Origin of the sequence: Campylobacter sp. CFSAN093241 (assembly GCF_012889595.1) — a bacterium.
GTDB classification, from domain to species: Bacteria; Campylobacterota; Campylobacteria; order Campylobacterales; family Campylobacteraceae; genus Campylobacter_D; species Campylobacter_D jejuni.
In genome coordinates this window covers 402949-518291 of the sequence record NZ_CP040612.1, presented here as the reverse complement: position 1 = coordinate 518291, position 115343 = coordinate 402949, and the positions used below count along the sequence as shown (strand labels likewise).

Below are 115343 nucleotides of genomic sequence, written 5' to 3'. Positions count from 1 at the left end.
ACAACCGTTGCTTGATAGATCGCATCTTTTTTAGCATAAATTTTTTCTACTTTCATCACAGGAAAAAGTTCAGCAGGAGTGTAAAAACCCGTATGATCTCCAAAAGGACCTTCGATTTTAAACTCTTCTAAATCCACATAACCTTCAATAACTACATCACTATCATAAGGCACAAAAATACCATTTTCACAAGGAGTAAGTTTTACAGGAGTTTTTTTAATAAAACCATAAAGTAAAAGTTCAAAAATTCCCTTAGGTAAAGGTGCTTGAGAACACCAAATATAAAGCGGATCTCCACCTATGGCTATACTTACAGGCATTTTTTTTAAACCAGCATTTTTGTATTCGTGATAAAAATTTGCCCCATCTTTATGAATTTGCCAATGCATTAAAAGTTCATTTTTATCACTCATTTGCAAACGATACATTCCAAGATTATTTTGAGTTTTATCTAAATTTTGTGTATAAACTTGCCCCATGGTAATAAATTTACCCGCATCATCTTCCCAAGTTTTTAGTATGGGAAGTTCTTCAAGTGAGTTTAAAATTTCATAATCATACAAGGCTTTATTTTTTTTCAGTCTTTTAGGAGGAATATTTTTAAAACTTAACAAATTCATAAAAAAATCCATTTTTGCTTTAAAACTCGTAGGAATATGAAGCTTGATGAGTTTTGAAATTTCTTCAGCCACCTCTTCATAATCACGTCCAAAAGCTAAATTTAAAGCCTTTTCATTGCAAAAAGTATTCATCAAAACAGGAAATTTATATTGTTTATTTAATTTTTTATCTATAGGATTTTTAAATAATAAAGCCTTCCCTTTTTCTCCTTTTTTAGCTTCTATATAGGCTAAATGAGCGATTTCAAGATCTACATCTACAGGTTCTTCAATTACCCTTAAAAGATCATTTTCTTTTAAAATTTGAATAAATTCTTTCATATCATACTCTCAGCTTTTTTTAAAAGTTCTTTAGCACCTTTAGCAATAAACTCCTTAGCCAAACTCTCTCCAAAACCTTTAAAATCATTCTTTTTAATCATTCTCTTATCTTTTAAAATTTCACTTCCATCGGGTAGTCCAAGTACCGCACGCACACAAATTTCATCTCCTAAGAGTTCTGCGTTAATACCTATAGGAACTTGACAACCTCCTTCTAAAGTAGCAATAAATTCTCTTTCAATGCTTGTTTCAATCAAAGCATTTTCATCATTTAAACATTTTAAAAGTTCTAAAATTTTTTCATCATTTATGCTTTCTATACCTAAAGCTCCTTGAGAAGCCGCAGGAATAAGCTCATCTTTGCTAAATTCATAAACAAAATTCACTTGCTTATCTAAGTTTAAGCGTTTAATTCCCGCCATTGCCAAAATAATCGCATCAAAATCATTATTTTTTAATTTCTCTATACGAGAATTGACATTACCACGCAAAGAAATAATCTCTAAATCAGGTCTTAATAATAAAAGCTGCATCTTGCGTCTAAGACTAGTAGTGCCTATTTTTGCACCTTTTGGTAAAGAAAGAAAATCTTTATAATTTTGACTTAGCATAGCATCATTGCTTTGCTCTCTTTTGCTTACCGCTGCCAAAACTAAACCTTGAGGAAAAAAACTAGGCACATCTTTTAAACTATGCACTGCTAAATGTGCTTCTTTTCTTAACATACTTTCTTCAAGTTCTTTTGTAAAAAGTCCTTTACCACCAATTTTTGCCAAAGGAGAATCAAGCAAAACATCGCCTTTTGTTTTAAAACCTTCTAAAAGCACTTCAATTTGATGTGTATTTTTTAAAATTTGGGCTACATGTTCACTTTGCCAAAGAGCTAATTGACTTTTTCTTGTTGCAATAATAAGCTTCATTTTCTATCCTCTATAATTTCAACATCAATAATTTCTTCATTAGAATTTTGATACTCTTGCTTGGTGTATTGATATTTTGATTTAGTTATTAATTTCAAAGCAATACCAAAGAAAAATACAAAAATTCCAAAAACACTTGTAATAATCCCTGGAAAAATAAGCAAAAACCCTGCGATAACAAAAGAAAATTGTGTTAACATATCCTTTAAGCCACCCATTTGAAATTCAAGCATATTTTTCCAAAAAATTCCCAATAAAACCGCACCAAAAATCATACTCAAAAGTATGAAAAATAAAAAATTACCAAAACCAAAAAAAACTATAAAAAGTACACTTGCAATAATTTCAAGTACAAATAAAGGGCTTAAACTTAATTTATAATTCATAACACTTTCTTTTTAAGAATTTCCATAAGTTCATCAGTTTTTATAAGTTCTTTTACCAAACCTTCTCTTTGGATAAGCTCTATTTCATTATTTTCTAATCCTTTACCAATAACTAACGCATAAGGAAAGCCCATAAGTTCAAAATCATTCATTTTAACCCCAAAACGCTCATTTCTATCATCAAGCAATACTTCTAATCCAAGATTAGTTAAATCCCTATAAAGCTTATTAGCAAATTCTAAAGCCTTTTCATCTTTGAGATTTGAAACAATAATTTCAAGCACAAAAGGAGCTAAAGTTTTATTCCAAATACATCCTTTTTCATCATGATTTGCTTCAATAGCTACAGCCAACAAGCGTGAAACACCTATGCCGTAACATCCCATATAAAAAGGCTGGCTTTTGCCATTTTCATCTAAGAAATTTGCATTCATCGCTTTGGAATATTTTTGTCCTAGCTTAAAAATATGCCCTACTTCTATACCTTTACTTTGTTTTAATTTTGCTCCACATTTAACACAGCAATCCCCTTCTTTAACTTCAATCAAATCTTTAAAACGATCTTTATTTAAATTTACAACATCAATACCGATTAAATGATAATCTTTTTCATTCGCACCCATAATCATTTGCTTTTCGTTTTCAAGCTCAAAATCTATATAAAAATCTATATCTTTTAATCCCACAAAACCTATAAAACCAGCTACTAAGCCAGCTTTTTCCAATTCTTCTTCGCTCGCATCGACTAGTTCAAGGGCACTGCAAGTATTTTGAGCCTTAACCTCTTGCAAATCATCACTTCCTCTTATAAAAAACACAACTAATTTGCTTTCATTTTCATAAATAGCTTTTTTTACCACTGCTTTAATCGTATAAAAAGCATTGATTTTAAAAAATTGTGCTAAAGAATCTATAGTTTTAATATTTGGAGTGTGAAATTTACTTGCATAATTTGCTTCAGGACGCTCATCTTGACAAGTTTTTTTAGCTCTTTTTGCAGCTTCAACATTAGCCGCATAATCACAATTTTCACAAATTAAAATATCATCTTCCCCATTTTTTGCTAAAACCATAAATTCCTTAGAGCCACTTCCACCAATAGCCCCACTATCAGCTTCAACTGCTCTAAAATCAAGCCCCATTCTTTGTAAAATTTGAGAATAAGTTTTATACATAAGCTCAAACTCACGCCCTAAATCTTCTTCATTAGCATGAAAACTATATCCATCTTTCATTAGAAATTCACGACATCTTAAAAGCCCAAATCTAGGCCTTGCTTCATCACGAAATTTAAGTCCAATTTGATATAAATGCAAAGGAAGTTGTTTATAGCTTGTGATTTTGTTTTTTACCAAAGAAAGCATAGCTTCTTCATGTGTTGGACCTAAAACAAATTCATTTTCTTTTCTGTCTTTAAAACGCAAAAGTTCTTTTCCAAAAACATTGTAACGCCCACTTTCTTGCCACAAACTTGCAGGAGTGATAAAACTAAGATTTACTTCTTGTGCTCCAGCCTTATCCATTTCTTCTTTAACTATATTTTTAATCTTGTCTAAAACTCTTTTTCCCAAAGGCAAGAAATTATAAAGTCCGCTACCAATTTGTTCTACAAAACCCGCACGCGTTAAAAAAATATGACTAGGTAAACTCGCATCTTTTGGCGCTTCTTTTAAACTTGGTGCATAAAATTTAGTAAATCTCATCATTATTCTCCATATCAAATTCACATTTATATTGATTTAAACCTTCAAGATTATTTTGCAAATCAAAAACATAACGCATAGCATTAATCACTGTATCGCTTTGCATTTTACCTTGTAAATGTTTCAAATTTACAGTAGGCGTGTGTAAAAAAGCCTTAAAAACTTGATGAATCAACTTTCTAGCCTCTTCTTTATCAGATTTTTTCAAATATCCTTTTTTTAACGCAATTTCAAGTTGTTTATCTGCATATTCTTTAGCTTGCAAGCGTATAGCTTTGATAATAGGCATCAAAGCCAAATCGTTTAAATACCTAAAAAATTCACTTGTTTCACGACCTATTATCCCATAAGCCATACGAGCTTCTTGTTCTCTTAGTGCTAAATTTTTTTGAACCACAATTTCAAGATCATCTACAGCAAAAACAGATATATTATCATTTTCATTGATATCAATATCCCTTGGAACTGCAATATCAAAAAAATACCTTTTATAAGAAAGTTCTTCTATTAAAGAATTTGTAACAATAGCATTTGGTGCATTGGTAGCTGAGAAAAAAAACTCGTATTGATTTAAATATTTTTTTAAATTTTCTAAACTATCATATTCGCTTAAAACACCAAGTCTCTCACACAAATCTTTAGCTTTTTGTAAATCACGATTTAAAATAATCACCTTAGCACCCGCAGCAATTAAATGTTTTGCTGCAAGTTCTCCCATCTCTCCAGCTCCAATAACAACAGCTTTTTTTTGCGTTAAATCTGCAAGTTCTTTTGCTTTTGCCACGGCAACGCTAGCTACAGAAATAGAATTTTTAGAAATTTGAGTTTCATTGCGTACCTTAGCAGCACATTTAAAAGCACTATGTACTGCTCTTGAAAGGTGTACTCCACAAAAATTATTTTTTACAGCAAAAGCAAAGGCATCTTTTAATTGTCCTGCTATCTGAGTTTCTCCAACCACCAAACTATCCAAAGAACTTGCTACAGAAAAAAGATGGTGGATTGCTCCACTATCTTCAAAAATATCAGCTTTTTCAAGTAAAATATCTTTATCAACATCACAAAGTAAAGCCAAAGATTTAACAATAAACTCCGCACAGGCCATTTTTACAAAAGCAACAATTTCAACACGATTGCAAGTGCTTATAACCAAACATTCTTCAATATTTTCATGAGTGCTAATGATTTTTAAAAACTCACCTTTTTTAGCTTCATTGGAAAAGCTTAACTTTTCCCTTAAGGCAATATCTGTATTTTTATGAGTAAAAGATATACAATAATACATTAAAATTCCCTATCTATCATAGCTTTAATAATATCATTAAGCTTGTTATTATCATATTTTTCAATTGCTTTTCTAGCCTTTTTTGCATAAGTTTTAGCTTCTAAAATAGCTTTTTCTAAAGCTTTTTGTTCTTCAAATTTAGTTTTTAGCCATTCTTTTTCATTTTCATTTAAATCTTTTTTAAATAAAGTCTGCAAATATATCCTATCTTGTTCTTGTAAATTTTCATAAAGATAAATATAAGGCAAGGTAGTTTTACCCTCTTTAAAATCATTCATAGCAGGTTTTCCAAGAATTTTTTCATCACTCTTAATATCTAAAATATCATCAATCATCTGAAAAGCAAGTCCTAAATTTTTACCATATTCTGCAAAATCTTTTTCATATAATCCAGCCAAAATAGCTCCGCATCTAGCACTTGCTTCAATCAAAACAGCTGTTTTATTATAGATCATTTTCAAATAAGCTTCTTTATTGATATTAAATTTCTCTCCCAAATCAACATCCATAAGTTCGCCTATAGCAAGCTTTACAACAGCATCTGAAATAATACTTGCAAATCTAGCATCCATTTTGCTTAATTCATAAAAGGCTTTTGAATACAAAATATCGCCCAACATAAGAGCATTTTTTGTACCAAATTCAGCATTAACAGATCTTGCTCCACGCCTTAATTCACTCTCATCGATAATATCATCATGTAATAAACTAGCAAGATGTATCAATTCTATAGCCGCACAAATTTTAAAAGCAATCTCACTCTCATCTGCGATAGCTAATAATAATTTAGAGCGTAATTTCTTTCCTGATTTTACATTTGAAAGCATATTTAAAATAGGTTCATAGCCAAGCTCTTGTAAAAACTGTTTTATTAATTCATCTATTTTTTGCACTATCTTTTCCTTGTTAATTGCTATTATTATTTTCTTTGCTTGTTAATGGTTTTACCTGAGGTTCGTTAAAATTAATCATAGGAACAACCTGATTATTTTGCGGTGGATTTTGTAAAGCTTTTTTTCTCGGATCTAAAAATTCTACCATTAAGCGAGATTCCTTATCTTCTATATAAACCGTAAAAGTTGCCAAACCTTTATTATAACCACTAAATTCTAAAATAAGTCTTGCTCTATCAATATGTGGATTAGTATAGTCAGGTATTAAAGTTTGAGTTACCCAATCTAAATTTCTTCTTAAACTCATCACAAATTGACGCGGATATTTGCGAAATTTCGAATGTACGATGATATTAGTATTATCAAACAAAGTCCAATAAAAATCAAAATTTTGCACCTTATCTTCATAGCCTATTTCTTTAATCTGCACACTAGCTCTCTCATCTTTTTTAAGTATAAATTTATAAGTATAATCAAAAGTTGGTTCAGATGCTAAAACATTACTAAAAATAAAAAAAATACAAATTAAACAAGGGCTTATTTTAAACAATTTTAGCCTTCGTGTCCTAAAATTTTTGCGCCCAATTCTATATAAATATCATTTTGCCTTTCTTCTATAAAATCACCATTTTCTAATATGAAATTTTTTACATCCATTTCTGTTAAACCTTGTTTTTCCAAAAGTTCCACCATGGCAATATGATCAGCAAAAAATTCCTCAAAAACTTTTTCTAAGGCTCCTAAATTTCCATTTTGTATAATTTCTATAAATTTTTCTTTTGGAGTTTTATTAAACATTTCATCAAAAAAATCCATTAATTTTCCTTGAAAATATAAGTTTTTGATTATAAAATTTTAATCGTTAAAAGTAGCTAAATTAAAATAATTAAAATTTAAATTTTATTTGCAATGTGTAAAATTTTAGAAGTTAAATTCCGCATGATGCGGAATTTATTATGAATATGGTTTTGCTTGAGTGGCGTATTTTACACCCAGATCAAAAGCTTTAGCATTTGCATCACGAGTTTTTGCAGGAACCATATGAAGCATAGTTTCTTTTAAAACATCTAAATCTATACATTTGCTCATATAAGCAGCAATTGCAAGTGCAACAACTGATTGAGTAGCTACATTTCCTACCTCATCTTTAGCTATGGTGATAATAGGGATTTCAAAAATTTGCCATTTTTTATAATCTTCACTTTCAGGATGTACTAAATTTGGCTCTACAACTATAATACCTCCTTCTTTTACACCCCCACGAAAACCTTTATAACCCTTATCTGCAGTCGAAAGCATAAAATCTACTTCCCCTTCTACAGCATAAGGAAATAAAATTTCTTTATCATCAATGATAATATCCACCTTAGTAGGGCCACCACGCACTTGTGAAGTGTAAGTAGAAGCCTTAAAAGCTTGACGACCTTCTTTAATGGCTGCTTCTGCTAAAATTTCTCCTGCGGTGATAACACCTTGTCCGCCTTCACCGCCAAATCTTAATTGATATTTCATTTTAAAGCTCCTAAATCCACCATTCTTTTTTCTTTGGCTGCACGACGTACTTCTTCATAAGCGTGGCAGTATTCTGGCTGAGAATTATCTTCATGTAAAATTCCTGTTGGAAATTGATCTTTTCTTTCTTCAAAATCCATGCTTTCAAATTTAGCTTTATCCACAACGCGATTTTTAATCCAATCAAGCATAGCTACAGCTTCGCCCATTTTGTTTTTTCTGCCTAGATTGATATGACAATTTGAAAAAACATCTACAAAACTATAACCCTTATGCGCTAAAGCCTTATAAATTAAATTTTCAAGCTTATTAGCTTCGATCACATTACCCCTTGCCACAAAAGAAGCTCCTGCAGCTTTAGTTAATTCACACGCATCAAAATTAGGGTCAATATTTCCAAATTGAGCTGTTACTGTATAAAAACCTTTTGGAGTGGTTGGGCTTGTTTGGGAATTCGTAAGTCCATAGATGAAATTATTGATTACAATATGTGTTAAATCAATATTTCTGCGACAACCATGTATAGTATGATTTCCACCAATTGCCAAAGTATCCCCATCTCCACTTACTACAATAACATGTTTACTAGGATTGGCTAGTTTAATGCCTGTTGCATAAGCTATTGCTCTACCATGAGTAGTATGAACTGTATTGCAATTTACATAAGAACTCATTCTGCCACTACAACCTATACCCGAAACAAGACAAACATCATCCATATTCCAACCAAGTTTTTCTATCGCGCGGATAATACATTTTAAAACAACACCATCGCCACATCCCCAACACCATTGAGTAGGCATTTTATCTACTCTTAGATATTCATCATAATTAAAAGCCATTTATATATTCTCCTTTACCTTAGCAATAATTTCACTTGGAGTGATAGGACGACCATTTGCACGGTGCAAACTAATAAAATCGCGACGCGAAGTTACTCTTTCAATCTCTTCAAGATATTGTCCCATATTAAGCTCGCTTACCATGACTTTTTTAAATTTGCTTACAACCTCAGCAATTTTTTTCTCAGCCACTGGATAAAGAGTAATTGGACGGAAAAGTCCCACTTTAATCCCTTGCTCTCTTAATCTTTGTATAGCTTCTTTTGCTGAACGACTCACGCTTCCATAAGCAATGATTAAAAATTCAGCATCATCAAGCATATACTCTTCATAAGTACAAATATCTTCTTGATTGTTTTTTATTTTACCTATGAGTCTTTCCATATTTTTTTTCACTATAACTCCATCTTCAGTTGGAAAACCTATATCTCCATGATGAAGTCCTGTAACATGATAACGATAACCTGTAAAGAAAGGATTTAAAGTTGCAGGCTCATTTTCTCCTGCTGCATAAGGTTTATAATCCTTTTTATCGCCTTCAAATTTTTTACGGTTATATACTTTAATATCTTTTAAATCAGGTAAAACCGCTTTACCATTCATGTGCCCTACAGTTTCATCCATAAGTAAAAATACTGGAGTCATATATTTTTCAGCTAAATTAAACGCTCTAATGGTTTCTGTATAAGCTTCTTCAAGACTTGCAGGAGCAATAGCAATACTTGCAAAATCCCCATGAGTTGGTGCTTTAGCTTGAAACAAATCTCCTTGTGCTACACGAGTTGGAAGACCTGTTGAAGGACCACCTCTCATAACATTTACAATCACAAGTGGAATTTCAGCAATAAATGCAAGTCCTATTTGCTCTGCTTTTAAAGAAATTCCAGGACCGCTACTTGCAGTCATGGATTTTACCCCACTCATTGCCGCACCAATAGCCACGCTAATACCTGAAATTTCATCTTCCATTTGTATAAAAGTTCCATCATTTGCAGGAAGCATATGGCTTAATTCATGAGCTATCTCACTACTAGGAGTAATAGGATAACCTCCAAAAAATTTACATCCACAATCAATCGCAGCTTTGGCGATTAAAACATTACCTGTTGCTATAACTTCTCTCATTATTTTTCCTATGCTAATTTTTTGTATTTGTTATTTTTTACGGCTACAGCTCTATCTTTAGCCTCAGCAGTAAGTTTGGCAAATTTAAATTCATCTCTTTTTGCCACCATAATAGCAAAATCAGGGCAATGTATCTCACACTCGGTACAGCCTATACAGGATTCAGGGTGTACCACCTCTATCATTTGTCCTAAAACCGCATGCACATCATCGCGCATAGCTAAAACCCCAGCGGGGCAATAGCTAACACAAATATTACATGCTTTACATCTATGCTCATCTACCCAAACAGGGGTATCTTTTGGAGCTGTCATACTCATGTTTTTTTCCTTTATTAACCTAATATTTTTTGAATTTCTTCACCAATTAAAGCCGGAGAATCCACCACATGAATTCCATAGCTTTTTAAAGCTTCTTTTTTAGCTGCAGCACTTTCATCAGCACTTCCTACTATGGCACCTGCATGCCCCATTCTTTTGCCTTTAGGAGCAGTTGCACCTGCAATGAATGCTACCACAGGTTTGCTAATATTTTCTTTAATAAATTTAGCCGCTTCCACTTCCAAACTACCACCAATTTCACCTATCATTACAATAGCTTTAGTTTCATCATCTTTTTGGAATTCACTTAAAAGTTCTTTATAAGCAAGACCTATGATAGGATCACCACCAATTCCTACTGCAGTAGAAATTCCATAACCACCTTGAACTACCTGATTAGCAGCTTCATAAGTTAAAGTTCCACTTTTTGAAATAAGCCCCACGCAACCTTTTTTAAAAATAAAACCTGGCATAATACCTAACTTACATTCTTCAGAAGTGATAATACCTGGACAATTTGGTCCAATGATTTTCATACCCTTTTTATTAGCATATTGCTTAGCAAACATCATATCCTTTACAGGCGTATGCTCGGTGATTACAACTGCAAGCTTAATACCCGCATCAGCTGCTTCAATCACGCTATCACCTACAGCAAAAGCAGGTACAAAGATCAAGCTCACGTCAGCCTTTGTTGCTTTAACCGCATCTGCAACGGTATCAAAAACTGGTTTACCTAAATGAGTTTGTCCACCTTTATGAGGAGTGATGCCTCCGACTATATTTGTACCATAAGCCATGCATTGCTCGGCATGAAAAGTTGCTTCTTTACCTGTAAAACCTTGAACTATTACTTTTGTATTTTTATTAACCAATATACTCATTTTCTATCCTTATCCTACTAAACTTTTTACAAGCTCTGCACCGTTTTTAAGATTGGTTGCTGCTTTGATATTTTTAAGATTTGAATTATCCAAAATTGCCTTTGCTTCCGCTGCGTTAGTGCCATCTAGACGCACTACAATTGGAATATTTACCTCAACATTCTTAGTAGCTTCTAAAATTCCGTTTGCTATCCTATCACAACGAACAATACCACCAAAGATATTGATAAATATAACTTTTACATTTTTATCTCTTAAAATGATTTCAAAAGCCTTTGCAACAGTTTCAGGTGAAGCTCCTCCACCTACATCTAAGAAGTTTGCAGGTTTTGCACCGCTATAATTAATAATATCCATAGTTGCCATTGCTAGACCCGCGCCATTTACCATACAAGCTACATCTCCATCTAATTTCACATAGCTTAAGCCAAATTCAGCCGCTTCTCTTTCAGCAGGATTTTCTTCGGTAATATCTCTAAGTTCAGCAATTTCAGGATGACGATAAAGCGCACTATCATCAAAACTGCATTTTGCATCAAGGGCATAAAAATCCCCTTCTGCAGTTTTAATCAAAGGATTGATTTCAAGCATATTCATATCTTTATCCATATAAAGCTTATAAAGTTTAGCTATCATGGAAATGAGTTTTTTACCTTCATCTTTATCAAGTCCTAAAACTCTCGCTACTTCAAGTCCATGAAACATTTTAAAACCGATTTGTGGATCAATGCCTACTTTTGCAATTTTCTCAGGACTTTCTTTGGCTACTTTTTCTATATCCATCCCTCCTTCACTTGAAGCGATAAGGGTAATTTGCTCTGCCATTCTATTAAATAAAATAGCCAAATAATACTCTTTTACTATATTAGCACCACTTTCTATATAAAGTTTTTGCACGAGCTTGCCTTCAGGTCCTGTTTGATGAGTTACTAAATTCATTCCTAAAATTTTACTCGCGTAATCTTTTACCTCATCTAAATTCTTAGCGATTTTAACACCACCACCAAGACCACGACCTCCTGCGTGAATTTGAGCTTTAACCGCCCAAACACTACCACCTAATTCTTTAGCATTAGACACAGCTTCATCTACGCTAAATGCGACTTTTCCCTTTAAAGTAAGGATGCCATTGTCCGCAAAAATTGCTTTTGCTTGATACTCATGTATGTTCATTTATTCTCCTTTATATTGATACTTGATTAAAGATTTTTCCAATTTGTCTTTTTCTTGTGAACTAAGATCCATTTTCATGATTTCAATCACACCTTCAAGTCCTAATCTTGCCATCACTCCTAAGGCTTTGTTTTGCACCCCAAATTCTCCATGTAAAATCACACTCATAGGTAAAAACTCGCCACTTCTTATAGACTCAATCATTCTTATGCAAGCACTAGCAGGAGCTAAATAAGCTGAAGTTTTAAGATGTTTGATTACTTTAGCTCCACCTGTTTTAACTTCATTTTCCAAATCATCAAATTCTTCTTCATTTAAAAATTCGCTTATATTTTTATTTTTAACACTCGCATAAGATTTTACCAAAACCATATCATCATTATGAAAACCAATAAGTCTTGTATCTACACTTGACATTTTGACATTAAGTTTTTTGGCAAGCTCGTATTTAAATCTTGCATTATCTAAAACTCCTGCCATGGCTATAATTTTCTTTGATGAAAAAATCCCGCTTTCATAAAGAGTATTAAGTAGAAAATCCACAGGATTAGTTAAAATAATAAAAAGCGGATCTTCTGTAAAATCTTTGATTTTCTTAGCACAATCAAGCATAATGCTTGTATTTAACTGAAGCAATTCTTCTCTACTTTGCCCATCTTTTCTAGCAAAACCTGCACTAAAAAGCACTATATCTGAATTTTTGGTATGAGTATAATCTTTAGTGCAAAGTAAATCTATATTTAAATTTAAAGCAGCTATGCTTTGAGTAAGCTCTAGTTCTTTTGCGTAAAGCAAATCCTCGTTAATATCTACTAAAACAATTTCATTTGCTATTTCTCTTAAAATCAAAGCATAAGCTACGCTTGAACCTACATTGCCAGCCCCTATAACAGTGATTTTCATCTTTGTCCTATTTTTTCTAAAATAGCGTTAAAAGTTGCACTTGGACGCATGATTTTATTTGCTTTTTCATCATCAAATTTATAATACCCACCCAAATCCACTTTCACACCTTGTGCATCGTTAAATTCGGCTCTGATTTTTTCTTCATTAGAAGAAAGCTCTAGGGCAATATCTTTAAAAAAGCTTTGAAGCTCCATATCACTTGCCTGTCTTGCTAAATGATTTGCAAAATACATTGCTAAATAAAAATGACTTGTTCTATTATCATCTTCTTTGACTTTTCTTGATGGAGCTTTATTATTTTCAAGCCATTCGCCTATAGCCTCATCAAGACATTCTGCTAAAACCTTAGCTTTATGATTGCCACACTTATTTGCATAAAATTCCAAACTTGCTTGCAAAGCCAAAAATTCACCCAAACTATCCCAACGCAGATGATTTTCTTCGACTAATTGTTCTACTTGTTTAGGTGCTGAACCCCCTGCTCCTGTTTCAAACATAGCTCCACCATTTAACATAGGCACAACAGAAAGCATTTTTGCACTTGTTCCAAGCTCTAAAATAGGAAAAAGATCGGTTAAATAATCCCTTAAAACATTACCCGTGATAGAAATAACATCTTTACCTTCTCGGATTAACTCTAAACTTCTTAAACAAGCTTCTTTTGGAGTTAAAATGGCTACATTTTTACCCTTTTCTTTTAAACGATTTTGTACCAAAGTTATCATGATTTTATTACTAGCTCTTTTGCTATCTAACCAAAAAATAGCTTCGGCTCCACTAAGTTCTGATCTTTCTATACCTAAATCAATCCAATTTAACACTGCATCAAATTTAGCCTGATTAGCTCTATAAATATCACCTTTTCTAACCTTATGTTCTAATAAAACTTTACCGTTAGAAACTATTTTAAAAGTTCCTTCTTCTTTAGCCACAAAGGTTTTATCGTGCGATCCATATTCTTGAGCTTTTTTAGCCATTAAACCTACATTAGATACACTGCCAAGTTTTGAAGGATTTAAAGTACCATTTTTATGCAAATCTTCAATAACCGCCTCATAAATAGTTGCATAAGTTTGATCAGGAATTACGGCATTTGTGTCCTTTTCCTTACCTTCCTTATCCCACAATCTTGCGCCATTTTTAAGCATTGCAGGCATAGAAGCATCAACGATAACATCGCTTGGAACATGAAGATTTGTAATGCCTTTATCTGAATTTACCATAGAAATATCTGCAGATTTAGCTAAAATTTCACTGTATTTTTTTAAAATTTCATCTTTTTTGCTTGAATTTTCGATCTTACTTAAAAGCTCACTTAAACCATTATTTGGATTAATGCCTAATTTTTCAAATTCATCTTGAAATTCGATAAATAATTCTTTAAAAAATACTTTTACCGCATAACCAAAAAGTATAGGATCACTTACTTTCATCATTGTAGCTTTTAAATGCAAAGAAAAAAGCACATCATCATCTTTGCTTGCTTTAATTTCTTTTGCATAAAATTCCTGAAGTTTTTGCACATCCATAAAAGTAGCGTCTAAAATTTCATTTTTTTCAAGTTTTAAGCCCTCTTTTAAAATTTCTTTTTTACCATCAACGCTTGTAAATTCTATATTAGCCACACAATCTTGATCGATTAAAACCGCTTTTTCATTAGAGAAAAAATCCCCTTCTTTCATGTAAGAAACACGAGTTTTTGAGTTTGGATTAAACTCAACCACACGATAAGGATTGTTTTTTGCATAGTCTTTTACCGCTTTTGTTGAACGACGATCTGAATTTCCTTGTCTTAATACAGGATTAACCGCTGAACCTAAAACTTTTTGATATTTTGTTTTAATTTGCAATTCTTCATCATTTTTTGGCTCATCTGGGTAATTTGGTAACATATAACCCTTATCTTGCAATTCTTTAATCGCCGCCTTAAGCTGAGGAATAGAAGCTGAAATATTTGGGGTTTTAATAAGATTTGCATCCGATCTTTTGACAAGCTCGCCTAAAAGCTCTAAAGCATCTTCACATCTTTGTTCCTCTTTTAAATACTCACTAAAAGTAGCTAAAATCCTTCCAGACAAAGAAATATCCGAGGTTTTTACTCCTATATGTGCCCTACTTAAAAAAGCTTTCACTATAGGCAAAAACGAATAAGTCGCAAGAGCTGGCGACTCATCTGTTAAGGTATAAGTAATTTGCATTTTTAGTCCTTTAAAATACTTATTTTTATTTTCATTTTTAAGTATATTACAAATAAAAAAAAATGCAAGAGTAAGTTTAAAGTTTGTTTTAGTTTTCAAACAAACTTTAAATATTTTTAATTAAGTAAATTAGCAGGAAGTTGTATGATATTTTTAATAAGATTAAAAGGGGTTTTTAGGGTATCTGTTAAAATTTCGGTATGAAATTTAGGGTCATCTATGCTTCCATCTATTTTTAAGTTTGTGCTAATTTCTTGATTTTTACCTAAAATTACATAATTTAAAATTGGAACCTTGGATATAGCTTCTGAAGCTGATTTTAAAGTTTTAAGCTCTAAACTAAAATCCACTGTATTTAATCTTAAATTTGCTGATCCTAAACCATATATATCTACACTATCACCATTTAAATTAATAGCCGAAACACTTAAAAGATCTTTTTTTCTATTAAAAATAATCTTTCCATCATGTAAGCTTAAACCTTTTTGATTAAAAGTTGGAGATTTAAACATCAATAAACTTGGTACAGTATCGATAAAGGAAATAAGCTGATTTATACCTTTTAAATCCTTCACATAAGTATTTTTAAAATCGATCTGTCCATCAAAATACTCCAATCCACTTCCTTTTATACTTAAGTTAAACACTCCATCTTGAACAGCTTGTTTTTGTAAAAACTCATTTAAATAATTATCATCAATATTGCTAACGTTTAAATTTAAATCATTAGAAGAATAATAAAGATCAAATTTTGCATTTCCTCTAGAACCTTTAAGATCTAAAGCATTGCCTTTTAAATCAGCTTCTACTCTATCAAAAGCCAAAGTTTTATTAGAATCTGCCAAAATTAAAGCTACATTTGCTCCACCAAAACTAATATTTTGGGTATTAGTAGCAATATCAAATGTTGAATTTGAAGAGTTGGAATGTTTTCTATAAATATAACTTAAATTTTTTAAATGAATTTCTTTATTATCAGAACTTATTTTAGCACTTGCTGTATCACTTTGAGTATGAATTTCCATAATGCCCTTATTTTTTACAATATCAAAGCTATCATTTTCATAAGGAGTTTGACCGTTGATAAGTAAATTATTTTTAAAATAAGCATCATTAACACTTGCATTAAAATCTTCAAAATTTAAAGTTTTATAATAAACATTTTTAGCATTGATAAACCCAAGCTTTTTAAGTAATGGAGAAAATGAAAATAAAATCTTAGGATTATTAAGATTAGCCTCAAGTCCATCTTTAAAATTTAAAATCAAATTCCACTGAGGAATGCTAATGTTAACATTTTGCGAATAATCTAATTTTACTTCTACATTTTGATTTTTTAAATCTAAAAGCTCTGCATTGTCAAAATAAAGCCTTGAAATCTGAGTATTGAAATTTCCTTGCTGTTTTTGTAAGTCAAATTTAGCATTAAAATCAGCTTCTAAAAAGCCATTTTTAACACTGGCATTTTCTATATTTAAATCATTTTGATTTAATTTTACAAATGCTTTTGTAATATTAAAATCAGCCAAAGAAATACTAGCATTCTCTAAAGCTAAAATACCACTATAAGAAATTTCACCCTTATCATGAAAATCAATTTTAAGCTCCAAATCACTTTTAATTTTTCCGCTTTTTTGATAAAAAGGTAGTGAAAAATGATAATCCTCTAAAGCTTTAGCAAGTTTTTCGTCAAATTTTAGATTATCAGACTTAATGCGCAAATAAATCCCAACTTTTTTTTCATCAAACAAATCATATAGATAAACCTTACTAGAACTTAAATCAGCACCATTATAGAAAGCTTTATTAAAGACAAAATCGAGCTTTTGTTTGTTTAAATTTAAATCGAGTTTTGGAATTTCAATAGCATTCATTTTATCATCCAAGCGAACTTTGACATTATTAACATAACCTGATGCACTAATATTGTCTAAATAATAATTATCTTTAGTAAAATCTATAAAGCCCTGCAAATAATCTAAATGATAAAATTCTCCCTTAGCCCTATATGCTACCCAAAGATTTAAACTCTGCGGAAGTTCTATTCTTTTATTAACTCTTTTAAAAATTTCCGTAATATTTCTAATGTTTAAATCTTCTATTTTATAAGCTAAATTTTTATCTTTGTAAGAGATGCTTGCGTTAAAGTCAAGCAATTCTCCACTTGCTCTACCTTGAAAATAATAAAACTCGCTCTTAGTATTGATACTTAAATTTCCATCAATACTTAAATCATAATCTTTTAATAAAAGTTTTTTAATATCAGCTATAAGTTCTTTATTTTGACGCTGTAATGTTAATTTTAAAAACAATAAATCATTATCTATAAAAAATTCATTATCTTTAAATAAAATACGCACATGATTATCTTTTATATTTAAATTTTGTATATCAATCTCTTTAACAAAAGTATATAGATATTTTAAATTTTTTGTTATTTTTAAAATCTCTGTTGAAGCATTATCAGAAGAGTGGGTTTGTGATGAAATTTCGGAATTTTGAGTCTCATTTATAGTGATATTTTTTGCTCGTACAATTAATTTTTTATCTAATTTAATATATAATTGTTCCAATTTTAAAAAATCAAATTGGATACTAGAGATGACAATTCCATTTTTAAGCACTATAAACAAAGCTAATATAAGCACAACAAAAAATACAACAATATATAAAATTTTCTTTTTCATACGCAACTTCTTTTTGATATTTATTTTGGGGATTTTTTATTATCTAACTCAGCCTTTAAAAAGCAATTCTGTGGTATTTATTCCCCAAGGTTCAATTTCTCAAATTATAACATATTTAAAGCAAAATAAATATCAGATGAGTAATATTGATAAATATATTTTATTTTTTTTAGGACACCCTCAATCAGGCTGGATCAACATAGGTACAAAAGATTTAAATAGAGCTGAATTTCTACATAAACTCACTATTGCTAAAGCAGCACTTCAAACCATTACTCTTATCCCAGGAGAAACAAGCGTAATCTTTCTAGAACAAGCAGCCAAACAACTTGGACTTGATAAAGATATACTTTTAAAAGAATTTCAAGCTCAAGCTCCTTATGATGAAGGAGTTTTTTTACCAGAAACTTATAAAATCCCGAAAGGCATTACAGAAAATCTACTCATTCAAATGCTTTTAAACCATGCTGAAATTTCCAATAAAAAAACTTCTGAGAAAATTTTTGGTGATTATAATCCAAAAAAATGGCACCAATATATCATCATCGCTTCTGTAATACAAAAAGAAGCTGCTAATGACAATGAAATGCCTATAGTTGCAAGCGTAATTTACAATCGACTTAAAAAAGGTATGAAACTTCAAATGGATGGAACTTTAAATTATGGAATTTATTCCCATGTAAAAGTTACCCCACAAAGAATAAGACAAGATAATAGCTCTTATAATACCTATAAATTTACAGGATTGCCTAAAGAAGCGGTTTGTAATGTTTCTTTAGCTGCTATTCGTGCAGCTATTTTTCCTTTAAAGACAGATTATTTATATTTTGTGCGTGATAAAAATACTGGAGTTCATATTTTTAGCACAAATATAGATGATCACAATAAAGCCATAAATTTACAAAAAGGAAAATAATTTTTGATATTTTTATACAAAATAGTTAAATTGGAACAGTATTTGCTTGTTAATATTAAAAATTATAAAAAGGATAAAAAATGATTAACCCATTTAAATCAAAAGAACTGGTCACTGGTGCTTTAGCGGGTAGAAATCTAAGAAATCAACTCATCAATGCCAATCTTGCAAATGTTGATACTCCTTTTTATAAAGCAAGAGATATTGAATTTGAAACAGCTTTGGTAAATCGTGCAAATGAAATTTTCAAAAAAAATGATAATAAAGAATTGCAATTAGCCGTAACTGAAGAAGAGCATCAAAAACCTTGGAAATTCCCTGATCCTAGTAAATCTACTATTTACTTAAGAGATGGTCATTTAGCAAGAAATGATGCAAATACTGTTGATCTAGATGTAGAAACCACAGAAATGAGTAAAAATACAGTTATGATAACAGCTCTTGATGGAGTTTTAAGAAGACAAAGCAATATCTTTAGTTCTATACTTGATGCAAGCTCTAAATTAAGTTAAAGGTAAATTATGGCATACTTAAGTGATTTTGATATTAGTGGTTATGGTTTAAGTGCTCAGCGTTTTAGAATGAATGTTATTAGCTCTAATATAGCTAATGCAAACACTACAAGAACAGCTGAAGGTGGGCCTTATAGAAGACGCGAAGTGATCTTTAAAGCAACAGATTTTGATAAGCTTTTAAATGAGCAAATTAACAAAGATAATAATTTTTTAAAATATGAAAATCCTTTAAATGATCCAAGTTCGCCAGAAGAAGCTAAACCTGCTATTCAAAGTGTTGTAGTGGATAAAGTGGTCAGAGATGACAAAGATTTTCGTATGAAGTATGATCCAAGCCATCCTGATGCAAATGCTGAAGGTTATGTAGCGTATCCAAATGTAAACCCTGTCATTGAAATGGCAGATTTGATTGAAGCTACAAGAGCTTATCAAGCCAATGTAAGCGCTTTTACAAGTGCAAAAACTATAGCTCAAAGTGCGATTGATTTATTAAGAGGATAATAAAAAATGAACAATATTAATGATTTAAGATTAAATAATAATATTTCAAATACCAACAAAAGTCAAAATTCCACAGGAATTGGTGATGAATTTGCCAAGATGCTTAAAAATGAAATCGATGATTTAAATAAAGCACAAGAAAGTGGAGAAGCTGCAATGACAGACATTGCCACAGGACAAGTAAAAGATTTACATCAAGCAGCTATAGCTATCACTAAAGCTGAAAGCAGCATGAAATTTATGCTAGAAGTAAGAAATAAAGCGATCAGTGCTTATAAAGAAATCACAAGAACTCAAATTTAAACCCTAATGCAAGAATATAAAAAAAATAGGGTTTCAAAAGTTGCCTTTGCCTACTGCATGGCACTTTTGTTTATGATTATTTTTATCAGCTCTACTTTTTTTCTTACATCGAAACGTCATATACCTAACACTGAAAAAGATCAATACGCTCTTGCTCTAAGAGGATCGATTATAACCAAAGATAATTTTACTATCACAAGTTCTAAACAAATTTATCGCGCTGAAATTGATCTTAGAAGTATTAACAAAGATAAATTTGATCTATTTTTAAAGCTTTTTCAAATTTATAGTGGAATAAGTAACGATCAAGTAGCAGATATTAAAAAAAGAATGCAAAATCAAAAAAAACGCTCTTATAATTTTGTTCTTTTGCAAAACTTAGATTCCAAGCAAGCAAGCTATCTTAAAGACCTTGCTAAAAAACTTTATATACAAGGTTTTTTCAAAGCTTTTACAAACAACTCTGGAAGAGTTGAAACAAGAGGATTAAATATCATCGAACATGAAGAAGATAGAATTTACATGTCAAAAGATTCTTTTACTCCTATTATCGGTTATACCAAAATGATATTAGATCCAGAAAGTGGAATTTTAAAAAATATAGGAGTTAAAGGTTTAGAAAAATACTACGATGAATGTCTAAACCCTGTTCAAAATGAAAAAATTCAAGGACTTAAAGATATAGGTGGAAATATTATTTTAAATCTAAATTCACTACAGCAAAAAAAGATCAATGGTTGTGATTTATATTTAAATCTTTCTTTAAAACTGCAAAAAAGTATAGAGAAAGCTATAGATCAAAGAAATGAGGATTTAAAAGCCAATGAAATCATCGTTGGGGTAATGGAAAGCAAAACAGGAAGAATTTTAGCTCTAGCAAGCTCAAGGCGTTATGACCCACAAAATCGCGGAAAGGATCTATCAGTTCTTAATGCAAGCGCTATAGAATACGGCTATGAAGCAGGTTCTGTTATCAAACCTTTTATCTTTACAACAGCCTTAAGACTTGGTAAAATAAAAATGGATGAAGTGATTAATACTTATGGCGGTTCTTACAAGCTAGGACGTTTCACCATCAAAGATGATCACAAAATGGACAAAATGACTATGGAGGAAGTTATAAGATATTCTTCAAATATAGGCATGATACAAATTGCTAAAAGGCTTAACAATATAGAAATCGTATCAGGACTTAAAATATTTAAATTTGGTGAAAAAAGTGGTATTGATCTACCCTATGAACAAAAAGGAGAAATTCCAAATCCTAAGCGCTTAAGAGATATAGAAAAATCTGTTTTAAGTTATGGTTATGGACTTAAAACAACCTTTATACAACTCCTTGCAGCTTATAATGTTTTCAACAATGATGGATTTTATATCACACCACGTTTAGCTGAAAAATTCTATCAAAATGGACGCTTTACAAATCTTGATGATGATGTAAAAAAAGAAAAAATTCTTTCTAGCGAAGCCGCTAAAACGATGCAAAATGTTCTTATAAATGTTATAGAAAAAGGAACAGGAAAAAAGGCAATTACACAAGGTATTATTGCAGGAGGTAAAACAGGAACGGCAAGAATAGCCGAAAGACAAGGTTACACCTCAAATCGCTACAATGCATCCTTTTTTGGTTTTGCAAATGATTTAAATCACGCCTATACCATAGGAGTTCTCGTAAGACATCCTACTAAACCTTATAGTTATTATGCTGCACAAAGTGCTTTGCCTATGTTTAAAGATGTTGTTGATATTTTAATCAATGAAGAATTTCTAACGCCTATACAAGACAATAACCAAACTAGCACAAACAACTAGTTTGATATATCTTTAGAAAATATCACCTCAACAGCACCTATAAGTTCTTCAGCAATCTTAGCAGCAAAAGTTGTATCATTAAGTATTGAAATTCCTTCAGCTGTTGTGATTTTTCTTACTGAAATAAGATGTTCAACATTGCTCAAGGTTAAAGTATCGATTTCTTTTAAAATTTCTTTTCCTTTTTGAAGATTTTTAATAATCAAATAAAGCTTTTCACGATCTTCAACAACTCTAAGCTCTTCGATACTTCTTAAAAGCTCTCCTAAATTCGATCTAATTTTATTGTACTCTAAAGCCAAAAATTCATTAGAAGAACTAGAATATTTCTTAATATTTGCTTGGATAATTTTTAAATTTTTAGTTGTTTCGGCTAAATTTTTAGCTGCCATCTTAAAGGTAAAAATTTTATGATTCTTTGTTTCATCGTTAATATAAACTTGTGCTTTAGTTGAAAAATCGATAATAGCTTCAAAAAGAACCTTTATCCTAGTTTGATACAAATAGTCCAAATCCACATTTTTACTAAACCACTTTTTATTTTCTAAAATTTCTTTAAAACTTTTATCACTTTGTATATCTTTACGACTAAAACCTATAGCATGAGCAACAATTACATAGGTATTGTTATAAAGATGCTCGCTTTCTTTCCTTAAAGCTTCGATGGCTGTGTCACTAAACTTAACCAAACTACCATCAAGATATAAAGGCTTGTCTTTATTCTTATCTTTAGGAGCTTTTACTATCTTATTTAAAAAAAGAACAATTTGAGGAGTAAAGAATGAAAAAAGCGCAACGCCAATTAAATTAAACAAAGTGTGAAATAATGCTACTTTCAAAGCTATATCTTCTATGTTTAATACAATGGATAAAAAATTAAGAAAATGTATAAAATAAGGAAAAATAAGCACTATTAAAAAAGCTATACCAAAATTAAAAATACAATTTGCAAACGCTAATTTCTTTCCTTCAATATTGGTACTTAAAGAAGCTAAAACAGCCGTTACAACTCCTCCAACACTAGTGCCTAAAGTTGCTGCTAAGGAATTTTCCAAACTGATTTGTCCTGCAAGTAAAGCAGCAACAATCATAGCCATTGTAGCTGTGCTTGATTGTATAACTCCTGTAAGCAAAGCACCTAATCCTAAAAAAACAAAAACTCCTTTAAACCCAGTAAAATCAAAACGAGAAAGATCAATTATATATTTAAAATTTTCAAAACCACTTTTAATATAATCCACACCCAAAAAGAAAAATCCTATACCAATAAAAATATTACCTAAACCTTTTAAAACACTATCTTTTTGAAAGAAAAATAATACTCCGATAATCAAAAGTGGGATAGCCAACATTGAAATTTTAATATTTGTCAAACCAACAATCAGCCAAGAACTTGCCGTATTTCCTAAATTTGCTCCAAAAATAATCCCTATGCCCGCACCCAAAGAAATAAGCCCTGCACTCAAAAAAGAAATCGTAATAATAGAAACTAAAGTTGAAGATTGCATAATTAAAGTACTTAAAGTACCAAAAAGTATACTTTTTATCTTTGTATCGGTTGACTTCGCTAAAATTTTTTCAAGCAAACCACCACTAAAAGCTTTAAAACCTATACCTAAATTAGTCATTCCAATAAGAAGTATTGCCACTCCTGCTAAAAGATTGGCAAGCTCGTCATAACGAATTAAAATAAAAATCAGAACTAAAGTAAAAATACTCCATGAAATAAATTTAAAATATTTTAAAGAATTTCTTTCCTCTTGCAATACCTAACCTTTTAGTTTTTCAAATTCATTCATCAGAAATTCTCTTAAATTTTCAGCTTCTTCTTCGCCTTTTTCTAGATACTCAAGCAATAAATTTTCTAATTCCTTTAAAAAAGAAAAAAGTTCATTTTGCCAGATACTATCGTTTTTATTGCTTAAATTCATGGTTTGTATGAAAGTCAACTCTCTGCTTAAATCCCCAAGTTTTTCTAAAAATTCATCTTTTTGATCAGAATTTTTTAATGCTAAATTAGCATTTTGGATATTTTCTTTAAATTCTCTGATTTTTTCATCGATTAAATCACAAAATTTTGGATAAATATCCATTTTAATAGGCTCTAAAAGGGTTCGCTCATCTATATTTAAAGTAAGCTTTTTAACAGCAAAATAAAGAGCTAAAAAAGACAAAGCTGCTATGAGTAAATAAATTCCTAGCATTAACAACCCTTAAGGGCTAGCATTCCGCCATCTAAATTGATGCTTTCAAGTCCCAATTTTTCAGCTATAAATTCAGCTGCAACCATGCTTCTATGGCCACTACGACAAATAAAAGCAAGTTTTTTACTTTCATCTCTTTTGCTTTGAAATTCATCTAAAAATTTAGCATTTAAAAGCCCTTGATTATCATATAAAGCCACACATTGCGCATTAGGTAAAATACCTTCTTCCCATTCTAAAGGAGTACGCACATCAAAAATTTGATATGCGTTTAAATCTTGCTTTGTCCAAAGACTTGCAGAGATATTTTCTATCATGAAAAAGCCTTGTTGATGATTTTTGTAAGGCTTGCATTAAATTCAGCAGGATTATCCACTCCCATACCTTCGCTTAATTTTGCCATATTTAAAACTAAGGTTGCTATATCTGCACTAAAGCTTTCGTTGTTTTTAAGACCTGTAAAAATAGCGTGTTTTGGATTGATTTCTAAAATAGGTTTGAAATTTTGTTCTTGACCCATTTGTTTTAAGAGTTGTTGCATAGCAAAATCAGGTTTATTTTTATCATAAACTATACAACTTGGACTATCTTTCAAACGACTGGTTAGTCTTACATCTTCAACTTGATCTTTTAGAAGTTCTTTAAATTTAGCTACAAGTGGAGCAAAAGTATTTTTTTCTTCGTCGCTTAGTTCATTTTTATCTTCTACTTGATTAATGGATACAAATTTTAAACCTTCAAATTCTAGCATAGGAGTTACTAAAGAATCAATCTCATCGTCCATGAGTAAAACTTCTATATTTTTTTGTTTATACTCTTCAAGTAAAGGGGAGGTTCTTAATAAACTTTCATTATTTCCTGCTATATAAAAAATTTCCTTTTGTTCGCCTTGAAGGTCATTTTTATACTCCTCTAAAGAGCGTAAATTTTCACCTTTAGTGCTTTTATAAAGCATGAGTTTTAAAAGACTATCTTTTTCTCCGCCAAAACCATAAAGTCCTTCTTTTAATACCTTACCAAAGGTTTTAAAGAAAGATAAGTATTTTTCTTTATCATTGTTTTTGAGTTTTTCAAGTTCACCTAAAATCTTTTTAACGCTAGCTTCTTTGATACCTTTTAAAATTTGATTTTCTTGTAAAATTTCACGACTTACATTAAGTGGTAAATCTTCTACATCGATAATCCCCCGCACAAAACGCAAATAAGTTGGTAAAAGTTCTTTATCGTCATCGCTGATAAATACGCGTTTTACATAAAGTTTTAAGCCACTTTGATAATCCACACGGAATAAATCAAAAGGTGCATTTTGTGGTATGAAAAATAAAGAATTGTATTCTAATTTTCCTTCACTTTTAGTGTGAAGATAAAGTAAAGGTTTGTTTGAATCATGAAAATTTTGCTCATAAAATCTTTCATAATCTTCTGCTTTAAGGCTTGATTTTTGCATTCTCCATAAAGCATTGGCTTTATTGATTTGAGAAATTTTAAGTTCAGTTTTCCCTTCTTCTTCGCCTTCTTTAGCAGGAGTAAATTCTTCTTTTTCCATGAAAATTGGAAATTGAATGTGATTAGAGTATTTTTCTATAATGCTTTCGATTTTATAAGCATTAGCAAACTCATCATCTTTTAAATATAAAGTAATGCTTGTTCCTTGTTCTTCTTTGTTTGCGTCATCAATCTCATAACCATTTGCATCAGAACTCCAAAGATAAGCTTTATCATCTAAAGCTTTTTTACTTAAAACTTCGATTTTACTAGCCACCATAAAAGCAGAATAAAAACCTACTCCAAATTGTCCTATGAGTTGAGAATCTTTTTTAGCATCACCGCTTAAATTTTCTAAAAAGCTTTTAGTACCGCTTTTTGCTATGGTTCCAAGGTTGTTGATAAGATCATCTTTATCCATACCTATGCCATTATCACTAATACTTAAAGTTTTTTTATCTTTATCAATTTTGATTTCAATTTTAGGTTCGAATTTTAAGCTTTTATATTTATCATCACTTACGCTTAAAAAATTAAGCTTATCTAAAGCATCGCTTGCGTTTGAAATAAGTTCTCTTAAAAAAATTTCTTTATTAGAATATAAAGAGTGTATCATAAGCTGTAAAAGCTGATTAACTTCGGTTTGAAATTGCATTTTGATTCCTTTGTAATTTTTTAAAGTGGTATTTTAGCAAAAAATACAAATTCTAAAGTAAATTTAAAGATTTATTTGAAAATTAAAAAGCCAAGCCATGCGGCAAATAAGCAAAGAAAGACATTTAAGATAATATTTAACGCAAAATGAAGATAATTTCCACTTTGCAAAAGAAGTAAATTTTGATAAGAAAAAGTAGAAAAAGTTGTAAAAGCTCCTAAAAAACCTGTACTTATAAAGCTTTTAAGTAAAGGAGATAAACCTTTATTTTGTGCATAAGAAAACAAAAGTCCTATGATAAAAGAACCCAAAACATTTACAAAAAGAGCTCCAAAGCTGATAGAATAAGGAAAAAATTTATTCACTAAATTTATAGAAAGCATTCTTAATATTGCTCCTATAAATCCCCCAAAACCAACTACTAAAAGAGTGTTTAACAAAGCTTAGCTCTTTCTTGATCGAGTAATTCTTGCATTTTTTTTCTGGTGTTTTCAAGCCATTTTTCATCATTTGTATCGACTAAATCCATACAAATGATTTTAAGTACTCCGCTGCTTGCACTAAAACTTTTTGTGTCTAAAATTTTTGCAGAATCCACAATTAAAATAGGTTGAACTTTAAGATTTAATTTTTCACTTAAAATTTTTGCTCCACTTTGAAATTTAAGCATTTTTTCATTTTTAGATCTAGTTCCTTCTGGAAAAATAGCCAAAACCCTATCTTCACTAATTCTTTCTTTTGCTTCTTTTAAAACTCGCACCAAATCACGCGGATTTTTTCTATCTATACAAAGAAGTTTTGGTTTTTTCATAGCAACTTTGAAAATAGGAATTTCTCCTAATTCTTTTTTGGCAATCCAGCATAAATTTTTAGGATATAATTCTTCTAAAGCGATGATATCTAAAGCACTTTGATGATTCATTAAAATCATCTGAGCTTGTGGATTAAAAGTACCAATGATTTCTTGTTTATAAGAGATAGTATATCTTTGAAATTTAGCCCAAATTTTGCGAATTTTCCAAAGTGTGTTTTGAGATTTTGTAAAGCAAAAACAAAAAATCACCAAAGCAACACTTAAAACAAAAAAAATCCAAAAATAAAGAGCTTTAATTTTTTTGTAAATCATCTTTATTAACCCAACCTATTTTTCCATCAGAAAACAATACTTTAATATAATTTTGTCTTTTGCCCAAAACTTCTACTTTTTCATCTGCATTTGCCGTATAAAAATAAGTTGAAGGCTCTGTAGGTAAAATTTTAGCCCTAGAACCAGCCTTGATAATTGCATTTTGAGTATTGGTATCTACAAGAAAACTAAGTGCAAAACAAACAACTGCCAAAGCCAGAATAATGTAATTTTTTCTCCATACAAATAAAACTCCAAATAAAACCGCTAAAAACCACAAAGCATATTGTTTATAAATATTTAAGTCTTTATTTACAGGATTTAAATCACTCTGAGTACTAATCTCATCGTCACTAATTTTTAATTTTAAATTTATATTTTCAAGCTTTTTACTGTCCTTATTGAAATACGAAAATTCAAAATTTGTTTTACTTAATGGCAAAATAGCATAATAAAAAGCGCTAGAAGCATTAAAATCCCCTTTTAAATTTTCAATACCTTGCTTTTGAATTCCTTCTATAAAAAAGCTTTTAAGATTTGTATTGGTTGCGTTTAGTTCTACCATCATAATGATATTAGCATCATCAAAATAACTCGCTTTAACTTTTTTAATTTCCAAAGAACTTGCCACAAGGTGTGAAAAATCTTTATTGAATAAAGTATTTTCAAATTTGATAGGATTAAGATTGATATCAGCCTCTTGAAAAGCTTCATTATTTCTAAGAAGTTTGATAGAAATTTTACTCAAACTAGCATTTGAATTTTTGGCTTCAAACCATAAAGTTGTTTTATATTCATTGTTGATAAATTCCCATTTTGCATCTGGATTCAAAAAAGATAAGTTAGTTTTTTCTACGCTTATGTTAAAATCAAATTTTATATTTTCCGTAGTGCGAGCATAGATCGTAATAGGAAAAACTTCTCCAACATATACTCTACTTGGATATTCATCATTTGTAAGAACCAAACTCCCTTTGGCTACAAAAGGATCATCTACATTGCTTTCAAAGTCATTGTTTTCATCACTTGGCGGAATATTTTGATAAATTTTTTGTTCTTCTTGGGGTAATTTTTGTAATTCTTTTTGCATATTTTCATCTTGGCCGCTAAATACAGAAATTTCACCCCTGCCAAACAATACAACAATGCTAAAAATTAAAGTTAATAAAATTTTCAAGATAAAAAGCCTTTAAGCATTTTTAAACCTACATCATTACCTAGAACTTTTTCACAAGCACGCTCAGGATGGGGCATGAGTCCAAAGATTTTTTTGTTTTCATCACAAATTCCTGCGATATCAAATACAGAACCATTTGGATTTGGCTCGTATTTTAGAATAATAAGATCTTTATCTTGCAATTCTTTTAAAGTAGTCTCATCAGCGTAATAATTTCCCTCTCCATGGGCAATTGGTAAACTAATAATTTCATCTTTTTTGAAATTTTTCAAAAAGGCATTATCATTAGAAACCACTCTTAAACTTTGGTTTTTTGAGATAAAGCTAAGATTGTTGTTATGCTTCATTGCACCTTTTAAAAGACCGCTTTCAAGTAAAATTTGAAAACCATTACAAATACCTAAGATATATCCTCCTTTTTTTGCATGATTAAAAACACCTTGCATAGCAGGAGCAAGTTTTGCAATAGCTGCGCATCTTAGATAATCTCCATAAGAAAATCCTCCTGGTAAAACAACTAAATCTGCATCAAATTCTTTTTCTTCATGCCAAACAATCTGCGTCTTTACTCCAAGTTTTTCAAAGGCATAAGTTGTATCAAATTCACAATTTGTCCCTGGAAATCTAATAATAGCAACTTTCATTTTATTCTTTCTCAATTATAAGCTCATAATCTTCAATGACGCTATTTACCAACAACTCTTCACACATTTTTTTTACTTGTTCTTTGGCTAATTTTTCATCTTTCTCATCAAGAGAAATTTTGATTTGTTTTGCTATTTTTACTTCTTTAACACTATTAAAATTTAAAGAATGCAAAGCTTTTTCCACCGCTTTGCCTTGTGGATCTAAAACCCCATTTTTTAAAGAAATATTTACAATAACTTCCATATTTTTCCTTAATTTAATATTCTTTTTAAAACTTCTTCATAAGCCATTTTTACATTACCTAGATCTTGACGAAATCTATCTTTATCTAATTTTTCATTACTAAATTTATCCCAGAATCTACAACTATCAGGGCTTATTTCATCAGCTAAAACAAGCTCATTATCTTTAGTTAAACCCAGTTCGATTTTAAAGTCAATCAACCTTAAATTCTTATTGTCAAAAAATGGAGTTAAAATAGAGTTGATTTTCCTAGCCATATTTTTAATTTCACTAATTTGAGCTTCATTTTGCACTAAATTTAAAATCAAACAATGCTCATCATTGATAAAAGGATCGCCTAAGGCATCATCTTTAAGACAAAATTCCACCAAAGCAAAAGGTAGCACAGTGCCATCTTTAATGCCCAGTCTTTTTGTAAGAGAACCTGTTGCAACATTGCGTACTATAACTTCAATAGGAACAATTTTACATTTTTTAACCACTTGTTCTGTATCGCTTATAATTTCTACCAAATGGGTTTTAATCCCATTTTTTTCAAGCAAATGAAAAATTTCAGTACTGATTTTACAGTTTAATGCACCTTTTCCACTTTCATTGCCTCTTTTTTCTGCATTAAAAGCAGTTAAATCATCTTTAAACTCACTAATTAGTAAATTTTCATCATCAGTTTTGAAAAGTTTTTTACCTTTTCCTTCATAAAGCATTTCTTTTTTTGTCATTTTATTGTCCTTGTTTGATATTTAAAATTTTAATAGTATCAATAGCTGATTTTAACTGTGCGTCATCATTGATTTGTTTTTGACTGATTAGATTTTTATTGTCTTTATTTTCTTGTTTATCTTCTTTTTTATTTTTATCTATTTTTTCAAGCTCACTTTCTAAATGTTGTTTTAAGTCGCTTTCTTTTATAGAAAAACCATCTTCTTGAGTATTTACTTTACCTGGAAAAACTTCAATATCAGGTTTTACACCCACTGCTTGAATAGTACGCCCGCTTGGAAGATAATATCTTGCAATAGTAAGCCTTAAAGCTTCAGTTTTATTAATAGGTATGATTTGCTGAACACTACCTTTTCCAAAAGTATTTTCACCCACAATAACACCGCGTTTAAGATCTTGTAAAGCTCCGCTTACGATTTCACTTGCACTAGCACTTCCACCATTTACAAGCACAACCAAAGAAGCATTAGAAATTTTGTTTTTAGGATCGGCTTTATATTCTTGATTTTCACTTGCGATGCGTCCTTTTTGAGAAACAATAACACCTTTATCTACAAATAAATTTACAAGTCCTATGGCTTGATTTAAAAGTCCACCAGGATTATTTCTAAGATCTAAAATAACTCCTTTAACATTAGGATATTTTTTAAGTTCTTTACTTGCCATATCTACAACATTTTTATCAAAATTTGTAACCCTAAGATAAAGAATGTTTTCATTTTCTATCATTTTTGCATAAACACTTTCTATCTTAATAATTTCTCTTGTAAGTGTAACATCAAAAGGTTTTGTTGCACCTTTTCTAAAAATAGTTAAAGTGATTTGAGTTTTTGGCTTACCACGCATTTTATCTACAGCATCATTGAGATTAATTCCTAAAGTGGCCTCATCATTAATTTTTAAAATAATATCTCCTGATTTTATCCCTGCTTTATCTGCTGGTGTTCCTTCTATAGGAGAAACAACTGTTAAAGCACCATCTTTCATACCTACGGTTATACCAAGGCCACCAAATTCGCCATTGGTTTGAATTTTCATATCATTAAAATCTTTTTCATTTAAAAAAGAAGAATGCGCATCAAGATTGCTTAAAAGTCCTGATAAAGATTTATCCACCAAATCGCTGATATTTTGATCATCCACATAGTATTGCTCTACTATGGCAAGAGTTTTTGTAAGCTTATCTAAAGCTTCTAGGCGTTTTTGAACCTGCTCTTCTTTTTGATCAACTTTAGCTTGTAAATGACTTGTTAAAAATAGACATAAAATGAAAGTAGTGGCAAAGCCTGCAAGACCCGCAAAAAATCGTTTTGTTTTCAAAATAAGCTCCATCATTGAGTTTTAGTTTAAAGAGTAAATTTTAATAAAAATTGCTTAAAAATTCGTAAATAAATTTAAATTCTTAAAAATATGTTAAAATAGACTAAAAATTTCAAAAAGAAAGTTAATACAATGTGCCAAGAAAAACATACTCATACACATTCTCAAAAACATCTTAAAGCAGTTTGCAATCGTCTAAGTAGAACCATAGGACATTTAAGCGCTATTAAAAGAATGGTTGAAAATGACAAAGACTGTAGTGAAATTTTAATCCAGCTTGCTGCCGTAAAAGCCGAAGTTAACAATACTGCAAAAGTAGTTTTAAAAGAACATTTAGCTCATTGTATGGTACACGCCGTAGAAGAAAATGATATTCAAAGTATAGAAGAATTAAACAAGGCTATAGATATGTTTATGAAATAATCTAAAATTAGTCATTTGTCCTATTATTTAAAAAATTTTACTCAATTAACTTGACATTATATGACTAAAGTTATATAATAGCAAGTCTATAAACTAAATAAAGGATAAAACATGGCAAATATACAAGATTTTTTAACTGATAATATGCTTTCAAACCTTGAAAGTGCAGCATCTTTAGCTATACATTCTAAAAATAATGAAGTTGTACCTTTACATCTTTTATGGGCTTTAAGCGTAGATAGTACAAGTATTTTAAATCAAATTTTAAATAAATTAAATATTTCTAAAGAAGCCTTAGAGCTTGAAATTAAAAGCAGAATTTCAAAACTTGCAACGAGTTCAAATGTAAACCGTGAAAATATACGCTTTTCCAATGAACTTATAAATTCATTAGAAAATGCTAAAGGATTAATGAGTGCTAATGGAGATAGTTATTTAAGTGTGGATACTTGGCTTATAAGTGAAAGTCAAAAAAGTCCTATTAAAGAAATTTTGGCGCAATTTTTAGATTTAAGAGAATTTCAAAAAGAGCTTGAAAGTCTAAGAGCGGGACGAAAAATGGATAGCAAAACAAGCGATGAAACTTTAGATAGCTTAAATAAATTTGGTATAGATTTAACCTTAAAAGCAAGCGAGGGTAAACTTGATCCTGTTATAGGCAGAGAAGAAGAAATCGAACGTTTGATGCAAATTTTAATACGTAAAACCAAAAATAACCCTATACTTTTAGGTGAACCAGGCGTAGGAAAAACAGCTATAGTAGAAGCTTTAGCACAAAGAATTATTAAAAAAGATGTTCCAAAATCTTTGCAAAATAAAAAAGTCATCGCTCTTGATATGAGTGCTTTAATTGCAGGTGCAAAATACAGAGGAGAATTTGAAGATAGATTAAAAGCTGTGGTTAATGAAGTGATAAAAAGTGAAAATATCATTCTTTTTATCGATGAAATTCACACTATAGTAGGAGCTGGAGCGAGTGAAGGCAGCATGGATGCGGCAAATATTTTAAAACCTGCTCTTGCAAGAGGTGAACTCCATACCATAGGCGCAACTACTTTAAAAGAATATCGTAAATATTTTGAAAAAGATGCAGCCTTGCAACGCCGTTTTCAACCTGTAAATGTAGGTGAGCCAAGTGTTAATGAGGCTTTGGCTATGTTAAGGGGTATAAAAGAAAAGCTTGAAATTCATCATAATGTAACCATAAATGATAGTGCTTTAGTAGCCGCAGCTAAACTTTCAAAGCGTTATATAGCAGATCGTTTTTTACCTGATAAGGCCATTGATTTAATCGATGAAGCTGCAGCTGAACTGAAAATGCAAATTGAAAGCGAACCAAGTTCTTTAAGAAAAGTACGCAAAGATATAGAAACTTTAGAAGTTGAAAATGAAGCTTTAAAAATGGAAAATGATGAAAAAAATCAAAAAAGACTCGATGAAATCGCAAAAGAACTAGCTAATTTAAAAGAAAAACAAAATGCCCTAAATTCACAGTTTGAAAATGAAAAAAGTGTTTTTGATGGCATAAGTGCTAAGAAAAAAGAAATTGATCTGCTTAAAAATGAAGCTTCTTTGGCTAAAGCTAGAGGTGAATTTCAAAAAGCAGCCGAGCTAGAGTATGGAAAAATTCCAAGTCTTGAAAAAGAAGTAGAAATTTTAGAAGATAAATGGAAAAAAATGAGTGAAAATGGAGTTTTACTTAAAAATCAAGTAGATGAGGATTTGGTTGCTGGAATTTTAAGCAAATGGACGGGTATTAGCGTGCAAAAAATGTTAACTTCTGAAAAACAAAAATTCTTAGAAGTGGAAAAACATTTAAAAGAAAGTGTCATAGGACAAGATAAGGCCTTAAGTGCTTTAGCTAGAGCCATTAAACGTAACAAAGCAGGGCTTAATGCGGACAATAAACCTATAGGAAGCTTTTTATTTTTAGGGCCAACAGGGGTAGGAAAAACACAATCGGCTAAAGCTTTGGCAAAATTTTTATTTGATGATGAAAAAGCAATGATTCGCTTTGATATGAGTGAATTTATGGAAAAACATAGTGTTTCAAGACTCTTAGGTGCGCCTCCAGGATATATAGGACATGAAGAAGGTGGAGAGCTTACTGAAGCCGTACGAAGAAAACCTTATAGCGTGCTTTTGTTTGATGAAGTTGAAAAAGCACATAAAGATGTATTTAATGTGCTTTTAGGGATTTTAGATGATGGTAGAGCAACCGATAGCAAAGGTGTAACAGTGGATTTTAAAAATACCATTATCATTCTAACTTCTAATATCGCCTCAAACGCTATTATGAATTTAAGCGGAAAAGAACAAGAAGATGCGGTAAAAAATGAGTTAAAAAATTTCTTTAAACCTGAGTTTTTAAACCGTTTAGATGATATTATCACCTTTAATCCACTTGGAAAAGATGAAGCTTATGAAATAGTCAAGCTTTTATTTAAAGATTTACAAATGAGCTTAGAAAACAAGGGAATAAAAGCAAGTTTAAGCGAAAATGCAGCCCTTTTAATCGCTAAAGATGGTTTTGACCCTGATTTTGGTGCTAGACCTTTAAGAAGAGCTATTTATGATCTTATAGAAGATAAATTAAGCGATATGATACTTGCTGATGAACTTCATGAAAATGATAGTATTATCATTGATGCAAAAGATGATGAAATAATCATCAAAAAAGCTTAATCATTTTGAAAGTAGATCTTTCTACTTTCAAAATATAATCTCGCTTTCATTAAATTTCATATTTGCTTTTGGTAATGGTGATTTGGTGGTATAATAAGCACTTTCTCCTTTATAATTTCCACGATAAACTCCATTAGGAATGCTAAATTTTCTAGTTGTATCAGGGAATTTTTCTATATATTGAGTTAAAAATTCTCTAAACACAGGAGCAGCTGTTCTAGCCCCACCTTCTGTATAACGCATAGGCTTGTTGTTATCATTTCCATACCAAATGATTGCTTCTATTTCAGGCGTAAGTCCACAAAACCAAGCATCAACACTTTTATTCGTTGTTCCTGTTTTTCCCGCTATTTCTATATCTTTTACTCTTGCATTACGCCCTGTGCCTTTTTCAACAACATTTCTCATCATATCTAAAACCAGAAAACTTTGCGCTTCATCGCTGACTTTACGCTCATTTGAGTTAAATTCCATGATGGTTTTACCAGTTTTATCCTGAACTTGTCTGATAATTTGAGGATCTTTAATCGTACCATAGTTCCCAAACATGGTATAAAATTTCGAATACTCCAAAGGAGAAATACCAAAACTTCCCAATACGATTGATAAATTAGGCGGTATATCTTTAAATCCAAATTCCATTAGTTTAGAGTAAAGAACATCAAGCCCCATATCAAGTGCGAGATTAATGGTAGCTAAATTTCTTGATCTTGTTAAAGCTTCTTTTAAGGTAATTAAACCTAAAAATTTACCCCCTTCATTTTTAGGTTTCCAATCCTCATTATTACCCGCTCCACCTTCAAAAATTCTAGAAATATCAGCAATTTCACTCATAGGCGAATATCCTAAATTAATCGCCACTTGATACACAAAAGGTTTAAAAGAGCTTCCAGGTTGACGCATACTTTGAGTAGCGCGGTTATAATTACTTTTTTCATAATCAACTCCACCTACCAAAGCTAAAACATCACCACTTTGATGATTTACCACGACCATAGCTCCGTTTAAAGTGCTTAAATTTGCATCTTTATCGCGTTTTACTATCTCATCATAACCAAATTTTAAAGCATTCTGTGCCATATTTTGAACATCTAAGTCTATATTTAAAATGATTTTATATCCACCTGTTTTTAAGTCTTTGATATTAGGGCTTAATTGTTTAATCACTTCATCTACGACATAAGGAGCAGCATTTTGAGTAAGCGTATCATCATAAACTTGCGGAATTTCTTTAATGGCTGTATCATAATCTGCTTTTGAAATCCAACCTAGATTATACATTCTTGAAATAACATTATTTGCTCTTGAGATGGAAAGATCTAAATGCTTTGTAGGATCATAACTGCTAGGTGCTTTTGGCATACCTACTAGCATAGCAATCTCTTTAAGGCTTAGTTCATTTAAATTTTTATGAAAATACCCCAAAGCTGCGGTTTTTACTCCATAATACCCATGTCCAAAAAAGATAAAATTTAAATACCTTTCTAAAATTTGTTCCTTAGTTAAAATGGTTTCCATTTTATAAGCAAGCAAAGCTTCTCGAATTTTACGCGCAATAGTTCTTTCTGGGGTTAATTCCGTGTTTTTAATAAATTGCTGAGTAAGAGTGGAAGCTCCTTCCATGGTTTTTCCACCACTTTTTATAATTTTTACGGCAGCTCTAAAAATGGCGTCGATATTAACTCCATTATGTTCAAAAAAGCTTGTATCTTCTATAGCAACCAAAGCTTCTATAAGGCGTGGAGGAAGCTCTTCATAAGGAGCGTAAAAACGATGTTGTTCAAAAATATTAGCCACAAGCTTGCCATTTCTATCGTAAATTTGTGTTGTAAGAGGAGGTTTGTATTCTTTAAAAGTATAACCCTCAGTATCAGCACTTGTGAAAAGATAAGCCACATAAATAAATCCAGCTATAAACAAAAGAGTAAAAAATGAAAAAATATATTTTAATATTTTCATAAATAAGCCTTTAAAGTTTGGATATCAAGCCCTAAAGCAGTGCTTAGATTTCCTACTTGTTGGGTGATGAAATTTTGATGAAAACCCTCACACATAATACAACCCGCCTTGCCTTTATAAAGATCATTTTCTACATAATCTCTTAAAGCATTTTCATCAAAATTTTTAAAATAAAGTGTAGTTTTTGAAAGAGAAAAAACTCTTTTTTCAGGTTTTACAAGCAAAAAAGCCGATAAAATACTTGCATACTTTCCATTTTGCAAGGCAAGCATTTCATAAGCTTCTTTTTTATCCTTTACTTTGGTAAGAATTTTTTCATCTATACAAACTATACTATCTGCAAAAAGCAAATTTTGGTTTTGAAAATCTTTGCCTAAAGTACTTAAAAATTGTCTTTCTTTTTCAAGAACTATTTTTTGAACATATAAAAAAGGTGAAATATTTTTATTTAAATTTTCATCATAATCAAAACTAACTTGCCTAAAATCAATCTTTGCGGTTTTAAGCAAGTTAGCTCTTGAAATGGAACTTGAAGCAAGAATTAACATTAAAGTGCTTTTTCTATCGTTTCTAAGCTTTGTTTTAAAGCTTCATTGATTTTGCTTAAATCTTTTCCACCTGCAGTAGCAAAATCATCTCTTCCGCCACCATTTCCACCTAAAATTTGCGCCGCTTCTTTAACCAAAGCTCCTGCTTTTAAAGGCACATCTTTAACGCCAGCTGCTAAAGTGATTTTTTCATCTTTTACTTGGATAAGTAAAATCACCGCTTTAGCAAATTTGTTTTTAAAATCATCAATCATAGCTTTAATATCGCCATTATCTATACGTTTTACGCAAATTTCAACACCTTGGATATTTTTAGAATCAAGCTCGGTTTTACTTGAATTTTTAAGCTCATTTTTTAAACTTAAAATTTCATTTTTAAGCTTTTTAATCCCGCTTAAAATATCATTATTTTTAAGTTCATCTTTTACTTTAGAAAGTTCTTCGAGTTGATTTTTTACAAATTCTAAAGCCGCTTTAGAAACCACAGCTTCAATACGTCTAACTCCAGCACTCACACCACTTTCTTTAACTATGTAAAAACTTCCTATTTGAGCAGTATTTTTAACATGAGTTCCCCCGCAAAGTTCTTTGCTTTCACCTAGAGTTAAAACACGCACATTGCCTTGGTATTTTTCATTAAACAATGCTATAGCACCGCTTTTTTTAGCTTCTTCTAAAGGCATATTTTCTAAGATAGCTTCGCTTGAGTTTATAATCATTTTATTGACTCTTTTTTCAATGCTTTCTAGCTCTTCTTTGTTTAAAGCTTTATGATGAGTAAAATCAAATCTTAGTTTATTGCTTTCAACCAAAGATCCTGCTTGGCTTACATGAGAACCTAAAATTTCTCTTAAAGCATGATGTAAAAGATGAGTGGCTGAGTGGTGGCGTGCGATTTGCTCTCTTTTTTCTGTATCGATTCTTGCATGAACTATATCGTTAACTTTTAGTTCTTCGCCTGCTTTTATAAAGCTAAGATTGAGATTAAAAAACTTTTGCGTATCTAAAACTTCACGCTTAGCTATAAATCCACTATCAGCACTTTGCCCCCCACTTGTTGCATAAAAAGGTGTGTTTTCAAGCATCACCCAACCCGCATCTTTAAGGGTGGAAACTTCTTTAAAATCTTCATCTAAAAGGGCTAAAATTTTACTTTCGCATTCTGCTTTTTCATAACCTACGAAATGATTTTCTCCAAATTTTTCAAGTAAGTTTTTAAAATCTCCGCTTGCAGTTTTATCTCCACTTCCTTTCCAAGAAGCCTTAGCGCGTGCTTTTTGCTCATTCATGAAAAGTTCAAATTTTTCTTCATCAACTTTAAGATTTTTTTCTCTTAGCATATCAGCCGTTAAATCAAGCGGAAAACCATAAGTATCATAAAGCTTAAAGGCTACTTCTCCGCTAAAAATTTCTTTAGTGTTTTTAAGCTCTTCATTAAAAATTTCAATCCCATTTTCTATAGTGCTTAAAAATCTTTCTTCTTCAAGGCGAATTTGTTCTTTTATAAAGTCTTTTTTCTCATTAAGATAGGTATAATGTCCGCCCATTAAATCGCACACAACATCAACTAGTTTATACATAAAAGCTTGTTTAAAACCTAGCAAATATCCATGCCTTAAAGCACGACGCAAAATACGACGCAAAACATAACCCCTACCTTCTTTATCAAAACTTACCCCTTGTGCAAGCAAAAATACACTTGATCTTATATGATCAGCTATGACTCTAAAACTTGCTCCGCTTTCATAAACATAAGTTTTATTACAAAGTTTTGAAATTTCATTGATGATTGGCATAAAAAGCGAGCTATCAAAATTGCTAAATTTACCTTCTTTAATCGCTGTTACCCTTTCAAGCCCCATTCCTGTATCAATGCTTGGCTTTGGCAGTGGGCTAAGCACTCCATCAGCACTTCTTTCGTATTGCATAAAAACAAGATTCCAGATTTCTAAAAATCTATCTCCATCTCCGCCCATATAATCTTCGCTTGAGTTAAAATGCTCTTGTCCTTGGTCATAAAAAATCTCACTACAAGGACCACAAGGACCAGTATCGCCCATTTGCCAGAAGTTATCTTTATCGCCAAATTTGTAAATTCTTTCTTTTTGAATGTGTTTTTGCCATAGATTAAAAGCTTCATCATCGTTTTCATGCACGGTTACATAAAGTTTATCTTTAGGTAGTTTTAAAACTTCAGTTACAAATTCCCAAGCATAAGCTATGGCTTGTTCTTTAAAATAATCTCCAAAACTAAAATTCCCAAGCATTTCAAAAAAAGTATGATGGCGTGCGGTATAGCCAACATTATCTAAGTCATTGTGCTTTCCACCTGCTCTTATACAAGTTTGACAGCTTGTTTTGCGTGGAGGGTTTGGGCGTGGAATTTCTCCTGTAAATATACTTTTAAAAGGCACCATGCCCGCATTGGTAAAAAGTAAAGTTGCATCATCAGGAACTAAAGGACTTGACGGGGTTATCTCATGTCCTTTTGATGCAAAAAAATCCAAATAAGCTTTTCTAATATCCATGAATTTTCCTAAAGAAATTTTTATAAAAACATATCATACCAAAATTACTTTAAATTAAGTAAAACTAAAATACAATAAACATTTTTATTTAATTTTATTTCTCTAAGGTTTTTTATGAATTTTATCAATCTTCAAGCCCAATATCTCGCATACAAAGATGAAATCAATGCTGAAATTGAAAGCGTTTTATCAAGCTCTTCTTTCATAGGCGGTGCAAAGCTTAACGAATTTGAGCAAAATTTAGCTCATTTCTTAGGTGTTAAACACGCTATAGGTTGCTCAAGTGGAACTAGTGCTTTATACCTTGCCTTAAGAGTCTTAGATATTGGTAAAGATGATGAAGTTATAGTGCCTAGTTTTACTTTCATAGCAACAGCTGAAGTTGTGGCCTTGGTAGGTGCAAAACCTGTTTTTGTAGATATAAATTTATCAAATTACAATCTTGATTTTAAAGCAGTGCAAAAAGCAATAACTCCAAAAACTAAAGCTGTTATAGCAGTGAGTATGTTTGGACAAATGAGTGATTTAAGGGCTTTAGAAGAAATTTTAAAAGATAAAAATATCACTTTGATCGAAGATGGTGCACAAAGTTTTGGCGCAAGTTTCAAAGGAGAAAAATCCTGCTCTATAGCTAAAATTTCATGCACAAGCTTTTTTCCTTCGAAGCCTTTGGGAGCTTATGGCGATGGCGGGGCTATTTTTTGCCATGATGATGAAATTGCTAAAAAAATAAGAATTTTACTCAATCACGGACAAACTCAGCGTTATAAACATGAATTTATAGGTATAAATGGACGCCTTGACACCTTACAAGCAGCGATTTTAAATGTTAAGTTAAAATACCTAGAAAAAGAATTAGACAAAAGACAAAAATTAGCACAAATTTATAATGCAAATTTAAAAAACTGCCAAATTCCACAAATTAATCCAAATGCTTTTAGTGCTTATGCACAATACAGCGTTTTAGTTGAAGATAGAGCTAGTGTATTGCAAAAATTTGAAAAAGCTAATATACCTTATGCTATACACTATCCAACCCCTTTGCATAAACAACCTTGCTTTAGTGAGTTTTCAAATTTAGAACTTAAAAATTCAGAATACGCAAGCGAACACATCTTATCTTTGCCTTTTTCACCTTTTTTAAGTGAAGAAGAGCAAGAGCAAGTTATTTGTATTTTTAAAGATTGATTCCATGAAAATAGGTATCATAGGCCTTGGAAAAATGGGGCAAAACCACTTAAATGAACTTAGTAAAAATTCTCATTTTAAACTTAATGCACTTTTTGATCTTTGCAAAAATCCAAACCTAAATATTTTTGATGATATTTTTTATGATATTTTTTATGATGATTTGGATAAATTTTTAAATCAAAATAATGATATTATCATCATAGCAACACCTACAAATTCACATTTAACAATAGCAAAAAAAGTTTTTAAACAATGCAAATGCGTTTTAATCGAAAAGCCTTTAGCTCTAAATTTAAAAGAAATAGACGAAATTTCAAATTTAGCTAAAGAATACAGCATAAAAGTAGGTGTAGGTTTTTGCGAAAGATTTAATCCTGCGGTTTTAGCCCTAAAAAAAGAGCTTGAAAATGAAGAAATTATCAGCATTAACATACAAAGATTTTCACCCTACCCACAAAGAATCAGCGATGTAGGGATTTTGCAAGATTTGGCTGTGCATGATCTTGATTTGCTTTGTTTTTTAAGCAAACAAGAAATAACAAAAACCAATTTGCTTAAAAAATACACCCAAGATCAAACAAGAGAAAGTGAAAGCATTATTCTATGTGAGCTTGAAAAATGTATTGCTAGCATACATCAAAGTTGGAATAGCACACAAAAACTAAGAAAAATTCATCTTATTACTAAAAATCATTTTTATGAAGCCAATTTAAATGACTTTTCTTTATTAAAAGATGGAAATTTTATAGAACTTACTCAACAAAGTCCACTTTTTTCAGAACACGAAGCTTTGTTAAAACTTATCGATAATCAACCCAATCATTTAGCCAGCACGAGCGATGCTTACAAAGTTCAAGAAATTTTAGAAAGGTTTGCGTGAAATTAGTTTTATTTTTAAATATGGGCGGAGCTACGAATTTACAAGATTGTGAAGTTTTTTTAAAAAATATGTTTAATGATCCTTATATTTTAGGAATCAAAAATCGATTTTTAAGAAAATTTGTAGCATGGATCATAACAAAGGCTCGCGTTAAAGCCATGCAAGAAAACTATAAAAAAATGGGCGGAAAATCCCCTTTAAACGAACTTACTCAAAGCCTGTGTGACAAGCTTAATTTAAAACAAGATGAATTTAAATTTGATTTTGTAAATCTTTATGTTCCTCCTTTTGCCACAGAAATTTTGCAAAAATACACTTTAAATGCAAGTGATGAAATCATTCTTTTTCCACTTTATCCGCACCATTCTTGCACCACAGTAACTTCATCTTTAGAAGTTCTGCAAAATGAAATTTCAAAGCAAAAAATTCAAGCAAAAGTAAAAACTATAGATATTTTTTACAAAAATGAGCTTTATAACGAGATGATAGTTTCGCACATTTTGGCTAAAAAAAGTAAATTTGATGCCAAAATTTTGATTTTTTCAGCGCATTCTTTACCACAAAGCATTATTGATAAAGGTGATTTATATGAAAAGCATGTAAATGATCATGTAGAAATTTTAAAAGAAAAGCTAAAAGATCATTTTGATGAATTTATTTTAGCTTATCAGTCTAAACTAGGCCCTGTAAAATGGCTTGAACCAAATACAAGCGATGTTTTGGCAAATTTAAACGATAAAGCTCTGATTTACCCTATTTCTTTTTGCATTGATTGTTCTGAAACGATTTTTGAGCTAGGTATGGAGTATAAACATTTAGCAAAGTGCGATTATGATTTAATCACTTGCCCAAATGATAGTGATGAATTTATCCACTTTATTTTAAAGTATTTGTCTGATTTTAATTAAGAATGATTTTGAAGTCCTTGTTTATGATTACAAGGACTTTTTAGTAAAAATTTAGCCAACTAAGCTAAAGTATAAGCTTTTTCTCCGTGCAAACTCACATCTAAGCCTTTTTGCTCTACTTCTTCTTTTACTCTTAAGTCTGTAAAACAAGAGATAATCTTAAAAATAACAAAGCTTATAAGAGCTGACAAAACCACACAAATCACAATAGCAAAAATTTGCTCTTTTAAAAGTTCCAAACTTCCGCTGATAAAAAATCCCTCGCCAAGTGCATTTTGGGCAATCACATTAGGATTTACTTTAGCACTTGCAAAAAGCCCTGTGGCAATTCCTCCCCAAATACCTCCGATTCCATGTAAAGAAAAGGCATCTAAAGAATCATCCCATTTGAGTTTGTATTTAATAAAACTTAAACCAAAATAACAAAACACAGAAGACAAAGTCCCTATAACAAGAGAAGCATAAATATCTACATAACCGCAAGCTGGAGTAATTCCCACAAGCCCTGCTACAAGCCCACTAAGTCCACCTAAAATAGTCGGTTTTTTATGGATGAGCCACTCAAGTACCACCCAAGATAAAAAGCCGCAAGCTGCTGATATAATACTTACTATAAAAGCATTGATAGCAATATCATTCATTTCGCCAGCACTTCCAGCATTAAAACCTAACCATCCTATAAAAAGCAAAATCGCACCTAAGAAAGCATAAGGAATAGAATGCGCGTTTTTATCCTCATCATCACTTTTTCTAGCGCCTACCATCAAAGCTCCTACAAGTCCAGCAACCCCAGAGCTAATATGCACAACACCGCCCCCAGCAAAATCAAGACTTCCTCTTTTAAGCAAAAATCCCTCACTGCTCCAAATCATATGTGCTAACACATCATAAACTAAAGTACTCCAAAAAAGTAGAAATATCACCAAAACACCCAGTTTAATTCTTCCCACCAAAGAGCCTGTTATGATGGCAGATGCAATAAGTGCAAACATCATTTGAAAAATCACAAAAAGAATATTTGGAACGCCTGAAGCGTTGTATCCGCTAATACCCTCTAAGAGGAAATTCTCGAAATTTCCTACAAGCCCAAGTCCTTCATCTTTACCAAAAGAAAGACTAAATCCAAGCACTACCCATTGTAAAGTAATAACACCAAAAACAATAAAGCAATTCATTATAGTATTAAGAGTATTTTTACTTCTTACCATACCTGAATAAAACATTGCCAAAGCTGGAGTCATAAGCAAAACTAGCAAAGTACACAACACAATAAAACTTGAATTTATCGCATTCATTTACCTGTCCTTTCTTACAAAAATTTAATTGCGAGATAATTATATTTAAAATGATTTAAAAAAATATAAATTTAAGAAATATTTTATATATTTTTTTTATCAAAATTTATTTTTTTATCTTAAATTACTATAAATAGGTATTTTAAAAAATATTTTACTTCTCTATAATTCAAAATTACTAGCATTAAAATAAAAATTTGAGCCAAGTTAAAAAACAACAAAGATAAAAAGGATTATTACAAGATAATGAAGAAAAAATTTGATTATTTAATAAAATTATCTGATATTAAAAAAGTAATTGTGCTTTAAAATGATCTAAAAGCTCTTCTTTAGCTTTTAAAATATCATCAGTATTTAACTCAAGATCAATCTTATCTGGTTTTTTATAAGTTTTATCATAATACTCCAAAAGCATAACAATAAGCTTTTGCCATTCTTTTCTCTCATAACTTTGAAGCAAATCTTGGCGTAAATTTAAGCTGATATAAGGACTGATTTTTTGCACACATTGTTGAAATTTCAAAGGAGTCATTTTTTCTTGATAAATTTTTTGTATTCTTCTAACGCGATTTTCCAAAGAACAAAAACAATAAATTTTAAAAGCCTTTTGCATTTTTTCATAAAATTTCAAAGGTAAGATAATATCCCCTATTTTGCGACTTTCGCTTTCTATGAAAGCAAAATTTTCTAAATTTTGAATATTGTGAAAAAGTTCTGCTTCAAAAGCTTTTTGCGTAGGTTGTTTTCCTAAAATATCACCAAAAGACGAGCCTAAATGATTTGCCATTTTTTCTAAATTTATAGCTTGTGGGAGTTGTTCTAAAAGCTCTGTTTTTCCACAACCTGTATTACCACAAAGAGCAAAAAAATCAAAATTTATTTCATTTTCGAAATAATGCGTTACAAAAGTTCTATAAGCTTTAAACCCACCTTTTAAACGCACCACCCTAAAGCCAAGCTCACTTAAAATCACTGCGATAGACTTTGAACGCAAACCCCCACGAGAACAATAAATCCCCACCTTTTCTCCTATGCGAAAATTTTGAGTGATTTCTAATATATGCTTAGCGGTATTTTGACAAATATAACTCGCACCCATAGCCTTAGCTAAAGCTTGATTTTTCTTATAAATTGTTCCTATTTCTTGATATTCTTCATCATTGAGTGCATAAAAATTTAAAGCTCCTATCAAGTGAGAATGCAAAAATTCTCTAGGGCTTCTTGCATCGATTAAAAAAGAGAAATTTTCTTTTTGAAACTCTACAAATTCAACTTCACTGAGCATTTTTAAAAGCCAAAACAAGTTTTTGATAAACTTGCTCTATATTAGTGCCACAAACCCTAGTTTCTCCTATGGTTGTGATAAAATTTGTATCTCCTGACCAGCGTGGCACTAGATGATAATGACAATGAAAAGCTATGCCAGCTCCTGCATCCTTGCTTAAATTCATACCGATATTCACTCCATTTGCATGAATTTGCTCTTTTAAAATTTTTACCCCCAAACGCACAAAATAACTCATTTCTTGCCAAATTTCATCACTTAAATTTTCTATATGCTCTTCATGTATATAAGGAATCACCATAAAATGCCCTGCAGAATAAGGATAGCGGTTCATCACTCCAAAACAATGCTTTGCTCTAAAAATCACGCCTAATTCTTCATCGCTTTTGATCTTATTAGCACAATCACAAAATGGACAAATGCTTTTTACTTTTTCAAAATACTCACTCCGCCATGGTGCATACAAATACTGCATTTTCCCTCCTTAAAGCAAAGCTTTTAAAGCCTTTCCTTCATCTTTTTCGCGCATAAAATATTCGCCGATTAAAAAAGCATCAACGCCTAAATTTTGCAAATGCTCTAAAAATTCTTTATTTTCTAAACCACTTTCTGCGATGATGATTTTTGAATTTGGGATTTGTGGGATAAGTTTTTCGCACAAACTCATATCCATAGTAAAATCCTCTAAATTACGATGATTGATACCGATAATATCCGCTCCAGCAAAAATAGCCTTACTCAAATCCTCTTTATCATGGATTTCAACCAAAGCCTCAAGACCTAAATGTCTTGCAAACTCAAGCAGTTTTTTAAGCTCTTTCATGCTTAGCATTTTAGCGATTAATAATACAAAATCCGCCCCATAAACCAAAGCTTCTAAAATTTGATACTCATCAAAGATAAAATCTTTTCTAAGTAAAGGAATTTGCGTATAACGGCGTATAAGACTTAAGTATTCTAAAGAACCTTTAAAAAAATGCGGCTCAGTTAAAACAGAAATCGCCGCAGCTTTGTTCTTCTCATAATTTAAAGCGATACTCAAAGGATCAAAGTCTTCTCTAATGACTCCCTTGCTAGGGCTTGCTTTTTTTACTTCTGCTATGATTTTAACTTCTTTTTCTACTCTTTTTAAAGCCTTAATCACATCTTTTGGAAAGAAAGGATTTGAAGCTAAAGAACGCCCTAACATATCATAAGGAAGTTTTAGTTTGCGTTCTTTTAAATCTTCTTTTGTTTTTTCAAAAATTTTATCCAATATCATGGTTTTATACACGCCTTTATCGCTTTTATATGAGCTTTGCTCTCATCAGAATTTGCAAATTCTTTATCATCTAATGTTTGTTTTAAAATTTCCCATGCTTGCTTACAATCGCCTAGTTTATAATACCCCCAAGCTAAAGAATCTAAATAATACAAATTCTGTGGATCTTTTTCTAAGGCAAGTTTCACAAGCTCTATACCTTTTTTAACATCTAAATCATAATCTATAAGCAAATATCCATAGTAGTTTAAATACAAAGCATTGCTATCTTTATCGATAGCCTGTTCGAATTTTTCTTTTACAGAATCAATTACTTTTGGAGTGATTTTTTTAGCTTCATTTGCAGCTTCAAATTCAAAAACTGCCGCTCGTAGAAGATATTCTTTATTTTTTGTTTTATGATAAAGAGCTAAACTCATTTTTTTAGCATCATCAAAGCGTTTTAAATTCTGATACAAAGCGAGTTTAATGTCATCATCTAAATCATACTGCAAAGAAATTTTTAAAGCTTCTTCTGTTTTGCCTTGAGAATTTAAAAGCTCAACTAAAGCCAATACAAAACTTTTATTTTTGGTAAGTTGATAAAGCTCTTTATATATACTTTTTAAAGCTTCGATATTTTTTTCATCAAAATAAATTTTAGCAAGCAAGACGCAAGTTTTGAGAGTGCAACCATTGGTTTTTCTTGAAAATTCTAAAACATTTTTAATATTTAAAGTATCATTCAAAATCGCATAAATTCCTATGAGTTTAAATAAAATTTCTTCATTTTGCACTTGATTATAAGCAGATCTATAGTATTTTGTAGCATTTTTTAAATCATTTTTTTTAACCAAAATATCTCCGTAAAGCTCTAAATTTCTAGGATCACTATCCTTTTTTGTTAAAAGCTCTTTCATAAGTTTTTGAGCATTGTTGATATCATTTGAATTTAAAGCATAAAGAGCACTAAGTCGCTTAAGATTGTCATTTTGATTTAAATAAGGCTTTGCTAGATTATCTAACTCTGCTTGCTTGTCAAGATTGTTTGCTAAAGAAAGTAAAAATGCATTTTCTAAAAAATTAGTATTATTATAATCTTGATAAAGACTTAAAAATTCATCTCTGGCTTCTTTGTATTGTTTATAATACTCATAATTATAAGCCTTCATAACCCTTAAATCAAAATCATTGCTTTTATATTTTGTATAATCAGGATAAACAACATTGATTTTTGAACTTCCACAAGCTGCCAAAAAAAAGGCTGCTAAGACAAATAACAAATACCTATACATTCTTTTTCTAATTCCTTTTGATGTGTTTTAAAATATTCCCAAAATGGAAAAGTTCTGCATTGTTTTGGACGAAAATCGTAGATACTACAATTTCTTTTTTGAGTATCAAAAAAAATGCAAGCAAAGCCATCTTCACATTCGACCTCCTTAAAACTCATTTTAAAGCCCACTTTTCTCAAGTATTTTTCAGCAAATTCTTTGCTTTCTAAATTTAAATGCTTTCTTAATGCTTCTAATTCTTCCTTGCTCGCAAAAATATTGCCACTTTCTCCAGTGCAACACTTTCCACCGCATTTCTCACAAGCATTTTCATCAAAAGCATAAGAAAAATTTTTATCAAATATCATAACTTTTTAACCTAAATCTTAAGTGAATTTCTTGCATTTGTTTGCTTAAAATTTCATTTTCATATACAAAAAAAGGAGGTAAAATCTCACAAGGCGATTTTGAACCTTTTTTTACCTGTATCAAAACAAGTCTTGCTTTTTTGTTTTGATGTGTATGTACAAAGCAAAGCTTTGTTATTTTCATTTTCATATCTTTTAAAATAAAACAAATTTCATCTAAAGCTAAAGCTTCATAGCAAAAATACAAAGTACCATTTGGCTTAAGCATAGAATTTGTTTTAGCTAAAAAGCTATGCAAGGGTAAAAATTCCTGAAATTTACTTATAGCTTTATGCTGATCTTCACTCTTGTAAGCTCCTTGTCTATAAAATGGAGGATTGCAGACTATGAAGTCAAATTTTTTTATGATTTGAAATTGATTAAAATCATCATGAAAAATATCGCCTTGTATTTTGTTGGATTTTAAATTTTTTTCAATCAATTTTATATTTTCTTTTTGAATATCAATCAAAGATAAACTTAAATTTGCAATATTTTTTTTAAGTAAAATACCTATGATACCACAGCCCGCACCTACATCAAAAACAGCGCCTTTAATTCCTTGTTTTAAAATAAAATCAGCTAAAATTAAAGAATCACTATTGTAACGATACCCTTGTGATAATTGTGCTAGCGTAATCAGATCTGACATATATTTTAATGCGTTGGAATTTTAATGCGTTTTGGAGATTGTTCTTTAAATATATTTCGTTCTTTTGTTATATTATTATCTTCTTTAAAATTTACTGGGCTTTGTGCTGCCAAAAAAGAAATTACAAAAGTTATAAAAAAAGCAATTTTTATCATAATAACACCCCATAAAATGGTGTCCACGGCGAGATTCGAACTCACGGCCTCAAAATTAGGAATTTTGCGCTCTATCCTGCTGAGCTACGAGGACAGAAAGCGGGAAAAATCCCGCTAAAAATTTAACCGTTTCTTTTTTTGATGATTTCATCCGCAACATTTTTAGGAACTTCATCATAGTGATCAAATTCCATAGAATAAGTCGCACGACCTTGAGTTTGACTTCTAAGATCAGTAGAATAACCAAACATTTCAGCCAAAGGACAAAATGCTGTGATGATTTTATTTCCACCACGCTCATCCATGCTATTTACTTGACCACGGCGTTTGTTAAGATCTCCAATAACATCACCCATGTAATCTTCAGGAGTTTCTACTTCAACTTTCATCATAGGCTCTAAGATCACAGCACCTGCTTTTCTAGCACCTTCTTTAAAGCCCATAGAAGCAGCAAGTTTAAACGCCATCTCAGATGAATCCACCTCGTGATAACTTCCATCATAAACAGTTACTTTAACATCTTCCACAGGATAACCTGCTAAAACACCATTTTGTAATGCTTCTTGAACACCTTTATCAACTGCAGGAATGTATTCTTTTGGAATTACTCCACCTTTGATATCATTAACAAATTCATATCCACTACCTGGCTCAAGTGGTTCAAGGCGTAAGAATACATGTCCATACTGACCACGACCACCTGATTGTTTAGCGTATTTGTATTCTTGTTCAACAGTTTTTCTAATAGTTTCGCGATAAGCAACTTGTGGTTGACCTACTTCAGCTTCAACTTTAAATTCACGAAGCATTCTATCAACGATAATTTCAAGGTGTAACTCACCCATACCTGAAATGATAGTTTGGCCACTTTCTTCATCTGTAGAAACTCTAAAACTTGGATCTTCTTGTGCTAATTTATTTAAAGCAATAGACATTTTTTCTTGATCTGCTTTAGTTTTTGGCTCAACTGCAACAGAAATAACTGGATCTGGAAAATCCATTCTTTCAAGGATTACCTTATCTTTTTCACTTACAAGAGTATCCCCTGTTAAAGTATCTTTAAGTCCTACAACAGCACCAATTTCGCCTGCGTAAAGCACTTTAATCTCTTCTCTTTTGTTAGAGTGCATTTTTAACAAACGACCAATTCTTTCTTTTTTATCTTTAGTTGAGTTATAAGCATAAGAACCACTTTCTAAACAACCGCGATAAACACGCACGAAAGTAAGTTGTCCTACAAATGGATCTGTCATAATTTTAAATGCAAGTCCTGCAAACTCGCCATCATCAGTTGATTTTACAGAAACTTCTGTGCCATCTTCATATTCACCCTTGATATTTGCCACTTCATCAGGAGCTGGTAAATAAGCCACAACAGCATCAAGTAAAGGTTGAACCCCTTTATTTTTAAACGCTGTACCGCAAAGCATAGGAACGATAGAAAGACTTAAACATCCTGCTTTAATCCCTGTTTTAATCTCTTCAAGGCTTAATTCTTCTCCGCCTAAATATTTTTCCATCAACTCATCTGAAGTTTCAGAAACTGCTTCTATCATTTTTGTGCGATATTCTTCTGCCTTTTCTTTAAGTTCAGCTGGAATTTCTTTTTCTACATAATCCGTTGGCTTAGTATCATCTTCCCAAACTAAAGCTTTCATAGTTACAAGATCGATTACGCCTTTAAAATTATCCTCAGCACCGATTGGAATTTGAAGTGGAACTGGATTAGCTTTTAAACGGTTGCGAATTTGATCTTCTACATTGTAGAAATTTGCACCGATTCTATCCATTTTGTTTACAAATACTATTCTTGGAACACCATATTTATTTGCTTGTCTCCAAACTGTTTCACTTTGAGGCTGCACCCCACCCACTGAACAAAATACCGCAACAGCACCATCAAGAACACGCATAGATCTTTCAACTTCAATTGTAAAATCCACGTGGCCTGGAGTGTCAATAAGATTGATTTGATGATCTTTCCAAAAACAAGTTGTAGCCGCAGAAGTGATAGTAATCCCGCGCTCTTTCTCTTGTTCCATCCAGTCCATAGTTGCAGCACCATCATGAACTTCACCGATTTTATGACTCATACCTGTAAAGAAAAGAATTCTTTCAGATGTAGTCGTTTTACCCGCATCAATGTGAGCAGCAATACCGATATTTCTAACTTTTTTTAAAGGAGTACTTCTTGACATACACACTCCTTCTTACCAACGATAGTGGGCAAATGCTTTATTTGCTTCAGCCATTTTATAAGTATCTTCTTTCTTCTTAAATGAAGCACCTTTGCTATTTGCTGCATCTAAAAGCTCAGCTGCAAGTTTATCAATCATAGTTCTTTCACTTCTTTTTCTTGCAAAAGAAATAATCCAACGAATCGCCAAAGCTTGTTGTCTAGCAGGACGAACTTCAACTGGAACTTGATAAGTTGCACCACCTACACGACGAGATTTTACTTCTAATAAAGGCTTAATATTTTCAATCGCATCATTAAAAATATCAATACCTTTTTTCTCGCCACCTTTTTTATCAATAGCTTCCAAAGCACCATACATAATTGTTGTAGCTGTGCTTTTTTTACCATCATACATTAAAGAATTAATAAATTTTGTGATTACTTTATTACCATAAATCGGATCAGGCAAGACTTCTCTTACCGGAGCTTTTCTTCTTCTCATTATTTTTCCTTCAAATTTTAAATTTTACTCAAACAAAATCAAATCTAACGGATTTGTCTGTATGAATGATTATTTTGCAGCGCCTGCTTTAGGACGTTTAGCACCATATTTAGAACGAGAAACTGTTCTTTTTGCAACACCTGCTGTATCAAGAGCACCACGAACGATGTGATATTTAACCCCTGGTAAGTCTTTTACCCTACCACCACGCACTAAAACAATGCTGTGTTCTTGCAAGTTATGACCTTCACCGCCGATATAGCTGATCACTTCAAAGCCACTAGTAAGTCTTACTTTGGCAACTTTTCTTAACGCTGAGTTTGGTTTTTTAGGTGTTGTAGTATAAACCCTAGTGCAAACTCCCCTTCTTTGTGGACAATTTTTAAGCGCTGGAGATTTAGATTTTTCTAAAACTTTTTTGCGCTCTTTTCTAACCAATTGATTTATGGTAGGCACAATAATTCCTTTCTTTAAAAATGTAATAAACTTTGGATGATATCTAAAATTTACTTACAAAAATATAAACTAGAAATAATTTAAATGCTTTTAAAAATTTTTATAAAATAAACCTACATAATTTACATTAATATTTATAAAACATAAACTAATTTTTAATTATTGTTTTACTTATAAAAATAATCTTACTCATTTTAGACAAAATGAAAAATTCCAAAATTGATTTTAAGAAATTACTAAAAAAGTGTTTAATCCATAGTTATAAAGCATCATACTTGATTCCAAGATTATAATAACTCCTATCTAAAAATTTAGATAGGATAAAAATCATTGTTTATTAGTATTATACTGCAAATATACCACATGGGTAGCTAAATATTCTTCAAGACCATGTTTTCCATCAGCTCCGCCTATGCCACTTTTTCTAAAGCCTGCATGAAAACCTTGCATAGCCTCAAAATTTTCACGATTAATATAAGTTTCACCAAATTTAATTTCTCTGCTAGCTCTCATTGCTATATCTAAATTTTGTGTATAAATAGAACTTGTAAGACCATATTCACAATCATTTGCCATATCAATAGCTTCATCAAGTGTATCAAATTTAGCAATAGGCAAAATGGGAGCAAAAATTTCTTTTTGCATGATCTCATCTTCGTGTTTAACATTAGTAAGAACACTTGCAGGAAAATAATACCCACTTGTATCAGTGATTTTTCCACCGCATTCCACAACTGCTCCTTTAGCTGTAGCTCTTTGAAGCATTGCTAAAGCATTATCAACCCCTGCTTGATTGACCAATGGTCCCATATCAAAATCACCTTTTAAGGTATTTCCAACACTTACCTTACTCATGGCTTTTACAAATTTATCTACAAATTCATCATAAATGCTTGTATGCACATAAGCTCTTTCGGCACAATTACAAACCTGTCCATTATTGCAAATTCGACTTGCCTTAATCGCTTCTACTGCCAAATCAATATCCGCATCTTTACACACTATAGCAGGAGCTTTTCCGCCAAGTTCTAAAGAAACCTTTATGATATTTTTAGCTGCAGCTTCCATTACTCTAGCCCCTGCTTCAACACTTCCTGTAAGACTTACCATGCCTATATTTTCATTGCTTGATAATTCATATCCTACTACACTACCTTTACCTGCAACCAAATTAAACACACCTTTTGGTAAAGAACTTTGCGAAACAAGTTTTACAAATTCAAAAGCATTGTTTGGAGTTTCACTACTTGGCTTTATCACTATGGTATTTCCTGTTAGTAAAGCAGGTGCCATCTTCCTTGCGATTAAGAAAAATGGAAAATTCCAAGGTAAAATTCCACCAATTACCCCAATAGCACTTTTATATAAATATATATGCTCATTAGCTCTATCGCTTTGTATGATTTCACCTTCATATCTTCTAGCCCATTCGGCCGTATAATCCATATAATCTGCTGTAAAATTAACCTCCACGCTGGCTAAAGCTCTAGTTTTTCCTTGCTCTTGCATTAAAATTTCTGTTAAGAAATTAGCATTTTTGCGTATTAAACTAGCTATTTCTCTTAAATGATTTGCTCTCTCAATTGCTGACTTAGTCTCCCAGGATTTTTGTGCTTTTTTGGCTGCTTCAATCGCTCTTTTGGCATCTTCTAAAGAAGCACTCGCTACTTTTGAAATTACTTCTTTAGTAGCTGGATTTAAAACTTCGATAAAATCCCCATTATGTGGGATAAATTCTCCATCAATATAATTTAAATAAGTTGTCATTTTTTCTCCTTTTTTAGTCTAAGTGAAACACTTCTTCCATATTTAGCCACTTTTGTCCTGCATAACCTAAAGATATTTGACAAGGATCTGTTACTTTCCACCATTTTTGCGTGTTTTCATCTCTTGCCATCTTAGCCATATCCGCTTCAAAATCAGCACCCACATATTCAAAATATGCAAATAAATATTCTCCAAACAAATAAATGGAATAATTTTGTATATTACATTCTTTAATCATCTCACAAACCCCTTCATAAGGCTTTGCATGAAGATTTTTATATTTTTGTATCTTCTCTTTTTTTATCTTTATGATTTGACCGTATCTTTGCATTCATTCTCCTTTATAAATTGATAAAGCATTTTTATAAAATATCAAGTCCAAATCTTTAAAAACCTTACTTTGCATAATCAACTCAATCCATTGCTTTGGAGACAAATTAGACACTGGATAATTACTGCCAAATATAAATTTATTCTCACTAAAATTTTCTTTTAAAAAAGCAAAAAGCTCAAAAATAAATTCCTTAGGAGTTTCTTGCGAAAAACCATCAGGAATAGAAAGCTTGATATATAAATTTGGAAATTTTTTCAAAAGATTTAAATCTTTTTTGTATTCATTTAAACGATTTATTTTTGGACTTCCTAGATGATTTAAAACTACTTTTAAATTTGAATTTTTATTTAAAAAATTTTCCAAAAAACTGAGTTCTTCATTTTTCATACAAGCTTCAAAAGGTATATTGAAAGTTTTTAAAATTTCTATTTTTTCTTCAAAGTCTGCTTCAAATAGTCTTTTAGCTCCTTTTTTGCTCGTGTGCATTACTTCCCTAAAAGAACTAAGCTCTTCTTTATGCTTAAAATCCGCTAAACAAAACAAAAGATTATGAAGCTTTTTTTGCTCCAAAGCAAACAAAGCTTCCTTTTCTAAATCATCACTATTAACCTCAACATACATAGCACCTATAAATTCAAATTCTTTATATTCTTGTTTCATCCTAAAAAAATCATAATTTTGCTCTAATTTTTCATCGTCTTTTATCCATGAAATAGGTATTTTTTCCAAATCCCAAAGGTGTAGATGAGCATCAAAAATCTTTTGCATTTTTTCTCACTTTTGAGCCTATAAAGCCATACCAAGCCACATATAAAAACAAAGGTGCCATTGCTAAATACCCAGCGCCTGTACCATAATGATCATTAATAAAACCTATAATTATAGGCATAATTGCTCCACCTACTATGCTCATCACAAGCAAAGAACCGCCTAGTTTTACTTGATTTAAAGGTAAATTTTTTGTTGCTACCGCAAAAATAGTAGGAAAAGAAATAGACATAAAGAAAAATAAAGCTATTAAAAGCACTATGCTAAAAAACCCGCTAGCAAAATACAAGCTAAAGCATATAAGCACATTGATTAGAGAATAAAATCCTAAAATTTTTTCACCTTTGATTATCTTCATCAAAGGAGTAGAAACAATGCGCCCTAGCATAAATGCAATCAAAGCTATAGAAAAATAATAAGCACCTTGCGCATCTTTTAAACCTTCATTATGTTCTACAACATAATTGATAAAAAAAGCTCCTGCTGCAACTTGATTGGCTATATACAAAAACTGCGCTAAAAGCCCTAAGTTAAAATGTCTGTGTTTAAAAACATATATGGGCTTAGAATCATCTTTTTGCTTATAATCATCACTTACCGCACTTCCTTCTGGAAGCTTATTTGCAACAAAAGCAATTAAAATCAAAATAACAATGACAGCAATTCCTATATAAACAAGCTGGACATTTCCCATATTAGCTACCAATGCAGCCTCGATTTGCTCTTTACTCGCACCCTCTTCTTGTTTAGTAATAGATAAAAATAAAGCTCCGCCTATAATAGGTCCTACAAATTGCCCCAAACCATTAAAACTTTGCGCAGCATTGATTCTAAAACTCGCATTTTTTTCATCACCAAGCTTTGTCATGTAGGGATTTGCACTAGTTTCTAAAGAACCAATACCACAAGCTAAAATAAAAAACGCAAACAAAAACAAATGAAAAGAAGCCAAATTTGTAGCAGGTATAATAAGCAAAGCTCCTATGGCATAAAGAGCTAAGCCAAAAATGATTCCCATTTTATAAGAAAATCTATTGGCTATATAACCTGCGGGTAAGGCTATGATAAAATAAGCACCAAAATAAGCAAACTGTAAAAAACCACTTTCATGCTGGCTAATATGAAGATGATTTTGAAAATTTTTATTCATCACATCAATAAGTCCATAGCTTACTCCCCATAAAAAGAAAAGAGAAGTTACCAAAACAATAGCTATTTTTATATTTTTAGAATCAGTCATTTTTTACTCCTTAGTTTTCATCCCAATTTAATGCTCTATCTAAATGCACATAACCTCCATCTGGCATTAAAATTTGCCCTGTAGTATGTGAAGCAAGGGGACTAAGTGTAAAAACCGCTGTATTTGCAATTTCCTCTATGGTAGTAAAACGATGGCCTAAAGGTATAGCTTTTGCGATTTTTTCATATTGCTCTTTAGGATTAGGAAAATTTTGCAGCCATTTTTCATAAAGAGGAGTCATAACTTCAGCAGGAGCTATAGCATTTACCCTAACATTATCCTTAGCAAAAGCACAAGCCCATTCTCTAGTAAAACCCATTTGAGCCGCTTTGGCCGAAGCATAAGCTGAAGTTCTTCCTTGTCCTGTGATGCCTGTTTTACTCACTATATTTAAAATACTGCCTTGTTCTTTTTTAATGTAAGGCAAACATTCTTTGGTCATAGTATAATAATGAAAAAGATTATTTTCATAAGATTTTATCAAATCTTGAGTACTTGTATTTTCAATATGTAAATTATCATTTGTACCTGCATTATTTACAAGAGCATAGATTCCACCATGTTTGATAGCAACTTTTTTTACAAGCTTTTCAATTTGCTCATAATTTTTTAAATCAATTTCATAAAATTCATACTCACTAGATAATTTTTTTAATTCTTTATCGTGCTCTTTAGGCATAGATCTTGAAAAAATTACAGGAATTCCGCCTTCGCTTGCCCATAATTTAGCAATACCATACCCAATACCTTTAGCTCCTCCTGTAATAATACAAACCTTATTTTTAATTTTTAAATCCATTTATTCTCCTTTATCTAAATTTAAAGTTATTTTTAAATGTATTAATACCAATACACCTAAAATTGCTATCAATGCTAACACTATAAGTCCAAACTCAACTCCAAAATGATTTTCTATATATGTTTTTAAAGTAGGAGCTACAAAACCTCCTAAATTTCCCAAGGATCCTATAAGAGCAATAGCAGCCGCGGCTCCTTTTCCTTTTAAAACTTGAGTTGGCAAATTCCAAAATATAGGCTGAATGACTATAAAACCTATAGCAGCCAAGCTAATAAAAAATAAAAATGCCGCCAAATTTGTAACAAAAGTTGAAGCTATCATGCTCAAACTTGCTAGCAGTAAAAATAAAATCGCATGTAAATTCCAAGAATGTTTTTTATCAGCCAATGAGGTAAATATTGGCAAGGCGATAAAAACAAAAATCCAAGGTATGGCATTTAAAAGTCCAACTTCAAAACCTACATTTATTTGCAATATTTGGGCAATTTTACTTGGTAAATAAAAAAGCACTCCATAAACACTTAATTGAATACAAAAATAAACAAATACAAATTTCCACACCAAAATACTTTTAAAAATATCTTTTATAGAATAATCCTTAGCTTTAGTATTGGAAATTTCAATATGTTTTAGCAAAATATCTTTTTCTTTTATATCTAACCATTTTGCATCTTTTGGATGTGAATCAAGATAAAATAAACAAAAAATACCTACTAAAACGGTAATACCTCCTTCTATTAAAAACATCCATTGCCAATTTTTAAAATATATATTTGGTGTATAATCAAGTATAAAACCGCTAATTAAAGAACCAAAAACAAAAGCAATTGGAACTCCCATTTGATAAATTCCATAAGCCTTAGATCGATATATAGCTGGGAAAAAATAACCAAGGTATAAAATAATGCCTGGACTAAAACCTGCTTCAGTTAAACCCAATAAAAATCTTAATACATAAAAACTTATTTCTCCTTGTATAAAAATCATTGCCATAGTTACAAGACCCCAAGTGATCATTATACGGCTCAACCAAATTTTTGCTCCTAATTTATGCAAAAATAAATTTGAAGGCACTTCAAAAATGGCATAACCTATAAAAAATATTCCAGCACCCAAAGCATAAGCAGCCTCACCGATGCCTGCATCAATTTCTATATGAGATTTCACAAAGCTAATATTTGTCCTATCAAGCATAGAAAGACAAAACATCAAAACAATCAAAGGCAAAATACGCCAAGATATTTTTTTACATACTAACTCTAACTTTATTGAATTTGCATGTTTCATCACTTTACCCTTTAACAAGTTGTAGCAAGTCTCCAAACTGAAAAATCATTTTGCTCGTTAAGCTCGGCTTTTACCAATTCTCCATCTGAAATTCGCACGATTAATTCTATAAGCTCATCACGCACTTCTTCTTTTGTTTTTACCCCATCTATAATGCTTCCTGCGTTAATATCAATAGCATCATTCATATTTTCATAACAAAAAGTATTAGAACTCATTTTGATAGTAGGCACGATAGCAGAACCCGTTGGAGTGCCACGACCTGTAGTAAAAACACAAATATTTGCTCCACCTGCAACCATAGCACTAAGTTGTTCTATATCATTGCCTGGTGTATTCATAAAAGTTAAACCTTTAGAAACTACAGGCTTAGCATAATCAATCACATCCATTAAGGTTTTAGTTCCTGCCTTATAAACACAGCCTAAAGATTTTTCCTCTATAGTACTAAGCCCGCCTGCCATATTTCCTGGGCTAGGATTTGCTCCTCGAATATCAGCATGAAAAGATTTGACTAAATTCTCATAAGCTAAAATCTTATCATATACCTTTTTAGCTATTTCATCGTTTTTTGCTCTCTTAGCTAGTATGGCTTCACAACCTATAAGTTCTGTAGTTTCTGCTAAAATTACCGCACCACCCTCATCGATTACAAAATCACTCAAACTTCCTAAAGCAGGATTAGCACTAAGTCCGCTATAGCTATCACTTCCACCGCATTCTGTGCCTAAAATCAAATCACTGAAATCTCCTTCACTTTTTTGTAATTTTGCAGCACTTTCAAGCATTTCATTGACTATTTTGATACCATTTTCAATGGTATTTTTACTACCACCACATTCTTGTATCACTAAATATTCAACCTTTTTATAAGGCGTTGCTTCTTTGATTTTTTCTGCTACTGCTTTGGCTTGTATTACCTCACAACCAAGCCCTATAATTAAAACACCAAAAACATTGGCATTGCTCCCATGACCTATTAAAACATCTCTAGTTTGTAAAGCATCAAATTCAAGCTGGGAGCAACCATGCTGATGGTTGATATAAACTGCCCCATTACATTTTCTAGCTATATTTTCACACACTTTATTAGCACAATGTACACTTGGTATGATAATGACTTTATTTCTTAAGCCAAATTTTCCATCTTCCCTTCTATAACCCATTATCTTTTTCATTTTCATTCCTTATCTCCACGACCTCTAATTCCCGCAGTATTATGGATATGCACCCATTCCCCTGTACTAATATCGCAACTTGCACTAGCTATAGCTTCTGCGTATTTGATAATAATTTCATCTTTTTTTATATCCTTTAGTGCAAATTTATGTCCGCTTGCAATATCATTTAAAAGCTCAATATTTGCCACTTTTTCGCCTTTTTTAAAGTCACGCAAAGCTGTGGCAACATTGTCTTTTTCATTGACTATAATATATCCTTTCATAGTTTTATACCTGTTTCTTTTTCTATAGTTTTAATAAGCTCTTTTGCTTCATCAAAGCGAGTGTTTAATTCTTCTTTTGTAGCAGGTGATAAAGGATGAATACTAGCATTTACAAATTCAAATCCTCTGGCCTTTAAAAGCAAAGCAAAACCCATAGGAAAAGCTATGCTCATACCAAATCTTATGGCCTTTAATAAACTTTTTTGTATTAGCAAAGCTCTGCCTATATTTTTTTCATTGATTGATTTGTAAATTTCGCTCATAAGTTCTGGAAAAACTCCACCTATGCTAGTCATAGAACCTTTTACACCTGCTAATAATGCACCTACATAAAATTCTTCTCTTCCTACAAAAACATCAAAATTACTAGGTACTACATCTAAAATATGATTTAAAAGCAAAGCATCTCCGCTACTATCTTTTATACCCACAACATTATCAAGCTTTGAAACCTTTTCTATAAATTTTAAGCTTAGTGCTGGTGCAAAAAGAGGTATATTATAAACATATAAGGGAAGTTTCACTTCAGAAGCTAAATATTTTACATATTCAAAAAGTGCATCTTCACTCAATTTATAATAATAAGGCATAGCAAGTAATAAGGCATCAAGACCTAATTCATAAGCTTTTTGCGCCAAAATAAAAGTGTTTTCATAAATTGTCGAGGTAATACCCGTGATGATAGGTATATTATTTTTTGTAGCCTTTTTGGTGAGTTTCATTAACTTAACTTGCTCTTCCACGCTCAAAGCTTGAGAATCCCCTGCACTTCCATTACAAAACAATCCGTTCAAGCCTTTAGAAATACCAAATTCACAATAGCGAATAAATTCTTTTTCATTGATACTTCCATCATCTTTATATGGAGTAAGTAAAGCCGGTAAAGTTCCTTTTAAAATTCCCATTTTTTTCCTTTTGTATATACAAAAATATATTTATATACAAAAAATATAACAAAATATTTGTAAAAAAATCAAGCTGTTAACTTGGTAAAAATTCGTATTTTATTCTTATTAACTGCCAATTTTTACAAAAAAAATATTAAAATTAATAAATAATAAAAATTATGATTTTATGTTACTAAAAGTAAAAAATATGCTAAAATTTATAAAAATAAAACAAGGATAAAGACAATATGCATCAGCCCACTCTTAGAGTGTTAAATATTCTAGAATTACTTGCAAAAGAAAAGCTTACCTTAAGTGCTATAGCTAAAAAATTAAACATTCCTGCTGGAACTCTTTGGCCTATTTTACAAACTCTTCAAGAAAAAAAATATATCAAATGTGATTTAAAAAATAAAAGTTATTATTTGGATTTTAAGATTATAGAATTAGGATGTAATATAAAAAATGAAAATAATATTTTTGAAATAATCAAAAAGCATATGAAAAATATAAGAAATTTAACCAATCAAACTTGTCAAATGGGAATTTTAAAAGATGGAAATGTGCTTTATTTAGAAAAAATTGATGCCAATAATACAGTACAATTAAAATCTTTTATAGGCACTTCGTATCCTGCTTATGCAACATCTTTAGGCAAAGCCTTACTATCAAATAAAAATAAAAAGGAATTAGAAAAACTTTATCCTAAAAATTTTGATAAAATTACAGAAAACACCTTAAATAATATAAATGAACTCTATCAACAAATCAAGCAAATTAAAAAAGAAAAAATTGTCATAGAAATTGGAGAAATGAATCCTCAAATTGAATGTATGGCTATAGGCATAGAACATAAAAATAAAATAATTGCTGCCATTAGTATATCTTATCTAATTTATTGCTCTAATAAAGCTTTTAGAGAAAAAAATAAAAAAATACTTCTAGAAGAAAAAAATAAAATAGAAAAAGTTTTAAAAATTTATTTTAATGATTTAGATACACTGTATTAATATAGCCCCGAAGGGCTATAAAATAGAGTTTTATTCTTGTTCTTTAAGTTTTAAATTTTGTTCGCCATAAAGCCCTGTTCCAACAGGAATCATTCTACCTAGAATAACATTTTCTTTTAAATCTTCTAAGTAGTCAAATTTACCTGCTATACTTGCTTCAGTTAAAACTTTGGTAGTTTCTTGGAATGAAGCCGCAGAAATCACACTATCACTTCCAATCGCTGCTCTTGTTACACCTAAAAGCACAGGCTCGGCAATAGCTGGTTCTCCACCCATTCTAATGATTCTTTCATTTTCTTCACGGAATTTACGTCTTGAAACCAAATCACCTTCAATAAATTTCGTATGTCCACTATCTACAACTTTTACTTGTCTTAGCATTTGAGAAACGATAACTTCTATATGTTTATCAGAAATCACAACACCTTGTCCGCGATAAACTTGCTGAATTTCAGAAATCAAATAATAATGCAAGGCTTTTTCACCTAAAATTTTAAGCACATCATGACTCGAAACAACTCCATCTGTAAGTTTTTCACCTGCATGAATAAACTCTCCATCTCTTACTTGAATATGTTTTGATTTGTCGATTAAATACTCAGCACTTGTTCCATCTTCTGCTTGGATAATAATTCTTTCTTTAGAACGCAAAGGCTTATCAAAACGAACAACACCATCAATTTCTGCAATCACAGCCGCATTTTTTGGTTTTCTTGCTTCAAAAAGTTCAGAAACTCTTGGAAGACCTCCTGTAATATCCTTTGATTTAGCTGCTGCTTTTGGAGTTTTTGCTAAAATATCTGCTTGAGCAATTTTATCGCCATCATGAACAAAAATAACGGTTTTTGGTTCAAGGTGATAACGCACAGCTTTATCACCTTTTCCTGCAATTACCAAAGTTGGTCTAACTCCGCTAGGTAAATACTCATTAATTACTAAAGAACGCTTACCTGTAGCTTCATCAATTTGCTCATCGGCACTATAACCTGCTTCAATATCCTCAAAGCTTACAACACCATCAATTTCTGCAATGATAGTATTATTATAAGCATCCCATTCTGCAATCACTTTTCTTTCTTTTTTAGGAGCACTTGCAATGATAGTATTTGCGTCATCGATTTTTTCACTATCGTTAAATTCTATCTTAGATTCTCTTGGGATATAGTGTCTTTTTGCTTCTCTATCATTTTCATCAGCAATCACTACAAAGAATCCTTTTTCTTTAACAATATCACCTTTTTTAACATTTTTTACTCTATCTAAACCATCGCCTTTAAGGATGTAAAATTTGAGTGTTCCTTTTTCGCCTGCTTTGATATTTTGAACTACAGGCTCGCCATCTTCTACTAAAATTTCACTCGCAAAAGGAATACGATTTGGTACATTCCAACCCTCTTTAATCACTTCTACGATACTTTCATTTTCTTCTACTTGCATGCCGCTTTGATATGGCAAATAAAGTTTTCCATCTATACTGCCACTTACACCTGCTAATTCATTTGGTTTAGCAAGATCGTATTTTCTTAATATGTATTTTACTTCTTGTTTTTTATCTTTAATAGAAACAATCACATCTTCATGAATATTTTCTATATTAATCACACCTTTAAATGGAGTTTTGATTTTTGGCTCCACAAGTAAAACCGCCGCATTTCTACGATTTGCTACGATATTTTTACCTTCTTTGTTTTTATAAGTTTTAAGATTATAAAATCTTATAAAACCTTCTTTTTGTGCGCTTACTTGTCTATCTTGTAAATCCGTACTTGCAGTTCCCCCGCTATGGAAAGTTCTTAGAGTTAGCTGCGTTCCTGGTTCACCGATAGATTGAGCGGAAATAATTCCCACTGCTTCGCCTGGTTTTACTAATTTACCTTCACCAAGATTGATACCATAACATTTTGCACAAATTCCTTTTTTAGCTTTGCAGGTAATAGGAGTGCGGATATTGACACTTTTTATACCGCTTTCGCCAAGAATTTTTGCTTTTTCCTCATCCATTAAAGTACCTTCCGCAAAAAGCACAGAATTTGTAATAGGATCAATCACATCCTCAGCTAAAACCCTGCCTAAAATTCTTTCTTCTAAAGTTTCTATAATAGAACTATCTGCGGTAATTTCATTGATTTCAACACCCTCATGTGTTCCACAATCTTCAATGGTAATTTTTACATTTTGTGCAACATCGATGAGTTTTCTTGTCAAATAACCCGCATTTGCTGTTTTAAGAGCGGTATCTGCAAGACCTTTTCTAGCACCGTGAGTTGAAATAAAGTATTCAAGAACATTTAGCCCTTCACGGAAATTTGAAATAATAGGCGTTTCGATAATAGAACCATCAGGTTTGGTCATAAGTCCTCTCATCGCAGCAAGCTGAGAAATTTGAGCTGCACTACCCCTAGCACCAGAATCTGCCATCATATAAATAGAGTTAAAACCTTCTTTATCTTTTTCTACAAGCTTCATCATTTCTTTTGAAAGAACATTGTTTGTACTTTTCCAAATATCAATGATTTTATTGTATCTTTCCCCTGAAGTAATCAAACCGAGATTATAAGAATTTTGAATTTCTCTTACTTGTTTTTTTGCTTCATCGATAGCTTTTTGTTTATCATTAGGAACAATAATATCTGCAATCGAAATTGAAATACCTGCTTTAGTTGCATATTCAAAACCTAAATTTTTAAGTCTATCTAAGAAACTTGCTGTAATCTCTAAACCACCTTGTTTATAAACATAATCTACAAGCGCAGCAATGTCTTTTTTCTTTAAGACTTTATTCCAACTATTTTCAGGCACAAAATCAGGCAAGATGGATTTAACAATCAATCTTCCTGCTGTAGTGGTAATCTTTCTACCATCTACCATAGTTTGTATGCTCGCATGAATATCCAAACACTTGCTTTCAAGTGCCATCATCACTTCATCAATGCCTGTACAAATTTTATGCGAACCTTTAGCACCTGCTTTTTCCAACGAAAGATAATAAATTCCTAAAACCATATCTTGCGATGGAACGGTTACAGACTTACCGCTTGCTGGTAAAAGAATATTCATTGATGAAAGCATAAGCACTTTACATTCTGCAATAGCCTCTTGAGAAAGCGGTACATGCACTGCCATTTGATCCCCATCAAAGTCTGCGTTAAATGCTGCACAAACCAAAGGATGAAGTTGTATAGCCTTACCTTCCACTAAAACAGGATGAAAAGCTTGGATAGAAAGCTTATGCAAAGTAGGTGCACGGTTTAGCATAACAGGATGTCCCTTTACTACCTCTTCTAAACATTCCCAAACTTCATTGGTTTTATTTTCTATCATTTTTTTAGCTTGTTTTACTGTGGTTGCATAACCTTTTTCTTCAAGCTTAGCTAAAAGATGTGGCTTAAAAAGCTCTAAAGCCATTTTTTTAGGTAAACCGCATTGATCCATTCTAAGTTTTGGACCTACAACAATAACGCTACGACCTGAGAAATCCACCCTTTTACCTAGTAGATTTTGTCTAAAACGTCCTTGTTTCCCTTTGATGATTTCACTTAAAGATTTCAATGGGCGTTTATTTGCTCCTTTTACAGCATTAGCACGACGACCGTTGTCAAAAAGCGCATCAACAGCCTCTTGAAGCATTCTTTTTTCATTTCTGATAATGATTTCAGGTGCATCAAGTTCCATAAGTTTTTTAAGACGTGTATTTCTATTGATAACACGACGATATAAGTCATTCACATCAGAAACTGCAAATTTCCCACCATCTAAAGCCACTAAAGGACGCAAATCTGGCGGTAAAACTGGAAGATTTGTAATCATCATCCATTCAGGACGATTTGGTACAGCTTCGTCGCTATTGGTATTGGCGTTTAAATTTGAATTTAAGAAATTTTCTACAACTTTTAAGCGTTTAATGATAGTTTTTTTCTTAGCCTCTGAATTTGTAGCCCCCATTTCTTCTTTAAGCTGATTTAAAAGCGCTACAAGATCTAAATTTGCAAGTAAATCACGAACAACTTCTCCACCCATTCTTGCTTTAAAGCCGCTATTTTCATAGCGTTGCATTAAATTTTGATATTGCTCTTCGTTCAAAACATCGCAATATTCCACTTTTTTAGTACTTTCATTATCATAGAAAGCATCACCTGGGTTTTCAACAATATAAGCTTCATAATAAAGCACGCGCTCAAGATCTTTCATCTTAACACCCAAAAGCGTTCCTATACGGCTTGGAAGAGAATTAACATACCAAATATGAGCCACAGGAGTTACAAGCTCGATATGCCCCATTCTAGAACGACGCACTTTTGAATTTGCTACTTCAACACCACATTTTTCACACTTAACGCCTTTAAAACGCATTTTTTTGTATTTACCACAAAGACACTCATAATCTCTTATAGGTCCAAAAATCTTTGCACAAAAAAGCCCATCTCTTTCAGGCTTTAAGGTTCTATAATTAATAGTTTCTGGTTTTTTTACTTCTCCATAAGACCATGATTTGATTTTTTCAGGACTTGCAAGTCTTAGTTGAAATGCTTCAAAATCTCTAGGTCTTGCATCTTCTTTAATTTCTATTACTTTAAATTTACTCATTATCTTCATCCTTATCAAAAATCTCAACATCTAAAGCAAGAGATTTAAGCTCATTGGTTAATACAAAAAATGTTTCAGGAATTCCTGTTGCTGGAACATTTTCACCTTTTGTCAATGCTTTATAGGCACTAAATCTACCTTCTACATCATCTGATTTTATGGTTAACATTTCTCTTAAAGTGTGAGCCGCTCCATAAGCTTCAAGTGCCCAAACTTCCATTTCTCCAAATCTTTGTCCCCCAAAGAGTGCTTTACCACCCACAGGTTGTTGGGTAACCAAGCTATAAGGTCCTGTACTTCTTGCATGAACTTTTTCATCAACCAAGTGATGGAGTTTTAGCATATACATACATCCTACATGAACACGCTCTGCAATTTTTTCCCCCGTGCGTCCATCATAAAGTTCTGTTTTGCCATCCATATCTATCTTAGCCATTTTAAAAAGCTTGCTAAATTCTTCTATATTTACACCTTCAAAAACAGGAGTAGAAAATTTAACTCCTTTACTCCAGTCTCTAGCATAGTTTAAAAGCTCTTCATCGCTTAAGCTTTTAATAAATTCTTTTTCGTTTGCAAGTCTTGGAATAGAACAAATTTCAAGTATTTTCGCTCTTAATTCTTTAAGAAAATCTTTTTGCTTTCTATCAAAAATTTCTTGAATTTGATCCCCAAGTCTAAGTCCAACTAAACCTAAATGACTTTCTAAAATTTGACCTATATTCATACGACTTGGAACGCCAAGTGGATTAAGCGCAATATCCACGCTCTTACCATTTGGCAAATAAGGCATATCTACTTCAGGAACTATAGTTGAAACTATACCTTTATTTCCATGACGTCCTGCCATTTTATCACCGACTTTAAGCTTTCTTTTTGTAGCAATATAAACTTTAACAAGCTTAATTACCCCACTTGGTAAAATATCATCTTTTTCTAAAATTTCAAGCTTTTCATCGTGTTCTGCTTTTAATTTTTTCTTCTCATTTTGGAAATGATTTTTTAAATCATCGTATTCTTTTTGAATCTCTTTAGAATAAGCTTTAATCAAAGTTGTTAAAGTAAAACGATTGATTTTTTCAAGTTCGCTAATATCTGCAGTTTGTCCTTTTTTATAATTTTTATCTCCAATTTTTTGATCGCTATTTAAAGAGGCTTTGGAAAGAAGAGCACAAACACGAAGCATTTCTTCTCTATCCATCATCAAAAGTCTATCATGATGCTCTTTTTCTAAAGCCATTTTTTCTTTATCATAAGATTTTATTGCGCGATCATCTTTTTCATAGCCTTTTTTAGTGAAAATTTTAACATCCACAACAACACCCTCTAAAGAAGCGGTTGCATAAAGGGATTTATTCACAACATGTCCTGCTTTTTCTCCAAAAATCGCTCTTAAAAGTCTTTCTTCAGGAGTTGGTTTAACCTCACCTTTTGGAGAAACCTTACCCACCAAAATCATACCTGGTTTGATATGGGTACCAATTTTTGCAATACCGCTCTCATCAAGATGCGCAACATCTTCTTCTTTTACATTTGGAATATCTTTGGTAATTTCTTCTATACCGTCTTTTAGTTCTCTTGCTTCAATTTCTTTTTCATAAATGTGCACGCTTGTAAAAGTATCTTCACGAATAATTCTCTCACTTACAACTATAGCATCCTCATAGTTATAACCATTCCAAGGCATAAAAGCGATTAAAGCATTTTTACCTATAGCAAGTTCGCCTTGATCCATAGAAGGACCATCTGCGATAATTTGTCCTGCTTTTACTATATCACCTTTTTTAACAATAGGGTGTTGAATATAATTTGTATTTTGATTGGTTCTTAAATTTTTCTCCATAGTGTAATGGTCAATAAATGGACCTTTATCATCTTCACCTAAAATGAAAATGCTTTTATTATCCACTTTCTCAACCACACCGCCACGCTTTGCTTTAACAGCTTCCCAAGCATCACGCGCAATAATTTGTTCCATACCTGTTCCTACTATCGGAGCTGAAGCAGTAAGAAGTGGCACAGCTTGACGTTGCATGTTTGAACCCATTAGCGCTCTGTTTGCATCATCGTGCTCTAAAAACGGAATCAAAGAAGCTGCAACTCCAACAACCATACCTGAGCAAAGATCGATTAATTGCACTTCTTCGCGTCTTGCAAGTATAGTTTCACCATCTTGCCTAGCCTCAACAAATTCTTCTACTATATTGCCTTTAGCATCAACCTTAGTTGAAGCTGGTGCGATAAACAAGCCTTCTTCTTGTGTCGCTGTAAGATAAACAACTTCATTAGTCACTTTACCATTTACAACTTTTCTATATGGCGCTTCAACAAAGCCAAGTTCATTTACTTTTGCATAAGTAGAAAGAGTGTTAATCAAACCAATATTTTGACCTTCAGGTGTTTCAACTGGACAAATTCTACCATAATGTGTCGCGTGAACATCACGCACTTCAAAACCTGCTCTTTCTTTTACAAGTCCACCTTCACCAAGCGCTGACAAACGACGCTTATGAGTAACCTCGCTTAAAGGGTTGGTTTGATCCATAAATTGCGAAAGCTGACCTCCTGTAAAAAATTCAATGATAGTTGTAGTAATCATTTTAGGATTGATTAAATCATAAGGCATTACTTTATCAAGATCCGCATTTAAAGAAGTAAATTTATCTCTGATCGCCTTTTGCATTTTTGCAAGACCTAAATGAAGTTCATTGGCTAAAAGTTCACCTATAGAACGGATACGACGATTTCCTAAATGATCTCTATCATCAATATGTCCTTTACCATTTTTTACTTTAATTAAATATTTTGCAGTTTTAATAATATCTTCATTAGTCAAAACAGTAACATACTCAGGTACTTCAAGACCTAATTTATGGTTCATTTTCATACGACCTACCTTGGTAAGATCGTATCTTTCAGGATTGAAGAATAAATCATTTACAAAAGCCTTCGCTGCATCTTTTACCACAGGTTCACCTGGGCGCATAACTTTGTAAATTCTAATCGCAGCTAAATCATTTTCATCATCGATATTTTCACTTTGTTTAAGAAGTTTTAGAGTTTCTCCATCTTGGGCAAAGGAGTTAATAATCGCTGCATCAACGCCATTAGCCAAGTCATTTGCTATATCAAAACTTTTTTGCTCTTTAATCTTAGCAAGCTTACTCTCATCTAACAAAGTTAAAGAATCAAATAAAACCTCTCCACTTTCTTTATCAATAATAGGATTTGCTAAATAACGATTAAGTAAAATTTCTACAGGATATTCTATCCATTTTAAACCGTCTTTAATAAGCTGTTCTGCTTTTTTCTTTGTAAGTCTTTTTCCAGCTTGATGAACGATTTTTCCTTTTTCATCTTTAATATCATATTCTATTCTATCCATAAAATCATTTGGATTAAATTCTGTTAAAAATTTATCTTTTTTCACATGTATAGTCTGAATAGGATAAAACAACTTAATAATATCTTGTTTTTTATACCCTAAAGCTCTAAAAAGCATAGTTACAGGAACTTTTCTACGCTTATTGATTCTTACATACAAAACATCTTTGGCATCGTATTCAAAATAAAGCCACGAACCACGATCAGGAATAATTTGTGCTGTATAAACAAGCTTATTTGCAACCGTTGAACTTTCTTCTTCTTTAAAAATAACACCAGGGCTTCTATGTAATTGATTTACAACCACTCTCTCAACCCCGTTAATGATAAAAGATACACGATCTGTCATTAAAGGAATTTCGCGGATATAAATTTCTTGTTCTTTAATATCTTTTACGCCAACTTTTTCCCCTGTTTTTTCATCTTTTTCATGCAGAGTAAGACGGATTTTCATTTTTAAATTTACAGAATAAGTCAAACCTCTTTCCATGCATTCGCGAATGGTATATTTTGGCTTGCCTATTTCACTACTAACATATTCAAGACTCAATCTATTTTGCGGATCATGAATAGGAAAAATTGATTTAAAAACTTTTTCTATACCACTTTCACCATTATCAAGATTTAAAAAATAATCAAAACTCTTTTTTTGTAATTGTAGAAGATTTGGGATTTCTATTTGTTTTGAAATGTTTGAGAAGTCTACTCTTAAACGATTTCCTAATTTATTATCTAACATATCGCACATACCTCATGGTAAATTTTGTAAATTTAAAAAAGAAGACCTAAAAATTAGGTAAAAATAAAAAAAGAAGACTTGCCTTGGCAAATCTTCTTCTAACTTTAAAGCTTAAAATTACTTAAGTTCTACTTTAGCACCAGCTTCTTCAAGTTGTTTTTTAGCTTCCTCAGCTTCAGCTTTAGCCACACCCTCTTTTAGAGTTGAAGGAGTTTGCTCAACTGCATCTTTTGCTTCTTTAAGACCAAGGCCTGTAAGAGCACGAACGATTTTAATAACTTCAATCTTTTTAGCACCGCCATCAGTTAAAACGATATCAAATTCAGTTTTTTCTTCAGCAGCAGCTACAGCACCACCAGCTACAGCACCACCAGCTACCATTACAGGAGCAGCAGACACACCAAATTTTTCTTCAAATTCCTTTACAAGTTCTGATAACTCAAGAACACTTAAATTTGAAATATATTCTAATACATCTTCTTTAGAGATTGCCATTTTTTATCCTTTTATTTAATTTATTCAGATTCTTTTTTATTTTTAAGCGCATTTAAACCTATTGTGAAATTGGTAATTGGCGCATTCCAAACTTGCAAAAGCATAGCAAGCAACTCATTGCGTGAAGGCATTTTAGCAAGAGCTTTAACCTTAGCAACATCTGCAACTTCGCCTTCAATATGAGCTGTTTTGATTTCAAATTTATCGTTATTTTCTTCAAATTTAGCAGCTACTTTTGAAACACTTAGCTGATCTTCGCCCCAAAGATAAATATTTGTATCTTTAAGAACTAGACCTGTTTTACCGGAATTGTTAAGAGCAATGTTAGCCAAAGTATTTTTAACAATTTGAACTTTTACATTGTTTTCTCTTGCATTATTTCTAAGCTCTTCTAGTTTTTTTGTGCTAAGACCTCTGTAATTACAAACTACAATAGCTTCACTAGCTTTAAAACCTTCTTCAAGTTTAGCAATAATCTCAACTTTTTCGCTTCTAGTCACATTTTCTCCTTTCCGATTGAGATTTCAAGTAGAGTGGAAATCCAATTAAGCTTACGCCTCGACTATCTTCAATCTAAAATAAACATTTCAAAAAATCAAAAATTTTTTCAAATGTTTATTTTAAAACAAAAGAGTTGCAAAAAAGCAACTCTTATTTCATATCAAGCAATTCTTGTGTTTCAAGCTTTACAGAAGGGCTCATTGTCAAAGATAAAGCCGCATTTTTAATATATCTACCTTTAGCTGCAGCAGGTTTATGTTTGTTAATTGCCTTTACAAAAGTGCTAACATTATCCCATAATTGTTCTTTGGAAAAACTTACTTTACCAAGACCTGCATGGATATTTCCTTGCTTATCAACACGGAAATTTACCTGACCACTTTTTGCATTATTAACTGCTTGAGCAACATCCATAGTCACTGTTCCAGTTTTAGGATTTGGCATTAAACCTTTTGGCCCTAAAATTCTACCAACTTTACCAACAAGTCCCATTAAATTTGGAGTAGCAATCAAAACATCAAAATTCATATTACCTTTTTGAATTTCTTCTACTAAATCATCGCTACCCACAATATCTGCACCAGCATTTTTCGCTTCATCAGCTTTTGCGTCTTTTGCAATTACAGCAACACGAACTTTTTTACCCGTTCCAGCAGGTAAAACAACAGATCCTCTTACCATTTGATCTGCATGTCTTGGATCAACATTAAGTTTTAAAGCAATTTCTACAGTCTCATCAAATTTAGCAGACTTTAAAGTCTTTATTGTATCAATTGCATCGCTTAAAGCATACTCTTTATTTGAATCAATTTTTTGTGATAATTCTTTTAATCTTTTTGCTATCTTAGCCATTTATTTTCTCCGCATTTTAAAGTGCTACCGCCTTTTACTTTGGCGGTGAAAGGATTAATCTACGATTTCAACACCCATAGAACGAGCTGAACCTGCAATAATTTTAGCAGCTTGATCTCTATCTTTAGTATTTAAATCTGCAATTTTCTTATCTACTATTTCTAAAACTTGAGCACGAGTTAACTTACCCACCTTATTTTTAAGTGGATTATCCGTACCTTTAGAAATTCCAGCTGCTTTTTTGATCAAATCCGTAGCTGGCGGTTGTTTTGTAATAAAAGTAAAACTTTTATCTGCATAAACAGTGATAACAACAGGGATATTAAAACCTGCCATATCTTTTGTTCTTTCATTAAAAGCCTTACAAAACTCCATAATATTAACACCTTGCTGACCCAAAGCAGGACCAACAGGTGGTGATGGGTTTGCTTTTGTGGCAGCAATTTGCAATTTAATTTCGCCTACGACTTTTTTAGCCATAACAAATCTCCTTACTTGATATAAATTAAATTATTTTCTCAACTTGAGAATATAAGATCTCCACTGGAGTTGAACGTCCAAAAATAGAAACATTTAATTTTAATAAACCACGAACCATATCATACTCTTCTACAATTGCAGTAAAGTTTGCAAATGGCCCTTCTGTGATTCTCACATTTTCCCCTTCTTCAAAAGAAATCTTTGGTTTAGGCGCTGCACGATTGTGAACTTTTTCCAAAATCAAATTAATATCTTTTTCTGTTAAAGGGGTTGGCTTTTTGGATTCTCCAATAAAACGACCAACCTTTGGAAGAGATTGAATGCGATGCCAAAGCTCTGTATTTAAATCAAGAAGTGCAAAAACGTATCCTGAATACAAACTTCTTTCGCTAATCTTCTCCTTTCCATTCTTAAATTCAATAACATCTTCAGTTGGAACAACAATTTCTTTAAGTTGTTCTTCAATTCCGTTATCTTTTACTAAATTTTCAATGGCTCTTTTAACTGCCATTTCACTGCCAGCATAAGTTTGAATTGCATACCATTTATGAGTACTCATTTACTCTCCTTATACGATCGCAGAAACAATAGAGGACATAAGCCAATCCACTAACGCCAAAAACAAAGAAATCACCGCAACAACCACAAAAACTGTAATATAGGCATTTCTTACCTGTTCTTTTAAAGGAAAAATTACTTTCCTTAATTCGGCTTTTGATAATTTAAAATAAGTTATTAATTTTTCCATTTATTTAAACCTTAATTATGGCAGGGCAAGAGGGATTCGAACCCCCAACCATCGGATTTGGAATCCGGCGCTCTACCGTTGGAGCTATTGCCCTAAGGGCGCAAGCTTAACTTTTTAGCTTAACTTCTTTGTGAAGTGTATGTTTTTTTAATCTTGGGCAATATTTTTTTAATTCTAATTTTTCAGTAGTATTTTTACTATTTTTATAGGTGCTATAATTAATATCACCACATTCTTCACACTTTAAACCAACTTTAATTCTCATTTCAATTTTCCTTAAAAAATTAAAGCCAAGCTTTTAACTTGGCTTTATTAAATTATTTAATAATTTTAGAAACAACACCTGAACCAACAGTTTTACCACCTTCACGAATAGCAAAACGAGTTCCTTCTTCAAGTGCTACTGGAGCGATCAAGCTTACAGTAATTCTCACATTTTCACCTGGCATAACCATTTCAACACCATCAGCTAATTTAATCGAACCTGTAACATCAGTTGTTCTTACATAAAACTGTGGTCTATAGTTGTTAAAGAATGGAGTATGTCTACCACCTTCATCTTTATTTAAGATATAAACTTCAGCTTCGAAGTCAGTGTGTGGAGTAATTGATTTTGGTTTAGCAAGAACCATACCACGGATAACTTCTTCTTTTTTAGTACCACGAAGAAGAACACCTACGTTATCTCCTGCTTCGCCTTGATCCATTTCTTTTCTGAACATTTCAACACCTGTTACAGTTGTTGTTTGAGTATCTTTAATACCAACGATTTCGATAGTATCACCTACTTTTACAACACCTTTTTCAATTCTACCTGTAACAACAGTACCACGACCTGAAATTGAGAAAACATCTTCAATTGGCATCAAGAAGTCTTTTTCAGTATCACGAGTTGGAGTTGGAATATAGCTATCAACTGCAGCCATAAGATCCATAATTTTTGCTGACCATTCACCATCTTGTCCAGCTTTAGCTTCTTCAAGAGCTTTTAAAGCAGAACCAGAAATAATAGGTGTATCATCGCCTGGGAAATCATAAGAGCTTAATAATTCTCTAATTTCCATTTCAACTAACTCTAAAAGTTCAGCATCATCAACCATATCTGCTTTATTCATAAAAACAACAATATATGGAACGCCTACTTGACGAGAAAGAAGAATGTGCTCTCTAGTTTGTGGCATAGGGCCATCTGCAGCAGAAACAACCAAGATCGCTCCATCCATTTGTGCAGCACCTGTAATCATGTTTTTAACATAATCTGCGTGACCTGGGCAGTCAACGTGTGCATAGTGACGATTGTCTGTTTCATATTCAATATGAGAAGTAGCAATAGTAATACCACGCTCTTTTTCTTCTGGAGCATTATCGATATTATCATAATCTTTAAGCTCTGCTAAACCTCTTCTAGAAAGAACAGCAGAAATAGCAGCTGTTAAAGTAGTTTTACCATGGTCAACATGACCAATAGTACCAATATTTACGTGTGGCTTATTACGTGAAAATTTTTCTTTAGCCATTTTTTTCCTCCGTATAAAAAATAAATTGAGCAAAGCAAGTCTTATATCTATATAATTTTTTCAATTCATGGAGCTCATAGCGGGAATTGAACCCGCGACCTCTCCCTTACCAAGGGAGTGCTCTACCTCTGAGCCATACGAGCGCTCAGAAAAATTATACACAATAACAGACAACAAAAACTCTTAAATGGGATATATACTGTAAGTTAAAGGTTTTAAAATACAGCTCCCAGTTCTTTTAAATTATTGGAGCGGGAAACGGGACTCGAACCCGCGACCCTCAGCTTGGAAGGCTGATGCTCTAGCCAACTGAGCTACTCCCGCAAAGCATGGTGGTGAGTCGTGGATTCGAACCACGGAAGGCGAAAGCCAGCAGATTTACAGTCTGCCCTCGTTGGCCACTTGAGTAACTCACCATAAAAATATTGCTTTTTCAATATTCTGGTCAAACACTGCTAAAATAAATGGAGCTGGTTAAGGGACTTGAACCCCCGACCTGCTGCTTACAAGGCAGCTGCTCTACCAACTGAGCTAAACCAGCAAAAATAAAAGTAAGATTATAACTCAAAAAAAAAATTTTGTCAAGACTTTTTTAGTTTTTCTATAAAATTTTAGTCTTGTAAATTTTATTATCATAAACCAATATTATTTTTATCTATATTATGATAATCAAATAAATTTAAAAATTTCTTTGCTCTTTCGCTTTTTGGATTTTTAAAAAAACTTTTAGGATCATTTTCTTCGATGATTTTTCCTTCATCCATAAAAATAATTTTATCTGCTACAGCTTTAGCAAAACCCATTTCATGAGTAACAATAAGCATAGTCATACCCTCTTTTGCAAGATTTAACATCACTTCTAAAACTTCTCTGACAATCTCAGGATCCAGCGCTGCTGTAACCTCATCAAAAAGCATTAACTCAGGATTCATGCATAAACTTCTTACTATGGCAATTCTTTGCTTTTGTCCTCCGCTAAGTTCTCTTGGATAAGCATGAATTTTATGCAAAAGCCCCACCTTTTCAAGCCAAATTTTAGCCTCTTTTAAAACCTCATCTTTCTTTCTTTTTTGCACTTTCATAGGCCCTAGAAGTATATTTTCTTCAACACTTAAATGCTCAAAAAGCTCATAAGATTGAAAAACCATACCAACTTTTTGACGCATTCTTGGCCATTCTTTAAAATCTTTATCTATTTTCTCATTATCAATATAAATATTACCACTTGCAATCTCTTCAAGCCCATTAATACAACGCAAAAGCGTAGATTTTCCACATCCGCTAGGACCTAAAATCACCACAACTTCTTTAGCCTTAACTTCTAAATTAATATCTTTTAAAGCATGATGCGAACCATAATACTTTTGTAAATTTTCTATTTTTAGTATACTCATTTTAGCTCCATTTTTTCTCTAATTTTCTTGAATATAAAGTGATAGGATAACAAAGTATAAAAAAGATAAAAAAAATCAAACCATAAATAATAAAAGGTGCAAAATCATTTCTATTATGAAATTCTATAATTTGTTGCCCTACTTTTACAAGCTCTACCGCGCCGATTAAATAAGCAAAGGTTGTACTTTTAATCATACGAGTAAGTAAATTCATGCTCATAGGAGTTAAACGACGCATAGCTTGTGGAATAATAACATAAGCAAAACTTTGCACCGTATTTAAACCTAAAGATGATGCACTTTCATACTGATGTTTTGGAATACTCTGCAAGGAAACACGCACCAAATCCATCATCTCAAAACAACCCCAAATGCTAAAAACAATAATAGCTGCACTTACAGAACTCAAATCCCACCCAAACCATCTAGGAAAACCAAAATACACCACAAAAAGCCATACTAAAAGTGGCATAACACGCACAAATTCTAAACCCAAACGACAAAAAGCATAGATATAGGTATTTTTAAAACTCATTAAAATTCCTAAAAATAACCCACCTATCGAAGTAATAATAATGCTGATAAATGAAATTTCAAGAGTGACAAAAAGCCCTTGCCAGAGTCTTAAAAGCGTATCGGTATTTAAAAGTTCAAGCATGAAGCAACCTTTTTTCAAACTTTAGCAAAATAAAAGACAAAGGCAAAATAATGCATAAATATCCCATAAACAACAAAAACAATAGCTCATCTGTCTTATAGGTTAAGGAATTTAAACTCTTCATTAAATTCACCAAATCTGGCAAGGCAATAATACTAACGACTGAAGTTTCTTTGATTAAAAATATAATATTAGCACTAATACTTGGCATAGAAATAGCCAAAGCTTGCGGCAAAATCACATAACGCAAATTTCCAAATTTTGAAAAACCCAAAGAAAGTCCCGCTTCAAACTGCTGTTTTCTTATGGCTTCAAATCCCGCTCTTAAACTTTCAGCCATATAAGAACCTCCTAAAAAACTAAGTCCTACTATAGCACAAGCAAAAGAAGGCCTTAAAGTTTCTTCTACGCTTAAGCAAATCAAATCAAGCGGTGGAATTTGCTCTAAATGTATATTAAATTTAGGTAAAGCATAATATAAGAAAAAAAGTTGAATTAATAAAGGCGTATTTCTTGAAAACTCTATATAAAGCTTGCAAATATTTTCTAAAATTTTTATTTTAAAATAACTCATTAAAATACAAAACAAACCTATTATCAAAGAAAAAATAATTCCAAAAAAGCTTAGTTTTATCGTAAGCCAAGCAGCCGTTAAAAAAGCAGGAGCTTGAGCTAATATAAAATCAAAATCCATTCTCTACCTTAAATTTTACCAAAGTTCTTTCATGATCATATCTTTATTTAAAATTTCAATTCTACCTTTTTTTGTATCAATAAGTTCTGAAATTTTAAGTTCTTTTAACACTCGAGATAAAGATTGCGCTCTAACATTTAAATCAATTGCAATTTGTTTTTGTGAAATTGTATCTAAATTTTTTTCATTTTCCAAAAGATACTTTAATAATCTCGTCCTTAAATCTAATGCATTTTGAGATAATTTCTTTTCTAAAATTTTAATTTTATCAAAAAGTGAACTGATAAGTAAAAAATTGAATTCTTTATTTTCACTGCATAAATTTTGAAAATTAATAAAATCAATTTCCAAAATTTCTCCATCCTCTTCAAAAACAGCATTAGCAGGATAATTTAATTTTTTAAAAGCAGGCATTTCTGCTATAAAATTTGGAGGATTAAAATAATGCAAAGTAATTTCTTTATCACTTGCTGTACTTTTATAAATGCGTATTTTTCCCTTGAGTAAAATAAAAAATTTTTTAGCCTCTTCGCCTTCATAAAATAAAATACTATTTTTTTGAAATTTTTTTAATTTTCCTACACTAGATAAAAGTTCTAAATAATCTTTCATTATATAATATTTCCATTCTTAACTTATGTTAAATTTAATTTATCTTATTTTTGCTATATTAACGCCATAAAATTAACATTTAAGAAAGGCTTATATGAAATTTGAAACAATTAATCAAGAAAGCATAGCAAAACTCATGGAAATATTTTATGAAAAAGTTAGAAAAGATAAGGATTTAGGTCCTATTTTTAACAATGCTATTGGAACAAGCGATGAAGAATGGAAAGAACATAAAGCAAAAATAGGAAATTTTTGGGCAGGCATGCTTTTAGGCGAAGGTGATTATAATGGGCAACCCTTAAAAAAGCACTTAGATCTACCTCCTTTTCCTCAAGAGTTTTTTGAAATTTGGCTAAAACTTTTTGAAGAAAGTTTAAATATAGTTTATAATGAAGAAATGAAAAATGTCATTTTACAGCGTGCACAAATGATAGCTTCACATTTTCAAAATATGCTTTACAAGTACGGCGGACATTAATTTGGCAATTTTTTTGCCAAATCTTTTTTTACCTTTTCTAAAATCTCCTCATCCTTGGAAAAATCAAAAAATTTAAACTCATTTCCATGTTGCATAAAACCATCGAGCAAATCTCCACTCAAACGATTTTTAAGATCAAGCTCTGCTATTTTAAACCCATCTAAAGTGCTAGCAAATTCTTTTAAACGACTCGGAATTTCTTTAAGCTTAGTATAAAGATAGCAAGCACTTTTAAGCCCTACACGACCTACACGGCCACGAAGTTGATGTAAAGTAGCAAGTCCTAAACGTTCCGCTCCTACAATCACTATCATACTCAATCTTGGCAAAGAAATACCTACTTCCACCACTGTAGTGCTTAGTAAAATATTTCCCTCGTCTCTAAAACGCTCTAAAATTTCATCTTTTTGTTTATCTTTTCCATGAGTTACAAAAACTTTTTCATAATGACTCTGCCAATATTCTTTGGCCTGCTCTAAAGAAAGATAAGGAATCTTATCACTAGCACTCAATAAGGGATAAATAATGATAATTTGATGATTTTTAGCGATTTCTTCTTTGATCTTCTCGCTAAGCTTAGAAAAACCTTCATTTTGTATGCAATAAGTTGTAATATCTTTTTTAAAAGGCATTTGTTTAATAAAGCTAAAATTTAAAAGTTCAGATTGTATCATGCTTAAAGTTCTTGGAATAGGCGTAGCTGAAAACTGTATAAAATGAGGGGCAAATTCTTGTTTATTTAAAGAATGAATTTTCTCACGCTGAGCTGATCCAAAACGATGTTGTTCGTCTATCATTACAAGTACGGCATTATGGCTTTCTAAATGAATTAGAGCATGAGTGCCTATAACAAGATTTGCTTTTTGGATATTTTGTTCTAAATCTTTTTCTTTTTTACCCCCTTTAATAAACAAAATATTCATAAAATCAGGTAAAAATTTCTTAGCCTCTTCATAAAGCTGATACGCTAAAATACTAGTAGGTGCCATTAAAATAGCTTGCTTAGGATAAACCATCAAAGCCGCACCAAGTAAAACCAAGGTTTTACCACACCCCACATCACCCATAATCACACGCCTTTTGGCTTCTTTTGAGTGTAAATCTTTTTCTATGTCTTTTAAGGCATTAAGCTGATCTTTAGTAAGAGAAAAAGGCAAATCTTTAAGCCAATTGGCTATATTAAAAACATTGATTTGATGAGCTTTAAAATGCGTTTTTTTAGCTTTTAAACGCTTTAAAAAATTATATATTTCTATATATTTTAAATCTTTGCTAAAATTTTGCAAATTTTCAAACATAAAAAAACTTTTTTCATCATAAGCATGCAAATTTAAAAGAAAATGTATATATTTATCCTCTATGCCACTTTCTTTTAAATTTTCATAATTAAGATATTTATGTATAAAAGCAGCAATTTTTGTATCTTTTAAACCTAAAATTTGATACTTTGGACTAAAACCCTCAAAAGAAGTTAAAATTTTAGGATTGTTAAATTGCCAAGTGTGATTAAAATGCGAGAGTTTAGCATTAAAAATAAGCTCTTTTCCTACCTTACAAATACCAAAATGCCAAGCTCTAGGATGAAAAAACACAAAAGAAATATTTTCTTGCCATTCCTCACAAAAACCTAAACCAAAAAGTTGATTTTTTCTTGAACTAACGCTTTTTATAGTGATTTTTTGGGTACAAATTTCATTTTCTTTAGGATTTTTACTTGGATTTAAATTTTCAATTTTTTTAGGTAAAAGAAGCGCTAAATCAATAGCACTTCTAATTTTTAATTTTTTAAAAAATTCAAAATCACTTTCTTTAATTTTCATTTTGTATGCTTGCAAAACTTATATTTAAAAGCTCTTGATGTTTTTTAATATAAGCATTTATGGTTTCAAGTTTAACCTTTTCCATAAGTTTTAACTCTTCTTTATAATATCCCAAATTTAAACCTTGATAAAATTCGTTAAAAGACATAGATAAACGCTTGCTTAAGCTTTCATAACGCAAAGGAGTTGATCCTATGAGAAAATTTTTAGCTTGATCAAGTTCATTTTGAGTCATGCCATTTTTTATAAAATCTTCAAAAAGCTCTTTTACGATTTTTTTAGCTTCTTTAGCGCTTTCATTTTTAGTTTGTAAATATCCAAAAACTCTAGAAAAAGACATATTCATATCAAGCATAGCATAAGCTGAGTATGCAAGACCTCTTTTAACACGAATTTCTTCCATAATCCTTGAACCAAATCCTCCTTGCCCTAGCACAAATAAGGCAATTTTTGCAAGATATAAATCCTTATCTTTAAAATCAGCAAAAAAAGGCGTAGCAAAATAAATATAAGCTTGTTCACTTTCTGGGCGTACCAAAATTTCATCTTTGATGTTTTTGCCTAACTCATATTTTTTTGGAGTATTTTTTTTGCCTATTTGAAGTTTTGATAAGAGTTTTAAAAGATCTTCCTTGGCTTGTTTTTCTTCTAAATCTCCTCCTAAAATCACAACCAAATCACTAAGATGGATAAAATTTTTATAAAAATTTTGCAAATCTTTTAAAGACAAAGTTTCTATACTTTTTTCATCTCCATCATTTGGACTTTGAAATTCTTTACATTTAAAAATTTGAGCATTGAGTAAATTTTTTGCTAAATAATCAAAATCACTATTTTTACTCGCGAGCTCACCTAAGGCATTGATTTTTAATTTTTGCAAAGTTTTTTCTTCTATTCTTGGTTTTAAAAGCAATTTTTCTAAACTCTTTAAAGCAAAATCAAAATTTTCTTTCAAGCAAGAAAGATTGATTTCCAAACTTTCAAAACCACTACTTGCCTCTAAATTTATCGCTCTAAATTCTAAATCCTTAAAAAATTTATCATCCACGCCTTCATTTAAAATACGTGAAAACATCTTAGCTAAGCCTGCTATTTCATCATAACTTCTAGCACAATTTCTAAAAACAAGCTTTAAAACAACAATAGGAAAATCAGAATTTTTTTCAAAAATAAAAGGGATTTTAATACCCCTACTCTCTAAATACTGCATTAAAACCTTTCTAAAATTTCATAAGCGGTATTGCGTTTAGCTGGATTTTCGCCTAAACTTCTAATCAGCCTTATCATCTCATCTTGATTCATTCTATAACTTGCTCCTGCAGCACTTACTACATTTTCTTCCATCATAGTTGAGCCTAAATCATTGGCCCCAAATTTTAAAGCAAGCTGGCCTATAAGTGAGCCTTGAGTTACCCAAGAACTTTGTAAATTTTTAAAATTATCTAAATAAAGTCTTGCTAAAGCTAAAAGTCTTAAATATTTGTTAGAACTTTGTTTCATAATCTCTGGATGTTTTTGGATTAAAGCAGTATTATCACTTTGAAAGCTCCATAAAATAAAAGCTCTAAATCCCCCTGTTTCATCTTGTAATTTTCTCAAATGCTCAAAATGATCGATGATTTCTTCATCATTTTCAACCGTTCCAAACATCATAGTAGCTGTACTTTTCATACCAATTTTATGAGCTTGGCGATGTACTTCTAACCAAGTAGCTGTATCACATTTATTTGGTGCGATAATATCACGCACCCTATCGCTTAGCACCTCAGCACCTGCTCCTGGTATAGAAAATAAACCTTTAGCTTGCAATCTTTTTAACACTTCAGTGATTGAAATTTTAGATGCTTTTGCAATATAAGCGATCTCAACTGCTGAAAAACCATGCACAGTGATATTTGGATAATGTTCTTTTATCCAAGAAACTAATTCTTCATACCATTCTATTTTTAATTTTGGATGCACCCCGCCTTGAAAAAGAATTTGTGTTCCCCCGATAGCTTCAAGCTCTTCTATCTTTTTGCCTATCTCTTCAAAGCTTAAAATATAAGCATCATCTTCTTTATGATGGCGATAAAAAGCGCAAAAAGAACAATCAATACAACAAACATTGGTATAATTAATATTTCTATCCACAACAAAAGTGGTGATTTTTTCAGGATGAAGTTCTAATTTTCTTTTATAAGCCATTTCTCCAAGTTCTGTTAAACTTGCATGGTGTAATAAATCTAAAGCTTCTTTTTTATCCAGTCTTTTCAAAATTTTTCCTTGTTTTTTACATAATTAAAATAATTATAGCATTTAAAATATAAATTATGCTATAGTTTCGCTTATGAATTACATTGAACTATTAAAAAATAATAAAAATATCAGAATATTAGCTTCGGTTCAGTTTATAGTATATTTTGGAGCATGGTTTTCTCAAACGGGAGTTTTTACCCTTTTAGTCGAACTTAATGCTCCTACTTGGGCAACAGCTACAAGTGCTATGCTTGCTTTTTTACCTGGAGTTTTACTTGCTCCTATTAATGGCGTCATAGTAGAGAAAAATAAACCTAAAAAACTTTTACTCAGTATGATTAGCATAGAATTAATTTCTATTTTTTGTCTTATTTTTGTCACAAGTCTTAGTATGCTTTGGCTTTTATTTATTTTAATTTTCATAAGACTTTGTGTTGCTTCGATTTATTTTCAAGCTGAAATGAGTTTATTGGCCAAAATTTTAACTCCTCAAGAACTTAAACTCGCTAATGAAATGCACAGTGTCATTTGGGCGATTTCTTATACAGCAGGTATGGCAAGTGCGGGAATTTTTATTTATTTTCTAGGAGTTAAAACCGCTTTTCTATTTGACTGTATACTTATACTCATAGGCATTTCTTTTTTAGTAAGATTAAGCATTCCTGATTTTCATCAAAAAACACAAAGTCGCTTTTTTACCATGATAAAAGAAGGATTTTTCTATGTTTTAAACAATAAGATAATTTTTCATCTTATCTTGCTTCACGCTTTTATAGGTTTAACTGCTTATGAAACCTTGGTTACGCTTTTAGCGCAACATCAATATAAAGAAGTTTTATCTGCTGCTTTAGTAATAGGGTTTTTAAATGCAGTACGTGCTTGTTCTTTAGCTATAGGACCTATGGTTTTAAGCAAATTTATTAATGATAAAAATTTATTTTACATGTATCTTGGTCAAGGCTTGGGTATTATACTTTGGGCTTTAACTCAATTTAATTTTTATATTTCTTTTTTAGGTTTAATCGGTGCAGGTTTTTTTACCTCAGCGCTTTGGGCTTACACCTACACTATGATACAAAAAAATGCCGACAAAGAATATCATGGTAGAGTGATCGCTTATACAGATATGATTTATCTTAGTTTTAGCGCTATTATTTCAATGCTTATGGGCTTTTTATTTGAAATAGGCTTGAGTTTAGAACTAATTACAGGCTTATTGGGTATGATTTTTATCTTTGCGGCATTTTATTGGAAGTGGTTTTATAAAAAATATTTGTGAAAATTCACAAATATTTTAAATTTTAAACAAATCTTGAAGATTTTTCATTGCTTCTTCATTGCTGATGGCATTATTTAGCTGCGATGAGCTTAATTCATTGAGCTCTATTTCATAACCACTTAACATAGAAGCAAGGCGAATATTAATACCATTTTTTCCTATAGCTTTGCTTTTTTGTTCGCTATTTAAACTTACAATAGCTTTTTTATCTTCAATTTTTACAGAATTTACAATAGCAGGAGCCAAGGCACGAGAAATTAAAATTTCACTCTCATTTGTAAATTCTATACAATCAATATTTTCATTATGAAGCTCTTTGCTTACCGCATTAATTCTTACACCTTTAACACCTACTGTAGCTCCTACAGGATCGATATTTGTTCCATTGGCCTGAAGAATGATTTTTGCTCTTTCACCTGGAATTCTAGCACATCCTATAATATTGACATAACCATCTTTGATTTCTGGAACCTCAGCTTCAAGTAAACATTCTAAAAATTTAGGACTTGTACGACTAAGCTCGATTTTAATACCCTTATCTGTATAAACACGGCGTATCACAGCTTTTACCACATCACCTATTTTAAACTTTTCCCCTTTAATGCGATTTTTTCTCGGTAAAAAAGCTCTTAATTCATCTATTTCAATAAAAGTATTTTCTTCATTATCCACTCTAACAACTGTACCAAAAACCATTTGCCCTACTTTGTTTTTATACTTTTCAAAAATAGTTTGTTCTAATAATTTTTGTATATGATATTCAAGTTCTTTATGCAAGGTATTTACCGCAGTTCTTCCTAAATTTTCCAAAGAACATTCATAGGTTAATTCATCTCCTATTTCAACATCTGGAGCTTCTGATTTTGCCTTACTTAACGCGATAAAACTCTCACTTTTATTTTGCAATCTCTCGTCATTATCTGCTACTATGGTAATTTTTTGATAAAGATTTAAATTTTTAGGATCCACAAAAAACTCATATTCTTGTCCATAAATTCTTTTTGCAGTATTGATTAAAGCGGTAGCTACCTTTTCTCTTACATTCTCTAAGTTTAAATTTTTTTCATTAGCAATAGATTCGATAATATCTGCTATCTTTTCCATATTTTATAAAACCTTTTTTGTGGGAAATTTAAATAATGTAGATAAAAATTATATCCTTAATAAGTTTAATTAAAAGTAAAATTTGCTAAAATTATAGATTAAAATGAAAATTCTTAAGGATTTAGCTATGGAATTAAAATTGGCAAGAACTTTGATTAATGAAAAACCTAAAAATATTAGCCTAGAAAAAATCGAAGAGGCTATAGAAAAAGAAGGACAAAAGTTTTTTTATTTTGATAAAGATAATACACACAAACAACTCATTGCCCTTGTAAATCATTTTGAAAAAAAAGGAGTAAGCATTTATCATAGAACCGTAAAATACGGACTTGATGATAATGATTTTATGTATGAGGTACATATTCTTTGAGTGCTAAAAAACTTTTTATCCAAACTTTAGGTTGTGCGATGAATGTCAGAGATTCTGAGCATATGATCGCAGAATTAACACAAAAAGAAAATTACGCACTAACAGAAGATATCAAAGAAGCAGATCTTATTCTTATTAATACCTGTTCAGTGCGTGAAAAACCTGTGCATAAACTTTTCTCAGAAGTGGGTGGCTTTGAAAAAGTTAAAAAAGAAGGTGCTAAAATAGGAGTTTGTGGATGCACTGCATCACATTTGGGAAATGAAATTTTCAAACGTGCTCCTTATGTGGATTTTGTTCTAGGGGCAAGAAATATTTCCAAAATCACTCAAGCTATAAAAACTCCAAAATTTATGGGCGTGGATATAGACTATGATGAAAGTGAATTTGCTTTTGCAGATTTTAGAAATAGTATTTATAAATCCTATATTAATATCTCCATAGGTTGTGATAAACACTGCACTTATTGTATAGTGCCACATACTAGAGGAGATGAAATTTCCATACCTTTTAACATCATCTACAAAGAAGCTCAAAAAGCTATTGAAAAAGGCGCTAAAGAGATTTTCTTGCTAGGACAAAATGTCAATAACTATGGCAAAAGATTTAGAAACGAACATAAAAAAATGGACTTTTCAGATCTTTTAGAAGAACTTAGCACTATAGAAGGTTTGGAACGCATTCGCTTTACAAGTCCACATCCTTTGCACATGGATGATAAATTTTTAGAAGTTTTTGCCAATAATCCAAAAGTTTGCAAATCCATGCATATGCCTTTACAAAGCGGCTCAAGTGAAATTTTAAAAGCTATGAAGCGTGGCTATACTAAAGAATGGTATTTAAATAGAGCTTTAAAACTTAGAGAACTTTGTCCAAATGTTAGCATTTCTACAGACATTATTGTAGCTTTTCCAGGGGAAAGTGAAAAAGATTTTGAAGAGACTGTAGATGTTTTGGAAAAAGTGCGTTTTGAACAAATTTTTTCTTTTAAATACTCCAAACGCCCTTTAACAAAAGCCGCAACCATGCCTAATCAAATCGATGAAGAAATAGCTTCAAGAAGACTTAGCACCTTACAAAATCGTCATAGTGAAATTTTAGATAAAATTGTAAAAAAACAAGAAAATAAAACTTTTAAAGTTTTATTTGAAGAATTAAGAGCAGGCAATAGCATTGCTGGAAGAACAGATAATAACTTTTTAGTTCAAGTTGAAGGTAGCGAAGAACTTTTAGGGCAATTTAAAGAAGTAAAAATAACTAATGCAAAGCGTATGGTTTTATATGGGGAAATCGTTTAAAATCCATTGCTTAACATATATAATTTTCATCTTGCAATGGCTTATTTTTTTAAGCTGTAAAAAGCACTATAAAGGTGAAAAAGTTGACCGTAAAGCTGGTGTGATACTTTTTTGGCATGGAAAATTAGCACTTATGCCTTTTGCGTTTAGACATTATAGGCAAAAAAATAAAAAAGCCTATGTCATGATCTCTCACCATAAAGATGGAGAGCAAATTGCAAAAATCATCAAGCTTTTCGGTCTTGATACTGTAAGAGGAAGCACTTCAAGGGGTGCTAGCAGTGCACTTAGAGCTGCATTTAAAGTTTTAGAACAAAATGACGATATAGTTATCACGCCCGATGGTCCACGAGGGCCTTATCATAGTATTTCAGATGGGTCTATCATTTTGGCTCAAAAAAAAGAACTAAAGATAAGAATTTTAAACTATGAAGCAAATCGTTTTTGGGAATTTAAAAGTTGGGATAAGATGATCATGCCAAAACCTTTTAGTAGGATTACTTATAGTCTAAGTGAACCTTTGGATATTTTATCTTTAGATAAAGAAAAAGCTAAAGAATTTCTAATGGAACAATTTGATAAAATTAGCTTAGCTGATCAATTTAAGGAATGAAATGTTATTTTTACTTAAAAAAATATTTCCACAACTTTTTATTAGTATTATTTTAGAAGATAAAAAAAATATTGTAAAAGCTTCTATTTATAGAGGAAATAAACTAATCAGTAGCAATGAAAAAACTTTTGATAAAAGCGAAAATTTATTAGAATACGTAAAAAATTTAAGCAAGCATTTCTTATTTTACCACACTGCTTTATTTTTAGATGCCAAAGAACAAGGATTAATACCTAGTACAAATATTCAAGATTGTGAGCACTTTAATATAGGAAAAATCAGCTTACAGCATATTTTGTTTAATAATGCCCTTGTTTATACGGCTACCGAACATGTAGAATATTATAGCGAGCTTTTTGAAGAATATAGAGGTTTAGATTTTTTATATTCCCCTTTTGCTCTTCTTTACTACAATATGCAAAAAGAAAAACAGCCTGATGATCAAATTTTACTTTATGGATTTAAGCAAGGACATCTTTTGGCAATTATTGTTGCTAAAGGCAATACTATTTTATACGGTGATTTTAAAATATTTGAGCAAGAATTAGGTTTAGAGCTTGAACTTCCATCGGAAGATAATCAAGAAATTGAAAACAACAACGATGATACTGAAGTTACCTTAGATAACTTCAATGAAGCCTTAAATAATAAATTTGATCTACTTGATCAAGAAAATAATCTTGAAACTTTGGATAATAATGATAATTTTAATCTTGATGAATTAAATCAATTTAGCAATGATATGGAACTTTGCCGTTATATTATTACGAGCATTGAAAAATTTTATAATGATGATAAATATGCTGGGGTATTTATCAATGGTATTTTATTATATAGCGAATCAGATATTAACATAAGTGCTATTGATTTTTTAGAAAGTGAAACTTTTTTAGAGATAAAAACCAAACAAATCAACACCTTAGATCTTATGATAGAATTGATGCAAAAGGAGCTTAAATGACTTATAGCTTCATACAACCAAGAAAAAAGCCTATTTTCACACTCTTTGATAAAATTTGGCTAGGACTTTTTGGTTTTAGTATATCATTTATCTTGCTAGTATATTTTACATATACAATAAAAATTGCATTAATCAATAGCTCTATCAATAATGAAAAACAACAAGTTATAGTGCTTCAAAATCAAACTAAGCAAAATGAAATGCTTTATGAAATTTTATTTGATCAAAGCCAAATAGCGAAAAATTTTAACACTCAAAATCAAATTGTTAAAGAAAGCTTAAGAAATCTATTTGATATTATTGTAAAAACTGATAACATTACTCTTGAAAGTGTTGAACAAGACGAATATTCCTTAAAGCTTATCGGAGTCACTCCTACAAGAGAAATGTTTACTCTACTTTTAGAAACCCCTTTAAAAAGCATCTTTGATCAAAGCTATACAACCTATTATCGCTTAGATAATGGGTGGTATCGTTTTGTTAGTATTAGTAAACAAATTCCAGGAGTTGCAGATGAAAGATAAAAGTCTAGAAGAAATTGATTTATTAAAGCTTATCATTTGCGCGTTAAGTTTTATAAGCGTTTGCACAGCCTTGATCTTATTTTTACTTTTACCGACATTAAAAAATTATAAACAAGCAAATCTTAGAGAAAACTCACAACTTGCTATCTTAAAGGCCGCTAAATTAAAATTTGACTTTAGTGAAGATAAAATATCAACTCTAAGAAGCGAAAACAACAAAAGTTTAGAGCAATTTGAGCAAAATTTTAATATAGGAAATTTTGATATTTTTTTACAAAAATATTTTCAAAATGTAAAAATTCAAGAAACTAAGCCCGAAAAACAAGAAAAATATCTAAAAAACCGCTTAGCCATTAAAGCGACAATGAACAATCCTAGAAGGCTTTATGATTTTATTGATGCTCTAAAAAACTATAATAACTTAATCAAGCTTGATTATCCACTTAATCTTAAAGCAGGAGAGCAAGGTATCTCTATAGATCTTACTCTCAAAGTTTATTCAAGCTAAACTCACATCTTCGCCTTTTAAAATTTGATTCATAGTATTCATTGCACACATTTTTCCACACATAGAACATGAGTTTAAATCATCAGGACGACGCTCATTAAACATTTTTTTGGCCTTTTCTCCATCAATAGCAAGTTTAAACATTTTCTCCCAATCTATCTCTTGCCTAGCCTTACTCATCTCATCATCTCTTGCTCTTTCTTTTGGAAGTTTAGCTATATCTCCTGCATGAGCTGCAATTTTAGTCGCAACTATACCCTCTCTAACATCTTCTAAATTTGGAAGTCTTAAGTGTTCAGCAGGTGTTACATAACACAGCATATCAGCACCGCTAGCTGCAGCCACAGCTCCTCCAATAGCACCACTAATATGATCATACCCTGCGCCAATATCTATTACCAAAGGTCCTAAGACATAAAAAGGCGCTCCTTTACATAAACGCTTTTCTAATTGCATATTTGCCTCTATTTCATTAATAGCCATATGCCCTGGACCTTCTATCATTACTTGAATCCCAACATCCCAAGCCCTTTGAGTAAGGAGTGATAATTCTATAAGTTCTGAAATTTGTGCCCCATCACTTGCATCGTGAGTAGAGCCAGGACGCAAAGCATCGCCCAAAGATAAAGTTACATCATATTTTAAACAAATGTCAAGCAAATCATCATAATACTCAAAAAAAGGATTTTCAGCATCTTTCATCATCATCCAAGCATAAAGTACAGAGCCTCCTCTTGAAACTATATTTGTAAGTCTTTTACTTTGTTTAAAAATATGCGCTGCGCGAGAATTAATACCTGCATGAATTGTCATAAAATCAACCCCACTTTTAGCATGATGATATACAACATCTAAAAAGTCTTTGGCATTAATTTGCTTTAAATCTTTTTCTAAAAATCCTACCGCATCATATACAGGAACTGTTCCTATCATAGCTTTTGAAACATTAACAAGCTCGTCTCTAAAACGACTTGTTTTGCCATAATTGCTTAAGTCCATAATCGCTTCTATGCCAAATTTATGAGCAAGCTCTACTTTTTTCATTTCCTCGCTATAATCAACGCAATCATTTGAAACTCCTAAATTTACATTAACCTTAGTACGCAGTCCAAAACCTATACCATTTGGATCAAGACTTTTATGATTAATATTTGCAGGGATAATAATTTTACCGCAAGCAATATTTTCAAGCAAAAAATCTTTACTTAAATTTTCTTTTTGCGCAACAATCTGCATTTCTTTAGTAAAAATACCTTCTTTGGCATAATTCATTTGAGTTTTCATAAATTTATCCTTTAAAAAATTTGGATAAATGAAGGGTGAGTATAAATTTTTAAAGTATTGAAATTTATAAATCTTCCCGACGCTGGTATTATCCAGATCCGGTTCGGTCTAAGCTTTTAGCTTACTCTCAGCCTGTTACACAAGCTCCCGTCATTTATGTTTTAATTATACACTTTAAATATTTATTTTTGCTTTATACGTGCAGTTTTTGTAAAATTTATAAGTTCTTCTGTAGTTTTTATATGATAAGGAAGTTTTCCAAGGCAATATTTAAAAATTTCAGCAGCTGCCAAAGCATCATCTAAGGCTCTATGATGCATATTTTCCACGCCAAGAAATTCTTTCAAAACCTCTAGTTTATATTTTGGACTTTCTATACAACATTGTGCAAATTCTATAGTGCAAATACGACGATTAAGCAAAATGCCAAAACTACACTCATTTAAAGCCTTAGAAATAAAACTATAATCAAAACGCACATTATGCGCTACAAAAATACTGTCTTTTAAAAAAAGCCTAAAATCACTTAAAACCTTTGCTAAACTTGAAGCATTTTCCACCATCTCATAAGTAATACCCGTAAGTTCAGTTATATTTTTTGGAATTTCTTTTACTTTAACAAAACTTTGAAAGCGTCCAATTTCTTTAGAATTTTGAATTTTTACCGCTCCAATTTCTAAAATTTCCCCCTTGCTCACCCCACCAGTACTTTCTATATCCACTATGCAAAAAATTTCATCTTTAATTTTTGTTGTGCGTGTTTTAAGAGTAAAAATATTATCTTTATTTAAAGTTAAACCTAACCCCAAAAGCTCAAAAGTTTCTAAATCTAAATCAAAATTTTTTAATTCTTCAACTTTGGCAAACTCTTGCATCACCCAATCATAAGGCTTGCTTTGCTTATTTAATATAGAAATAATCTGATCAATTTGCTGTAAACTCAAAATTCAAGCTTTAAAGATGAAATTGCAGTTTTATAATCATTGGAAGAAAAAATATAACTTCCAGCCACCAAAATATCAGCTCCAGATTCTTCTAAATCACTAGCATTTAAACCATTAACACCACCATCAACCTCTATAAAAACTTTAGCATTTTTTTTATCAATCATTTGGCGCAATTCTTTGATTTTTTCATGTATCAAAGGTAAAAATTTTTGCCCACCAAATCCAGGATTAACACTCATTAAAAGCACCATATCTACAAATTCTAGCATGTGTTTAATAGAATCAATAGGAGTATGTGGATTTAAAACAATAGCAGGATGGATTCCTTGACTTCTTATATATTCACAAAGCCTTATAGGATGAACTTCGCTTTCCATATGAAAAGAGATAAATTTCGGTTTTAAAGAGATAAAAAGATCTACAAATTTACTTACATCTTTAACCATTAAATGCACATCTAATGGCAACTTACTAATAGTTGAAATTTTTTCGATCACGCAAGGTCCGAAAGTCAAATTTGGAACAAAGTGTCCATCCATTACATCAATGTGTAAAAGATCCGCACCTGCAGCTTCAATAGCTTTAACTTCTTCTTCTAATTTCAAAAAATTTGCAGACAATAAACTTGGAGCTACATACATGATCAAAACCTTAAACTATATATAAATGTGATAAATAATATTTTATCGACTTATATATTAAAAAAACTATAAATTATGGAATATTTTAAGCTTAATTTTGATAAAATCTCCATTTAAAAATTTTCATAAGGACAAAAAAATGGCAAGAGTATGTCAAATCACAGGCAAGGGTCCAATGGTGGGTAATAATGTCAGCCATGCTAACAATAAAACAAAAAGACGCTTTTTACCTAATCTCAGAACAGTTCGTGTAACTTTAGAAGATGGCACCACGAGAAAAATGAGAATTGCAGCTTCTACTCTAAGAACTCTAAAAAAACAAAATTCTAAATAATTTTGAGGATTTATTCCTCAATTTTAAAATTTCCAATTTAAAAATAAACTTTAACAAATCACTTATATAACACACATTTAAAAATTATTATTAATTTTATTATTTTTTAAGCTAAAAATATCTTTTAATAGTGTAAAATACCTTGTTAAATGAATTTTAAATTTCACTAATACAAGGAGAGTTTATGCTACATGAATATAGAGAATTAATGTCAGAGCTAAAAGGTAAAGATGCTCATTTTGATAAACTATTTGATCGTCATAATGAACTTGATGACATGATTAAAGATGCAGAAGAAGGTAGAACTTCTCTTAGCAGCATGGAAATTTCAACTTTAAAAAAAGAAAAGCTTCATGTAAAAGATGAACTTAGCCAATATCTAGCAAATTATAAAAAATAAGGCAAAACAATGTTTGGAAGTAAAATAAACCATTCTGATCTTCAAAAACTTGAAGAAGAAAATAAAAATCTTACACATAAAATTGAAAAATTTCAATCGGAAAATTTAGAATTAAAAAATAAAATTACATCATTAGAACAAGCGGCTTTAGAGTCTAAACTTAAAACAGATCTTTTAAATGTTTTATTAACTGGGGTTTTAAAAAATATTACTATTATTCAAGGCGATATGTTAGAAAATGTAAATAAGGCAGAAGTTATCTCTAGCTATTCTAAAACTTCTCTTGCTGAAATGGATGAACTTAACCATATTGCTAATTCTATCAATGCCTCTTTGGGAAATATTACAGAATCAGCCAATAAAACAAGAGATGTTGCAGGAACATTGCATAGAAGTGTAGATGAAATTACTAATGTAATTAATCTAATTAAAGATGTTTCCGATCAAACCAATCTTTTAGCTCTTAACGCTGCCATAGAAGCTGCACGCGCAGGTGAACATGGGCGTGGTTTTGCTGTTGTTGCCGATGAAGTAAGAAAACTAGCTGAAAAAACACAAAAAGCAACCACAGAAGTTGAAATGAACATCAACCTTCTAAAGCAAAATGCAAATGAAATGTATACTCAAAGTGAGCAAGTTGAAAAAATTTCTATAGATTCTAATGCTCATATTATGAGTTTTTCCGAAAAATTTACTCACTTAGTAAATGAAGCGCATTCTACTAATTCAAATGCAGTTGGTATCGCTTCAGAAGCTTTCGTATCTTTAGCAAAACTAGATCATATAGCTTTTAAATTAAATGGTTATAAAGAAATTTTTTCCAAATCAGGAAAGCAATTAGCCGATCATACATCTTGTCGCTTAGGAAAATGGCTTGCTAGCACAGGAAAAGAAAGATTTGGGCAAAATAAAAGCTTCTTAAAAATTAACGAGCCACATGAAAAAGTTCATGAAAATATGAATAATGCTATAACAATAGCAAATACAGAAGATATTAGCAAAGATATTACTCAACACAGCATAATTAATAAATGCGAAGTTGCTGAAAATGCATCGCTTGATCTTTTCAATGTATTTAAAGAAATGCTTGATGAGTCAGATCATTAAAATCCTAGGTTGAACCTTTTTAAGGTTTAACCTAAATAATCTTTAATTTTCCCCACTTTTCCTTTAAAAACCACATATAAGCAAAATCAAGCAAAGGCGTTCTTATCATATTTTTACATTTTTTTTCAAAATCCTGCACCTTAACATAAACAGCTTCAATCTCTTCATCATCAACTCCACCTCCAGAAGAAATTTTATCTTTTTCATCAACTTCTACGAAATAAAAGCTTTGCTTGCTTACACCTGAACCAAACCCTGTATAAAAATCTCCTATTTTTTCTAAATTTTTAGGAGCATATCCTAGTTCTTCTATACATTCTTCTTTTGCTATTTCCTCTAAAGATAATTTTTTATCCACAAGCCCAGAACAAAGCTCTATAGTATAGCCCATATCATCATCTTTTACATAATCTTTATCATGCATTTGATGATACCAAAGTGGTATACGAAATTGGCGTACAAAAATAAAACTTTCTAATTCTTTATGATACAAAAGCACTGAAACACTATCTTTAGATTCTATAAAATCCCAAGTGCAAAGCCTACCATTACTTTCATAAGCAAATCTCTTAGGCTTAATATAATTTGATTTTTCAAAAGAAAGTTCTTTTAAATTTTTAAACGCCATAATAAAACCTTTTATTTATTTTTCACATTGTACTTTATTTTTGCTTTTTTGAAAATATAAAGGTGATTAAAGCCTTAAAAAATTAAAAATCATATTTATAACTTAACCAAAAACTTCTTCCTTCTGTATAATCTTGATAGCGATTTGCATATCCAGCAGGATTAGCCCCATCCCATCTTGTAACTTGCGGATCAAAGAAATTTTTATCAAAAAGATTTTGCACTGCAAAACTTAAGCTAGATTGCTTATTGATTTTATAATTTATCCCTAAATCTACTATATAAAAAGGCTTATATTTTTGCCATGGCAAACTACCATTACCACCAACTCTTGCTTTAGCTATAGTATCGAGTCTTGCTCGTGTTTTTATATAGGAATTAAATTTACCTCGCTCATAGTTTAATTTTAACATTGCTATATGCCTTGGTAAATTTTCTATTCTATCACCACCAAACCAATTTTTTTGACTATCTTTATAGCGATTATCCATAAAAGTATAACTTGAATTTAGGCTAAAACCATTGTAAGTTTTGGTATTAAATGCAAATTCTATACCTTTAGTCTGTGTTTTTCCAAGATTAATAGGACGCTTACAAACAGTGCCATTGCTACAATTAATACCATTTTGCATACCTGTTAAATATTCACTACTGATTTGATTTGTAAAATCAGTAATAAATCCTGTGATAGAATAATGTGCAAAATCAAATACCCTAAAATCAGCACCCAATTCATAATTTATACTTTCTTCTGGTTTTAAGTCAGGGTTTCCAAAAAGAGCATTGCCATTGGCATAATTATAATATCCATTTGTCAACTGCTTGGCAGAAGGAGTTTTATAGCCTTTTGAAACACCTCCTTTAAAGGCTATATTATCATTTAAGTGATAAACCAAATAAATCCTAGGGGTAAATTCAGAATCAAACAAATTGCTATAAATATAACGCAAACCTGTAGTAAAAATCAAATCATCGGTTATAAAATACTCATTTTCCCCATAAAGCGCAACCATGGTTTGATCAAGATTTTTACCTCTTATTTAACTACCTGCGCTTGCTTGATCATTTTTTAACATCTCATAATCAATCCTTGCACCAAAGGTATTTACTAAATTACCGTATTGACCTAAATTCCAAGGTAAAACAACCTTACCTTCTCCTACCCAAATTTGACTATGTAATTCCTTATCCTTAGTGCTACCATATTGTAAATATGAGTTAGTTGAACCAAAATCATAGTTACCATCATGATTTAAAACAATATTATCCTTAAAAAGTTGTTTTTCACTTTTAATAGCCCTACTACTTATAGAATTCACTGAAATTTCATTAATATATCGCTCTATATCAAAATATATATTATTTTTATCATCTACTGTCCAATTAAGCCTAGAACCAAAACCTAAGCTAGTAAAAGCACCTGGACTATGAATAGCAATTTGGTAATTATCAGGTTTTTGATTGTTATTATTCCAAACCGGTGTAGGCCATTTTAAATCAGAAGCTGCCTTATCATAATACTTCAACCTTGCAGAAATTGATAATGTATCTTCAATCAAAGGAGTTGCTACATAAGCATTAAAACCGCCCGCATTGCCATAGTGATTAGAGTGCTGTTGCAAAAGAGTATTAAATTGTATATTTGCTTCGATTTTATCAGGATTTTTCTTGGTGATAATATTTATCACACCGCCTACAGCATCACTGCCATAAAGTGTAGAAGCTGGACCACGTATAACCTCGATACGCTCTATCATAGATAAAGGCGGCAGATATCCTGACTCACTGCCTTTAAAAACATTAGTATAAAACCCATTTGCAACACTTTGACGTTTTCCATCAATTAAAACTAGAGTATAAGAACTACCAAAACCTCGTATGCTAAAATCATAAGTGCCTGTTTTATCCATAGTCACATCTACACCTGGAATATCTCCTATAGCCTCCCCTATATCCTTAATTGGCTTTTTTCAAGCTCTTCTTTTGTAATGATAGAAATACTAGCAGGCGCATCAACCAAATCTTGTTCAAAACCACTAGCGCTAACCACAACATCATTAAGTTGATATGTTTCTTCTGCTTTTAACAAAGCTCCAGATAAAATTAAAAAACACAGTAAACTTTTTTTAAATTTCATATTTTTGATTTGAGTCAAATTAATTCCTTTAAAAAAAATTATTTTGATATTTAAAATCATTTTTGGAGTATAAAAAAAGAATACTTTTAATTAACTTAATTTTGATAACAATTATAAATAATAAAATTATTTAAAAAAGCGAAGTAAAAGCCTAAGCCTCTTGATAGGCTCCAAGCTTTAAAATTTTCTGCATACGATTTGCAGAAAGTTCTCGTACATCAATATTTTCAAGTTCATTTAGGGATTTTTTTACATAATCAGCAATAGCTACTGCTGCAGCTTCTTTATTGCGATGTGCACCATTTGTAGGTTCGTCTATCACATCATCAATTAAACCTTGAGATTTTAAATCATCAGCTGTTACTTTCATAGCTTTGGTTGCAGCTTCACTTTTTGCAGGATCATTCCAAAGTATTGCAGCGCAACCTTCAGGAGAAATTACTGAAAAAACAGAATTTTTCATCATTGCAAGTTTATCTGCAACCCCTATAGCTAACGCCCCGCCACTACCGCCTTCTCCGATAACTATAGCAATGGTCGGTATTTTCAAATCACTTAATTCATATAAATTTCTAGCGATAGCTTCACTTTGTCCTCTTTCTTCAGCACCTATTCCAGGATAAGCACCTGGAGTATCTATCAAAAATAAAATAGGAATTTGAAATTTCTCTGCAAGTCCTGCTACTCTTAAGGCTTTGCGATATCCTTCAGGATGTGGCATCCCAAAATTTCTAGCGATTTTATCTTTTGTTCCACGTCCTTTTTGCTCACCAATTACAATTATTTTTTTCTCTCCTAAATAACCCATAAAACAAACAATAGCAGGATCATCTCTAAAGGCACGATCACCATGTATTTCGTGAGCGTCATTTAAAATAAGTTCAATATAGTCAAGAGCATAAGGGCGATCTGGATGACGCGCTAATTGCAAACGCTGAAAATCACTTAAATTCTTATAAGTTTTAGAAATTTCTTTTTCAAGATTTTTCTTTAAAATTGATACAGCTTCAGTATCTCCTTTAATCTGAGCATTGATAATGTCCTCGTCAATTTGCTGAATATTTTTTTCAAAATCTAAATAAGAAGCCATATTAATCTACTTTTTTAAATACAACACAGCCATTTGTGCCACCAAAACCAAAAGAATTACTCATCACCACTTTTAAATCTACTTTTCTTGATATATTTGGAATATAATCAAGATCACATTCATCATCTTTTACAAGCTGATTGATTGTAGGTGGAACTACCCCATCTCTTAAAACCATAACACTAACAACTGCTTCAATTGCACCTGCAGCACCCAAGCAATGACCTGTTTGTCCTTTGGTGGAACTTATAAGCGGGATATTATTGCCAAAAAGCTCTTTAATTGCTGCTGTTTCATTTTTGTCATTTACAGGGGTTGAAGTTCCATGTGCATTGATATAATCTACCTTTGGATTCCCTGCCATATTTAAAGCTTTTTTCATAGCCCTTAAAGGCCCATCTAAAGTTGGTGAAGTAATATGATGCGCATCTGCACTTTCTCCAAATCCAATTAATTCAGCATAAATCGTAGCACCGCGTTTTTTAGCCTCTTCATATTCCTCAAAAACTAAAGCTCCAGCACCTTCTCCCATGACAAAACCATCTCTTTCTTTGTCAAATGGTCTTGAAGCATGCTGTGGATCTTCATTTCTAGTTGATAAAGCTTTCATTGAAGCAAAACCACCTATACCCACAGGACAAATCGCAGCTTCTGCACCTATGACTAACATCTTTTTAGCATTTCCCAAAGCTATACTTTTATAAGCTTCTCCTATAGCATGAGTTCCTGCTGCACAAGCTGTAACACAAGAAATATTTGGCCCTTTAAGTCCATGCTCTATAGAAATCAAACCTCCTAACATATTTACAAGTGCTGAAGGTATGAAAAAAGGGGAAATTTTACGCGGACCTCGCTCGGAACAAATAATGGAATTTTTTTCTATGTTAGGCAAACCTCCAATACCAGAAGCCGAAACAATGCCAAATTCTTCTTTATCTAATTCTTCACTAAATCCAGCATCCTGCATTGCTTCTCTTGCTGCTTTAATTCCAAGTTGTATGAAACGGTCAATTTTTTTTACTTCTTTGCCATCAACAACCTCTAATGGATCAAAATTTTTAACTTCAGCTGCAATTTGAACAGGAAAGTCCGTAGCATCAAAAAGAGTAATTTTATTTACTCCGCTTTCTCCATTGCAAATTGCTTTAAATGAACTTTCTTTATCTAAACCAAGGGCATTGATCATACCAATACCTGTAACTACAACTCTTTTCAAGAATAAGCTCCTTGCAAGAAAAAAAATTATTTTTTTAGATTGTCAATATAATTTACAACATCTTCAATTTTAATTAATTTTTCAGCATCACTATCTGGAATTTCTACTTCAAATTTTTCTTCTAAAGCCATAATAAGCTCTACAACATCTAAAGAATCAGCACCTAAATCTTCAATAATTTTTGATTCCATTTTAACTGCATCTGCATCAATACTTAATTGCTCTACTACTACTGCTTTTACATCATCAAATGTTGCCATTTGTTCTCCTTTAAAAAATTAAAATAAAGCGTATTTTACTATAAAAAGCTTAAAATATTTATAGTTTTTCATTATACTTGAAAATAAAATATTAAAACATAAAGGAAAAATGATGCTTTTCTCTAATTTAATCAAAGAAAATCAAAAAATTTGGAATGCTTATCTACATCATGATTTTGTTAAAAAATTGGAAGATAAAAGCCTAAAGCAAGAAAATTTTCTTTTTTATCTCAAGCAAGATTATATTTATTTGCTTAATTACGCAAAATGTTATGCAAGATTAGCACTTAACTCAAATACTGCAAAAGAACTTCGTTTTGCTATGAAATTTCAAAATTATATAGTTGAAGGAGAAATGGAACTTCATCGTGCAATTTTATCTCTTGGCATTAATGCAGATGAACTCGATATAAAAGATGAAAGTTTAGTCAATATAGCCTATTCGCGTTATATGTTAAGCGTAGGTGAAAATGGAGATTTTTTAGATATGTTAGTTGCTCTTAGTGCTTGCGCTATAGGCTATGCAAAAATAGGTGCTGAAATTATAAATCGTTTAAAAAATGAAAATTTAAAAGATCATCCTTACAAGGAATGGATTTTGACCTATGGAAGTGAAAATTTTCAAAATGAAGCTAAAGAATTTGAAGATTTTGTTAATTCTTATACTTCAAGTGTTAGTGCACAAAAATTCCAAAAACTCAGCGAAATTTTTCATACTGTAACACGCTTGGAAGTGGCTTTTTGGGAGCATTCTTTAAGAATGGAATTAAATCTTTAAACATGGGCTTTTTGCCCATGTTTTTATGCAATTTTACTTACATCAATAATATTATAATCTAAACCAACCGTTTCTTTAGAAAGTCCTAATGCAAGTCCTACTAATTGCGATAAATGAATAATAGGCAATCTTGCTTTAGAATTAGTATAATCTTGAAATCTTTCTTGATAGATATCAAGCTGCATTTGACAAAGTGGACAAGGTGTTACAACACAATCAGCTTGATTTTCACTTGCATTATTGACAATTTGACTAGACATTTTTTTCACAGATTTTTCTGCAGGATAAGAAGCATGAAAACCACAACAATCAAGGCGTTTTTCAAAAGGAACTATTTTAGCCCCTAAAACTTCTACTACACTTTCAAAACTTTTTGGATTGGTTGAACTTTCTTTTTTACCGAAAATATCTTCAGGTCTTAAACTATGGCAACCATAAAATAAAGCTACTTTTAAATTTGAAAGCGGCTTTTTCACCTTGCTTTTTAAATTATCCAAATCCTCATAAAGCTCCCACAAAAGACTTGTAATAGGCGTTGAACCTTGATATTTCATTCCACCTTTTGCTAAAAAAGTATTGATGCGTTCTTTTGCACCCTTATCAAGAGTATTTTTTGCTTTAGTTAAAGTTAGCATACAAGTACTACAAGTTGTAAGCATTGGCATTTTCATCTCTTCTGCTAAAGCAATATTTCTTGCATTAGCTACCAAAGTCGCAATAGGATCAACACACTGCGCTTGAGAAGCCCCACAACAACTCCACCCCTTAATTTCATTCAACTTCCAACCCAAAATAGGTGCAATAGCTTCAAGTGAAATTTTAGATTCTTTTGCAGCTTGAGATAAAACACAACCTGGAAAAAAAGCGTATTCTTTTTGCATATTTTACTCCTTAACAGCAGCTTCTTGTGCCGCCTTTATCATTTTAACCAAATCTTTATGCCCTTCTATTTCATCCTCGCCAAAAACATGCATAGGATTCATTTTTCCTGCACGCATAAGTTTAAAAGCTATATCTGTTTTACCCATAGAACCTATAGCACCCTCAGAACGCAAAGCAAGATAAATTTCATTCAAGCGTCCTGAACCTTCAACTAAATCTTTATAAAAAGCTTCAGCATGATCAGGCCCTAAGCCTTCATTTAAACCTTTTTTAATCGCCATCACTCTTAAATTTGCTATATCACTTACTGAACTTATACCCTTTGGACAACGATCAGCGCACTCTTGACAATGAACACAAAGCCAAAGTCCATTCATTACGCTGGGTTTTACATGCAACATAGGATCCTTACCTCGAGAGTCTGCCGCTGCACGCCAAGCATGAGTAAAAACAAAAGGTTGCATATAATCGCTACTATCTGCTTCTAATTTATTACACTCTGAAGCACAGCTACCACATAAAATACAATCCCATTGCTTGCTAATACGATCAAATTCTTCTTGACTTTGTTTACAGCCCTTTTCCGCTGAAAATTCATTTTTTGCCACCATGGCAGGACGAATTTTTCTTAAATTTTCTATAGAAGGTTCCCAATCCACAATTAAATCAGAAATTACTCTAAAATTTCCAAGCGGAGAAATGCGTATACTTGAAGGATTATCATATTCTTTTAACAAATCTTGCATTTTAGTATCACAAGCAAGATAAGAATGCCCATTCACACGAACTGCACAAGCCCCACAAATTGCAGATTGACAAGAGGCGGTAAAATTTAAAGTAATATCTTTTGTTTTTTTGATAAAAAGCAAAAGAGAGAGCAGAGTTTTTCCTTGTATATCCTTATCATCAATATCATAACTTTGTTCATATTTTTCCTTGCCATTAAAACGATCTATGATAATTTTCATTGTACTCTCCTTCCATCAAGTGAAAACTCAGTTACCACGACATCTTTATAACTAAGTTTTAATTCATCATTTTCTAAATTTACAATGCTATGTTTTAAGAAATTTTTATCATCTCGCTTTGGATAATCTTCTCTAGTATGAGCCCCACGGCTTTCAAGTCTATTTCTAGCTGCTAAACAAGCACAGCGAGAAAGTAAAATCAAATTACCAAGCTCTACATAATCTGTAAAAGCAGTATTCATCACTTCATTAGGATTTGGAATACGAATTTTTTCATATCTTGCTTGTATATCTTCTAATTTTTTTGCTAGAAGATCGAGTTTTTCTTGAGTTCTAAAAATCCCCATATTATCCCAATTTTGACTTCCTAGCTCTTCTCGCAATTCATACATTTCTTGACCATTTCCGCCATTATTTGTAATTTCTTTAAATCTAACCTGCCATTTTTGAGCAAGTTCATGAGTTTTTGCCCCTTTTTCAAAACTTGCATCTTTAGCATAATTTGTCGCACCAATGCCTGCTAAATGCCCTGTTACAACTGCATCGGCTAAAGAATTTCCCCCTAGTCTATTAGCTCCATGTATAGAAATGCAAGAAGCTTCTCCACCTACATAAATTCCAGCAATTTTAGTACTCATATCTTCAAATTTAGCCACTTCAATTCCACCCATAGAATAATGCGCCGTTGGACGGATAGGTACAGGAGTATCTACTAAATCAATATTTTCAAAAAGCATTGCAGTGTGACGAATTTTTGGTAAATCTTTTAAAATTTTTTCTTTTCCTAAGTGGCGTACATCGCACAAAACATAAGCTCCAAGTCCCTCGCCATAACCTCTACCTTCACGAATTTCTGTTTCTATAGCACGCGCAACCACATCTCGCGGTGCAAGCTCCATTTTTTCATGGTAATTTTTCATAAAACGCTCACCACGATTATTTAAAAGATATCCCCCTTCACCGCGCGCCGCTTCTGTAATAAGAGTTCCACCATTTGCAACTCCTGTTGGGTGAAATTGTATCATCTCAGGATCTTCAAAACCAAGTCCTGCTCTAAGAGCAGCTGCCACACCATCTCCTGTGGCAATAAAAGGAGTTGAAGTTCTATTATAAAATATCCTTGTGTATCCCCCTGTAGCAATCACCAAAGCTTTGCATAACACAGGATAAATTCCACCGCTTTGTATATCTCTTAAAACGACACCCTCGCATTTTCCATCCACAACACCTATATCCAAAAGTTCATGATCCATTAAAAATTTCACACCACTACTAATAGCATCATCTAAACAAGAATGCATTAAAATATGACCTGTTTTATCTGCAGAATAGTTACAGCGTTTCTTAGAAGCTCCTCCCATTAAACGCTGAGCTACTCCACCTTGCTCATTTCTTGAAAACAAGGTTCCTATAAAATCCATATTAAAAATAGCCTTTCCAGCTAATTCGCAAAATTTTAAAGCCGCGTCTTGATCTACCAAATAAGCTCCGCCTTTAATAGTATCATAAGCATGTAATTTATAGGAATCTCCATTAGAAAAATCAGTAACTCCATTAATTCCACCCTCTGCCATACAAGTTGCGTTACGCGATGGCATCATCTTTGTAGCTACTACAACGCTTAATTTTGGATTTTCTTTTCTCACTGCGGCTGCAGCACGCAAACCTGCTCCACCTGATCCAATTACCAAAACATCGCAAGAAGGTAAATTTATATCTTTATCCATCTTAGATGAATCATCTAAAGCATAAACTCCACTTGAACTTGCAGCTAAAGCTCCTACACTAATACAGGCTGTTTTTATAAAATCTCTTCTAGAAAATTCACCCATATCATTCTCCTTATTTAAAAAAATTAATAATAATTTTTAATGTAAGTCAATCTTACATAACCGCATGCCAAAAATCCAAAAACAAACTCTCCTTTCAATATAAAATGGATTAAAAACAAATTTATAATTTAATAAATATAAAAAAGCATAAGATAAGTAATCAAAGAAGATAGATGAATATAATAAAATAAATATTAAAAAATTTTTGCAATATATCATAATCTATTCCTTGCAAATTAAACGGAATGATTATACCTTAAAAAAATAACAAAAAGTTAATATTAATTAAGATAATATTTATCTTAATTAATATATAGTTAATAAAATTATCAAATCATTAAGCCTTAAAAAGCTTAAATTCTCCATTCATAAATTGCATTCTAGCGCTTAAATGATCAAGATAAAAAACTTCAAATTTTGGATTTTGCGGAGTTTCATAAAGATTTACAAGATAAGGATATTTTTTAAACATCATTTTTTTAACTTCTAAATTTGGTTCAAAAACCGCATTAGCTCTAAGTCTTAAAAAAGTCCCATCTTTTGCACAAGAACAAAATTCAATACCATTATAATTTTTTATATGCTTAAAAAGTCCTTTTGTATTTGCTGTGCAAAAATAAATTTTATCTCCCACAAGCAATGGACTTTGTATAGGACGCACTCTAGGATTTCCACAAGTTCCTAAAGTGGCTAAAAATGCTGGTGCATTATCATCTAAAAATTGTGCTATTTCTTTTAAATCCATCATTTTTCCTTACATATATAAACCACCATTGATCTTAAGCACATCGCCTGTCACATAAGAGGCATAATCACTAAGTAAAAACGCTACACAATTAGCCACTTCTTCAGGTTCTGCAAAGCGTTTTAAAGGGATATTGTCTTGATAGGTTTGTTTGATTTCATCACTTAAAACTTCAGTCATATCGCTTTTTATGAAACCTGGAGTCACACAGTTAAAGCGTAAATTTCTACTTGCTCCTTCTTTAGCAAAAGATTTAGTCATAGCTATCATTCCACCCTTACTAGCAGAATAATTTACTTGTCCAGCATTGCCCATTTCTCCGACAATAGAAGCGATATTTACAACAGCACCAAAACGTTTTTTACTCATGGTTTTTAAAGCTTCTCTACAACCTAAAAAAGCTGAGCTTAAATTTGTATCTACAACGCTACTAAAGTCCTCTAATTTCATTCTTAAAGCAAGTTTATCATTTGTAACGCCTGCATTATTTACAAGATAACTTAATTCTCCATCACTCTCAACTATAGTTTTTACACCGTTTTCAAACTCATCTTCTTTGCTTGCATCAAATTTAATCACAGCAGCAACGCCACCACTTGCAATAATTTCATCTTTTAAAGCATCTGCAAGTTCAGGTTTTGAACGATAATTGATCCAAACTTTAAGTCCAAAACCCGCCAAAGTTTTTGCGATAGAAGCACCTATTCCCTTACTTGCTCCAGTAATTAAAACATTTTTTCCACTAAATTTCATTATCTATCCTTAATAAGTTTAATTTTAAAAATTGCAATCTTAACAAATTTCTTATAAAAAAGGCAAACAAACTAAAATAAAGCCTCATTCATTTCTTTTGGAATTTCTAAGTCTAAAATTTTAAGCACGCTTGCAGCGATATTGCTAAGCCCCATATTATCTTTAATCTTTGAAACTCCCTTTGCTTGCACAAAAACAAAAACATCAAAAGTGGTGTGATTGGTAAGCAAATTTCCTTTTTCATCTTGCATAGCCTCGCAATTTCCATGATCACTTGTAATGATAAAAGCATAATCATGCTTTTTTGCACATTCTATAATCTCGCCCAAACAAGTATCCACCGCTTCGACAGCCTTTATAGCAGCATTAAAATCACCTGTATGTCCAACCATATCTCCATTTGCAAAATTTACCACTATAAAATCCTCACCCTTTTCTATGCCTTTTTTCACTGCATCACACACTTCAAAAGCACTCATTTGGGGTTTTTCATCATAAGTTTTTACCTTGGGGCTTGGGATTAAAACCCTTGTTTCATTTTCTAAAAGCTCTTCTTTTCCGCCATTAAAAAAGAAAGTTACATGGGCGTATTTTTCGGTTTCTGCGGTATGAAGCTGACTAAGCCCTGCTTTAGAAATCACTTGCGCTAAAGTATTTTCAATTTTTTCTTTTTCAAAAAGCACAGGGAGTTTAAATTTATCATCATAAACACTCATAGTAAGTAAATTTTCAAAGATTTTTTCGCGTTCAAACTCTTTAAAATCCTTAGAATTTAACACTTCAACAAGTTGTTTCATTCTATCATTTCTAAAGTTGATAAAGATAATGCCATCTTCTTCTCTCATGCCCTTGTAATTCTCATTTTGAGCTGCTTTGATAAACTCATCAGTAACATTTTCATCGTAAGATTTTTGTAGGTATTCTAATAAATTTGGCACTTTATAAGCCTTGCCTAATAAGCACTCATAATACTCTTTTACCCTATCCCAACGCTTATCTCTATCCATAGCATAAAAACGCCCACAAAGCGTAGCAAAATGCACGCCTAAGTTTTCACAAAATTCTTTTAAATCTTTTATGAAATTTAAGCCACTTTTTGGACTTACATCACGCCCATCAGTGATTGCGTGAGCAAAAACTTCATTGCCATTTTTCGCACAAATTTCAAGCATGGCTTTAAAATGCGTATCCATAGAATGCACCCCGCCATCACTATAAAGTCCTATAATATGCACTCTTTTACATTTTGCTAAAAGTTTTTGTAAATTCTCATTTTTTTCAAGTTCTTTGTTTTCAATGGCTTTATTAATACGCACTAAATTTTGATAAATAATACGCCCACTTCCTATACACATATGCCCTACTTCACTATTTCCCATCTGCCCTTCTGGCAAACCTACAGCTAAACCACTCGTTTTTAGTAAAGAATTTGGGATTTCCTTAAAAAGCTTTTCATAACTTGGTTTTTTAGCTGCTTCAAAAGCATTAAACTTACTATTCTTATTATACCCTATTCCATCTGTAATAATTAAAACGCATTTTTGCTTCATTTTTCTCTCTTTTATAAGAATTTTTTTGGTTAGATTTTACTAAAATTAAACTTTTAAAAACCAAAAAGAAGGCTAGGTTTTGTATTATCTTTCAGATTTAAGTCATTATGCTTTTTTTACTTATATTAGTGTGCGTGCAGGATTTGCATTTTTTATCGCTTTATGTTTGTCTTTATTTTTAATGCCTAAATTTATTACTTGGGCAAAAGCTAAAAATGCTAGTCAACCTATTTACGAATACGCCCCAGAAACTCATAAAACCAAATGCCATACTCCAACCATGGGTGGGCTTATTTTCATTAGTTCTGCAGTAATCGCAAGTTTATTTTGTATCAAATTTGATAATATTTTTGCTATAAGTGCTTTACTTTGTTTGATACTTTTTTGTTTGATAGGTCTCATAGATGATTTAGGCAAAGTTCTAAAAAAAGATAATCATTCAGGACTTAGTCCAAGAATGAAGCTTTTAGCACAAATCATCGCTGGACTTATTTGCATCTTACCTTTATATTTTAGTTCAGAGCTTAGCACGGAACTTTTTATACCTTTTTACAAACACCCTCTTTTTGATATGGAAATTTTTGCCATTGCTTTTTGGATTTTGGTTTTAATTTCTAGCTCTAATGCTGTAAATTTAACCGATGGACTTGATGGCTTAGCTACAGTTCCAAGTATTTTTTCTTTATCTACTTTAGGGATATTCTTATATTTGAGCGGAAATTTAAATTATAGTGAATATTTACTTTTGCCAAAAATTCAAGGACTTGGTGAAGTAGTGATTATTTGTGCTGCATTAATCGGTGCTTTAATGGGATTTTTATGGTACAACTGTTATCCTGCGCAGGTTTTTATGGGGGATAGCGGGAGTTTAGCTTTAGGTGGATTCATAGGATTTTTAGCTATCATTAGCAAAAATGAAATTTTACTTTTACTGATAGGTTTTGTTTTTGTTCTTGAAACTGTTTCTGTAATTTTACAAGTTGGAAGTTTTAAAATTTTTAATAAAAGAGTATTTAAAATGGCACCTATTCATCATCATTTTGAAAAAGTTGGCTGGGTAGAAAATAAAATTATAGTGCGTTTTTGGATGATAGCCTTACTTTCAAATTTACTTGCACTTGCATCAATAAAGCTAAGATAATGAAAATTTCACTTTTTGGATACGGAAAAACCACACGCGCTATTGCTGAAAATTTGGTAGATAAATTTGGGTCTTTTGATATCTATGATGATCATTTTACAGAAACAAAAAAAGATACACTAGGAAATTTACTTTTAAATCCTAATGATTTTGATGATAATTTAAGCGATATTGAAATTCCTAGTCCAGGTTTTCCACCAAAGCACAAACTCATTCAAAAAGCAAAAAATTTACAAAGCGAATATGACTTTTTTTATGATATCATGCCAAAATCCGTTTGGATAAGCGGAACCAATGGCAAAACCACCACCACACAAATGGCTACACATTTATTATCACACATTGGTGCTGTTATGGGTGGAAATGTTGGAACTCCTTTAGCAGAGCTTAATCCTTATGCAAAACTTTGGATACTTGAAACTTCATCTTTTACCCTACACTACACTCATAAAGCTAAACCTGAAATTTATGCACTTTTACCTATAAGTCCTGATCATCTTTCTTGGCATGGAAGTTTTGATAATTATGTTCAAGATAAGCTAAGCGTTTTAAAAAGAATGAATGAATGTGATGTAGTAATACTGCCTAAAATTTATGCAAATACTCCAACAAAAGCTCATAAAATAAGCTATGAAGATGAAAAAGATCTAGCTGTTAAATTTGGCATTGATACGGAAAAAATTTCCTTTAAAAGTCCTTTTTTACTCGATGCTATCATGGCTTTAGCTATAGAAAAAATTCTACTTGATACTTTAAGCTATGAGCTTTTAAATAGCTTTGTAATGGAAAAAAATAAACTCGAAGAGCTTAAAGACAGTCAAAATAGGCTTTGGGTAAATGACACTAAAGCTACAAATGAAAGTGCTGTAATGGCTGCACTTAGTCGCTATAAAGATAAAAAAATCCATCTTATCATAGGGGGAGATGATAAGGGTGTAGATCTTAGCAATTTATTTGATTTTATGAAAGGATTTGATATAGAACTCTATGCTATAGGTATTAGTACTGAAAAAATGCTTGATTATGCAAAAAAAGCGAATTTGAAAGCCTATAAATGTGAAGTTTTATCTAAGGCTGTAAATGAAATTTCAAATCACTTAAGAGTCAATGAAGTGGCTCTTTTAAGTCCTGCTTGTGCAAGTTTAGATCAGTTCAACTCTTACGCAGAGCGTGGAAAAGTCTTTAAAGAATGTGTGAATAAAATTTAATTTATTTTACAATCCATACAAATATATTAAACTTTCCAAACCCCTAAAAACACCCTATTCTCTCTAAAAACCCTAACCAGCAACAAACTCTTTTTTAAACACGATTCTAAGCACCATCTAAAACAACAATAAAAATAAACATAGGATTTATATATAAAGTAAGTAATGAAGACATTTAACAAGTCCGCAATGAGCTACTTTCCCCCTGCCAGTAAGGCGTAGTATCATCACCCACGATGTGCTTAGCTTCTTGGTTCGGGATGGAGCAAGGCGTTTCCACATCTGTATAATCACGGACATTGTTATTTAAATATTCTTTGAAAGATTGAATTTAAGAATAAAACTTAATCTTTTATTCCTTTACTTTTTTCTTTATTCTCTTTCTTCTTTTCTTATCTTTTATCTTTGATAAGTTTTTATATAGAATACTTAAAAAACAATGTTAAGAGCAAGTTCTAATACAAACTCTACTTGAAAGATTTCTATTAAACTCTAAATATTATCTATATTCAAAGTCTTCTAAAAACCTTAACAAGGAAGTGATGCTTTATTAAAGATAAGCCAAACGCTCTATTAGTACTGGTCAGCTAAAGGACTTTCATCCATTACACACCCAGCCTATCAAACTAGTAGTCTTCTAGAGAGCTTAGAGAAGATTCATCTTAGAGTTGGCTTCACGCTTAGATGCTTTCAGCGTTTATCCTTTCCAAACTTAGCTACGCTGCGATGCTCTTGGCAGAACAACAGCTACACCAGTGGTTTGTTCAACCCGGTCCTCTCGTACTAGGGTCAAATCTCTTCAATCTTCTTACGCCCACGGCAGATAGGGACCGAACTGTCTCACGACGTTCTGAACCCAGCTCGCGTACCGCTTTAAATGGCGAACAGCCATACCCTTGGGACCTGCTCCAGCCCCAGGATGCGATGAGCCGACATCGAGGTGCCAAACCTCCCCGTCGATGTGAGCTCTTGGGGGAGATCAGCCTGTTATCCCCGGGGTACCTTTTATCCTTTGAGCGATGGCCCTTCCACACAGAACCACCGGATCACTAAGACCGACTTTCGTCTCTGCTTGACTTGTATGTCTTGCAGTTAAGCTGGCTTATACCTTTATACTCTACGAACGATTTCCAACCGTTCTGAGCCAACCTTTGTAAGCCTCCGTTATTATTTGGGAGGCGACCGCCCCAGTCAAACTACCCACCAGACATTGTCCCACTTGAGGATAACTCAAGCTGGTTAGCTACCCAAATAAGAAAGAGTGGTATCTCAACAATGGCTCATATACAACTGGCGTCATATACTCAAAGCCTCCCACCTATCCTGCACATTCTTATCCAAGTAGCAGTGTCAAGCTGTAGTAAAGGTCCACGGGGTCTTTCCGTCTTGCCGCGGGTAGGAGGAATTTTCACCTCCACTACAATTTCACTGGATCCCTCTTTGAGACAGCTCCCATCTCGTTACGCCATTCATGCAGGTCGGTATTTAACCGACAAGGAATTTCGCTACCTTAGGACCGTTATAGTTACGGCCGCCGTTTACTCGGGCTTCGATCAAGAGCTTCGCTAATGCTAACCCCATCAATTAACCTTCGAGCACCGGGCAGGCGTCACACCCTATACATCCTCTTACGAGTTAGCAGAGTGCTGTGTTTTTGGTAAACAGTCGGGAGGGACTCTTTGTTGTAAGTTTCCTTGCTTTCGGAGTAAATCCTAATACAAAGCTAACCACACCTTATACCGAAGATACGGTGCTATTTTGCAGAGTTCCTTAAAGAGAGTTCTTCCACGCGCCTTAGAATACTCATCCCACCCACCTGTGTCGGTTTACGGTACGGGCAACATTAGCTAAACTTAGAAACTTTTCTTGGCTCGACGGCATCAGGGGTTCTTCTATCCATCCGAAGACTTCAAAAAGCCTTTCAGTTCTCGGAGTATTGTTATACGGATTTGCCTGTATAACCTCCTACGACCTTAGACTAGCACTTCCATCCGCTAGCCCCCTTAGCCCTAAGCGTCCTTCCATCGCACACTAATGTTGGTATTGGAATATTAACCAATTTGCCATCGTCTACCCCTTTCGGACTCGACTTAGGACCCGACTAACCCTACGATGACGAGCATCGCGTAGGAAACCTTGGGTTTACGGCGTTAATGATTCTCACATTAATTATCGCTACTCATGCCTGCATGCTCACTTCTATTCGCTCCAGCACTCCTTACCGGTATACCTTCGACGCAAATAGAACGCTCTCCTACCACTTAGTAAACTAAGTCTACAGCTTCGGTACTTACTTTAGCCCCGTTATATTTTCCGCGCAAAATCACTAGACCAGTGAGCTATTACGCTTTCTTTAAAGGATGGCTGCTTCTAAGCCAACCTCCTGGTTGTTTAAGTAACTTCACATCGTTTTCCACTTAAGTAAGATTTAGGGACCTTAGCTGGTAGTCTGGGTTGTTTCCCTCTTGACGACGGATTTTATCACTCGCCGCCTGACTGCTGTGATTACATATAAGGTATTCGGAGTTTGATAGGGTTTGGTACATTGGTGTATGCCCTAGCCCATTCAGTGCTCTACCCCCTTATATTACGACACAACGCTATACCTAAATATATTTCGGAGAGAACCAGCTATCACGAAGTTTGATTGGCCTTTCACCCCTATCCACAAGTCATCCCGGGGCTTTTCAACGCCTATGGGTTCAGTCCTCCACTAGTTCTTACACTAGCTTCAACTTGCTCATGGATAGATCACTTCGTTTCGGGTCTGCAGCATCTGACTAAGCGCCCTATTCAGACTCGCTTTCGCTACGGCTTCGCGTTTGCTTAACCTTGCCAGACACCACAACTCGCAGGCTCATTATGCAAAAGGCAGTCCATCACCCTGTATTGCTACATAGGGCTCTGAATGATTGTAAGCAAATGGTTTCAGGTTCTATTTCACTCTGATCACCTCAGTTCTTTTCACCTTTCCCTCACGGTACTTGTGCACTATCGATCTGGTATTAGTATTTAGGGTTGGATCGTGGTCGACCCGGATTCAGACAGGATTCCTCGTGTCCCGCCCTACTCAGGATACTGCTAGCTAAGGTTTGTTTTTCGCATACGGGACTATCACCCTCTATGGTTATACTTTCCAGAATGTTCTGCTAAACTTACCTCTTGCACATTGCAGTCCTACAACCCCCAGTGCAAGCACTGGGTTTGCCCTCTTGCGCTTTCGCTCGCCGCTACTGACGCAATCTCTATTGATTTCTTTTCCTGAGGGTACTAAGATGTTTCAATTCCCCTCGTTCGCTCCTATATAGGTAATGCATATCTCTATACATTGGGTTGCCCCATTCGGAAATCTACGGATCAAAGCTTCTTGACAGCTCCCCGTAGCTTATCGCAGTCTAGTACGTCCTTCATCGCCTTTACCAGTCAAGGCATCCACCATTCGCTCTTAGTAGCTTACCTTTTTTACCTTTTATTATTGATTCTAAAACGCATCACTTCCTTGTTAAAGTTTTTATGATAAGACTTCTTTATCTTAAGACGGAAAGCATTCAAACACTTAATATAAAACTAAATGATTTAGTCTCAACTAAGCTGTGAGTTTGAAACTTGTCTTTAATTTATAATCCTTAAATCCAATATTCTCTTTATTCATAGAAATAAAGACAGCTAAAAGTTAAGTTAAACTAAAGAAAAGATAAATAGGTTTTATCCTTTAACAAGTCCTGTAAAATTGTTTTTATTAAAACTTGCTTGTGACTCTTAACAATGATAATTAAAAAGAACATTTAGGTTTAAAACCTAAAGGAAGTATATATATTAACATAATCATTATAAATATAAATGCATAATGTATATGCTACTTATATCTATTAAAGTATATTCTTTTATAGTTAAAGATAAAAAATAAATCTAAGTATAGAGTTTATATTTTATATTTAATCTATTTTATATACTTGCTTTAGATTTTAAAGCTTCTTTATTCAAATCTTTTTTATGGTGGGCCTAACAAGACTTGAACTTGTGACCTCACCCTTATCAGGGGTGCACTCTAACCAGCTGAGCTATAGGCCCTTAATAAATGGTGGAGAATAGCGGGATCGAACCGCTGACCTCCTGCGTGCAAAGCAGGCGCTCTCCCAGCTGAGCTAATTCCCCATAAACAATTAGCTTTATCATCAATCTTTGAAATCTAAACAAGAATCAATTGAGTTTATATATTGAAGTAATAGTTGTGAGACTTATTACTTTGTACTCTAGAAAGGAGGTGATCCAACCGCAGGTTCTCCTACGGTTACCTTGTTACGACTTCACCCCAGTCGCTGATTCCACTGTGGACGGTAACTAGTTTAGTATTCCGGCTTCGAGTGAAATCAACTCCCATGGTGTGACGGGCGGTGAGTACAAGACCCGGGAACGTATTCACCGTAGCATGGCTGATCTACGATTACTAGCGATTCCGGCTTCATGCTCTCGAGTTGCAGAGAACAATCCGAACTGGGACATATTTTATAGATTTGCTCCACCTCGCGGTATTGCGTCTCATTGTATATGCCATTGTAGCACGTGTGTCGCCCTGGGCATAAGGGCCATGATGACTTGACGTCGTCCACACCTTCCTCCTCCTTACGAAGGCAGTCTATTTAGAGTGCTCGGCCGAACCGTTAGCAACTAAATACGTGGGTTGCGCTCGTTGCGGGACTTAACCCAACATCTCACGACACGAGCTGACGACAGCCGTGCAGCACCTGTCTCTAAGTTCTAGCAAGCTAGCACCCTCTTATCTCTAAAAGGTTCTTAGGATATCAAGCCCAGGTAAGGTTCTTCGCGTATCTTCGAATTAAACCACATGCTCCACCGCTTGTGCGGGTCCCCGTCTATTCCTTTGAGTTTTAATCTTGCGACCGTACTCCCCAGGCGGTACACTTAATGCGTTAGCTGCATTACTGAGATGACTAGCACCCCAACAACTAGTGTACATCGTTTAGGGCGTGGACTACCAGGGTATCTAATCCTGTTTGCTCCCCACGCTTTCGCGCCTTAGCGTCAGTTGAGTTCCAGCAGATCGCCTTCGCAATGGGTATTCTTGGTGATATCTACGGATTTTACCCCTACACCACCAATTCCATCTGCCTCTCCCTCACTCTAGACTATCAGTTTCCCAAGCAGTTTAATGGTTAAGCCATTAGATTTCACAAGAGACTTGATAATCCGCCTACGCGCCCTTTACGCCCAGTGATTCCGAGTAACGCTTGCACCCTCCGTATTACCGCGGCTGCTGGCACGGAGTTAGCCGGTGCTTATTCCTTAGGTACCGTCAGAATTCTTCCCTAAGAAAAGGAGTTTACGCTCCGAAAAGTGTCATCCTCCACGCGGCGTTGCTGCGTCAGGGTTTCCCCCATTGCGCAATATTCCCTACTGCTGCCTCCCGTAGGAGTCTGGACCGTGTCTCAGTTCCAGTGTGACTGATCATCCTCTCAGACCAGTTAAGCGTCATAGCCTTGGTAAGCCATTACCTTACCAACTAGCTGATACTATATAGTCTCATCCTACACCGAAAAACTTTCCCTACTCAACTTGTGTTAAGCAGGAGTATAGAGTATTAGCAGTCGTTTCCAACTGTTGTCCTCTTGTGTAGGGCAGATTAACTATACCTTACTCACCCGTGCGCCACTAATCCACTTCTAGCAAGCTAGAAGCTTCATCGTTCGACTTGCATGTATTAGGCACGCCGCCAGCGTTCACTCTGAGCCAGGATCAAACTCTCCATAAAAAATTATAGATAGTTTAATCTTTTTCTTCAAAGAAAAAGTTATGAAAGATTAAAAGAAAAGTTTTTAATCTTTTTAATTATTAGATTGAATAGATTTTACATAATTGCTTATACCTAAATCTGTTCTGGCTCAATCGATCACTTATTTAGATTTCAAAGATTGACTAATAAGATTTGAATAACAATACTAATTTAAAAGAACAAAACAAAAAATCATTTTTAAAAGAAAAGTTTTTAAATTAAAAAACAAGATTTATAAAAAAGCTTTTAGTTTATAAGACAAAAACCAAAAGAGTTAATTTATAAAATCTACTAAGCT

General features: G+C 32.1%; 107 protein-coding genes, 8 tRNA genes, 3 rRNA genes, 2 pseudogenes and 1 riboswitch (1 of these 121 running past the window's edge). Of the genes and pseudogenes, 25 read left to right on the top strand and 95 right to left on the bottom strand.

All coding sequences use genetic code 11. The features are described from left to right. The 17 genes from FBE96_RS02710 to FBE96_RS02630 form a co-directional block, all read right to left on the bottom strand. On the bottom strand, positions 1-941 hold the 5' portion of the coding sequence (locus tag FBE96_RS02710) for a menaquinone biosynthesis decarboxylase (protein WP_002872008.1). The gene continues 862 nt to the left of window position 1, outside the view; the window shows 941 of its 1803 coding nt (coding positions 1-941); the start codon lies at positions 939-941; its stop codon lies beyond the left edge, outside the window. Continuing rightward, positions 938-1861: a hydroxymethylbilane synthase gene (gene hemC / locus FBE96_RS02705; protein WP_002856753.1), complete on the bottom strand. Its 924-nt coding sequence runs from the start codon at positions 1859-1861 to the stop codon at positions 938-940. The genes FBE96_RS02710 and hemC overlap by 4 nt, the downstream gene beginning before the upstream one ends. Next, positions 1858-2247 (bottom strand): FxsA family membrane protein, encoded by a 390-nt coding sequence (gene fxsA / locus FBE96_RS02700; protein WP_002858525.1) that lies wholly within the window; start codon positions 2245-2247, stop codon positions 1858-1860. Before fxsA ends, hemC begins: the two co-directional genes overlap by 4 nt. Beyond that, entirely contained in the window at positions 2244-3953 is a 1710-nt protein-coding gene (locus tag FBE96_RS02695) for a proline--tRNA ligase (RefSeq protein ID WP_004297429.1), read from the bottom strand. Before FBE96_RS02695 ends, fxsA begins: the two co-directional genes overlap by 4 nt. After that, complete coding sequence (gene hemA / locus FBE96_RS02690; protein WP_002872007.1) at positions 3937-5235, bottom strand: glutamyl-tRNA reductase; 1299 nt, start codon at positions 5233-5235, stop codon at positions 3937-3939. The genes FBE96_RS02695 and hemA overlap by 17 nt, the downstream gene beginning before the upstream one ends. Next, positions 5235-6128, bottom strand: coding sequence for a hexaprenyl-diphosphate synthase (locus FBE96_RS02685; RefSeq protein WP_002864642.1), 894 nt, complete (start codon positions 6126-6128; stop codon positions 5235-5237). The genes hemA and FBE96_RS02685 overlap by 1 nt, the downstream gene beginning before the upstream one ends. A 13-nt stretch (positions 6129-6141) precedes the next feature. After that, positions 6142-6678 carry a hypothetical protein gene (locus FBE96_RS02680; RefSeq protein WP_002858491.1) on the bottom strand — a complete coding sequence of 179 codons (537 nt, stop codon included), beginning with the start codon at positions 6676-6678 and terminating at the stop codon, positions 6142-6144. Positions 6679-6680: 2 nt separating this feature from the next. Then, the gene (locus FBE96_RS02675; RefSeq protein WP_002854834.1) at positions 6681-6944 is read right to left on the bottom strand and encodes a DUF2018 family protein; all 264 of its coding nucleotides are present in this window, start codon (positions 6942-6944) and stop codon (positions 6681-6683) included. 138 nt (positions 6945-7082) lie between these two features. After that, entirely contained in the window at positions 7083-7640 is a 558-nt protein-coding gene (locus FBE96_RS02670; protein WP_002812564.1) for a 2-oxoacid:acceptor oxidoreductase family protein, read from the bottom strand. Further along, entirely contained in the window at positions 7637-8482 is an 846-nt protein-coding gene (locus FBE96_RS02665) for a 2-oxoglutarate ferredoxin oxidoreductase subunit beta (protein ID WP_002905699.1), read from the bottom strand. Before FBE96_RS02665 ends, FBE96_RS02670 begins: the two co-directional genes overlap by 4 nt. Beyond that, complete coding sequence (locus tag FBE96_RS02660) at positions 8483-9607, bottom strand: 2-oxoglutarate synthase subunit alpha (protein ID WP_002858560.1); 1125 nt, start codon at positions 9605-9607, stop codon at positions 8483-8485. An 8-nt stretch (positions 9608-9615) separates the two neighbouring features. Further along, positions 9616-9927 carry a 4Fe-4S binding protein gene (locus tag FBE96_RS02655; protein WP_002851088.1) on the bottom strand — a complete coding sequence of 104 codons (312 nt, stop codon included), beginning with the start codon at positions 9925-9927 and terminating at the stop codon, positions 9616-9618. A 14-nt stretch (positions 9928-9941) separates the two neighbouring features. After that, positions 9942-10811, bottom strand: coding sequence for a succinate--CoA ligase subunit alpha (sucD, locus tag FBE96_RS02650; protein WP_002872006.1), 870 nt, complete (start codon positions 10809-10811; stop codon positions 9942-9944). Between the two features lie 9 nt (positions 10812-10820). Next, the gene (sucC, locus tag FBE96_RS02645) at positions 10821-11984 is read right to left on the bottom strand and encodes an ADP-forming succinate--CoA ligase subunit beta (protein WP_002872005.1); all 1164 of its coding nucleotides are present in this window, start codon (positions 11982-11984) and stop codon (positions 10821-10823) included. Then, positions 11985-12887 carry a malate dehydrogenase gene (locus FBE96_RS02640; protein ID WP_002872004.1) on the bottom strand — a complete coding sequence of 301 codons (903 nt, stop codon included), beginning with the start codon at positions 12885-12887 and terminating at the stop codon, positions 11985-11987. Next, positions 12884-15088 carry an NADP-dependent isocitrate dehydrogenase gene (locus tag FBE96_RS02635; RefSeq protein ID WP_002858520.1) on the bottom strand — a complete coding sequence of 735 codons (2205 nt, stop codon included), beginning with the start codon at positions 15086-15088 and terminating at the stop codon, positions 12884-12886. The genes FBE96_RS02640 and FBE96_RS02635 overlap by 4 nt, the downstream gene beginning before the upstream one ends. Positions 15089-15204: 116 nt before the next feature. After that, positions 15205-17775, bottom strand: a complete 2571-nt coding sequence (locus FBE96_RS02630; RefSeq protein WP_002858480.1) for a DUF3971 domain-containing protein — start codon at positions 17773-17775, stop codon at positions 15205-15207. On the opposite strand from FBE96_RS02630, the gene mltG reads away from it, so the two are divergent. The 5 genes from mltG to FBE96_RS02605 all read left to right on the top strand — a co-directional run bounded on the left by mltG (position 17690) and on the right by FBE96_RS02605 (position 21825). Then, positions 17690-18691, top strand: coding sequence for an endolytic transglycosylase MltG (mltG, locus tag FBE96_RS02625; RefSeq protein ID WP_002859067.1), 1002 nt, complete (start codon positions 17690-17692; stop codon positions 18689-18691). The two genes, FBE96_RS02630 and mltG, sit on opposite strands and share 86 nt — an antisense overlap. 80 nt (positions 18692-18771) lie before the next feature. Then, a complete protein-coding gene (gene flgB, locus FBE96_RS02620; protein WP_002858492.1) occupies positions 18772-19203 on the top strand; it encodes a flagellar basal body rod protein FlgB in 432 nt (143 codons plus the stop codon). A 9-nt stretch (positions 19204-19212) separates the two neighbouring features. Then, positions 19213-19707 (top strand): flagellar basal body rod protein FlgC, encoded by a 495-nt coding sequence (gene flgC / locus FBE96_RS02615; protein ID WP_002855235.1) that lies wholly within the window; start codon positions 19213-19215, stop codon positions 19705-19707. 6 nt (positions 19708-19713) lie between these two features. Further along, positions 19714-20010 carry a flagellar hook-basal body complex protein FliE gene (fliE, locus tag FBE96_RS02610; protein WP_002856884.1) on the top strand — a complete coding sequence of 99 codons (297 nt, stop codon included), beginning with the start codon at positions 19714-19716 and terminating at the stop codon, positions 20008-20010. 6 nt (positions 20011-20016) lie between these two features. Then, positions 20017-21825, top strand: a complete 1809-nt coding sequence (locus FBE96_RS02605) for a penicillin-binding protein 2 (protein ID WP_002905693.1) — start codon at positions 20017-20019, stop codon at positions 21823-21825. Here FBE96_RS02605 and FBE96_RS02600 read toward each other — a convergent pair. From FBE96_RS02600 to FBE96_RS02550, 11 genes and pseudogenes are all read right to left on the bottom strand, one after another. Further along, positions 21822-23591 carry a Na/Pi cotransporter family protein gene (locus FBE96_RS02600; protein ID WP_002905692.1) on the bottom strand — a complete coding sequence of 590 codons (1770 nt, stop codon included), beginning with the start codon at positions 23589-23591 and terminating at the stop codon, positions 21822-21824. The two genes, FBE96_RS02605 and FBE96_RS02600, sit on opposite strands and share 4 nt — an antisense overlap. Before the next feature lie 3 nt (positions 23592-23594). Continuing rightward, positions 23595-24029 carry a hypothetical protein gene (locus tag FBE96_RS02595; RefSeq protein WP_002905691.1) on the bottom strand — a complete coding sequence of 145 codons (435 nt, stop codon included), beginning with the start codon at positions 24027-24029 and terminating at the stop codon, positions 23595-23597. After that, positions 24029-24346 (bottom strand): rhodanese-like domain-containing protein, encoded by a 318-nt coding sequence (locus tag FBE96_RS02590; RefSeq protein ID WP_002858489.1) that lies wholly within the window; start codon positions 24344-24346, stop codon positions 24029-24031. Before FBE96_RS02590 ends, FBE96_RS02595 begins: the two co-directional genes overlap by 1 nt. Further along, a complete protein-coding gene (gene htpG / locus FBE96_RS02585; protein WP_002858566.1) occupies positions 24343-26169 on the bottom strand; it encodes a molecular chaperone HtpG in 1827 nt (608 codons plus the stop codon). The genes FBE96_RS02590 and htpG overlap by 4 nt, the downstream gene beginning before the upstream one ends. A 71-nt stretch (positions 26170-26240) precedes the next feature. Beyond that, a complete protein-coding gene (gene crcB / locus FBE96_RS02580; protein ID WP_002872002.1) occupies positions 26241-26609 on the bottom strand; it encodes a fluoride efflux transporter CrcB in 369 nt (122 codons plus the stop codon). After that, on the bottom strand, positions 26603-27295 hold the full coding sequence (locus FBE96_RS02575) for a lysophospholipid acyltransferase family protein (protein ID WP_002858620.1): 693 nt from the start codon (positions 27293-27295) through the stop codon (positions 26603-26605). Before FBE96_RS02575 ends, crcB begins: the two co-directional genes overlap by 7 nt. Then, positions 27276-28472: an SH3 domain-containing protein gene (locus FBE96_RS02570; protein WP_002872001.1), complete on the bottom strand. Its 1197-nt coding sequence runs from the start codon at positions 28470-28472 to the stop codon at positions 27276-27278. Before FBE96_RS02570 ends, FBE96_RS02575 begins: the two co-directional genes overlap by 20 nt. Next, positions 28444-29116: pseudogene (gene purQ / locus FBE96_RS02565) on the bottom strand (phosphoribosylformylglycinamidine synthase I). Before purQ ends, FBE96_RS02570 begins: the two are co-directional and overlap by 29 nt. A gap of 1 nt (position 29117) precedes the next feature. After that, on the bottom strand, positions 29118-29363 hold the full coding sequence (gene purS / locus FBE96_RS02560; protein WP_002858611.1) for a phosphoribosylformylglycinamidine synthase subunit PurS: 246 nt from the start codon (positions 29361-29363) through the stop codon (positions 29118-29120). Between the two features lie 8 nt (positions 29364-29371). Continuing rightward, the gene (purC, locus tag FBE96_RS02555) at positions 29372-30082 is read right to left on the bottom strand and encodes a phosphoribosylaminoimidazolesuccinocarboxamide synthase (RefSeq protein ID WP_002858572.1); all 711 of its coding nucleotides are present in this window, start codon (positions 30080-30082) and stop codon (positions 29372-29374) included. 1 nt (position 30083) lies between these two features. Beyond that, positions 30084-31418, bottom strand: coding sequence for a S41 family peptidase (locus FBE96_RS02550; RefSeq protein WP_002872000.1), 1335 nt, complete (start codon positions 31416-31418; stop codon positions 30084-30086). 117 nt (positions 31419-31535) lie between these two features. Between FBE96_RS02550 and FBE96_RS02545 the strand changes: the two genes are divergently transcribed. Together FBE96_RS02545 and FBE96_RS02540 are read left to right on the top strand one after the other, a co-directional pair. After that, positions 31536-31826, top strand: a complete 291-nt coding sequence (locus tag FBE96_RS02545; protein ID WP_002855280.1) for a metal-sensing transcriptional repressor — start codon at positions 31536-31538, stop codon at positions 31824-31826. Positions 31827-31937: 111 nt separating this feature from the next. Then, the gene (locus FBE96_RS02540; protein ID WP_002858618.1) at positions 31938-34511 is read left to right on the top strand and encodes an AAA family ATPase; all 2574 of its coding nucleotides are present in this window, start codon (positions 31938-31940) and stop codon (positions 34509-34511) included. A 27-nt stretch (positions 34512-34538) separates the two neighbouring features. Here the strand turns inward: FBE96_RS02540 and FBE96_RS02535 are convergent, their stop codons facing one another. The 3 genes from FBE96_RS02535 to alaS are packed head-to-tail and all read right to left on the bottom strand — an operon-like array spanning position 34539 to position 39546. Next, positions 34539-36470: a penicillin-binding protein 1A gene (locus FBE96_RS02535; protein ID WP_002872099.1), complete on the bottom strand. Its 1932-nt coding sequence runs from the start codon at positions 36468-36470 to the stop codon at positions 34539-34541. Next, positions 36467-37018, bottom strand: a complete 552-nt coding sequence (gene maf / locus FBE96_RS02530; RefSeq protein ID WP_002896317.1) for a septum formation inhibitor Maf — start codon at positions 37016-37018, stop codon at positions 36467-36469. The genes FBE96_RS02535 and maf overlap by 4 nt, the downstream gene beginning before the upstream one ends. After that, positions 37018-39546: an alanine--tRNA ligase gene (gene alaS, locus FBE96_RS02525; protein ID WP_002872100.1), complete on the bottom strand. Its 2529-nt coding sequence runs from the start codon at positions 39544-39546 to the stop codon at positions 37018-37020. Before alaS ends, maf begins: the two co-directional genes overlap by 1 nt. A 114-nt stretch (positions 39547-39660) precedes the next feature. On the opposite strand from alaS, the gene FBE96_RS02520 reads away from it, so the two are divergent. From FBE96_RS02520 to hemH, 3 genes are read left to right on the top strand one after another with little or no spacing between them, the layout of a single operon-like run. After that, positions 39661-40734 (top strand): DegT/DnrJ/EryC1/StrS aminotransferase family protein, encoded by a 1074-nt coding sequence (locus FBE96_RS02520; protein WP_002868051.1) that lies wholly within the window; start codon positions 39661-39663, stop codon positions 40732-40734. A gap of 4 nt (positions 40735-40738) precedes the next feature. Continuing rightward, positions 40739-41617, top strand: coding sequence for a Gfo/Idh/MocA family oxidoreductase (locus tag FBE96_RS02515; RefSeq protein WP_002872101.1), 879 nt, complete (start codon positions 40739-40741; stop codon positions 41615-41617). Next, entirely contained in the window at positions 41614-42525 is a 912-nt protein-coding gene (gene hemH, locus FBE96_RS02510) for a ferrochelatase (RefSeq protein ID WP_002859048.1), read from the top strand. The genes FBE96_RS02515 and hemH overlap by 4 nt, the downstream gene beginning before the upstream one ends. A 59-nt stretch (positions 42526-42584) precedes the next feature. On the opposite strand, the gene FBE96_RS02505 is transcribed toward hemH, so the two are convergent. From FBE96_RS02505 to FBE96_RS02405, 21 genes are all read right to left on the bottom strand, one after another. Next, complete coding sequence (locus FBE96_RS02505; RefSeq protein ID WP_002780812.1) at positions 42585-43820, bottom strand: ammonium transporter; 1236 nt, start codon at positions 43818-43820, stop codon at positions 42585-42587. A gap of 286 nt (positions 43821-44106) precedes the next feature. Then, positions 44107-45105 (bottom strand): tRNA 2-selenouridine(34) synthase MnmH, encoded by a 999-nt coding sequence (gene mnmH / locus FBE96_RS02500; RefSeq protein ID WP_002854897.1) that lies wholly within the window; start codon positions 45103-45105, stop codon positions 44107-44109. After that, complete coding sequence (locus tag FBE96_RS02495; protein WP_002858543.1) at positions 45095-45580, bottom strand: HIT domain-containing protein; 486 nt, start codon at positions 45578-45580, stop codon at positions 45095-45097. Before FBE96_RS02495 ends, mnmH begins: the two co-directional genes overlap by 11 nt. A gap of 9 nt (positions 45581-45589) precedes the next feature. Beyond that, complete coding sequence (trpC, locus tag FBE96_RS02490; RefSeq protein ID WP_002854779.1) at positions 45590-46366, bottom strand: indole-3-glycerol phosphate synthase TrpC; 777 nt, start codon at positions 46364-46366, stop codon at positions 45590-45592. Continuing rightward, a complete protein-coding gene (locus FBE96_RS02485) occupies positions 46363-47640 on the bottom strand; it encodes a hypothetical protein (RefSeq protein ID WP_002858550.1) in 1278 nt (425 codons plus the stop codon). Before FBE96_RS02485 ends, trpC begins: the two co-directional genes overlap by 4 nt. After that, entirely contained in the window at positions 47613-47987 is a 375-nt protein-coding gene (locus FBE96_RS02480; protein WP_002855009.1) for a YkgJ family cysteine cluster protein, read from the bottom strand. The genes FBE96_RS02485 and FBE96_RS02480 overlap by 28 nt, the downstream gene beginning before the upstream one ends. Further along, positions 47977-48678: a tRNA1(Val) (adenine(37)-N6)-methyltransferase gene (locus FBE96_RS02475; protein ID WP_002858505.1), complete on the bottom strand. Its 702-nt coding sequence runs from the start codon at positions 48676-48678 to the stop codon at positions 47977-47979. The genes FBE96_RS02480 and FBE96_RS02475 overlap by 11 nt, the downstream gene beginning before the upstream one ends. Positions 48679-48683: 5 nt before the next feature. Next, positions 48684-48833: a hypothetical protein gene (locus FBE96_RS02470; protein ID WP_002854981.1), complete on the bottom strand. Its 150-nt coding sequence runs from the start codon at positions 48831-48833 to the stop codon at positions 48684-48686. A gap of 17 nt (positions 48834-48850) precedes the next feature. Next, positions 48851-48927: transfer RNA gene (locus FBE96_RS02465), tRNA-Arg, on the bottom strand. 28 nt (positions 48928-48955) lie between these two features. Next, entirely contained in the window at positions 48956-51031 is a 2076-nt protein-coding gene (gene fusA, locus FBE96_RS02460) for an elongation factor G (protein WP_002797112.1), read from the bottom strand. Between the two features lie 12 nt (positions 51032-51043). After that, on the bottom strand, positions 51044-51514 hold the full coding sequence (gene rpsG, locus FBE96_RS02455; protein WP_002779471.1) for a 30S ribosomal protein S7: 471 nt from the start codon (positions 51512-51514) through the stop codon (positions 51044-51046). 69 nt (positions 51515-51583) lie between these two features. Next, on the bottom strand, positions 51584-51970 hold the full coding sequence (gene rpsL / locus FBE96_RS02450) for a 30S ribosomal protein S12 (protein WP_002782934.1): 387 nt from the start codon (positions 51968-51970) through the stop codon (positions 51584-51586). Between the two features lie 327 nt (positions 51971-52297). After that, entirely contained in the window at positions 52298-53737 is a 1440-nt protein-coding gene (aldA, locus tag FBE96_RS02445; protein WP_002871645.1) for an aldehyde dehydrogenase, read from the bottom strand. A 13-nt stretch (positions 53738-53750) separates the two neighbouring features. Beyond that, on the bottom strand, positions 53751-54068 hold the full coding sequence (locus FBE96_RS02440; RefSeq protein ID WP_002825110.1) for an L-rhamnose mutarotase: 318 nt from the start codon (positions 54066-54068) through the stop codon (positions 53751-53753). Beyond that, positions 54069-54839 carry an amidohydrolase gene (locus FBE96_RS02435; protein ID WP_002871644.1) on the bottom strand — a complete coding sequence of 257 codons (771 nt, stop codon included), beginning with the start codon at positions 54837-54839 and terminating at the stop codon, positions 54069-54071. Beyond that, on the bottom strand, positions 54823-56079 hold the full coding sequence (gene fucP / locus FBE96_RS02430) for an L-fucose:H+ symporter permease (RefSeq protein WP_002871643.1): 1257 nt from the start codon (positions 56077-56079) through the stop codon (positions 54823-54825). The genes FBE96_RS02435 and fucP overlap by 17 nt, the downstream gene beginning before the upstream one ends. Positions 56080-56089: 10 nt before the next feature. After that, complete coding sequence (locus tag FBE96_RS02425) at positions 56090-56878, bottom strand: SDR family oxidoreductase (protein ID WP_002825115.1); 789 nt, start codon at positions 56876-56878, stop codon at positions 56090-56092. Next, positions 56879-58165: an MFS transporter gene (locus FBE96_RS02420; protein ID WP_002871642.1), complete on the bottom strand. Its 1287-nt coding sequence runs from the start codon at positions 58163-58165 to the stop codon at positions 56879-56881. Positions 58166-58176: 11 nt separating this feature from the next. Continuing rightward, positions 58177-59343 (bottom strand): UxaA family hydrolase, encoded by a 1167-nt coding sequence (locus FBE96_RS02415; protein ID WP_002871641.1) that lies wholly within the window; start codon positions 59341-59343, stop codon positions 58177-58179. Between the two features lie 2 nt (positions 59344-59345). Then, positions 59346-59609 (bottom strand): UxaA family hydrolase, encoded by a 264-nt coding sequence (locus FBE96_RS02410; protein ID WP_002779462.1) that lies wholly within the window; start codon positions 59607-59609, stop codon positions 59346-59348. After that, on the bottom strand, positions 59606-60514 hold the full coding sequence (locus tag FBE96_RS02405) for a dihydrodipicolinate synthase family protein (RefSeq protein WP_002858487.1): 909 nt from the start codon (positions 60512-60514) through the stop codon (positions 59606-59608). The genes FBE96_RS02410 and FBE96_RS02405 overlap by 4 nt, the downstream gene beginning before the upstream one ends. 230 nt (positions 60515-60744) lie before the next feature. Between FBE96_RS02405 and FBE96_RS02400 the strand changes: the two genes are divergently transcribed. Continuing rightward, positions 60745-61506 carry an IclR family transcriptional regulator gene (locus FBE96_RS02400; protein WP_168952583.1) on the top strand — a complete coding sequence of 254 codons (762 nt, stop codon included), beginning with the start codon at positions 60745-60747 and terminating at the stop codon, positions 61504-61506. Positions 61507-61536: 30 nt separating this feature from the next. Here FBE96_RS02400 and rpoC read toward each other — a convergent pair whose 3' ends face one another. From rpoC to nssR, 19 genes are all read right to left on the bottom strand, one after another. Further along, entirely contained in the window at positions 61537-66090 is a 4554-nt protein-coding gene (gene rpoC, locus FBE96_RS02395; RefSeq protein ID WP_145599575.1) for a DNA-directed RNA polymerase subunit beta', read from the bottom strand. Beyond that, entirely contained in the window at positions 66083-70219 is a 4137-nt protein-coding gene (gene rpoB, locus FBE96_RS02390; RefSeq protein WP_010891860.1) for a DNA-directed RNA polymerase subunit beta, read from the bottom strand. The genes rpoC and rpoB overlap by 8 nt, the downstream gene beginning before the upstream one ends. A gap of 108 nt (positions 70220-70327) precedes the next feature. Continuing rightward, entirely contained in the window at positions 70328-70705 is a 378-nt protein-coding gene (rplL, locus tag FBE96_RS02385) for a 50S ribosomal protein L7/L12 (protein WP_002858569.1), read from the bottom strand. A gap of 20 nt (positions 70706-70725) precedes the next feature. Continuing rightward, positions 70726-71205, bottom strand: a complete 480-nt coding sequence (rplJ, locus tag FBE96_RS02380; protein WP_002858610.1) for a 50S ribosomal protein L10 — start codon at positions 71203-71205, stop codon at positions 70726-70728. A gap of 151 nt (positions 71206-71356) precedes the next feature. After that, positions 71357-72058 (bottom strand): 50S ribosomal protein L1, encoded by a 702-nt coding sequence (gene rplA, locus FBE96_RS02375; RefSeq protein WP_002854928.1) that lies wholly within the window; start codon positions 72056-72058, stop codon positions 71357-71359. Between the two features lie 54 nt (positions 72059-72112). Then, entirely contained in the window at positions 72113-72538 is a 426-nt protein-coding gene (gene rplK / locus FBE96_RS02370; protein WP_002779452.1) for a 50S ribosomal protein L11, read from the bottom strand. A gap of 25 nt (positions 72539-72563) precedes the next feature. Then, positions 72564-73097, bottom strand: a complete 534-nt coding sequence (gene nusG, locus FBE96_RS02365) for a transcription termination/antitermination protein NusG (protein WP_002851098.1) — start codon at positions 73095-73097, stop codon at positions 72564-72566. Between the two features lie 9 nt (positions 73098-73106). Next, complete coding sequence (secE, locus tag FBE96_RS02360; protein ID WP_002854985.1) at positions 73107-73286, bottom strand: preprotein translocase subunit SecE; 180 nt, start codon at positions 73284-73286, stop codon at positions 73107-73109. Positions 73287-73304: 18 nt separating this feature from the next. Next, a tRNA-Trp gene (locus FBE96_RS02355) sits at positions 73305-73380 on the bottom strand. Positions 73381-73392: 12 nt separating this feature from the next. Beyond that, the gene (rpmG, locus tag FBE96_RS02350; RefSeq protein ID WP_002793551.1) at positions 73393-73551 is read right to left on the bottom strand and encodes a 50S ribosomal protein L33; all 159 of its coding nucleotides are present in this window, start codon (positions 73549-73551) and stop codon (positions 73393-73395) included. 52 nt (positions 73552-73603) lie between these two features. Beyond that, on the bottom strand, positions 73604-74803 hold the full coding sequence (gene tuf / locus FBE96_RS02345; protein ID WP_002855271.1) for an elongation factor Tu: 1200 nt from the start codon (positions 74801-74803) through the stop codon (positions 73604-73606). A 68-nt stretch (positions 74804-74871) separates the two neighbouring features. Next, a tRNA-Thr gene (locus tag FBE96_RS02340) sits at positions 74872-74946 on the bottom strand. Positions 74947-75050: 104 nt separating this feature from the next. After that, positions 75051-75127: transfer RNA gene (locus FBE96_RS02335), tRNA-Gly, on the bottom strand. Between the two features lie 6 nt (positions 75128-75133). Then, positions 75134-75219 (bottom strand) — tRNA-Tyr (locus FBE96_RS02330). Positions 75220-75268: 49 nt separating this feature from the next. Further along, positions 75269-75344: transfer RNA gene (locus FBE96_RS02325), tRNA-Thr, on the bottom strand. Positions 75345-75435: 91 nt separating this feature from the next. Continuing rightward, a complete protein-coding gene (locus FBE96_RS02320; RefSeq protein WP_002858600.1) occupies positions 75436-76197 on the bottom strand; it encodes an amino acid ABC transporter ATP-binding protein in 762 nt (253 codons plus the stop codon). 1 nt (position 76198) lies between these two features. Further along, entirely contained in the window at positions 76199-76855 is a 657-nt protein-coding gene (locus tag FBE96_RS02315) for an amino acid ABC transporter permease (protein WP_002864176.1), read from the bottom strand. After that, on the bottom strand, positions 76848-77549 hold the full coding sequence (locus FBE96_RS02310) for an amino acid ABC transporter permease (protein ID WP_002858512.1): 702 nt from the start codon (positions 77547-77549) through the stop codon (positions 76848-76850). Before FBE96_RS02310 ends, FBE96_RS02315 begins: the two co-directional genes overlap by 8 nt. Before the next feature lie 15 nt (positions 77550-77564). Next, positions 77565-78161 carry a nitrosative stress-sensitive transcriptional regulator NssR gene (gene nssR / locus FBE96_RS02305; RefSeq protein WP_002859028.1) on the bottom strand — a complete coding sequence of 199 codons (597 nt, stop codon included), beginning with the start codon at positions 78159-78161 and terminating at the stop codon, positions 77565-77567. Positions 78162-78255: 94 nt separating this feature from the next. Here nssR and ctb point away from each other — a divergent pair, with 94 nt between their 5' ends. Beyond that, positions 78256-78639 carry a truncated hemoglobin Ctb gene (gene ctb, locus FBE96_RS02300; RefSeq protein ID WP_002858471.1) on the top strand — a complete coding sequence of 128 codons (384 nt, stop codon included), beginning with the start codon at positions 78256-78258 and terminating at the stop codon, positions 78637-78639. On the opposite strand, the gene recG is transcribed toward ctb, so the two are convergent. Genes recG through FBE96_RS02285 form a run of 3 tightly spaced genes read right to left on the bottom strand, consistent with a single transcriptional unit; the run spans position 78636 to position 82715 of the window. Beyond that, positions 78636-80459: an ATP-dependent DNA helicase RecG gene (gene recG, locus FBE96_RS02295; RefSeq protein ID WP_002858588.1), complete on the bottom strand. Its 1824-nt coding sequence runs from the start codon at positions 80457-80459 to the stop codon at positions 78636-78638. The two genes, ctb and recG, sit on opposite strands and share 4 nt — an antisense overlap. Continuing rightward, positions 80449-81669 carry a pitrilysin family protein gene (locus FBE96_RS02290; protein WP_002858609.1) on the bottom strand — a complete coding sequence of 407 codons (1221 nt, stop codon included), beginning with the start codon at positions 81667-81669 and terminating at the stop codon, positions 80449-80451. The genes recG and FBE96_RS02290 overlap by 11 nt, the downstream gene beginning before the upstream one ends. Continuing rightward, positions 81669-82715, bottom strand: coding sequence for a dehypoxanthine futalosine cyclase (locus tag FBE96_RS02285; protein ID WP_002868792.1), 1047 nt, complete (start codon positions 82713-82715; stop codon positions 81669-81671). Before FBE96_RS02285 ends, FBE96_RS02290 begins: the two co-directional genes overlap by 1 nt. A 73-nt stretch (positions 82716-82788) precedes the next feature. Here FBE96_RS02285 and FBE96_RS02280 point away from each other — a divergent pair, with 73 nt between their 5' ends. Then, on the top strand, positions 82789-83976 hold the full coding sequence (locus FBE96_RS02280) for an MFS transporter (protein ID WP_002858477.1): 1188 nt from the start codon (positions 82789-82791) through the stop codon (positions 83974-83976). Positions 83977-83991: 15 nt separating this feature from the next. Here the strand turns inward: FBE96_RS02280 and nusA are convergent, their stop codons facing one another. Continuing rightward, a complete protein-coding gene (gene nusA / locus FBE96_RS02275; RefSeq protein WP_002858478.1) occupies positions 83992-85080 on the bottom strand; it encodes a transcription termination factor NusA in 1089 nt (362 codons plus the stop codon). A gap of 127 nt (positions 85081-85207) precedes the next feature. On the opposite strand from nusA, the gene FBE96_RS02270 reads away from it, so the two are divergent. Genes FBE96_RS02270 through FBE96_RS02245 form a run of 6 tightly spaced genes read left to right on the top strand, consistent with a single transcriptional unit; the run spans position 85208 to position 89354 of the window. Beyond that, positions 85208-85450, top strand: coding sequence for an HP0268 family nuclease (locus FBE96_RS02270; RefSeq protein WP_002851103.1), 243 nt, complete (start codon positions 85208-85210; stop codon positions 85448-85450). Further along, positions 85447-86748 (top strand): tRNA (N6-isopentenyl adenosine(37)-C2)-methylthiotransferase MiaB, encoded by a 1302-nt coding sequence (gene miaB, locus FBE96_RS02265; RefSeq protein WP_002858634.1) that lies wholly within the window; start codon positions 85447-85449, stop codon positions 86746-86748. The genes FBE96_RS02270 and miaB overlap by 4 nt, the downstream gene beginning before the upstream one ends. Then, entirely contained in the window at positions 86732-87361 is a 630-nt protein-coding gene (locus tag FBE96_RS02260) for a lysophospholipid acyltransferase family protein (protein WP_002868794.1), read from the top strand. Before miaB ends, FBE96_RS02260 begins: the two co-directional genes overlap by 17 nt. Before the next feature lies 1 nt (position 87362). After that, positions 87363-88322, top strand: coding sequence for a hypothetical protein (locus FBE96_RS02255; protein WP_002868795.1), 960 nt, complete (start codon positions 87363-87365; stop codon positions 88320-88322). Then, positions 88319-88846 carry a hypothetical protein gene (locus FBE96_RS02250; protein WP_002868796.1) on the top strand — a complete coding sequence of 176 codons (528 nt, stop codon included), beginning with the start codon at positions 88319-88321 and terminating at the stop codon, positions 88844-88846. The genes FBE96_RS02255 and FBE96_RS02250 overlap by 4 nt, the downstream gene beginning before the upstream one ends. Beyond that, the gene (locus tag FBE96_RS02245) at positions 88836-89354 is read left to right on the top strand and encodes a hypothetical protein (RefSeq protein WP_002867617.1); all 519 of its coding nucleotides are present in this window, start codon (positions 88836-88838) and stop codon (positions 89352-89354) included. The genes FBE96_RS02250 and FBE96_RS02245 overlap by 11 nt, the downstream gene beginning before the upstream one ends. On the opposite strand, the gene thiC is transcribed toward FBE96_RS02245, so the two are convergent. From thiC to rpe, 3 genes are all read right to left on the bottom strand, one after another. After that, positions 89346-90638, bottom strand: a complete 1293-nt coding sequence (gene thiC, locus FBE96_RS02240) for a phosphomethylpyrimidine synthase ThiC (protein ID WP_002868797.1) — start codon at positions 90636-90638, stop codon at positions 89346-89348. The two genes, FBE96_RS02245 and thiC, sit on opposite strands and share 9 nt — an antisense overlap. Positions 90639-90694: 56 nt before the next feature. Continuing rightward, positions 90695-90799, bottom strand: a riboswitch (TPP riboswitch). A gap of 21 nt (positions 90800-90820) precedes the next feature. After that, the gene (locus FBE96_RS02235) at positions 90821-91582 is read right to left on the bottom strand and encodes a 3'-5' exonuclease (RefSeq protein WP_002871638.1); all 762 of its coding nucleotides are present in this window, start codon (positions 91580-91582) and stop codon (positions 90821-90823) included. Next, positions 91579-92226: a ribulose-phosphate 3-epimerase gene (rpe, locus tag FBE96_RS02230; protein ID WP_002858571.1), complete on the bottom strand. Its 648-nt coding sequence runs from the start codon at positions 92224-92226 to the stop codon at positions 91579-91581. The genes FBE96_RS02235 and rpe overlap by 4 nt, the downstream gene beginning before the upstream one ends. A gap of 139 nt (positions 92227-92365) precedes the next feature. Here rpe and rpmB point away from each other — a divergent pair, with 139 nt between their 5' ends. From rpmB to FBE96_RS02215, 3 genes are all read left to right on the top strand, one after another. Beyond that, on the top strand, positions 92366-92560 hold the full coding sequence (rpmB, locus tag FBE96_RS02225; RefSeq protein ID WP_002854974.1) for a 50S ribosomal protein L28: 195 nt from the start codon (positions 92366-92368) through the stop codon (positions 92558-92560). Between the two features lie 184 nt (positions 92561-92744). Then, a complete protein-coding gene (locus tag FBE96_RS02220) occupies positions 92745-92960 on the top strand; it encodes a YdcH family protein (RefSeq protein ID WP_002855201.1) in 216 nt (71 codons plus the stop codon). A gap of 9 nt (positions 92961-92969) precedes the next feature. Beyond that, positions 92970-94067 (top strand): methyl-accepting chemotaxis protein, encoded by a 1098-nt coding sequence (locus tag FBE96_RS02215; protein WP_002858516.1) that lies wholly within the window; start codon positions 92970-92972, stop codon positions 94065-94067. 31 nt (positions 94068-94098) lie between these two features. On the opposite strand, the gene FBE96_RS02210 is transcribed toward FBE96_RS02215, so the two are convergent. The 5 genes and pseudogenes from FBE96_RS02210 to acpP all read right to left on the bottom strand — a co-directional run bounded on the left by FBE96_RS02210 (position 94099) and on the right by acpP (position 99397). Continuing rightward, positions 94099-94695: an NUDIX domain-containing protein gene (locus tag FBE96_RS02210; protein WP_002855131.1), complete on the bottom strand. Its 597-nt coding sequence runs from the start codon at positions 94693-94695 to the stop codon at positions 94099-94101. Positions 94696-94777: 82 nt separating this feature from the next. Then, positions 94778-96840 (bottom strand): annotated as a pseudogene (locus FBE96_RS08555) (TonB-dependent receptor). Between the two features lie 142 nt (positions 96841-96982). Beyond that, positions 96983-97921, bottom strand: a complete 939-nt coding sequence (accA, locus tag FBE96_RS02190; protein ID WP_002858530.1) for an acetyl-CoA carboxylase carboxyl transferase subunit alpha — start codon at positions 97919-97921, stop codon at positions 96983-96985. 1 nt (position 97922) lies between these two features. Further along, positions 97923-99137, bottom strand: coding sequence for a beta-ketoacyl-ACP synthase II (locus FBE96_RS02185; protein WP_002858574.1), 1215 nt, complete (start codon positions 99135-99137; stop codon positions 97923-97925). Between the two features lie 26 nt (positions 99138-99163). Next, a complete protein-coding gene (gene acpP / locus FBE96_RS02180; RefSeq protein ID WP_002854831.1) occupies positions 99164-99397 on the bottom strand; it encodes an acyl carrier protein in 234 nt (77 codons plus the stop codon). Between the two features lie 109 nt (positions 99398-99506). Here acpP and tenA point away from each other — a divergent pair, with 109 nt between their 5' ends. Continuing rightward, on the top strand, positions 99507-100175 hold the full coding sequence (tenA, locus tag FBE96_RS02175) for a thiaminase II (protein ID WP_072223318.1): 669 nt from the start codon (positions 99507-99509) through the stop codon (positions 100173-100175). Between the two features lie 23 nt (positions 100176-100198). On the opposite strand, the gene sdhE is transcribed toward tenA, so the two are convergent. From sdhE to gpmI, 7 genes are all read right to left on the bottom strand, one after another. Continuing rightward, positions 100199-101056, bottom strand: coding sequence for an 8-methylmenaquinol:fumarate reductase membrane anchor subunit (gene sdhE / locus FBE96_RS02170; protein WP_002871636.1), 858 nt, complete (start codon positions 101054-101056; stop codon positions 100199-100201). Positions 101057-101059: 3 nt separating this feature from the next. Next, positions 101060-102025, bottom strand: a complete 966-nt coding sequence (gene sdhB, locus FBE96_RS02165) for an 8-methylmenaquinol:fumarate reductase iron-sulfur subunit (protein ID WP_002871635.1) — start codon at positions 102023-102025, stop codon at positions 101060-101062. Continuing rightward, positions 102022-103857: an 8-methylmenaquinol:fumarate reductase flavoprotein subunit gene (sdhA, locus tag FBE96_RS02160; protein ID WP_002871634.1), complete on the bottom strand. Its 1836-nt coding sequence runs from the start codon at positions 103855-103857 to the stop codon at positions 102022-102024. The genes sdhB and sdhA overlap by 4 nt, the downstream gene beginning before the upstream one ends. 337 nt (positions 103858-104194) lie before the next feature. Further along, positions 104195-104605, bottom strand: coding sequence for a pyridoxamine 5'-phosphate oxidase family protein (locus tag FBE96_RS02155; RefSeq protein WP_072223319.1), 411 nt, complete (start codon positions 104603-104605; stop codon positions 104195-104197). A gap of 6 nt (positions 104606-104611) precedes the next feature. Beyond that, entirely contained in the window at positions 104612-105355 is a 744-nt protein-coding gene (fabG, locus tag FBE96_RS02150) for a 3-oxoacyl-ACP reductase FabG (RefSeq protein ID WP_002859879.1), read from the bottom strand. Beyond that, on the bottom strand, positions 105345-105443 hold the full coding sequence (locus FBE96_RS08745) for a hypothetical protein (RefSeq protein ID WP_002869268.1): 99 nt from the start codon (positions 105441-105443) through the stop codon (positions 105345-105347). The genes fabG and FBE96_RS08745 overlap by 11 nt, the downstream gene beginning before the upstream one ends. Beyond that, positions 105427-106905 (bottom strand): 2,3-bisphosphoglycerate-independent phosphoglycerate mutase, encoded by a 1479-nt coding sequence (gene gpmI, locus FBE96_RS02145; protein ID WP_002871632.1) that lies wholly within the window; start codon positions 106903-106905, stop codon positions 105427-105429. The genes FBE96_RS08745 and gpmI overlap by 17 nt, the downstream gene beginning before the upstream one ends. Positions 106906-106984: 79 nt before the next feature. On the opposite strand from gpmI, the gene mraY reads away from it, so the two are divergent. Next, positions 106985-108046 (top strand): phospho-N-acetylmuramoyl-pentapeptide-transferase, encoded by a 1062-nt coding sequence (gene mraY / locus FBE96_RS02140; protein ID WP_002859004.1) that lies wholly within the window; start codon positions 106985-106987, stop codon positions 108044-108046. Continuing rightward, positions 108046-109254, top strand: coding sequence for a UDP-N-acetylmuramoyl-L-alanine--D-glutamate ligase (gene murD / locus FBE96_RS02135; RefSeq protein ID WP_002871631.1), 1209 nt, complete (start codon positions 108046-108048; stop codon positions 109252-109254). Before mraY ends, murD begins: the two co-directional genes overlap by 1 nt. A 181-nt stretch (positions 109255-109435) precedes the next feature. On the opposite strand, the gene rrf is transcribed toward murD, so the two are convergent. The 5 genes from rrf to FBE96_RS02110 form a co-directional block, all read right to left on the bottom strand. After that, positions 109436-109552: ribosomal RNA gene (rrf, locus tag FBE96_RS02130) — 5S ribosomal RNA — on the bottom strand. 254 nt (positions 109553-109806) lie between these two features. Beyond that, positions 109807-112713: ribosomal RNA gene (locus FBE96_RS02125) — 23S ribosomal RNA — on the bottom strand. Positions 112714-113248: 535 nt separating this feature from the next. Further along, positions 113249-113325 (bottom strand) — tRNA-Ile (locus tag FBE96_RS02120). An 8-nt stretch (positions 113326-113333) separates the two neighbouring features. After that, positions 113334-113409: transfer RNA gene (locus tag FBE96_RS02115), tRNA-Ala, on the bottom strand. A 102-nt stretch (positions 113410-113511) separates the two neighbouring features. After that, positions 113512-115024: ribosomal RNA gene (locus FBE96_RS02110) — 16S ribosomal RNA — on the bottom strand. Together the 16S, 23S and 5S rRNA genes with 2 tRNA genes alongside form the textbook arrangement of a ribosomal RNA operon. Positions 115025-115343 lie beyond the last annotated feature (319 nt).

What these genes read in the sequence shown, in the direction of transcription:
- hemC (WP_002856753.1), bottom strand. Translation starts at nt 1,861, where the DNA reads ATGAAGCTTATTATTGCAACAAGAAAAAGTCAATTAGCTCTTTGGCAA.
- fxsA (WP_002858525.1), bottom strand. Translation starts at nt 2,247, where the DNA reads ATGAATTATAAATTAAGTTTAAGCCCTTTATTTGTACTTGAAATTATT.
- FBE96_RS02695 (WP_004297429.1), bottom strand. Translation starts at nt 3,953, where the DNA reads ATGATGAGATTTACTAAATTTTATGCACCAAGTTTAAAAGAAGCGCCA.
- hemA (WP_002872007.1), bottom strand. Translation starts at nt 5,235, where the DNA reads ATGTATTATTGTATATCTTTTACTCATAAAAATACAGATATTGCCTTA.
- FBE96_RS02675 (WP_002854834.1), bottom strand. Translation starts at nt 6,944, where the DNA reads ATGGATTTTTTTGATGAAATGTTTAATAAAACTCCAAAAGAAAAATTT.
- FBE96_RS02670 (WP_002812564.1), bottom strand. Translation starts at nt 7,640, where the DNA reads ATGAAATATCAATTAAGATTTGGCGGTGAAGGCGGACAAGGTGTTATC.
- FBE96_RS02665 (WP_002905699.1), bottom strand. Translation starts at nt 8,482, where the DNA reads ATGGCTTTTAATTATGATGAATATCTAAGAGTAGATAAAATGCCTACT.
- FBE96_RS02660 (WP_002858560.1), bottom strand. Translation starts at nt 9,607, where the DNA reads ATGAGAGAAGTTATAGCAACAGGTAATGTTTTAATCGCCAAAGCTGCG.
- FBE96_RS02655 (WP_002851088.1), bottom strand. Translation starts at nt 9,927, where the DNA reads ATGAGTATGACAGCTCCAAAAGATACCCCTGTTTGGGTAGATGAGCAT.
- sucD (WP_002872006.1), bottom strand. Translation starts at nt 10,811, where the DNA reads ATGAGTATATTGGTTAATAAAAATACAAAAGTAATAGTTCAAGGTTTT.
- sucC (WP_002872005.1), bottom strand. Translation starts at nt 11,984, where the DNA reads ATGAACATACATGAGTATCAAGCAAAAGCAATTTTTGCGGACAATGGC.
- FBE96_RS02640 (WP_002872004.1), bottom strand. Translation starts at nt 12,887, where the DNA reads ATGAAAATCACTGTTATAGGGGCTGGCAATGTAGGTTCAAGCGTAGCT.
- FBE96_RS02635 (WP_002858520.1), bottom strand. Translation starts at nt 15,088, where the DNA reads ATGCAAATTACTTATACCTTAACAGATGAGTCGCCAGCTCTTGCGACT.
- mltG (WP_002859067.1), top strand. Translation starts at nt 17,690, where the DNA reads ATGACAATTCCATTTTTAAGCACTATAAACAAAGCTAATATAAGCACA.
- FBE96_RS02630 (WP_002858480.1), bottom strand. Translation starts at nt 17,775, where the DNA reads ATGAAAAAGAAAATTTTATATATTGTTGTATTTTTTGTTGTGCTTATA.
- flgB (WP_002858492.1), top strand. Translation starts at nt 18,772, where the DNA reads ATGATTAACCCATTTAAATCAAAAGAACTGGTCACTGGTGCTTTAGCG.
- flgC (WP_002855235.1), top strand. Translation starts at nt 19,213, where the DNA reads ATGGCATACTTAAGTGATTTTGATATTAGTGGTTATGGTTTAAGTGCT.
- fliE (WP_002856884.1), top strand. Translation starts at nt 19,714, where the DNA reads ATGAACAATATTAATGATTTAAGATTAAATAATAATATTTCAAATACC.
- FBE96_RS02605 (WP_002905693.1), top strand. Translation starts at nt 20,017, where the DNA reads ATGCAAGAATATAAAAAAAATAGGGTTTCAAAAGTTGCCTTTGCCTAC.
- FBE96_RS02595 (WP_002905691.1), bottom strand. Translation starts at nt 24,029, where the DNA reads ATGCTAGGAATTTATTTACTCATAGCAGCTTTGTCTTTTTTAGCTCTT.
- FBE96_RS02590 (WP_002858489.1), bottom strand. Translation starts at nt 24,346, where the DNA reads ATGATAGAAAATATCTCTGCAAGTCTTTGGACAAAGCAAGATTTAAAC.
- htpG (WP_002858566.1), bottom strand. Translation starts at nt 26,169, where the DNA reads ATGCAATTTCAAACCGAAGTTAATCAGCTTTTACAGCTTATGATACAC.
- FBE96_RS02575 (WP_002858620.1), bottom strand. Translation starts at nt 27,295, where the DNA reads ATGATTTACAAAAAAATTAAAGCTCTTTATTTTTGGATTTTTTTTGTT.
- purS (WP_002858611.1), bottom strand. Translation starts at nt 29,363, where the DNA reads ATGGAAGTTATTGTAAATATTTCTTTAAAAAATGGGGTTTTAGATCCA.
- purC (WP_002858572.1), bottom strand. Translation starts at nt 30,082, where the DNA reads ATGACAAAAAAAGAAATGCTTTATGAAGGAAAAGGTAAAAAACTTTTC.
- FBE96_RS02550 (WP_002872000.1), bottom strand. Translation starts at nt 31,418, where the DNA reads ATGATGGAGCTTATTTTGAAAACAAAACGATTTTTTGCGGGTCTTGCA.
- FBE96_RS02545 (WP_002855280.1), top strand. Translation starts at nt 31,536, where the DNA reads ATGTGCCAAGAAAAACATACTCATACACATTCTCAAAAACATCTTAAA.
- FBE96_RS02540 (WP_002858618.1), top strand. Translation starts at nt 31,938, where the DNA reads ATGGCAAATATACAAGATTTTTTAACTGATAATATGCTTTCAAACCTT.
- FBE96_RS02535 (WP_002872099.1), bottom strand. Translation starts at nt 36,470, where the DNA reads ATGAAAATATTAAAATATATTTTTTCATTTTTTACTCTTTTGTTTATA.
- maf (WP_002896317.1), bottom strand. Translation starts at nt 37,018, where the DNA reads ATGTTAATTCTTGCTTCAAGTTCCATTTCAAGAGCTAACTTGCTTAAA.
- alaS (WP_002872100.1), bottom strand. Translation starts at nt 39,546, where the DNA reads ATGGATATTAGAAAAGCTTATTTGGATTTTTTTGCATCAAAAGGACAT.
- FBE96_RS02520 (WP_002868051.1), top strand. Translation starts at nt 39,661, where the DNA reads ATGAATTTTATCAATCTTCAAGCCCAATATCTCGCATACAAAGATGAA.
- FBE96_RS02515 (WP_002872101.1), top strand. Translation starts at nt 40,739, where the DNA reads ATGAAAATAGGTATCATAGGCCTTGGAAAAATGGGGCAAAACCACTTA.
- FBE96_RS02505 (WP_002780812.1), bottom strand. Translation starts at nt 43,820, where the DNA reads ATGAATGCGATAAATTCAAGTTTTATTGTGTTGTGTACTTTGCTAGTT.
- mnmH (WP_002854897.1), bottom strand. Translation starts at nt 45,105, where the DNA reads ATGCTCAGTGAAGTTGAATTTGTAGAGTTTCAAAAAGAAAATTTCTCT.
- FBE96_RS02495 (WP_002858543.1), bottom strand. Translation starts at nt 45,580, where the DNA reads ATGCAGTATTTGTATGCACCATGGCGGAGTGAGTATTTTGAAAAAGTA.
- trpC (WP_002854779.1), bottom strand. Translation starts at nt 46,366, where the DNA reads ATGATATTGGATAAAATTTTTGAAAAAACAAAAGAAGATTTAAAAGAA.
- FBE96_RS02485 (WP_002858550.1), bottom strand. Translation starts at nt 47,640, where the DNA reads ATGTATAGGTATTTGTTATTTGTCTTAGCAGCCTTTTTTTTGGCAGCT.
- FBE96_RS02480 (WP_002855009.1), bottom strand. Translation starts at nt 47,987, where the DNA reads ATGATATTTGATAAAAATTTTTCTTATGCTTTTGATGAAAATGCTTGT.
- FBE96_RS02475 (WP_002858505.1), bottom strand. Translation starts at nt 48,678, where the DNA reads ATGTCAGATCTGATTACGCTAGCACAATTATCACAAGGGTATCGTTAC.
- FBE96_RS02470 (WP_002854981.1), bottom strand. Translation starts at nt 48,833, where the DNA reads ATGATAAAAATTGCTTTTTTTATAACTTTTGTAATTTCTTTTTTGGCA.
- fusA (WP_002797112.1), bottom strand. Translation starts at nt 51,031, where the DNA reads ATGTCAAGAAGTACTCCTTTAAAAAAAGTTAGAAATATCGGTATTGCT.
- rpsG (WP_002779471.1), bottom strand. Translation starts at nt 51,514, where the DNA reads ATGAGAAGAAGAAAAGCTCCGGTAAGAGAAGTCTTGCCTGATCCGATT.
- aldA (WP_002871645.1), bottom strand. Translation starts at nt 53,737, where the DNA reads ATGACAACTTATTTAAATTATATTGATGGAGAATTTATCCCACATAAT.
- FBE96_RS02440 (WP_002825110.1), bottom strand. Translation starts at nt 54,068, where the DNA reads ATGCAAAGATACGGTCAAATCATAAAGATAAAAAAAGAGAAGATACAA.
- FBE96_RS02435 (WP_002871644.1), bottom strand. Translation starts at nt 54,839, where the DNA reads ATGCAAAAGATTTTTGATGCTCATCTACACCTTTGGGATTTGGAAAAA.
- fucP (WP_002871643.1), bottom strand. Translation starts at nt 56,079, where the DNA reads ATGACTGATTCTAAAAATATAAAAATAGCTATTGTTTTGGTAACTTCT.
- FBE96_RS02425 (WP_002825115.1), bottom strand. Translation starts at nt 56,878, where the DNA reads ATGGATTTAAAAATTAAAAATAAGGTTTGTATTATTACAGGAGGAGCT.
- FBE96_RS02420 (WP_002871642.1), bottom strand. Translation starts at nt 58,165, where the DNA reads ATGAAACATGCAAATTCAATAAAGTTAGAGTTAGTATGTAAAAAAATA.
- FBE96_RS02415 (WP_002871641.1), bottom strand. Translation starts at nt 59,343, where the DNA reads ATGAAAAAGATAATGGGTTATAGAAGGGAAGATGGAAAATTTGGCTTA.
- FBE96_RS02410 (WP_002779462.1), bottom strand. Translation starts at nt 59,609, where the DNA reads ATGAAAGGATATATTATAGTCAATGAAAAAGACAATGTTGCCACAGCT.
- FBE96_RS02405 (WP_002858487.1), bottom strand. Translation starts at nt 60,514, where the DNA reads ATGGGAATTTTAAAAGGAACTTTACCGGCTTTACTTACTCCATATAAA.
- FBE96_RS02400 (WP_168952583.1), top strand. Translation starts at nt 60,745, where the DNA reads ATGCATCAGCCCACTCTTAGAGTGTTAAATATTCTAGAATTACTTGCA.
- rpoC (WP_145599575.1), bottom strand. Translation starts at nt 66,090, where the DNA reads ATGAGTAAATTTAAAGTAATAGAAATTAAAGAAGATGCAAGACCTAGA.
- rpoB (WP_010891860.1), bottom strand. Translation starts at nt 70,219, where the DNA reads ATGTGCGATATGTTAGATAATAAATTAGGAAATCGTTTAAGAGTAGAC.
- rplL (WP_002858569.1), bottom strand. Translation starts at nt 70,705, where the DNA reads ATGGCAATCTCTAAAGAAGATGTATTAGAATATATTTCAAATTTAAGT.
- rplA (WP_002854928.1), bottom strand. Translation starts at nt 72,058, where the DNA reads ATGGCTAAGATAGCAAAAAGATTAAAAGAATTATCACAAAAAATTGAT.
- rplK (WP_002779452.1), bottom strand. Translation starts at nt 72,538, where the DNA reads ATGGCTAAAAAAGTCGTAGGCGAAATTAAATTGCAAATTGCTGCCACA.
- nusG (WP_002851098.1), bottom strand. Translation starts at nt 73,097, where the DNA reads ATGAGTACTCATAAATGGTATGCAATTCAAACTTATGCTGGCAGTGAA.
- secE (WP_002854985.1), bottom strand. Translation starts at nt 73,286, where the DNA reads ATGGAAAAATTAATAACTTATTTTAAATTATCAAAAGCCGAATTAAGG.
- rpmG (WP_002793551.1), bottom strand. Translation starts at nt 73,551, where the DNA reads ATGAGAATTAAAGTTGGTTTAAAGTGTGAAGAATGTGGTGATATTAAT.
- tuf (WP_002855271.1), bottom strand. Translation starts at nt 74,803, where the DNA reads ATGGCTAAAGAAAAATTTTCACGTAATAAGCCACACGTAAATATTGGT.
- FBE96_RS02320 (WP_002858600.1), bottom strand. Translation starts at nt 76,197, where the DNA reads ATGAGTATACTAAAAATAGAAAATTTACAAAAGTATTATGGTTCGCAT.
- FBE96_RS02315 (WP_002864176.1), bottom strand. Translation starts at nt 76,855, where the DNA reads ATGCTTGAACTTTTAAATACCGATACGCTTTTAAGACTCTGGCAAGGG.
- FBE96_RS02310 (WP_002858512.1), bottom strand. Translation starts at nt 77,549, where the DNA reads ATGGATTTTGATTTTATATTAGCTCAAGCTCCTGCTTTTTTAACGGCT.
- nssR (WP_002859028.1), bottom strand. Translation starts at nt 78,161, where the DNA reads ATGAAAGATTATTTAGAACTTTTATCTAGTGTAGGAAAATTAAAAAAA.
- ctb (WP_002858471.1), top strand. Translation starts at nt 78,256, where the DNA reads ATGAAATTTGAAACAATTAATCAAGAAAGCATAGCAAAACTCATGGAA.
- recG (WP_002858588.1), bottom strand. Translation starts at nt 80,459, where the DNA reads ATGAAAATTAAAGAAAGTGATTTTGAATTTTTTAAAAAATTAAAAATT.
- FBE96_RS02290 (WP_002858609.1), bottom strand. Translation starts at nt 81,669, where the DNA reads ATGCAGTATTTAGAGAGTAGGGGTATTAAAATCCCTTTTATTTTTGAA.
- FBE96_RS02280 (WP_002858477.1), top strand. Translation starts at nt 82,789, where the DNA reads ATGAATTACATTGAACTATTAAAAAATAATAAAAATATCAGAATATTA.
- nusA (WP_002858478.1), bottom strand. Translation starts at nt 85,080, where the DNA reads ATGGAAAAGATAGCAGATATTATCGAATCTATTGCTAATGAAAAAAAT.
- FBE96_RS02270 (WP_002851103.1), top strand. Translation starts at nt 85,208, where the DNA reads ATGGAATTAAAATTGGCAAGAACTTTGATTAATGAAAAACCTAAAAAT.
- FBE96_RS02260 (WP_002868794.1), top strand. Translation starts at nt 86,732, where the DNA reads ATGGGGAAATCGTTTAAAATCCATTGCTTAACATATATAATTTTCATC.
- FBE96_RS02255 (WP_002868795.1), top strand. Translation starts at nt 87,363, where the DNA reads ATGTTATTTTTACTTAAAAAAATATTTCCACAACTTTTTATTAGTATT.
- FBE96_RS02250 (WP_002868796.1), top strand. Translation starts at nt 88,319, where the DNA reads ATGACTTATAGCTTCATACAACCAAGAAAAAAGCCTATTTTCACACTC.
- FBE96_RS02245 (WP_002867617.1), top strand. Translation starts at nt 88,836, where the DNA reads ATGAAAGATAAAAGTCTAGAAGAAATTGATTTATTAAAGCTTATCATT.
- thiC (WP_002868797.1), bottom strand. Translation starts at nt 90,638, where the DNA reads ATGAAAACTCAAATGAATTATGCCAAAGAAGGTATTTTTACTAAAGAA.
- rpe (WP_002858571.1), bottom strand. Translation starts at nt 92,226, where the DNA reads ATGTATGTAGCTCCAAGTTTATTGTCTGCAAATTTTTTGAAATTAGAA.
- rpmB (WP_002854974.1), top strand. Translation starts at nt 92,366, where the DNA reads ATGGCAAGAGTATGTCAAATCACAGGCAAGGGTCCAATGGTGGGTAAT.
- FBE96_RS02220 (WP_002855201.1), top strand. Translation starts at nt 92,745, where the DNA reads ATGCTACATGAATATAGAGAATTAATGTCAGAGCTAAAAGGTAAAGAT.
- FBE96_RS02215 (WP_002858516.1), top strand. Translation starts at nt 92,970, where the DNA reads ATGTTTGGAAGTAAAATAAACCATTCTGATCTTCAAAAACTTGAAGAA.
- FBE96_RS02210 (WP_002855131.1), bottom strand. Translation starts at nt 94,695, where the DNA reads ATGGCGTTTAAAAATTTAAAAGAACTTTCTTTTGAAAAATCAAATTAT.
- accA (WP_002858530.1), bottom strand. Translation starts at nt 97,921, where the DNA reads ATGGCTTCTTATTTAGATTTTGAAAAAAATATTCAGCAAATTGACGAG.
- acpP (WP_002854831.1), bottom strand. Translation starts at nt 99,397, where the DNA reads ATGGCAACATTTGATGATGTAAAAGCAGTAGTAGTAGAGCAATTAAGT.
- tenA (WP_072223318.1), top strand. Translation starts at nt 99,507, where the DNA reads ATGATGCTTTTCTCTAATTTAATCAAAGAAAATCAAAAAATTTGGAAT.
- sdhE (WP_002871636.1), bottom strand. Translation starts at nt 101,056, where the DNA reads ATGCAAAAAGAATACGCTTTTTTTCCAGGTTGTGTTTTATCTCAAGCT.
- sdhB (WP_002871635.1), bottom strand. Translation starts at nt 102,025, where the DNA reads ATGAAAATTATCATAGATCGTTTTAATGGCAAGGAAAAATATGAACAA.
- sdhA (WP_002871634.1), bottom strand. Translation starts at nt 103,857, where the DNA reads ATGGGTGAATTTTCTAGAAGAGATTTTATAAAAACAGCCTGTATTAGT.
- FBE96_RS02155 (WP_072223319.1), bottom strand. Translation starts at nt 104,605, where the DNA reads ATGATGGATTTAAAAGAAATAGCACAATTTTTAGATGATAATGCACCA.
- fabG (WP_002859879.1), bottom strand. Translation starts at nt 105,355, where the DNA reads ATGAAATTTAGTGGAAAAAATGTTTTAATTACTGGAGCAAGTAAGGGA.
- FBE96_RS08745 (WP_002869268.1), bottom strand. Translation starts at nt 105,443, where the DNA reads ATGAGGCTTTATTTTAGTTTGTTTGCCTTTTTTATAAGAAATTTGTTA.
- gpmI (WP_002871632.1), bottom strand. Translation starts at nt 106,905, where the DNA reads ATGAAGCAAAAATGCGTTTTAATTATTACAGATGGAATAGGGTATAAT.
- murD (WP_002871631.1), top strand. Translation starts at nt 108,046, where the DNA reads ATGAAAATTTCACTTTTTGGATACGGAAAAACCACACGCGCTATTGCT.